Annotated in this window: 98 protein-coding genes, 2 tRNA genes, 3 rRNA genes and 1 pseudogene (2 of these 104 cut by a window edge); 48 read left to right on the top strand and 56 right to left on the bottom strand. The window is 48.9% G+C overall.

The genetic code is table 11. The annotated features are described in order from the left end of the window. Positions 1–543 carry the 3' portion of a putative bifunctional diguanylate cyclase/phosphodiesterase gene (locus CEW91_RS00780; protein WP_088767236.1) on the top strand. 1,527 nt of this gene lie to the left of the window's left edge, so the window shows 543 of its 2,070 coding nt (coding positions 1,528–2,070); its start codon lies off the left edge, out of view; its stop codon occupies positions 541–543. A gap of 15 nt (positions 544–558) precedes the next feature. Here CEW91_RS00780 and hslU read toward each other — a convergent pair whose 3' ends face one another. The 5 genes from hslU to priA form a co-directional block, all read right to left on the bottom strand. After that, a complete protein-coding gene (hslU, locus tag CEW91_RS00775; RefSeq protein WP_088767235.1) occupies positions 559–1,911 on the bottom strand; it encodes an ATP-dependent protease ATPase subunit HslU in 1,353 nt (450 codons plus the stop codon). 1 nt (position 1,912) lies between these two features. Then, positions 1,913–2,470 (bottom strand): ATP-dependent protease subunit HslV, encoded by a 558-nt coding sequence (gene hslV / locus CEW91_RS00770; RefSeq protein WP_088767234.1) that lies wholly within the window; start codon positions 2,468–2,470, stop codon positions 1,913–1,915. 91 nt (positions 2,471–2,561) lie between these two features. Next, complete coding sequence (locus tag CEW91_RS00765; RefSeq protein WP_088767233.1) at positions 2,562–3,131, bottom strand: SPOR domain-containing protein; 570 nt, start codon at positions 3,129–3,131, stop codon at positions 2,562–2,564. Positions 3,132–3,137: 6 nt separating this feature from the next. Then, a complete protein-coding gene (gene argS, locus CEW91_RS00760) occupies positions 3,138–4,880 on the bottom strand; it encodes an arginine--tRNA ligase (RefSeq protein ID WP_088767232.1) in 1,743 nt (580 codons plus the stop codon). 107 nt (positions 4,881–4,987) lie between these two features. Next, complete coding sequence (gene priA / locus CEW91_RS00755; protein ID WP_088767231.1) at positions 4,988–7,198, bottom strand: primosomal protein N'; 2,211 nt, start codon at positions 7,196–7,198, stop codon at positions 4,988–4,990. A 167-nt stretch (positions 7,199–7,365) separates the two neighbouring features. On the opposite strand from priA, the gene rpmE reads away from it, so the two are divergent. After that, entirely contained in the window at positions 7,366–7,578 is a 213-nt protein-coding gene (gene rpmE, locus CEW91_RS00750; protein ID WP_088767230.1) for a 50S ribosomal protein L31, read from the top strand. Positions 7,579–7,820: 242 nt separating this feature from the next. Beyond that, a complete protein-coding gene (locus tag CEW91_RS00745; RefSeq protein ID WP_088767229.1) occupies positions 7,821–9,065 on the top strand; it encodes a malic enzyme-like NAD(P)-binding protein in 1,245 nt (414 codons plus the stop codon). Here the strand turns inward: CEW91_RS00745 and metJ are convergent. Then, positions 9,062–9,385, bottom strand: coding sequence for a met regulon transcriptional regulator MetJ (gene metJ / locus CEW91_RS00740; RefSeq protein ID WP_088767228.1), 324 nt, complete (start codon positions 9,383–9,385; stop codon positions 9,062–9,064). The genes CEW91_RS00745 and metJ overlap by 4 nt on opposite strands. Positions 9,386–9,571: 186 nt before the next feature. Between metJ and CEW91_RS00735 the strand changes: the two genes are divergently transcribed. After that, the gene (locus tag CEW91_RS00735; protein WP_088767227.1) at positions 9,572–12,013 is read left to right on the top strand and encodes a bifunctional aspartate kinase/homoserine dehydrogenase II; all 2,442 of its coding nucleotides are present in this window, start codon (positions 9,572–9,574) and stop codon (positions 12,011–12,013) included. Between the two features lie 25 nt (positions 12,014–12,038). Here the strand turns inward: CEW91_RS00735 and CEW91_RS00730 are convergent, their stop codons facing one another. Further along, positions 12,039–14,489 carry a penicillin-binding protein 1A gene (locus tag CEW91_RS00730; protein ID WP_088767226.1) on the bottom strand — a complete coding sequence of 817 codons (2,451 nt, stop codon included), beginning with the start codon at positions 14,487–14,489 and terminating at the stop codon, positions 12,039–12,041. Between the two features lie 154 nt (positions 14,490–14,643). Here CEW91_RS00730 and CEW91_RS00725 point away from each other — a divergent pair, with 154 nt between their 5' ends. The 12 genes from CEW91_RS00725 to CEW91_RS00670 all read left to right on the top strand — a co-directional run bounded on the left by CEW91_RS00725 (position 14,644) and on the right by CEW91_RS00670 (position 25,313). Further along, complete coding sequence (locus tag CEW91_RS00725) at positions 14,644–15,456, top strand: hypothetical protein (protein WP_088767225.1); 813 nt, start codon at positions 14,644–14,646, stop codon at positions 15,454–15,456. Further along, complete coding sequence (locus CEW91_RS00720) at positions 15,444–15,962, top strand: hypothetical protein (RefSeq protein WP_088767224.1); 519 nt, start codon at positions 15,444–15,446, stop codon at positions 15,960–15,962. Before CEW91_RS00725 ends, CEW91_RS00720 begins: the two co-directional genes overlap by 13 nt. Beyond that, positions 15,959–16,813: a hypothetical protein gene (locus CEW91_RS00715; RefSeq protein WP_088767223.1), complete on the top strand. Its 855-nt coding sequence runs from the start codon at positions 15,959–15,961 to the stop codon at positions 16,811–16,813. Before CEW91_RS00720 ends, CEW91_RS00715 begins: the two co-directional genes overlap by 4 nt. Then, entirely contained in the window at positions 16,810–18,081 is a 1,272-nt protein-coding gene (locus CEW91_RS00710; RefSeq protein ID WP_088767222.1) for a type IV pilus secretin PilQ, read from the top strand. Before CEW91_RS00715 ends, CEW91_RS00710 begins: the two co-directional genes overlap by 4 nt. A gap of 136 nt (positions 18,082–18,217) precedes the next feature. Beyond that, positions 18,218–18,751: a shikimate kinase AroK gene (gene aroK, locus CEW91_RS00705; protein ID WP_088767221.1), complete on the top strand. Its 534-nt coding sequence runs from the start codon at positions 18,218–18,220 to the stop codon at positions 18,749–18,751. A gap of 18 nt (positions 18,752–18,769) precedes the next feature. After that, complete coding sequence (gene aroB, locus CEW91_RS00700) at positions 18,770–19,843, top strand: 3-dehydroquinate synthase (protein WP_088767220.1); 1,074 nt, start codon at positions 18,770–18,772, stop codon at positions 19,841–19,843. A 46-nt stretch (positions 19,844–19,889) separates the two neighbouring features. Beyond that, positions 19,890–21,479, top strand: coding sequence for an AAA family ATPase (locus CEW91_RS00695; protein ID WP_088767219.1), 1,590 nt, complete (start codon positions 19,890–19,892; stop codon positions 21,477–21,479). Between the two features lie 68 nt (positions 21,480–21,547). Beyond that, positions 21,548–22,420, top strand: a complete 873-nt coding sequence (locus CEW91_RS00690; protein WP_088767218.1) for a Dam family site-specific DNA-(adenine-N6)-methyltransferase — start codon at positions 21,548–21,550, stop codon at positions 22,418–22,420. Continuing rightward, on the top strand, positions 22,417–22,869 hold the full coding sequence (locus tag CEW91_RS00685; RefSeq protein ID WP_088767217.1) for a GNAT family N-acetyltransferase: 453 nt from the start codon (positions 22,417–22,419) through the stop codon (positions 22,867–22,869). Before CEW91_RS00690 ends, CEW91_RS00685 begins: the two co-directional genes overlap by 4 nt. Beyond that, positions 22,866–23,657, top strand: a complete 792-nt coding sequence (locus tag CEW91_RS00680) for a class I SAM-dependent methyltransferase (RefSeq protein ID WP_088767216.1) — start codon at positions 22,866–22,868, stop codon at positions 23,655–23,657. Before CEW91_RS00685 ends, CEW91_RS00680 begins: the two co-directional genes overlap by 4 nt. Then, on the top strand, positions 23,641–24,132 hold the full coding sequence (locus tag CEW91_RS00675; protein WP_088767215.1) for a peroxiredoxin: 492 nt from the start codon (positions 23,641–23,643) through the stop codon (positions 24,130–24,132). The genes CEW91_RS00680 and CEW91_RS00675 overlap by 17 nt, the downstream gene beginning before the upstream one ends. Continuing rightward, on the top strand, positions 24,132–25,313 hold the full coding sequence (locus CEW91_RS00670) for an NAD(P)/FAD-dependent oxidoreductase (protein WP_088767214.1): 1,182 nt from the start codon (positions 24,132–24,134) through the stop codon (positions 25,311–25,313). The genes CEW91_RS00675 and CEW91_RS00670 overlap by 1 nt, the downstream gene beginning before the upstream one ends. A 202-nt stretch (positions 25,314–25,515) precedes the next feature. On the opposite strand, the gene CEW91_RS00665 is transcribed toward CEW91_RS00670, so the two are convergent. From CEW91_RS00665 to CEW91_RS00655, 3 genes are read right to left on the bottom strand one after another with little or no spacing between them, the layout of a single operon-like run. Continuing rightward, positions 25,516–26,685, bottom strand: coding sequence for a sensor histidine kinase (locus tag CEW91_RS00665; protein ID WP_198400873.1), 1,170 nt, complete (start codon positions 26,683–26,685; stop codon positions 25,516–25,518). Position 26,686: 1 nt separating this feature from the next. Further along, entirely contained in the window at positions 26,687–27,373 is a 687-nt protein-coding gene (locus CEW91_RS00660; protein WP_088767212.1) for a response regulator transcription factor, read from the bottom strand. Between the two features lie 27 nt (positions 27,374–27,400). Beyond that, complete coding sequence (locus CEW91_RS00655; RefSeq protein ID WP_088767211.1) at positions 27,401–28,156, bottom strand: alpha/beta fold hydrolase; 756 nt, start codon at positions 28,154–28,156, stop codon at positions 27,401–27,403. A gap of 307 nt (positions 28,157–28,463) precedes the next feature. On the opposite strand from CEW91_RS00655, the gene CEW91_RS00650 reads away from it, so the two are divergent. The 5 genes from CEW91_RS00650 to CEW91_RS00630 all read left to right on the top strand — a co-directional run bounded on the left by CEW91_RS00650 (position 28,464) and on the right by CEW91_RS00630 (position 32,253). After that, positions 28,464–29,471 carry a sensor histidine kinase gene (locus CEW91_RS00650; protein ID WP_088767210.1) on the top strand — a complete coding sequence of 336 codons (1,008 nt, stop codon included), beginning with the start codon at positions 28,464–28,466 and terminating at the stop codon, positions 29,469–29,471. Further along, the gene (locus CEW91_RS00645; protein WP_198400872.1) at positions 29,464–30,177 is read left to right on the top strand and encodes a LytR/AlgR family response regulator transcription factor; all 714 of its coding nucleotides are present in this window, start codon (positions 29,464–29,466) and stop codon (positions 30,175–30,177) included. Before CEW91_RS00650 ends, CEW91_RS00645 begins: the two co-directional genes overlap by 8 nt. 29 nt (positions 30,178–30,206) lie before the next feature. Beyond that, on the top strand, positions 30,207–31,055 hold the full coding sequence (locus tag CEW91_RS00640) for an acyl-CoA thioester hydrolase/BAAT C-terminal domain-containing protein (RefSeq protein ID WP_088767208.1): 849 nt from the start codon (positions 30,207–30,209) through the stop codon (positions 31,053–31,055). Between the two features lie 305 nt (positions 31,056–31,360). After that, complete coding sequence (locus CEW91_RS00635; RefSeq protein ID WP_232506994.1) at positions 31,361–31,945, top strand: alpha/beta hydrolase; 585 nt, start codon at positions 31,361–31,363, stop codon at positions 31,943–31,945. Next, a complete protein-coding gene (locus CEW91_RS00630) occupies positions 31,942–32,253 on the top strand; it encodes a hypothetical protein (RefSeq protein WP_088767206.1) in 312 nt (103 codons plus the stop codon). The genes CEW91_RS00635 and CEW91_RS00630 overlap by 4 nt, the downstream gene beginning before the upstream one ends. A gap of 73 nt (positions 32,254–32,326) precedes the next feature. Here CEW91_RS00630 and CEW91_RS00625 read toward each other — a convergent pair whose 3' ends face one another. Further along, the gene (locus tag CEW91_RS00625; protein ID WP_157776061.1) at positions 32,327–34,945 is read right to left on the bottom strand and encodes an EAL domain-containing protein; all 2,619 of its coding nucleotides are present in this window, start codon (positions 34,943–34,945) and stop codon (positions 32,327–32,329) included. A gap of 234 nt (positions 34,946–35,179) precedes the next feature. Between CEW91_RS00625 and CEW91_RS00620 the strand changes: the two genes are divergently transcribed. Next, positions 35,180–36,211, top strand: a complete 1,032-nt coding sequence (locus tag CEW91_RS00620) for a phospholipase A (RefSeq protein WP_088767204.1) — start codon at positions 35,180–35,182, stop codon at positions 36,209–36,211. Between the two features lie 3 nt (positions 36,212–36,214). Here the strand turns inward: CEW91_RS00620 and CEW91_RS00615 are convergent, their stop codons facing one another. Continuing rightward, positions 36,215–38,188 (bottom strand): ligand-gated channel protein, encoded by a 1,974-nt coding sequence (locus CEW91_RS00615; RefSeq protein WP_198400891.1) that lies wholly within the window; start codon positions 38,186–38,188, stop codon positions 36,215–36,217. A 149-nt stretch (positions 38,189–38,337) separates the two neighbouring features. Here CEW91_RS00615 and CEW91_RS00610 point away from each other — a divergent pair, with 149 nt between their 5' ends. Further along, complete coding sequence (locus CEW91_RS00610) at positions 38,338–39,195, top strand: LysR family transcriptional regulator (protein WP_088767202.1); 858 nt, start codon at positions 38,338–38,340, stop codon at positions 39,193–39,195. On the opposite strand, the gene CEW91_RS00605 is transcribed toward CEW91_RS00610, so the two are convergent. Beyond that, the gene (locus CEW91_RS00605; RefSeq protein WP_088767201.1) at positions 39,169–39,825 is read right to left on the bottom strand and encodes an SDR family oxidoreductase; all 657 of its coding nucleotides are present in this window, start codon (positions 39,823–39,825) and stop codon (positions 39,169–39,171) included. The two genes, CEW91_RS00610 and CEW91_RS00605, sit on opposite strands and share 27 nt — an antisense overlap. Positions 39,826–40,045: 220 nt before the next feature. Here CEW91_RS00605 and CEW91_RS00600 point away from each other — a divergent pair, with 220 nt between their 5' ends. Together CEW91_RS00600 and CEW91_RS00595 are read left to right on the top strand one after the other, a co-directional pair. Continuing rightward, on the top strand, positions 40,046–40,441 hold the full coding sequence (locus tag CEW91_RS00600) for a hypothetical protein (RefSeq protein WP_088767200.1): 396 nt from the start codon (positions 40,046–40,048) through the stop codon (positions 40,439–40,441). A gap of 3 nt (positions 40,442–40,444) precedes the next feature. Then, the gene (locus CEW91_RS00595) at positions 40,445–40,777 is read left to right on the top strand and encodes a helix-turn-helix transcriptional regulator (RefSeq protein WP_088767199.1); all 333 of its coding nucleotides are present in this window, start codon (positions 40,445–40,447) and stop codon (positions 40,775–40,777) included. Positions 40,778–40,790: 13 nt separating this feature from the next. Here CEW91_RS00595 and CEW91_RS00590 read toward each other — a convergent pair whose 3' ends face one another. Both CEW91_RS00590 and CEW91_RS00585 read right to left on the bottom strand, forming a co-directional pair. Further along, positions 40,791–42,179, bottom strand: a complete 1,389-nt coding sequence (locus CEW91_RS00590; protein WP_088767198.1) for a sensor domain-containing diguanylate cyclase — start codon at positions 42,177–42,179, stop codon at positions 40,791–40,793. 60 nt (positions 42,180–42,239) lie between these two features. Next, on the bottom strand, positions 42,240–42,779 hold the full coding sequence (locus CEW91_RS00585; protein ID WP_088767197.1) for a DUF1415 domain-containing protein: 540 nt from the start codon (positions 42,777–42,779) through the stop codon (positions 42,240–42,242). 30 nt (positions 42,780–42,809) lie between these two features. Between CEW91_RS00585 and CEW91_RS00580 the strand changes: the two genes are divergently transcribed. Beyond that, positions 42,810–43,271, top strand: a complete 462-nt coding sequence (locus CEW91_RS00580; RefSeq protein ID WP_088767196.1) for a methyltransferase family protein — start codon at positions 42,810–42,812, stop codon at positions 43,269–43,271. Here CEW91_RS00580 and CEW91_RS00575 read toward each other — a convergent pair whose 3' ends face one another. Further along, positions 43,272–43,793 carry a uracil-DNA glycosylase family protein gene (locus tag CEW91_RS00575; protein ID WP_420038566.1) on the bottom strand — a complete coding sequence of 174 codons (522 nt, stop codon included), beginning with the start codon at positions 43,791–43,793 and terminating at the stop codon, positions 43,272–43,274. A 74-nt stretch (positions 43,794–43,867) separates the two neighbouring features. Continuing rightward, positions 43,868–44,650: a ferredoxin--NADP reductase gene (locus CEW91_RS00570; protein ID WP_088767194.1), complete on the bottom strand. Its 783-nt coding sequence runs from the start codon at positions 44,648–44,650 to the stop codon at positions 43,868–43,870. Between the two features lie 175 nt (positions 44,651–44,825). On the opposite strand from CEW91_RS00570, the gene CEW91_RS00565 reads away from it, so the two are divergent. Both CEW91_RS00565 and CEW91_RS00560 read left to right on the top strand, forming a co-directional pair. After that, complete coding sequence (locus CEW91_RS00565; RefSeq protein ID WP_088767193.1) at positions 44,826–45,896, top strand: PepSY-associated TM helix domain-containing protein; 1,071 nt, start codon at positions 44,826–44,828, stop codon at positions 45,894–45,896. 2 nt (positions 45,897–45,898) lie between these two features. Continuing rightward, a complete protein-coding gene (locus CEW91_RS00560) occupies positions 45,899–46,729 on the top strand; it encodes a DUF4198 domain-containing protein (RefSeq protein ID WP_088767192.1) in 831 nt (276 codons plus the stop codon). On the opposite strand, the gene CEW91_RS00555 is transcribed toward CEW91_RS00560, so the two are convergent. Beyond that, positions 46,730–47,755 (bottom strand): Vgb family protein, encoded by a 1,026-nt coding sequence (locus CEW91_RS00555; RefSeq protein WP_088767191.1) that lies wholly within the window; start codon positions 47,753–47,755, stop codon positions 46,730–46,732. Between the two features lie 94 nt (positions 47,756–47,849). Between CEW91_RS00555 and CEW91_RS00550 the strand changes: the two genes are divergently transcribed. Then, positions 47,850–49,625: an SLC13 family permease gene (locus tag CEW91_RS00550; protein ID WP_088767190.1), complete on the top strand. Its 1,776-nt coding sequence runs from the start codon at positions 47,850–47,852 to the stop codon at positions 49,623–49,625. Here the strand turns inward: CEW91_RS00550 and CEW91_RS00545 are convergent. The 5 genes from CEW91_RS00545 to CEW91_RS00525 form a co-directional block, all read right to left on the bottom strand. Next, positions 49,622–50,755: a GNAT family N-acetyltransferase gene (locus CEW91_RS00545; RefSeq protein WP_088767189.1), complete on the bottom strand. Its 1,134-nt coding sequence runs from the start codon at positions 50,753–50,755 to the stop codon at positions 49,622–49,624. The two genes, CEW91_RS00550 and CEW91_RS00545, sit on opposite strands and share 4 nt — an antisense overlap. Positions 50,756–50,758: 3 nt before the next feature. Then, positions 50,759–51,592, bottom strand: coding sequence for a putative RNA methyltransferase (locus CEW91_RS00540; protein WP_088767188.1), 834 nt, complete (start codon positions 51,590–51,592; stop codon positions 50,759–50,761). Between the two features lie 138 nt (positions 51,593–51,730). After that, a complete protein-coding gene (locus CEW91_RS00535; RefSeq protein WP_053953437.1) occupies positions 51,731–51,940 on the bottom strand; it encodes a cold-shock protein in 210 nt (69 codons plus the stop codon). 248 nt (positions 51,941–52,188) lie between these two features. Beyond that, the gene (gene ctlX / locus CEW91_RS00530) at positions 52,189–53,085 is read right to left on the bottom strand and encodes a citrulline utilization hydrolase CtlX (RefSeq protein ID WP_088767187.1); all 897 of its coding nucleotides are present in this window, start codon (positions 53,083–53,085) and stop codon (positions 52,189–52,191) included. A 118-nt stretch (positions 53,086–53,203) separates the two neighbouring features. Then, positions 53,204–55,345: a TonB-dependent siderophore receptor gene (locus CEW91_RS00525; protein WP_088767186.1), complete on the bottom strand. Its 2,142-nt coding sequence runs from the start codon at positions 55,343–55,345 to the stop codon at positions 53,204–53,206. Positions 55,346–55,458: 113 nt separating this feature from the next. On the opposite strand from CEW91_RS00525, the gene CEW91_RS00520 reads away from it, so the two are divergent. The 3 genes from CEW91_RS00520 (at position 55,459) to CEW91_RS00510 (ending at position 59,271) form a co-directional block, all read left to right on the top strand. After that, positions 55,459–56,604, top strand: a complete 1,146-nt coding sequence (locus tag CEW91_RS00520) for a PepSY-associated TM helix domain-containing protein (RefSeq protein ID WP_088767185.1) — start codon at positions 55,459–55,461, stop codon at positions 56,602–56,604. Beyond that, on the top strand, positions 56,604–57,074 hold the full coding sequence (locus tag CEW91_RS00515) for a hypothetical protein (protein ID WP_088767184.1): 471 nt from the start codon (positions 56,604–56,606) through the stop codon (positions 57,072–57,074). The genes CEW91_RS00520 and CEW91_RS00515 overlap by 1 nt, the downstream gene beginning before the upstream one ends. A 70-nt stretch (positions 57,075–57,144) precedes the next feature. Further along, complete coding sequence (locus CEW91_RS00510; RefSeq protein ID WP_088767183.1) at positions 57,145–59,271, top strand: TonB-dependent siderophore receptor; 2,127 nt, start codon at positions 57,145–57,147, stop codon at positions 59,269–59,271. Between the two features lie 64 nt (positions 59,272–59,335). On the opposite strand, the gene CEW91_RS00505 is transcribed toward CEW91_RS00510, so the two are convergent. Next, a complete protein-coding gene (locus CEW91_RS00505; protein ID WP_088767182.1) occupies positions 59,336–59,992 on the bottom strand; it encodes an epoxyqueuosine reductase QueH in 657 nt (218 codons plus the stop codon). Between the two features lie 73 nt (positions 59,993–60,065). Continuing rightward, positions 60,066–60,542 carry a nucleoside deaminase gene (locus CEW91_RS00500; protein WP_232506993.1) on the bottom strand — a complete coding sequence of 159 codons (477 nt, stop codon included), beginning with the start codon at positions 60,540–60,542 and terminating at the stop codon, positions 60,066–60,068. Positions 60,543–60,769: 227 nt separating this feature from the next. Here CEW91_RS00500 and CEW91_RS00495 point away from each other — a divergent pair, with 227 nt between their 5' ends. Further along, positions 60,770–62,722: a S8 family serine peptidase gene (locus CEW91_RS00495; RefSeq protein ID WP_088767180.1), complete on the top strand. Its 1,953-nt coding sequence runs from the start codon at positions 60,770–60,772 to the stop codon at positions 62,720–62,722. 81 nt (positions 62,723–62,803) lie between these two features. Here CEW91_RS00495 and CEW91_RS00490 read toward each other — a convergent pair whose 3' ends face one another. The 7 genes from CEW91_RS00490 to recC form a co-directional block, all read right to left on the bottom strand. Then, complete coding sequence (locus CEW91_RS00490) at positions 62,804–63,490, bottom strand: ZIP family metal transporter (protein WP_232506992.1); 687 nt, start codon at positions 63,488–63,490, stop codon at positions 62,804–62,806. Then, on the bottom strand, positions 63,487–64,767 hold the full coding sequence (locus CEW91_RS00485) for an anti-phage deoxyguanosine triphosphatase (RefSeq protein ID WP_232506991.1): 1,281 nt from the start codon (positions 64,765–64,767) through the stop codon (positions 63,487–63,489). Before CEW91_RS00485 ends, CEW91_RS00490 begins: the two co-directional genes overlap by 4 nt. A gap of 68 nt (positions 64,768–64,835) precedes the next feature. Beyond that, positions 64,836–65,981 carry an alpha/beta hydrolase gene (locus CEW91_RS00480; RefSeq protein WP_088767179.1) on the bottom strand — a complete coding sequence of 382 codons (1,146 nt, stop codon included), beginning with the start codon at positions 65,979–65,981 and terminating at the stop codon, positions 64,836–64,838. Between the two features lie 113 nt (positions 65,982–66,094). Further along, a complete protein-coding gene (locus tag CEW91_RS00475; protein ID WP_157776060.1) occupies positions 66,095–66,946 on the bottom strand; it encodes an HNH endonuclease in 852 nt (283 codons plus the stop codon). A gap of 54 nt (positions 66,947–67,000) precedes the next feature. Next, complete coding sequence (recD, locus tag CEW91_RS00470) at positions 67,001–68,905, bottom strand: exodeoxyribonuclease V subunit alpha (RefSeq protein WP_088767177.1); 1,905 nt, start codon at positions 68,903–68,905, stop codon at positions 67,001–67,003. Next, complete coding sequence (gene recB / locus CEW91_RS00465) at positions 68,902–72,591, bottom strand: exodeoxyribonuclease V subunit beta (RefSeq protein WP_088767176.1); 3,690 nt, start codon at positions 72,589–72,591, stop codon at positions 68,902–68,904. The genes recD and recB overlap by 4 nt, the downstream gene beginning before the upstream one ends. After that, the gene (recC, locus tag CEW91_RS00460; RefSeq protein ID WP_088767175.1) at positions 72,588–76,043 is read right to left on the bottom strand and encodes an exodeoxyribonuclease V subunit gamma; all 3,456 of its coding nucleotides are present in this window, start codon (positions 76,041–76,043) and stop codon (positions 72,588–72,590) included. Before recC ends, recB begins: the two co-directional genes overlap by 4 nt. A 108-nt stretch (positions 76,044–76,151) precedes the next feature. On the opposite strand from recC, the gene CEW91_RS00455 reads away from it, so the two are divergent. The 3 genes and pseudogenes from CEW91_RS00455 to CEW91_RS12480 form a co-directional block, all read left to right on the top strand. After that, complete coding sequence (locus CEW91_RS00455) at positions 76,152–76,766, top strand: LysE family translocator (RefSeq protein ID WP_088767174.1); 615 nt, start codon at positions 76,152–76,154, stop codon at positions 76,764–76,766. Positions 76,767–76,850: 84 nt separating this feature from the next. Continuing rightward, positions 76,851–77,960 (top strand): sensor domain-containing diguanylate cyclase, encoded by a 1,110-nt coding sequence (locus tag CEW91_RS00450; RefSeq protein WP_088767173.1) that lies wholly within the window; start codon positions 76,851–76,853, stop codon positions 77,958–77,960. Further along, positions 77,927–78,019: pseudogene (locus CEW91_RS12480) on the top strand (hypothetical protein); the annotation flags it as partial. The gene CEW91_RS00450 and the pseudogene CEW91_RS12480, both read left to right, overlap by 34 nt. Positions 78,020–78,819: 800 nt before the next feature. On the opposite strand, the gene CEW91_RS00440 reads toward CEW91_RS12480, so the two are convergent. Continuing rightward, positions 78,820–79,566 (bottom strand): hypothetical protein, encoded by a 747-nt coding sequence (locus CEW91_RS00440; RefSeq protein WP_088767171.1) that lies wholly within the window; start codon positions 79,564–79,566, stop codon positions 78,820–78,822. 125 nt (positions 79,567–79,691) lie between these two features. Here CEW91_RS00440 and CEW91_RS00435 point away from each other — a divergent pair, with 125 nt between their 5' ends. Next, on the top strand, positions 79,692–80,837 hold the full coding sequence (locus CEW91_RS00435) for a sensor histidine kinase (protein ID WP_157776059.1): 1,146 nt from the start codon (positions 79,692–79,694) through the stop codon (positions 80,835–80,837). Then, positions 80,834–81,484 (top strand): response regulator, encoded by a 651-nt coding sequence (locus tag CEW91_RS00430; protein WP_058578590.1) that lies wholly within the window; start codon positions 80,834–80,836, stop codon positions 81,482–81,484. Before CEW91_RS00435 ends, CEW91_RS00430 begins: the two co-directional genes overlap by 4 nt. 1 nt (position 81,485) lies before the next feature. Here CEW91_RS00430 and CEW91_RS00425 read toward each other — a convergent pair whose 3' ends face one another. Then, positions 81,486–83,357 carry a DUF885 domain-containing protein gene (locus tag CEW91_RS00425; RefSeq protein ID WP_088767169.1) on the bottom strand — a complete coding sequence of 624 codons (1,872 nt, stop codon included), beginning with the start codon at positions 83,355–83,357 and terminating at the stop codon, positions 81,486–81,488. A gap of 95 nt (positions 83,358–83,452) precedes the next feature. Between CEW91_RS00425 and CEW91_RS00420 the strand changes: the two genes are divergently transcribed. After that, a complete protein-coding gene (locus CEW91_RS00420; RefSeq protein ID WP_088767168.1) occupies positions 83,453–83,704 on the top strand; it encodes a hypothetical protein in 252 nt (83 codons plus the stop codon). Between the two features lie 6 nt (positions 83,705–83,710). Beyond that, positions 83,711–84,817 carry a threonine aldolase family protein gene (locus CEW91_RS00415; protein ID WP_088767167.1) on the top strand — a complete coding sequence of 369 codons (1,107 nt, stop codon included), beginning with the start codon at positions 83,711–83,713 and terminating at the stop codon, positions 84,815–84,817. Between the two features lie 3 nt (positions 84,818–84,820). Here the strand turns inward: CEW91_RS00415 and CEW91_RS00410 are convergent, their stop codons facing one another. Beyond that, positions 84,821–85,270, bottom strand: a complete 450-nt coding sequence (locus CEW91_RS00410; RefSeq protein WP_232506990.1) for a DUF6746 family protein — start codon at positions 85,268–85,270, stop codon at positions 84,821–84,823. Positions 85,271–85,389: 119 nt separating this feature from the next. Between CEW91_RS00410 and CEW91_RS00405 the strand changes: the two genes are divergently transcribed. Beyond that, on the top strand, positions 85,390–86,460 hold the full coding sequence (locus CEW91_RS00405; protein WP_088767166.1) for a transporter substrate-binding domain-containing protein: 1,071 nt from the start codon (positions 85,390–85,392) through the stop codon (positions 86,458–86,460). 11 nt (positions 86,461–86,471) lie between these two features. On the opposite strand, the gene CEW91_RS00400 is transcribed toward CEW91_RS00405, so the two are convergent. Both CEW91_RS00400 and CEW91_RS00395 read right to left on the bottom strand, forming a co-directional pair. Next, positions 86,472–87,296 (bottom strand): mechanosensitive ion channel family protein, encoded by an 825-nt coding sequence (locus tag CEW91_RS00400; RefSeq protein ID WP_088767165.1) that lies wholly within the window; start codon positions 87,294–87,296, stop codon positions 86,472–86,474. Positions 87,297–87,307: 11 nt separating this feature from the next. Next, entirely contained in the window at positions 87,308–88,318 is a 1,011-nt protein-coding gene (locus tag CEW91_RS00395; protein WP_232506989.1) for a hypothetical protein, read from the bottom strand. A gap of 225 nt (positions 88,319–88,543) precedes the next feature. Here CEW91_RS00395 and CEW91_RS00390 point away from each other — a divergent pair, with 225 nt between their 5' ends. Then, positions 88,544–89,017: an Hsp20 family protein gene (locus tag CEW91_RS00390; RefSeq protein WP_088767163.1), complete on the top strand. Its 474-nt coding sequence runs from the start codon at positions 88,544–88,546 to the stop codon at positions 89,015–89,017. Between the two features lie 41 nt (positions 89,018–89,058). Here the strand turns inward: CEW91_RS00390 and CEW91_RS00385 are convergent, their stop codons facing one another. The 3 genes from CEW91_RS00385 to recQ are packed head-to-tail and all read right to left on the bottom strand — an operon-like array spanning position 89,059 to position 93,941. Then, on the bottom strand, positions 89,059–91,839 hold the full coding sequence (locus CEW91_RS00385) for an EAL domain-containing protein (RefSeq protein ID WP_088767162.1): 2,781 nt from the start codon (positions 91,837–91,839) through the stop codon (positions 89,059–89,061). Beyond that, positions 91,823–92,095, bottom strand: coding sequence for a DUF3630 family protein (locus CEW91_RS00380; protein WP_088767161.1), 273 nt, complete (start codon positions 92,093–92,095; stop codon positions 91,823–91,825). The genes CEW91_RS00385 and CEW91_RS00380 overlap by 17 nt, the downstream gene beginning before the upstream one ends. Then, positions 92,088–93,941, bottom strand: a complete 1,854-nt coding sequence (recQ, locus tag CEW91_RS00375) for a DNA helicase RecQ (RefSeq protein WP_088769319.1) — start codon at positions 93,939–93,941, stop codon at positions 92,088–92,090. The genes CEW91_RS00380 and recQ overlap by 8 nt, the downstream gene beginning before the upstream one ends. 68 nt (positions 93,942–94,009) lie before the next feature. Between recQ and CEW91_RS00370 the strand changes: the two genes are divergently transcribed. Beyond that, positions 94,010–94,474 carry a thioesterase family protein gene (locus CEW91_RS00370; protein WP_053953465.1) on the top strand — a complete coding sequence of 155 codons (465 nt, stop codon included), beginning with the start codon at positions 94,010–94,012 and terminating at the stop codon, positions 94,472–94,474. Positions 94,475–94,496: 22 nt separating this feature from the next. Then, positions 94,497–95,429 (top strand): EamA family transporter RarD, encoded by a 933-nt coding sequence (gene rarD / locus CEW91_RS00365; RefSeq protein ID WP_088767160.1) that lies wholly within the window; start codon positions 94,497–94,499, stop codon positions 95,427–95,429. Here rarD and CEW91_RS00360 read toward each other — a convergent pair. The 8 genes from CEW91_RS00360 to lptM all read right to left on the bottom strand — a co-directional run bounded on the left by CEW91_RS00360 (position 95,406) and on the right by lptM (position 102,709). Beyond that, entirely contained in the window at positions 95,406–95,828 is a 423-nt protein-coding gene (locus CEW91_RS00360) for an OsmC family protein (RefSeq protein ID WP_088767159.1), read from the bottom strand. The two genes, rarD and CEW91_RS00360, sit on opposite strands and share 24 nt — an antisense overlap. Positions 95,829–95,901: 73 nt before the next feature. Continuing rightward, positions 95,902–98,073: a DNA helicase II gene (uvrD, locus tag CEW91_RS00355; RefSeq protein WP_088767158.1), complete on the bottom strand. Its 2,172-nt coding sequence runs from the start codon at positions 98,071–98,073 to the stop codon at positions 95,902–95,904. Positions 98,074–98,166: 93 nt separating this feature from the next. Next, complete coding sequence (locus CEW91_RS00350) at positions 98,167–98,877, bottom strand: HAD-IA family hydrolase (protein ID WP_088767157.1); 711 nt, start codon at positions 98,875–98,877, stop codon at positions 98,167–98,169. A gap of 21 nt (positions 98,878–98,898) precedes the next feature. After that, positions 98,899–99,795: a tyrosine recombinase XerC gene (locus tag CEW91_RS00345; RefSeq protein ID WP_088767156.1), complete on the bottom strand. Its 897-nt coding sequence runs from the start codon at positions 99,793–99,795 to the stop codon at positions 98,899–98,901. Then, positions 99,782–100,477 carry a DUF484 family protein gene (locus CEW91_RS00340; RefSeq protein ID WP_088767155.1) on the bottom strand — a complete coding sequence of 232 codons (696 nt, stop codon included), beginning with the start codon at positions 100,475–100,477 and terminating at the stop codon, positions 99,782–99,784. Before CEW91_RS00340 ends, CEW91_RS00345 begins: the two co-directional genes overlap by 14 nt. Then, positions 100,474–101,301, bottom strand: a complete 828-nt coding sequence (dapF, locus tag CEW91_RS00335) for a diaminopimelate epimerase (RefSeq protein ID WP_088767154.1) — start codon at positions 101,299–101,301, stop codon at positions 100,474–100,476. Before dapF ends, CEW91_RS00340 begins: the two co-directional genes overlap by 4 nt. 2 nt (positions 101,302–101,303) lie before the next feature. Beyond that, positions 101,304–102,566 (bottom strand): diaminopimelate decarboxylase, encoded by a 1,263-nt coding sequence (gene lysA, locus CEW91_RS00330; protein ID WP_088767153.1) that lies wholly within the window; start codon positions 102,564–102,566, stop codon positions 101,304–101,306. Then, positions 102,563–102,709 carry an LPS translocon maturation chaperone LptM gene (gene lptM, locus CEW91_RS12365; protein ID WP_420038565.1) on the bottom strand — a complete coding sequence of 49 codons (147 nt, stop codon included), beginning with the start codon at positions 102,707–102,709 and terminating at the stop codon, positions 102,563–102,565. The genes lysA and lptM overlap by 4 nt, the downstream gene beginning before the upstream one ends. Before the next feature lie 90 nt (positions 102,710–102,799). Here lptM and hemC point away from each other — a divergent pair, with 90 nt between their 5' ends. Genes hemC through CEW91_RS00315 form a run of 3 tightly spaced genes read left to right on the top strand, consistent with a single transcriptional unit; the run spans position 102,800 to position 106,774 of the window. After that, positions 102,800–103,738, top strand: coding sequence for a hydroxymethylbilane synthase (gene hemC, locus CEW91_RS00325; RefSeq protein ID WP_088767152.1), 939 nt, complete (start codon positions 102,800–102,802; stop codon positions 103,736–103,738). Further along, the gene (locus CEW91_RS00320) at positions 103,716–105,614 is read left to right on the top strand and encodes a uroporphyrinogen-III C-methyltransferase (RefSeq protein ID WP_088767151.1); all 1,899 of its coding nucleotides are present in this window, start codon (positions 103,716–103,718) and stop codon (positions 105,612–105,614) included. The genes hemC and CEW91_RS00320 overlap by 23 nt, the downstream gene beginning before the upstream one ends. Next, entirely contained in the window at positions 105,611–106,774 is a 1,164-nt protein-coding gene (locus tag CEW91_RS00315; protein ID WP_088767150.1) for a heme biosynthesis HemY N-terminal domain-containing protein, read from the top strand. The genes CEW91_RS00320 and CEW91_RS00315 overlap by 4 nt, the downstream gene beginning before the upstream one ends. A gap of 16 nt (positions 106,775–106,790) precedes the next feature. On the opposite strand, the gene CEW91_RS00310 is transcribed toward CEW91_RS00315, so the two are convergent. The 7 genes from CEW91_RS00310 to CEW91_RS00280 form a co-directional block, all read right to left on the bottom strand. After that, a complete protein-coding gene (locus CEW91_RS00310) occupies positions 106,791–107,372 on the bottom strand; it encodes a YceI family protein (RefSeq protein WP_088767149.1) in 582 nt (193 codons plus the stop codon). Positions 107,373–107,374: 2 nt separating this feature from the next. Beyond that, positions 107,375–107,923, bottom strand: a complete 549-nt coding sequence (locus CEW91_RS00305; protein WP_088767148.1) for a cytochrome b — start codon at positions 107,921–107,923, stop codon at positions 107,375–107,377. A 417-nt stretch (positions 107,924–108,340) separates the two neighbouring features. Beyond that, positions 108,341–108,456 (bottom strand): 5S ribosomal RNA (gene rrf / locus CEW91_RS00300). Positions 108,457–108,564: 108 nt separating this feature from the next. After that, positions 108,565–111,448: ribosomal RNA gene (locus CEW91_RS00295) — 23S ribosomal RNA — on the bottom strand. 218 nt (positions 111,449–111,666) lie between these two features. Further along, a tRNA-Ala gene (locus CEW91_RS00290) sits at positions 111,667–111,742 on the bottom strand. Between the two features lie 115 nt (positions 111,743–111,857). Beyond that, positions 111,858–111,934 (bottom strand) — tRNA-Ile (locus CEW91_RS00285). Positions 111,935–111,999: 65 nt separating this feature from the next. After that, positions 112,000–113,541 (bottom strand): 16S ribosomal RNA (locus CEW91_RS00280). Together the 16S, 23S and 5S rRNA genes with 2 tRNA genes alongside form the textbook arrangement of a ribosomal RNA operon. Positions 113,542–114,004: 463 nt before the next feature. On the opposite strand from CEW91_RS00280, the gene CEW91_RS00275 reads away from it, so the two are divergent. Continuing rightward, the gene (locus tag CEW91_RS00275) at positions 114,005–114,553 is read left to right on the top strand and encodes a gamma carbonic anhydrase family protein (protein WP_088769318.1); all 549 of its coding nucleotides are present in this window, start codon (positions 114,005–114,007) and stop codon (positions 114,551–114,553) included. Position 114,554: 1 nt separating this feature from the next. On the opposite strand, the gene CEW91_RS00270 is transcribed toward CEW91_RS00275, so the two are convergent. Beyond that, on the bottom strand, positions 114,555–115,343 hold the 3' portion of the coding sequence (locus CEW91_RS00270) for an error-prone DNA polymerase (RefSeq protein ID WP_088767147.1). The gene runs 2,292 nt beyond the window's last position; the window shows 789 of its 3,081 coding nt (coding positions 2,293–3,081); the start codon falls outside the window, past its right edge — the gene reads right to left on this strand; it ends in the stop codon at positions 114,555–114,557.

Here is a 115,343-nt window from a genome sequence, read left to right as displayed (position 1 = left end):
CCCATCGCCGTTAATTTATCAGCGCCGCAATTCCAGCACTTCCAGCTCATAGAGAAAATGGAGCGCCTGCAAAAAGAATACGGTATTGAACCCGAGTGGCTGGAACTCGAAATTACTGAAAATGTTGCTATGTCTGACTTACACAATGGTATGAGTGTGGTTCAGCGACTGCGTGAAATGGGCTACGGTATCGCCATTGATGACTTTGGGACAGGGCATTCTTCATTGGCCTACTTGCGCTCATTGCCTATCAATAAAATCAAAATTGACCGCAGTTTTGTCAGTGAACTTCAGCAAAGCAATAACGATGTAACCATCCTAAAAGCCATGATTCGTTTGGCTCACGGTTTGGGCAAGCGAGTCATTGCTGAAGGCATTGAGACCGAAGAGCAGCAGGATATTTTGCAAAAGCTTGGCTGTGACATGATGCAGGGCTACTTCTACTCGCCGCCGATGCGTCAACAATTTGCCGAGCAATTTATTGAACGCCAAATTCAAAGCAATAAAAAACCGCTACGACCCGAGGCAGTAGCGGCTTATTAACTCACTTAAATGGTGTTACAGGATGAAGCGACTCAAGTCTTCATCTTGTGACAGCTGCCCAACGTGTTCATCTACGTAGGCCGCATCGACCGTCAATTTCTCACCACTGTGGTCGGTTGCATTGAATGAAATTTCTTCCATTAAACGCTCCAGCACCGTGTGTAAACGACGTGCACCGATGTTTTCGGTCGTTTCGTTCACGTGGAAAGCCACTTCCGCAATGCGTTGAATACCGTCTTCGGTAAAGTTCACCTCAACACCCTCGGTGTTTAATAACGCATGATACTGCGTTGTTAGCGAGGCGCTTGGCTCAGTCAGAATGCGAACAAAGTCACCGCTGGTTAATGCTTCAAGCTCTACCCGAATAGGCAAGCGCCCCTGCAACTCAGGGATTAAATCCGACGGCTTGCTCATCTGGAAAGCACCAGAGGCAATAAACAGAATATGGTCGGTTTTAATCATGCCGTGCTTGGTGTTTACCGTCGTACCTTCAACCAACGGCAACAGGTCACGCTGCACGCCTTCCCGCGAAACATCCGGACCACTGGTGTCGCCACGCTTACAAATTTTGTCAATCTCGTCTAAAAAGACAATGCCGTTCTGCTCAACCGACTCAATAGCGGCTTCTTTCACGTCATCGGGGTTCAAAAGCTTGGCCGCTTCTTCTTCAACCAGCTGTTTGTAAGCGTCTTTTATGCGCATTTTGCGCGCTTTGGTCTTCTCGCTACCCATGTTCTGGAACATGTTTTGTAGCTGAGACGTCATTTCTTCCATACCCGGTGGCGCCATAATTTCAACACCCATTTGCGGCATGGCTAAATCAATTTCAATTTCTTTGTCGTCCAACTGGCCTTCGCGTAGCTTCTTGCGGAACACCTGGCGCGTACCGCGCTGCTCTTCACTTTCAGTCTTTTCTTCCTGCTGCGCCCAACCCGATTGATTCGCGGTTTTAGCCGGCGGCAACAGCACGTCCAGAATACGTTCTTCTGCCGCTTCTTCCGCACGGTAGCGCACACGCTGCATCATTTCTTCGCGCGTTTGCTTCACCGCTACATCAGTTAAGTCTTTAATAATGGACTCAATCTCTTTACCGACGTAACCCACTTCGGTGAATTTGGTCGCTTCCACTTTAATAAAAGGCGCCTTTGCCAACTTCGCTAAGCGGCGGGCAATTTCAGTTTTACCCACACCCGTTGGGCCAATCATCAAAATGTTTTTAGGCGTCACTTCCTGACGCAGGTCATCATCGAGCTGCATGCGGCGCCAGCGATTTCTTAACGCCACTGCCACCGCTTTTTTTGCATTGTCCTGACCAATAATATGGCGGTTCAATTCATCAACGATTTCTCTTGGGGTCATCTCAGACATCTTAACTTTTCCCCTTAGCTGTCTTGTCTTCGACAATCGACTCTTGCTCTTCAATGGTTTGATTGCCGTTGGTGTAAACGCATATATCACCCGCTATGGTCAGTGACTTCTCCACTATGTCGCGAGCGTTTAAGTCTGTATTTTCTAATAAAGCGCGGGCGGCAGACTGGGCAAACGGACCACCCGAGCCGATCGCAATAAGGTCATTTTCCGGTTGCACGACATCTCCGTTCCCGGTAATGATTAAGGAGGACTCTTTGTCCGCAACCGCCAGCAAGGCTTCCAGGCGTCTCAACGCTCTGTCGGTGCGCCAATCTTTTGCCAACTCGACAGCCGCACGCATCAGGTTGCCCTGGTGCTGTTCCAGCTTCGCTTCAAAACGTTCAAATAAGGTAAAAGCATCCGCCGTGCCGCCGGCAAAACCAGCCAAAACCTGGTCGTTGTAGAGACGACGAACTTTGCGTGCATTGCCTTTCATTACAGTGTTGCCAAGTGAAACCTGGCCATCACCACCAATGACAACTTTGTCACCGCGGCGTACCGATACGATAGTAGTCAAATCAGGACCCTCTTTTGTCTTTGCGTCAATTTATGACAACGATGACCAGTATCTGAGGGTCCTTTGAGGATTTTTCAATGGTGGGTGGGGACTAATCGATGTTCCAGTTCCATATGGCGCAGCCAAATACCTGATTACGCTGCAACTTATGGCGATCGCGTTCCGCATCACGTTTGGTTTCATAAGGACCCAGAATAACGCGATACCACAAGCCGTTATTGCCTTCGGTGGCGCGAACTTGTGACTCTAACCCCGCCATCGCAATTTGGGCACGCAAACGTTCAGCGTCTGACTGCTGACGGAATGAGCCACACTGCATAAGCTTAGGCGGTCCCACTTCGCGTTCAGGCACGTCCACTTCGACTTCTTTGCTTTCCAGCTCTTCAATATAGCGCCAGCGCTCAGCTGACTTCTCCGGAAGCAAGTCCGCCGGTGGTGCCTGTACTTCTGGCTGGTTGGTCTGCTCCTCAGACTTGCCGCTAATCGACACCAGAAAATAGACAAAGCCAGCAATGATAGCGATCGCGATAACCACGATAGCCCAGGGCACTGGCTGTCTGTCGTTAACCGGCTTGGCGCCACGTTGCGTTTTCTTACTACTGCCTTTTTTCTTCGACGGCTTGCGCTTATTTTGCTTCGGCTTACGATTCGCGTAGTCCATACTCAACTACATTTTCTCCAGCGTTGGAATACCCAGTAAATCTAAGCCCTGCTTCAGCACATTGGCCGTTAACCGTGCTAACTTCAAACGACTGTTACGAAGTGATTCATCTTCCTGATTCAAAATTGGACAAGCTTCGTAGAAACTTGAGAAACGACCGGCAAGATCAAACAGGTAACCGCATAAAAAGTGCGGCATGGCTTTGTTCTGAACCTGCACCAACACTTCGTTGAAACGCACCAGCTGATTCGCTAATGCCAGCTCTCGCTCGTCGTCTAAAATGAAGTCGGCACTTTCATCAAAACCGGTTTCACCCAGACGATAAAAAATGCTGTTGACGCGGGTAAAGGCATACAACAAATACGGAGCCGTATTTCCTTCGAAAGTCAGCATGTGATCCCAGTCGAAAATGTAATCGCTGGTACGGTTTTTCGATAAGTCAGCGTACTTCACTGAGCTAATACCGACCACTTCCGCAACGCGCTGTTGCTCTTCTTCCGTTAAATCCGTCGTCTTTTGCTGCAGTAATTCCAGCGCCCGGCGCTCGGCTTCGTCCAGCAAGTCGGCCAGCTTAGTCACACCGCCATCACGGCTTTTGTATGGCTTACCGTCTTTGCCCATAACGGTTCCGAAACCGTAATGGTCCAGTTTAATATCGCCTTCGACAAAACCGGCTTTGCGAGCCAGCGTAAAAATCTGGTCAAAGTGCAACGACTGACGCGCGTCGACAAAGTACATCAGGTGGTCGCCGCCTAATACTTTTTGGCGGTATTCAATAGCCGCTAAGTCCGTAGTGGCATACAAATAGCCACCGCCTTTTTTCTGCACGATAATCGGCAACGGCTCATCTTCTTTGCCTTTAAACTCGTCCAAGAACACACACTGTGCGCCCTGATCCTCGGTCAGCAGTCCTTTTTCTTTCAGGTGTTCAATTACACCCGGCAGCTTATCGTTGTAAGCACTTTCTGCCATGACATCGTCGCGCGTTAACTTAACGCCTAAACGGTCATAAACGTCCTGACAATGGCTGAGAGATACATCAATAAACTGGTTCCAAAGCTTCAGGCAATACTCGTCGCCAGACTGCAGCTTCACCACCAACTGGCGTGCGCGATCGGCAAATTCTTCACTTTCATCGAAACGTTGTTTCGCCGCTTTGTAGAAAGTTTCCAGGTTGCTCAGTTCGTACTCTGCTGACTGGTTGTCCAGCGCTTCCATGTACGCCAGCAACATACCAAACTGAGTACCCCAGTCGCCGACATGGTTTTGACGAATGACTTTATGCCCTAAAAACTCGCTGACCCGAGACACTGCGTCGCCGATAATGGCTGAACGTAAATGACCAACGTGCATCTCTTTCGCCAAATTCGGCGACGAATAATCAATAACAATGGTTTCGCTGTTATCTGCAACATCGACGTTCAGGCGGTCGCTACTGAACATCGCGCTCAGCTGATCTTTCAACTGGTCTTGTGAAATCGTGAAATTAATAAAACCCGGTCCGGCAATATCGGTTTTTGCCAGCAACGTATTTTCTGGAATCGCCTCAATAATGGCTTCGGCTAACTGACGCGGGTTCGACTTAGCAGGCTTCGCCAACATCAGTGCGAGGTTCGTCGCAAAATCACCGTGCGATTTGTCTCGTGGACGGTCCAACTTAATATTTACCGGGAGATCATCAGGCAAAGTGTCCTGTGCTTTAAGTTGACCAATCGCTTCGGCCAGTAACTGTTCCAGTTGTTCTTTCATTAATGCGACTACCTATATGAAAAATCGACGAGGGAATTCAAGACGCTCAAATTCAAAGCGTATAGTTTAATCGCTACGCCCGATAAAAAAAACCGCTTAAGTGTTAATCAGCTAAAGTCTTGTGGGTCAATATCCAGCGACCAGCGGACTTTTTTCAATAATGGCAACGCGTTAATTTGCGGCAGCAAGTGCTCAATAAGCTGAAAGCGTAGTTTTCGCGAAGAACAATGTAACAGCAATTGATACCGGTAACGACCAGCTTTACGTTCCATTAGTGCCGGCATTGGACCCAACAAGAAGGCCCCTTCAACGTCGGGCATTAACTGCTGAATTTGAGTCATTGCTTGTATCACCGCGTCGCGATCGGTCGCTTCCGCCCGAAATAATGCCAAATACGAAAAGGGCGGCAGCTCGCTTTGCTGGCGTTCCGCGAGGGCGGTTAACGCAAAGTGCGAATACCCGTTATTAAGCAAGTCCTGAATGAGCTCGTGCTCCGGATGGTGAGTCTGCAACACCACCTTGCCCGCTTTATGTTCTCGTCCGGCGCGTCCGGCGACTTGCGTATACAGTTGCCCCAGTCGCTCTGCGGCTCGAAAGTCGGCACTGTATAACGCGCCATCAACGTCCAGCAAAGCGACCAGGGTGACATTGGGAAAATGATGCCCTTTTGCCAGCATTTGCGTACCTACCAGCAGCGGGTATTCGTTATTGGTGGCTCTTTGCAGGTACTCGTCAAGCTGGCCTTTGCGACGTGTGGAGTCCCGGTCAATACGCAAGACTCCGCGCCCCGGGAACAAGTCTTTTAACGTATGTTCCAGTTGCTCGGTTCCAACACCGTGTGAGATAAGCTGCGGCGATCCACACGAACCGCATTGTCGTGGTATTCGCTGCTGGCTACCACAATGGTGACACTGCAACTGCTGGTGTGTCTTATGTACCGTATAATAAGCGTCACAACGATGACACTGCGCCAACCAACCGCATTCATGACACATCAGCGCCGGTGCAAAACCTCGGCGGTTTAAAAACAATAATACCTGGTTGCCACGCTCAATTTCGGTTTGAATTTGCTCCTGCAACGCTTTTGAAATACCGGCTTTTATTGATTGCTGCTTTAGGTCGATAAGCTCGTGCTTAACCATTTTCGCGCCGCCGGCCCGTTGCCCCAGCTTAAGCCAGTGGAAGCGCTTACTCACCGCATTATTCAGCGTTTCTAACGAAGCTGTCGCACTGCCCAATACCAGTGGTATGTCTAAAAGCGCCGCACGCTTTGTGGCTAAGTCCCGAGCGTGGTAACGGAAGCCGTCCTGCTGTTTGTAAGACAAGTCATGCTCTTCATCCACAACAATGAGACCCAGCTTCTGGCAGGGGGTAAACACCGCCGAACGGGTGCCAATAACAATAGCAGCATGACCGCGCTTTGCATCCAGCCAGGTATTCAAGCGCTCACGATCGCTCATAGCGGAATGCAGCATCACCACGGGCACATCGAAGCGCTCTTTAAAGCGTTGCAAAGTCTGCGGTGTCAGACCAATTTCCGGCACCAATACCAACACTTGTTCACCACGCTCCAGCACCGGCTGCATGGCCTGTAAATACACTTCTGTTTTACCGCTGCCTGTTACCCCCTCAAGCAACAGCGTACTGTGCTGACTCTGTTGGTTGATGGTTGAAACCGCTACCGCCTGCTCCGTATTTAACGCATGACCGTCTTCTCGCAATACCGTTTCTTGATTGCGCCAGTCTTTTGGTTTTTTAGGTGCTCGCTCCTGAACCGTTATCCAGCCTTTGTCCTGCAACGTTCTGAGCACCGCTGAGCTTACGCCAATATCGCTTAAGTCACTGCGTCTTAAAGGTTGATGTTTTAATGCTGCCAATACCTGTTGCTGACGTGTCGCGCCTTTTAATTCGTTAATGGACTGCGCCAACCCTAAGTCGGTCAGCGCATAGAAGGTTTCTGTCAGATATTCCGGCGCATCGCCTTTACGTAACAGCACCGGTAGGCTATTTGCCGCCGCATCACCGAGAGAATGATGATAGTAGTCTGCTGCCCAATTCACGAGCTGCCACACGTCATCGGGAAAAATACGCTGTTGATCAAGCACTGCTTTTACGTACTTCAGCTCAAACTTAGGCGCAGGGTCATTGGCTTCATTCACGACATAACCAACAAGTTGGCGTTGACCAAAGGGCACACGCACGCGCACGCCCTGCTGCAAAGGGTCGGGGCTTTTGCACAGATAATCGTACGTTTGTCGAAGAGGTAGCGGCAACGCGATTTTATAGCGCCGTTCACCGCTGGTACTGGCTTGCGTCATACGCCTATTTTGAAACGCCCGAACGGATAATACAAGGCAATAGATTGTGCTTGATCACAAGCCCCGGATCGCATAAAATGCGCGACTCTTAAATCATTGATGTTTTTTTGCGCATGGTGTTCGGCTTTGGATCGAATGGCGATGCGGCCCATAACTGAGGTAACCCCATGAAACAAGGTATTCATCCTAAGTACGAAGCAATTAACGTAACTTGCTCTTGCGGCAATAAATTTGAAACGCGTTCAACTCGCACTGAAGACTTGCTGGTTGACGTATGTTCAGAGTGCCACCCGTTCTACACTGGTAAGCAACGTGTAATGGACACTGGCGGTCGTGTTGACAAATTTAAGAAGCGTTTCGGTACTTTGGGCAAGAAATAAGCCTAAGAAAACCTGTAAAAAACGCTACTTTATAGTAGATTCATTAGAAAAGGCGCTAAACAGCGCCTTTTTTATTACCCGCTTCGCTGAACAGCCTATTGTTAAAGAAAAGTTAAGCGGTGTACTTTTAACCACCCGAAAAGTTTACTGTCCACTCACAAACGGGAGGTATGATTTGTTTCTTCACTGAGAAGCGATAGACTATCATTATTCTCAGCAAAGCAAATTGGGCAACGTACCTCATGACTGACTTTCGCCAACAGGCACTGGACTACCACGAATACCCAACCCCCGGAAAAATTTCCGTCGAACTAACAACCCCTGCTGAAACCAGCAAAGACTTAGCATTAGCCTATAGCCCTGGCGTCGCAGAGCCCGTTCGCGAGATAGCTCAAGACCCTGACAACGCCTATCGCTATACCGCAAAGGGCAATATAGTTGCGGTTATATCTAACGGCACCGCCATTCTTGGTTTAGGTAACTTAGGTCCGCTCGCCTCGAAGCCGGTTATGGAAGGGAAGGCACTGTTGTTCAAACGTTTTGCAGGTTTGGACTCCATTGATATCGAAGTTAGTCACCGCACCACACAGGACTTTATCAATACCGTGGCTAATATTGCCGATACCTTCGGTGGTATTAATTTAGAAGACATTAAAGCACCCGAGTGCTTTGAGATTGAACAGGCGCTGATTGAACGCTGCAACGTCCCGGTTTTTCATGACGACCAACACGGTACCGCTATTGTCACCGCTGCCGGTATGCTCAATGCACTGGAAATTCAGGGTAAAAAACTGGCTGACTCACTCATTGTTTGTTTAGGTGCCGGGGCTGCCGCTATCGCTTGTATGGAGTTGTTGATTAAATGCGGTGCGCAGCGCGAACACATTTATATGCTGGACTCAAAAGGCGTGATTCATACCCGCCGCGACGACTTAAACGAGTACAAGCAACTGTTTGCAAACAACACCGACAAGCGCACGTTAAAAGACGTTATTGACGGTGCCGATATTTTTGTTGGCGTGTCCGGCCCTGACTTGTTAAGCCCGGAAGAACTAAAGCTCATGGCGCCAAACCCGGTCATATTTGCCTGCTCTAACCCCGACCCTGAAATTAAACCTGAAGTGGCGAAAGAGGCGCGGGATGATCTCATCATGGGGACAGGTCGCTCGGACTATCCAAACCAGGTGAATAACGTGCTTTGCTTCCCGTTCATGTTCCGTGGCGCGCTGGATGTCCGCGCAACGGCAATTAATGACGAAATGAAAGTGGCGGCGGTAGAAGCCATTCGTCAATTGGCCAAAGAAGAAGTGCCAGAATCCGTGTTAAAAGGTGCGGGCGAAAAATCACTCAGCTTTGGCAGAGATTACATTATTCCTAAGCCTATTGATCCGCGCTTGTGCCAACGTGTTGCCCGCGCGGTGGCAGAGGCAGCAGTGAAGTCCGGCGTTGCCAAAATCGACATGCCGGAAAATTACATGATGGATTAATCGTCTAATTCGTCGTCGGTGGGGATGGGCAAACCACGTTTTTCCAGCTCATCTCGCACCGCTTTTGGTATTTTCTCCGAGTTTGTCTTTTTCAAGTCATCATCGGTGGGTAGCGGTTGCCCCGTAAAAGCGTGTAAAAATGCCTCACAGAGCAACTCACTGTTGGTAGCATGGCGCAAATTGTTGACCTGACGGCGAGTTCGCTCATCCGTAAGAACTTTCAGTACACGGGTCGGAATAGACACCGTCACTTTTTTTACCTGTTGGCTCTTAAGACCGTGCTCAGCGTATGGGTAGATGTATTCACCGTTCCACTTCATTATTTTTGCCCTGCGTTATAACAAAACCACATAAGTTATATTGAATTGTACCCAACTGAGCGGCCCCGTCAATTTTTATCCGTCTAGATGGCTAAAAATTGCTGACATTTGCCTCACAATATTTTAGCCTTAGGGAAACAGCGCTTTCGAAAGCCACAGTAGACGCAGAGTTATTAAGGAAAAAGGATGACAGACGTACCAATCACTGACGCAGAAAAACAAAACGTGGCTGACAGCGTGCAGGTGCATAAATTTGGCGGCAGTAGTTTAGCCGATGCATTCTGCTACCGTCGTGTTGCGCGTATTGTAACAGAATACGCCGGCGCCAGTGATCTCGTTGTTGTCTCTGCAGCAGGCGATACCACCAACCGCATACTCGCCATTATTAATGCGAAAGACACTCCGGGTGATACTGCCTCTATTTTACTCGACCAACTCGAACAGTTTCAGCAAGGGCTTATTAAAGAACTGTTAAGTGGCGACCTCGCAGAGCGGCTGATGAAACAGTCGCAAACCGACTTCAAACGCTGGCGTCAGTGGTTAGCTGGCGAAGAAACCATAACGCACAATGCAGAGCTTCTGTCATACGGTGAACTTTGGTCTGCTCGTTTATTAGCCGCTCTGCTTCAGAAGCAGGGAACGCGCGCCGACTACATTGATGCGCGCGACTTTTTACTGGCCGCCGACGCCCCAGAGCCAGTAATTCAAGTGAAAACATCGCGGGAAAACTTGCTCAAACGCGTTGCGCCGCATTCAGGCACCCGCTTTATTGTCACTGGCTTTATTGCACGCGGATTAAACGGCGAAAGCCTGACCTTGGGTCGTAACGGCAGTGACTACTCCGCTACCTTGGTCGGCAGTTTGCTCGACGTAAAGCAAGTCACGATTTGGAAAGACGTTGCCGGCGTTTACTCAGCCGATCCGCGCAAAGTCGAACGAGTTGTCAGTCTACCAACGCTCGACTGGACCGAAGCCGAAGAATTGGCTCGTCTGGGCAGCCCGGTTCTGCACCCTCGAACTTTTCAGCCAGTCGACCGTAACCGCATGGTTATTTCTGTTCGCTCCAGCTTAAAAGTAGAAAACCAAAAGACCCGTATTGGCCAATTTCACGATACCGAACCTCGCGGTAAAGTCTTTACCTCACTTTCTGAGGTGTTGCTGTTTAAAGTTCAACTGCAGGATAAAGCCCTGGTCAAGAAACTCGACCAGCTGGATTTAACGCCTTTGGTCAGCTGGGTCGAGCCGGAAAACCACACCCAGTATTTGGTCTTTCACCAAAACCATGCGGATTATCTGAGCGAATGGCTGGACGACGCTGATGCCAACGACGCTATTACACAAATTCGCGGCTATTCGATGCTGGCCATTGTGGGTAATCGCATTCAGGAAACCGATCAGTTCTCGACGTTTAAACTGCAATTATCGGAGCAGAAAGTACGTCGCTTTGTCTTAAGTGAAAAAGGCGATTCGGCGGTGGCTATTTTAGAACAGTCACTCGACAGCCGACTGCTTAACCGTCTGCACAGCCAGCTCTTTAACTATCGCCGTAGTTTAGGCGTTTTGGTCATTGGCCGCGGCAATATCGGCAGCGCCTGGCTGGAGCTTTTCAGACAACAACGCGACCGGATTAACCAAGTCATGGATGTGCGAGTCATTGGTATCGCCAACTCACGTCAGCTGTGGCTGGACTACAACGGCGTCGATTTGGGCGAGTGGGCGAGCGATTTTGATCGCCTCGCTCGTCCTTACGTCTTAACCGAGTTACTCCGGGAGTTACCCAATGCGCCGTATGACGAACTCGTCGTTATTGATTTGACCGACGCCAAACAGGTAGCACAACTCTACCCAAGCTTGTTTGCCAACGGCATGCACATCATTAGTGCGAATAAACGCGCCGGCTCTGCCGACGAGGCTCTGTACCGTGAAATACGCACCATTCAGCACGAATACAAACGCGAGTGGCTTTACAACACCACGGTTGGCGCGGGGCTGCCACTTAACTACGCCATTAATGATCTACGCAACTCAGGCGACGAAATTCGTAGTATTTCGGGCATATTCTCCGGCACCATGTCGTGGTTGTTTGAAAATTTCACCAAAGGCGTGAACTTCAGTGACTTAGTCAAAGAAGCGAAAACTCGTGGTTACACAGAGCCAGACCCGCGTGAAGATCTTTCCTGTCAGGATCTCGTGCGGAAGCTGCTGATTCTGGCGCGTGAAATTGGCTTAAAACTGGACTGGCAAGACATACAGGTTCAGTCACTTGTACCACAGCACTTGCGTGATATCTCAGCGGCTGACTTCATGAGCAACGTCACCGAAATGGATGAGCCAATGAATAAAATGCTGGAAGAAGCGGCAAAAGACGGCAAAGTGCCTCGCTTACTGGCCAGTTTTTCGGTCAGCCAGGACAATAAAGTCACGGCCAGCATCGGCATTGAGTACATTCCGGAAGGCGATATGCTCGCCAACCTCATTCCGGGCGAGAATATCTTCGTGATTTACACCGACTGGTATTCAGAAATGCCGCTAGTGATCAGCGGACCCGGAGCCGGTAAGCATGTTACCGCTGGCGGTGTGCAGTCCGACCTTAACCAGCTGCTTGGTAAATTGTCGGTCGGTCATTAACAGCTCAATTGACGGATGGCAGGCGCTAAAACAGCCCGCCGTCATCGTCAAAAATATTCTCGTTTTTGTCACTGCCCCGCACATACTCCGTCGGTTCCGTACCTTTAATAAAGTACTCGAACCGCGAGGTGTAGTCATTCTTACGTGACAGTTTGCCCGTTTCCAAATCGATACGAACATTCACCACCCCTGGTGGAATACTGAACTCTCTCGCAGGGTATTGAGGAATAGCCTTCTCCATAAAGAGTATCCAGCCCGGTAGCGCCGTTTTTGCACCCGCTTCACCACCGGTTATCGCTTGTTGGCTTGAGTCAACGTCAGGGTGTTTGCTGGTGCGACCCAGCTTTCTTGAAACGTCATCAAAACCAACCCAGGTAGTCGTCACCAAGCCCGAGGTAAAGCCCGAAAACCAGGTGTCCCGAACGTCGTTGGTAGTACCCGTTTTACCCGCAATATTGCGGCCCACTTCCTGAGTGATAGGCTTTGAGCGCTGAATGCGCCAGGACGTGCCGTTCCAGCCCGTGCCATTTGGCCAGCTACCACCACCCCAAACGGCAGAGTTCATTGCCTGCTCAACCAAGAAGGCATTTTGCTCACTGATAATTTGCGGTGCCGGGTTCTCACAGTCATAACACGCTCTTACTGGCTCCGCTTCATAAACAACGTCACCGCCTAAATTTTCAATTTTTGAAATGAAGTAAGGCTCGATCAAAAAGCCCCCGTTGGCGAACACCGCGTAAGCTCGCGCCACTTCCATTGGTGTCATTGACATCGAGCCCAGAGACAACGACTCGTTTTCAGGGATTGCGTCTCTGCTTAAACCAAACTTGGCAATATGGTCAGCCACCTGCTCAACGCCAACCTCGCGAATCAAGCGTACTGATACCACGTTTTTCGACTTCGCCAGGCCTTTTCGCAAACGGATAGGCCCCTCGTAAACTTCCGGAGAGTTTTTAGGGCGCCAGGCAATACCCGACCCCGGATTCCATTGGTTAATGGGGGCATCATTCACCAGCGTCGCTAACGTCAGGCCTTTATCAAAAGCGGCTGAATAAATCAGTGGTTTAATGTTCGAACCCACCTGACGCTCAGCCTGCAAGGCTCGGTTGTATTGACTCAGAGTAAAGCTGTAACCACCGACAACAGCGGCCACGGCACCGTCATCGGGCCTTAACGACGCAATGGCGGAACTCGGCTCGGGTATTTGCGCTAAGCGCCACTGCTCATTAACGGTACGCAGCCAAATAACGTGGCCCGGCTGCATAATGTCAGAGGCCTTTTCCGGCGGTTCGCCCTGACGCTCTTCATTCAAATATTCACGTGCCCAGTGCATCGACTCCCAGGGCAGGGTCACAACGCCCTTGTCTTTTACCATGACCGTTGCCGTCTTTTCTTCGACCCCAGTCACAACAGCAGGTGTGACATCGCCAATGCGCTTGAGTTGCTCTAAATACTGCTCAATTTCCTCAGCGGATAACGCACTACGCCCGTCTTCTTCAGACCACAGAATACTGATAGGCCCGCGATAACCATGACGCTCATCGTAGCTGTGCAGGTTATCCCACACCGCCTGCCGAGCCGCCAACTGAACATCACTTTTTACCGTTGTATAAACGTTGTACCCGCCAGTGTAGGCTTCCTCTTCGCCGTAGCGATCGACCATTTCCTGACGCACCATCTCAGCAAGATAAGGAGCACTGACGGTCACTTCCGCACCATGACGACGTGCCGTCACCGGCGCACTCGCGGCTTCCTCGAATTGTTGACGGGTAATTTTGTTTTCATCCAGCATGCGCAACAGCACGACTCTGCGACGCTCTTTTGACGCTTGCGGATTAGAGATTGGGTTTAAATTAGACGGTGCTTTTGGCAAGCCTGCTAAGGTCGCCATTTGTGCCAGCGTTAATTCATGCAGCTCTTTGCCGTAATACACTTGCGCCGCCGCGCCAATACCATGTGCCCGGTGACCAAAGGTGATTTTGTTTAAGTAAAGCTCCAGAATTTCGTCTTTACTCAGTTGCTGTTCGATGTGAACCGCAATAAAAGACTCTTTAATTTTACGCATGAGCGCACGCTCAAACGTCAAAAAGAAGTTCCGCGCCAGCTGCATGGTGATGGTACTGGCCCCTTGCTGCACTTCGCCGGTTGTTATGAGCACGCTAAACGCCCGCATCACGCCAATAGGGTCAACACCAAAATGCTGATAAAAGCGGCTGTCTTCGGTTGCCAGGAAGGCATCAATCAGTGGCTGTGGAACATCTTCGAGTTTAATAGGAATGCGGCGCTTCTCACCAAATTGTGAGATAAGCTGCCCGTCGGCGGTAAACACCTGCATTGGGGTCTGCCAACGAACATCACGCAGCGTTTCGACGCTGGGTAACTCCGGTTTGACGTATAAATAAAGCCCACCAACTGTTGCACCACCAAGAACCACACAAATTAGCATTGTGTAGAGTAGCCGTTTAAACCACTTCAATGACCTGCTCCATAACCACTTAAAATGTAACTATCGGCAAAATAAGCATTTTCCGACACTACGTACCGCTTAAATCCTACCCCCATATTATGGCGGATTTTTGTTCAGAACACTACGATTGCATCTGGCTTTTACACAATAAGGATATTGTTTCATGTCGTTGCTCGAGCAAACGCCCATTGCGGTCTGTATTCAACAGGAAAACTGCAAAGTTTTGCAGCTCATAAGAAGCCAGGGACGCTTTAAAGTTCAACATTTCGCACACGAATTAACGGCTCACATAAACAAACAGCGATTAAAACGCTTTGGCTTGATATCTGCCCTCGACTATCAGGCAGTGCATTACCAGCAATTACCCCGTCAGAGTTCGACTGCCAGTGTCGAAGAAAGTATTTTTCAGCAGCTTCCGTCATCACTGGATAACGAAAGCGGCTTTTCTTACGACTACATTCAACACAACAACGGCAATATAGAGGCAGCCGTCAGCTCAGAGCGAGCCCTGAATAACTTAATGTCAGAGCTGGAACCGATGAAGATTCCAGTGAAGGTTGTCGAGCCAATTTACTCCTCTATTATCCGCACCACCAATGCATTACTTCCATACTTATGGCCGAACGAAGCGCGTTTTACGTCACGCATGAAGTGGATCATTGCAGAATTGCGTCAAAAGGTATCCACGCTCATTTACTGTGAGCATGGCCGCTTTCAACGGTTTGAAAAGGTGGCCACCGCTGACTTACTTGCCCGTATCAGCGAAATGGACGAGTACTGGTTGTTCAGTTTTGGCGATAAAGTCGCTCAGTCGGCTCTGCAAACCACCTGCGAGTCCCACGCCTATACTCAGCACATTCGCTTATCGGCAGCCGTTCTTTTCGAGGACGAGCCGGCTCCGACGGCGGCTGCGTTAGACAACGAGATCGCCCTTGTCGGGCTGGCACTTCGGGGGTTTAGTCAGTGGCATCGTTAAACTTAGTGGCTAAAAGCAATCGCCCGTCTTTCCTTAAGCACCCTGTTATCAACCTGATTGGCTTGGTCGCCTGTATCTGTGTCACTGCGTTAACCTTGCAACTGGTTAGCGGGTATCAGCCCATGCTCGATAACAAACGCCGCATTGTTCAGCAGCAATTGCAGCAGCTTGCGTCACTTAAGTCGGCACAACAGGCTCACAGGCGTCACCAACAAGCGTTATCCCAACGCCGTGCGTTTATACAGCGGCAGCAACAAAACCGTGAAGCACTTAATGCGTTTGCGGCGCTGCTCACCCGGGTGCATCACCATTTTAATAACGCTGAGATAAAGCTGAGTAAAGACCAGCTGAATATTGCCGGGGGTTATCACCGTATTACGCAAACCGACTCACTGAAAAACTGGCTTCATTCTCATTGGGTGAACTCAGACATTAAGGCCTCAGTGCAAAAACAACTGCTACCAAAGCAACAAGTACAGCTGTCACTGCAAAGGTCGCCATTATGATAGCTTCCGTCACCAAAGCCCTGCGCTTCTGGGCGATACTCTTCCTTGTCGTTTGTGTGCTTTGCGCCACCGCAGCCTACTTTTTTACCAAACACCAGTCGCAAAAATTGCAGCGGATTTTGTCTGAAAATGCCCAGCAGTTAGCGGCGCCTGTGCCAACCGTTTCAGAGACGCTTAATCCATTGCTGCCGTCCTCCCCAGTCGACGAATTGTTGTCGACGGTTGCTCAGCGCTACCCCGTTAAACTTCATTATCAACACACCGCCCCGTCAAGCGCAGTTTGGCTCGTGACCGTTGAAGCAGAGCCCCAGCAGGCGATGCGTTTTGTCGCTGAGGTTATGGGCGCTCAATATAAGAAACAGTCGCATTTTCCTGAAACGGACAGCCTTTTCTGGGAGGCTATCGAAACAAAAAACGCAGATGCGTACGGTGTGCTCAAATGGCAGTTCCGCTGGCAGACAGAGGCAACCAATGAGCCTTTAAATAAGCCGATACACGCGAATCACTTCACGCCGGTTCATGTCCCCGCTTTGTCGTGCCATGAAAAACCCTTTCGGGGTGCCCGGCCCTCCCTTTCTTTTGGCCAGGAGACTATTGGCGAAGAGGTTACCAACGAACAGGGTAACGTAGTACTCACGGCCATACAGACCCACCCGACCCGCAAGGCCATTTTTAAAACTAAAAATAACCAGTGGATAACCACACGTGAAGGAGACTGGCTAGGGTCGCGGACTCAAATCGACATCATCAACACGGATAGCTTAAACCTGTCTCAGTGGAGACAGTCCGGCAACTGCTGGCAAAAGCATTCTCAACAACTGCGCATCAACAAGGAAAGTGACGCGACATGAAGCATTTTATGACTCTTGGTTTCTTTATAGTTTTATTCTGTTTGCAAAACGCTTCGGTGCACGCCCGCAGCATTGACTGGACGCTGTTGTTGTCGCCACAACAGTTGAACGAACCGGTCTCGCTTTCCACAGAAAGCCTGCCCCTTAGACAGCTACTGCAATTACTGGCCGACCAACATCAACTGAATGTGCTTATCGGTAACGATATAGGCGGCGAGTCGACGTTAAAATTTAACGAAGTCGCCTGGCAGGACGCCTTTGAAAGCGTGATCAATACACACGGCCTGCATTTAAAGCGACAGGGAGATTTGCTCTGGGTGACCAGAGAACGCCAAGAAGAAACCACCATTGATGAACGCACATCGACGTTATTGCGGATCAACTTTGCCAAAGCCGCTGACTTAGCGACACTACTGAAAAACGACCAGCAAAGCTTCCTGTCAGAAAACGGGGCGGTTAGTGTCGATGAACGCACCAACACCTTGATTATTCGCGACACGCCCGAGCAAGTTGAGTCGGTCCGTCGAGTGATTGAACAACTCGATATTCCCGTGCAGCAGGTATTAATAGAGGCTCGCATGGTGACGGTGAAAGCCAATGTGAGTAAAGCGCTTGGAGTTCGCTGGGGCGCATCCAACTATGGGTTGTCGGCACCAGAAGAAGGTGCCGGGTTTATTAAAGGCATGCACGTCGACTTACCTGTTACCAACCCGGCCGGCACTTTTTCCGCCAATTTGGCGCGGCTCAGCGACGACATTTTGCTCGACTTAGAGCTCACCGCTCTGGAGCAGGAAAATAAAGCGGAAATTATTACCAGCCCGAAAATATTCACCTCAAATCAGCAGCCTGCGTATATTGAGCAAGGCACCGAAATTCCTTATGTAGAAACCGCCGCGCATGGTGCCACCGCTGTGCAATTTAAAAAGGCGGTAATGGGCTTGAGCGTCACACCGCTTATTACACCCAATAATCACGTTTTAATGGATTTAACCATTACTCAAAACACCCGCGGCGATACGGTTGCCACGCCGACCGGCCCGGCCGTTGCTATCGACACCCAGGAAATGTCGACCCGAGTGCTCGCCCGAAATGGCGAGACGATTGTACTGGGCGGAATATTTCAGGAGCATAGGTTGAATGATGACAGTCGCGTCCCCATCTTAGGGTCTGTTCCAGTGTTAGGCAGTCTGTTCTCTCACGAGCAGCAGCGCAAAGAGAAACGTGAGTTGATGATATTCGTCACACCAACGATTCTGCAGCAAAACTAACACGGCTACCAATGGCTATTGCTAAAGTGACTCCGAGTTGAGATAATCCCGCTTCTTTTCGTTGGGTTGGGAGATTCTCCAGACACTCCGGATTCGTGAGTTACAGCTACTTTTAACCAATGATGTAAGCAGGAATATGGCTGAGAAACGTAATATTTTTCTTGTTGGGCCCATGGGGGCTGGCAAAAGTACGATTGGCCGTCAAATCGCCAGACAATTGCATTTAGACTTTTATGACTCTGACTCAGAGATAGAGCGCCGTACCGGTGCGGATATCAGCTGGGTGTTTGAGCTGGAAGGCGAAGAAGGCTTCCGCGCACGTGAAGAAAAAGTCATCGAAGAACTCACTGAGAAAATGGGCATAGTGCTTGCAACCGGTGGCGGCTCGGTAATGAGTAAAGAAAGCCGTAACCGCCTGTCTGCGCGGGGTATCGTGGTTTATCTGAAAACCCCTATCGAGAAGCAGTTAGCACGTACTCAGCGTGATAAACGTCGCCCTCTTATTGCAGAAGCCGATGACCCACGTCAGGTATTAGAAGAACTGTCCGAAGTGCGTTGCCCGCTTTACGAAGAAATTGCGGACATTACCGTACAAACTGACGACCAAAGCGCAAAGTTTGTCGTCAATGACATTATTGATCAGCTCGATACCATCAACGGGCTGGGATAAAACAAAGGAGCTGCGTTCATGGCCGAGGTTCAAGTCTCATTAGGCGAACGCAGCTACACTATCCATATTGGCAACGAACAACTTGCCAACTTCCGCACGAACAACGCCAATAGACTCAATAAGCAGCTGTTCATTATCACCAACCCAACGGTGAGCCAGTATTATCTGAAGCCATTACTGAGTGTGCTGACCGACCACCAGGTCGACTTTTTTGAAATGCGCGACGGCGAGCAGTTTAAGAACCTCGACAGTTACGCTGAAATAATGGACCGGTTAATCAGTAAAGGCTACAACCGCGATTGCGGGATTATTGCCTTAGGCGGCGGTGTGGTTGGTGACTTAGCAGGATTTGTCGCCGCAACGTTCCAACGCGGCGTCGACTTTTACCAAATACCGACAACACTGCTGTCACAAGTGGACTCATCAGTCGGTGGGAAAACCGCCGTCAACCATCCTCATGGTAAGAATCTTATTGGTGCGTTTTACCAACCTAAGTCGGTTGTCATCGACATAGACTGCCTGCAAACGCTAACCGAACGAGACTTTCGCAGTGGTCTGGCAGAAATTGTTAAGTACGGCATCATTTATGACACCGACTTTTTCCACTGGCTGGAGCACCACGCGGCGGAATTAAAACAACAAGATCCTGACGCCTTAACCTATGCCATAAAGCGCAGCTGCGAAATTAAAGCCGACGTCGTGGCTAAAGATGAACGCGAAAAAGGCTTACGGGCGCTGCTGAACCTCGGTCACACTTTTGGCCACGCTATTGAGGCCGCCACAACCTATGGCGAGTGGACGCATGGCGAAGCTGTTTCTGCTGGCATCATAATTGCATCGAAACTATCAGAAGTGACTCAGCGGCTATCGGCGTCAGATTTTCGACGAATTAAAGAGCTGCTGACAGCGTTTGAACTGCCAACTAAAGCGCCAGAGATGCCTTGGGAATCTTGGTTGGAGTACATGCAGCGAGACAAAAAGGTCAAAGACGGCCAACTGCATTTTGTATTGCCGACCGCCATTGGTCAGGCAGACGTTGTCAAAGATATAGAGCATACTACCGTTGCTGCTGTGATCACTGAATGTTGCTAACGCACCCGCGTTATCTCTATTCGGTTAAACAGACAGGAACGAAACGATGCAAGCACTTGCGACCACACAGCACATTGTTGCCGCGCCGGTAAAAAATAAGCCGAGCCAACAGCAGGCGATTGATCAACTTCATCAACAATGCCAGCAAAGTGTTTCTTTAATTATGCTGCACGGCGCCGAAGGAAGCGGTAAAACCACCGTTGCCGAGCTGTTTCTGGAACAAGCGTCCGACTACGCCGAAGTTGCTTTCATTTCAGCCAACGAGCGCTCCACCAACGACCGTCTGCGTGCACAAATCCTGAATCAGCTGTTTGGTACTATCAGCATTAGTGACGAGTCGCTCAGCCGCCAAATACAACGTCAGCGTCCGCTCAACCACGCGATTATTGTGATAGATAACGGCGAATACCTGTCTGAAAGTTTTCTCGCCGAATGTATATCCACCGTTTCACAACTCAGTGCCATTGGTCAACGCACCAGCATTATTGTGGTCGGCAGTTCGCGATGGGCACAGCAACAACGTCCAGCGCCGCATCTTCGTGTACAAGGCCCTGCATTGGTCGAAGTTCAGCCATTCAGCCACGAAGAACAAATTCGTTTCGTTCAGGCACTATTGCCTGAGAAACAACGCAGCTTCTGGAATTTAGAGCGCATTCAGCAGTTTTTGAACTCAATTAACGGCTACCCCGGCGAAATTCAGCAACGGTTACAGCTGGCGTTGGCGACTCAGGCGGCACGCTATCGCGACACCTCGCCCGCCGAGCAAGAGCAAAGCGCGCCAGCAAGTGTTGCCGAATCAAACACCCAGAAGACACAATCAAAGACGAAGCTTTGGCCTCTTATTTTAATTGCCGCACTTATCAGCACCGCGGTCGCCGGCTACCTGAACAAAGACCAGTTACTACCATTATGGGATCAGTTCAATAGTTCAGCCGCCAACACGACCCAAGAGGAAGCGTTGCCAGAGGCAACTGACGCAGCATCTGCACAAGTAAACGAAGGCGAAAGCCAAAGTGAACCTGCTCAGGTTCAGGCAGAAGAGCCACAAACAACCGAGTTACCCACCTTTGAGCCGATTAACGAACGTTCTTTAGAGCTTGTTCCTGAGGAGCTGGCATCGTCTTACCGCTCGTCGTTAGGTACACTAAACAACCGAGCCGCCGCTGAAGTCACAGAGGGTGATATCAGCGTTGGTTTCATTAAAGAGCAACAACCGAAAGAAGCAGATCCGGTAGGCACCGTAGTTGCTGAGTCCGGCAACACAAATGAGGCCGCAGCGGAAGCAGAAACCACTCAGCCTGAACAAGTCGAACCGGCGGCAACTCAAACGGCACCCGCTCAGGAATTACCTTTTAACACCGAATGGGCTCTGAGTCAGCCGGCCGACAGTTACACCTTGCAAATTAGTATTATCAGCGACACTCAGTTGCTGTCAGATTTTCGCCAGGACTACGGCCTGACTGACACTACCCAGGTATATCAGCGCGCCGATAACCGCTATGTCATTATTTTTGGCAGCCACAATAGTATTGAACAAGCCCGCAATGCCGCTAGTGAAATGCCTCAAGCTGTTCAGCAAATGGAGCCCTGGGCTAAGTCATTTGCCAGCGTTCATGCCGATATTCAGGGACGTTAATACTTACAGCAATTTTCATCCCCAGCCTTTGGGTTACAATCCGTTGAGGATCAACCAACGGCCGGCGCATGAAGAAGAATCGGGCATTTTTAAAATGGGCAGGCGGTAAGTACTCACTTATCGAGCCAATATCAGCACGCTTGCCGCAAGGTAAAAAGCTCATTGAGCCCTTTGTGGGTGCCGGCTCCGTGTTTCTGAACACAGACTATGACAGTTACCTGCTGAACGACATTAACCAGGACCTAATTACCCTGTATCAGTTCGTGAAGCGTCGCCCTAAAACCTTTATTCAGGACGCCCGCAAGCTTTTCGTTGACCGCAATAACCAGCCCGACGCTTACTACGCGCTGCGAGCCGCGTTTAATGCCAGCAGTGACCCGTATTATCGTTCTTTGCTGTTTTTGTATATGAACCGACATGGTTATAACGGTTTATGCCGCTACAACAGCAAAGGCATTTTCAACGTTCCTTTCGGTGATTATCGAAAACCGTACTTCCCGGAAAAGGAGCTCGAGCATTTTGCGGAAAAGGCCCGTAAAGCTAAGTTTATTTGCCGTCCGTTCGAGCAGGTTTTCCGTCGCGCACGTCAGGGCGACGTTATTTATTGCGACCCACCGTACGCGCCGTTAGTACAGGCCTCTAACTTCACCAGTTACGCGACCGGCGGCTTTGGGCTCACCGACCAACACGAGCTCGCGCGTCGTGCTGCGCAAGTGGCTAAAAAGCGTGATATCCCGGTACTCATTAGCAACCACGACACCGAACTAACGCGTGCGTTATACAAACAAGCAGATATCAGCAGTTTGTCGGTGTCGCGCAGTATTAGTCAAAAGGGTGACGGCCGAAAGCCCGTTACCGAGCTGCTGGCTCTTTATAATACCGAGCCGGCAACCAGCAACGTCGTTTCTCTTAATAAGACACTGAAGAAAGTAGGCACATGAACTGGCATTTAAAAGCATTTAACGACCTTTCACTGCACGATCTCTACGACTTACTGAAACTTAGACAAGAGGTTTTCGTCGTTGAGCAAACCTGTCCGTATCTGGACGCCGACGGTGCTGACGAACAAGCCTTACATTTATACGCTCGCAACAGCGCCGGAGAGATGGTCGCCTACGCTCGACTTTACCTAGCGACGACCGATACCGGTTACTCTCGTATTGGTCGTGTCATAACGCACGAGAAAGTGCGCCGCCAAAAGCTCGGCATTGAGCTGATGCAGCGCAGCATCGACTATCTTGAGAAATATGCGCCCCAAGCGCCCATTCAAGTGGGTGCGCAAGTGTATTTGCTAACGTTCTACAAAAGCTTCGGTTTTGAACCGATTAGCGAAGAGTATCTGGAAGACGACATTCCACACATTGATATGCAACGCAAGGCTGCTCAATGACCGTTACCACCCGGGTTCCCGTTCTTGCCAACAGCGACGCGGACATCGTCACTGCAAAGACGATTGCTGAGCGTTGGGGGCTGCCATCGGAGGCCAGAGACGACGACGCTTTTCAGCTGTGGTTGAATGACGGTGTGTTAGCCCTGCACTGGCTGCAAAGCCCACAAAAAATGTCACCGTTAGTGGTCGACTTTCATCAGGGAAAAGCGGCCTACCGTGCGCAGAACACGCAATTAAAAAACGAAGCCATTGCTAAGGCGGTGGGGGTCACCGGGCAATTTAAGCCGTCGGTGGTTGACGGCACTGCCGGCCTTGGCCGAGACGCCTTTGTACTGGCCGGTTTAGGCTGCAATGTGCAGCTTATAGAGCGCCATCCGGTGGTCGCTGCGCTGCTCGATAACGGCCTGCACAGAGCTCAGCTAGAAGCTGACGATATTGGCGAAGCCTGTCAGCGAATGCATTTAATAGGCACTGACAACTTATACACCGGCAAAGGCTTTACCCACGAGCCCGACGTGGTGTATTTAGACCCCATGTACCCCAAAACCGGCAAGCAGAAAGCCCAGGTGAAAAAAGACATGCAGATGTTTCAGCAGTTGGTCGGCAGTGACGACGACGCTGACGCGCTGCTAGAGCCTGCATTGGCTCATGCGAAGTTCCGGGTGGTGGTTAAGCGCCCAAACAGCGCGCCGTTTCTGGCAGAGCGTGAACCAAACAGCCAAATTAAGAGTAAAAAGCATCGCTTTGATGTTTATATAAAACGAGGTTTCAATGAGTCAGCAAATTAAAGAAGGCGATAAAATTCCATCCGGTTCACTGACCAGCAAAGGTGAGCTTGGCATTCAAAATTACGACCCGGCAGAGATATTTGCTAAAGGCACCCACATCTTGTTCTCCGTACCCGGCGCCTTTACTCCGACCTGTTCGGAGAAACACTTACCCGGCTATGTCGAACACGCGGAAGCACTTGAAGAAGCTGGTGTTTTGAGCATTAACTGCGTGGCTGTTAATGACGCGTTTGTCATGAAAGCCTGGGGCGAGTCGTTGGGGATCGGAGAAAACGTTCGGTTATTGTCCGACGGTAACGGCGCCTATAACCAAATGCTCGGCCTGGCAATGGACACTGGCAATTTTGGCGGCATTCGCTCAAAACGCTATGCCATGATCATTACCGACGGCACCGTAACAGGCTTATACGTTGAAGACGAAAAAGCCTTTGAAGTCAGCAAAGCGGAATACATTCTGGAGCAGTTGCAACAATAATGTCGAACTGGGATGTCATTGTTATCGGTGCCGGGGCGGCAGGGCTTCACTGCGCTGCCCATGCCGCTAAACGCGGTAAGTCGGTATTAGTACTTGATCACGCCAAGCAAGCGGGCAAGAAGATACTGATATCCGGCGGCGGCCGCTGTAATTTCACCAATATGTACGCCGGTCCCGATAACTTTTTGTCATCCAACCCGCACTTTTGTAAGTCTGCGCTTAGCCGCTACACCCAGTGGGACTTCATTGGGTTAGTGGCTGAATACGGCATTCCCTACCATGAGAAAACCTTAGGCCAGTTGTTTTGCGACGACTCCGCCAAAGACATAGTGCGTATGCTCATGAGCGAGTGCGACCGCTACGGCGCGCGGGTACAGTTACGTACTGACATTGTGTCGGTAGACTTTGACGACGAGTATTGCCTAGACACCAGCCGTGGTGAATACCGCAGCGATAAACTGGTGGTTGCCTGTGGCGGGCTTTCCATGCCGAAACTCGGCGCTACCCCCCTGGGTTATCAAATTGCCGAACAGTTTGGGCACTCCATTGTGCCCGTACGCGCGGGCCTAGTCCCGTTTACCTTGCAAGAAGAAGACAAAGAGCGCTTTGCAGAGCTTTCCGGCGTTGCGGTACCAGTGACCGCAGAGGCTAACGACGGCTATTTCCGTGAAGCCATGTTGTTTACGCACCGAGGCGTCAGCGGTCCCGCTATTCTACAGGTGTCGTCCTACTGGCAGCCCGGCGAAGCCGTGACCATTAACCTGCTGCCCGACTTAGACGCTTACGAATGGCTGAAAGACCAGCAGCGCCAGCAACCGAAAACCCAACTTAATACGATTCTGCAAGCGCAGTTCCCGAAACGCGTGGTGACCGCACTGGCCGAGCACCACCAATGGCCATTAAGCAATAAACTGGCTGATACCTCGAACGCACAGTTCCAGACCATAGCCGACAACCTGAACCGCTGGCAGCTCAAACCCAACGGCACCGAGGGGTATCGCACCGCCGAAGTCACCCTAGGCGGCGTGAACGTCGACGAAGTCAGCTCCAAAACCATGGAAAGCCAAAAGCAACCGGGTCTGTACTTCATTGGCGAAGTGCTGGACGTAACAGGCTGGCTAGGAGGCTTTAATTTTCAATGGGCCTGGAGTAGTGGTTTTGCTTGTGGGTCGGAGTTGTAAATGGGCACTGCGGATGGCTGTTAAGTGCCAAGAGCGGACCGTGGTATCACCTGACCTCGCTGCTTTTTTGAAACCAAACGGCTTTGTTTGATGCAATGACAGACGCTCTTTCAAGAAAAACATCCACAAGGACTGTGAAATTGGGCACCTTAGAGCATTATGTCAGGTAAAGCGCCAAACTACCTTCGGCGCTTCAATTAACTTACTCGAGTACCGTAGTGGGAGTTATTTTGACGCGATAAATATCGCTAGTTTGTTCGATACTCACGCTCCAGTTCATAACTTTAGCGATGCGTTTAACTAAATACTGACCGTGACCCAAGCCCTGATAGTAAGGACGCTCTGAGGACTCCCCCAAACTATTTTCAAAAACAATCGCCCCACCATCACTTTGATGAATCTTGAGACCGCTAGCATCGCCATGGTAAAAACCGTTACTTATCAGGTTCTGACACAACAAGCTGATTAAATGTTGATTACCGTATACTCTAAGTTGGGGTGGAAGATCGACATGACAGTCAAAAACAAGGTCCGGATGCACACGATGAACTCCTAAAATGGCCTCCTCAAGCAGCGGCACAAAAACCAATTCAGTAAAGTTGAGGTTTTCCTTGCGAGCCAGAGCAAGTAACACATTGATTGTTTGTTGGAGTTCACTCGTTGCCTGCTGCAAAAGCTTCATCGTGTCAGGTTGTAGGGCGTCATCACGAGTGAGTGTCAGAGTGTTTTTGATTAACGTAATCGGTGTACGCAATTCATGGCTAACGTCCCGCGTAAAGTCTTTTTCACGTTGCAAAGCGCTCTGCAATTCAGAGTAGGTGTGATAAAAAGCATCCGCTAATTGGCCAATTTCGTCCTCACGAGATAAACGTTTAATCGACGCGTCAGCATTGTCACGTTGCCGAAGAACCTGTTCCGTCAGGTTGCGAATGGGCTGAGCTATTCGGTTCGCGATAACCCAAGTAGCTAGCAAAGCCAATACGATAGCAACCAGCGCCAAACTCGTGTTAAATAAATTTAACACGTCATTAAACCTGGAAAAAGGTAAGGCCTCGGTTGCATCTAACAGTTTCCATACCGGGACACCTTGCGCGTCTTTGGTTGGGTAGCTATAAACCGTCTGCTCTGCGCATTCATAGACAGTTATCTTCGTATCATGGAGTAAAGACGTTGAATTGCACGCTGGCAAGTCTACTTCGGAATACACTGTCGTTGTCATTCCGGGTGGGTCAGTCTCTAACAAGACTGACGCTATAACGGCTTCAGATGTGGTGATCGCGAGATAGCTCAGACGCATGTAGACGAAGCTAATGATGACAACCAAAACGCCAAATGAGATGAATAACTTGGCTCTTATGCTATTAGCCCTCATCTTAATCCAGTCCTTTAAGTTGGTAGCCCACATTACTGATGGTAAACAGAAGCTGTCGCCCGCTCACATGCTCTAACACCTTACGCAAAGAATAGATATGGGACTTCAATGCATTACTTTCAGGTGGGTCTGCGCCCCAAATAGTACTTATCAGGTCGGAGCGACTCACTGGATAAGGATGGGCAACGAGCAACTCGCTCAAAAGCTTTAAGCCGATGCCCGTCAGTGGTATTAATGTCTGCTGCCAGTGTGCGGTCATCGCACGCATATCGACTCGCAACCCGCCTTCGATTAATAAGCTGTCCCGGTGGAGTTCGGGGCGTCGAGAGAGCGCCTCGCAGCGCAGTGCTAGTTCACGTAAATCATATGGTTTCGTCAGGTAATCATCGGCACCATGACCAAAGCCTTTGGCTTTATCTTCAAAGGCATCACGCGCAGTTACCATTAATATGGGCTGATTGCGTTGGGCTTGTTCTTTGATAGCCTGACAGACGGCTAGGCCATCTGTGTCAGGAAGATTCAAATCAAGTAAGATTACGTTAAATTGCGCGTTTAATGCTAGTTTTATTCCTAACTGTCCAGAGGAGGCAAAATCCACGTTCCAACCCAATCCTTCGAGAAAGTCGACGACCTGTCTGGCAATCGCTAAGTTATCCTCGATCAGTAAAATTGAACGCTCTTTGGGCATGGTGTGCTCCTCCTAAAGACTTTCTTATTATGGGCCTTCGGCGGCAAGATTCAAAATAGCATTCGCTATCTCTGCTGGATATTCAATATGAATCGAGTGACCCCATTTGTCGGAACGAATATGCTGGCCAGCCCGAATTAAACTAAATAGCTCGTTATGCATTTGCATCCATAATTCTTTGCCAGCTTTAGTCTCCTCGATAAACATTGGCTCAGGATGGAGCTGCGTCGAAGTATAAAGTGTCACACGCAGATCAGCAGGTAACGGTATCAAATTTTCATCAGTGCTATCGAGTTCTTGCATGAGCAACTTATAGTGCGACAATAGATGCGGTGGCATGTATTTTGCCATCACTTTGTCATCACGTGCGACGCGCTCAGAATCAAGTTTTCGATAACGCACGCGTTGAACCTTAACTGTTGGTTCAATAAGCACCACGCCAAGCACCTGCGAGCTTGCCTCGCGAATAGCTTCGGTCACAATTAAACCTCCGTAGGAGTGACCTACCACAATAACTTGACGCTGTTCACTCTCATGCTGAATCTTTTTTATTAATGAACTAACGTCTTGCTGAATAGTTGTCGGCTGAGTGTTTGCAGAGGCCAGGCTAAGGCGAGTTGGATTGATGACTTTGATATTGGCCGGTAGCTGTTCGATGACTGGGTTCCAAACTTCTCCGTCGATACCGAACCCAGATTCAAAAATAACAGTTACTTCTTCTGCCGCAAACGAGTAAGTCGGGATTAGTAAAAACAAACAATAAATAATTTTATGTAGACGCATGAATTGCTCCTTTATGTAATTTCAAATGAAATTATCAGAGCAAAGGTGAAATAGCGGTGAAAAAAGATCGCTACTATCTGGTAAAGCCGAATATTAGTAGTCGCATTTTCCTGCTGAAAACACAGAGGCTAGAGCTATTATTTAGTATGCGGCAGGTCAGAGCAAACCCAACGTCTGCTCATCGCTCAAAGCGGACGAACCCTAGCGACAGTTCAACCCTTTATTTTAACCATTCAGTCAGAAACACAGTGACACTCAGCTTCAGGGCTTTAATAATGTCTGCATAACCAAAGCAGCGGACACACCGATGCCAGAAATCACTAAAAAAGAACTGTTTATTGCATTACTCGGGTTAAGTTTTATCAGTGCCACGATTACCTTTCTCGACTGGTGGCAACGAGGGCAGGCAGGAACCAATGACGCTCTGTTAGCTGGGGCTGTTGCGATTGTCTTCCTATTTTGGGTACCTATTTCTTCGGCCATATTCGCTATCAAAAGGCTCGCCATCAACAATATTTTCTATGAGTTGCTTCTATGGTTTGGTTGCTTTTATATCGGCTATCGAATCTGGGGTTTTGCTCTAGCAGGCATTTACTCAGCTGTTAACTTTGGTTGGCTTGATGTCTTTTTCATGTCAATTCCCTGGGCTATTGGAACCTATATTCTTTATCGTGCCTATAGAGCCTACAAAGCATTACAAATCGAACGTTTGCTGCGCCAGCATGCTGAGTTGAATCAACTAAAGCATGCCTTGCATCCTCATTTCTTGTTTAACAGCCTTAATACGTTAACGGCTTTCATTACTTCGAATCCGAAAAAGGCAGAGCGGCTGACTCACGATTTAGCCTCCGTACTACGACATATCCTTGATACCAATAATGTCGATACCATAAGCCTCAAACATGAATTAATGATCCTACAAAAGTGGCTGAATATAGAGCGTGCTAGGCTCGGTGATGATTTGAAAATAGATATAGACATTGATGAAGCAACTCTAGACGTGAAAATTCCACCATTTTTGTTGCAACCAATACTGGAAAACTCAATTAAACATGCCACGCGGTTTCCAATTAAATTAACGTTAGTGTGTAAAACTCGTGGAAGTGCTCTACAGGTTACTATCCGCGACAATGGTCCCGGTTTTCCTGACACCGTGCTGGCTACTCAACCTGAAGATTTAAAACATTCGGGACTCGGTTTGAGCACGACAATCCAACGGATTGGGCTTATGCGCCATGCCAATATCCAGCTGTCGAATGTCCCAAAGTCTACGGGAGCAATCGTCAACATCAGCTTGGAGGCTAATCATGCTTAATACCCTTTTTATCGTTGACGATGAATACGCAAGCAGACTCAAGCTGAATCAACTTATTAGTACATTAGCCGGGTGGCGTATTGACGCCGAACTAAAATCGGGAAAGGAGCTTTTTCAGCGCCTTTCGGAGTCACAACCCGATGTCATTTTACTCGACATTAATATGCCAGGACTTGATGGAATCGATGTGCTGTCGCAATTAAACCAGCACCACTGCAATAGCGAAGTTATTTTCACAACGGCACATAGCCGCTATGCAGTTGAGGCCTTCAGCGGTGCAGCTGCTGATTATATTCTCAAGCCGATTAGCCTAGAGCGGCTGCAGCTGGCACTTGAACGAGTCGCTGAGCGGCTGCGACTTAAACGAACCCAGACACTGCCGCAAACATTGATTAGTCAGGTCGGGCACCGTATGAGAAACGTAAAGGTTGAGGATATTGATGCCATTATTATCGACAACGGGACGCAAGTGGCTCATAGCGGTTCACAGACTTACCCTCTAGACACAACCTTAACTGAATTGGAGCAACAACTGCCTCCTCACTTTCTCCGAGTCCATCGTGGCGCAATCATTAATCGGCTCCGATTGAGCGAAGCTGAGCGCTGGCTTAATGGGCGCTTGCTCTTACGATTTATTCACTCCGAGCTGGAAGTATTAACCAGCCGTAATGGCGCACGCCAACTAAAAAGGCACTTAAAGGTGTAGTGCTTAACCCTAAAAAATAAGGAACAACAATGAAAAAATTAATAACACCATTTTTACTGGTGGGGGCTCTTGCGTCCTGCGAAAACGCGACAGCACCTGATTTATACACCAACTACATTAACGATGGCGAAGCGCACCCGTTAGTCATTTTGGTAGGTGGAAGCGACGGTGGTAACTACTTTGCCAATCCAAATATGAAGCCGTTGATGGATAGATATCACGATTATGGATTCTCAGTTGCATCAATGGGTTACTTTGATACGTCGGGAACGCCCGATAGCCCTATTGAGCTGTCTTTAAACGAAATTGACGCGCGTATTAAGGCAATAACTGAAGACCCGAGCATTAAAGGTCGGTGTGTCGCACTTCTCGGTTTCTCTAAAGGTGCAGAATTATCTTTGTTGCTTGGCAGCCATTTTAATACGGTTAATCACATTGTTGCTGCATACCCGAGTCATGTTGTCTGGAATGCCGTGAAAACACCAATGAGCCATTCAAGCTGGAGCATCGACGGACAGCCACTACCTTACATTGAGGCCCCATTATTATCTTTTGATATGCTATCCGGCATTTTTACCGGCGAGTATCGAGCTGCCTTTACTGAGGCTTTATCTGAAGCTTCCTCAAAAGAGTTAAACGATGCTGCAATTCCTGTCGAGAAGATTAGCGGCTCGGTTACGCTGGTCTCAGCAAGGCAAGACCAAATTTGGCCTTCATTCGATATGGCTAATAAAGTTGAACAAAGATTGTCGGATAATAGCTATGAGCCCCCCGTTCTGCATGTCGCTTTGGATGGAGACCATTACAGTTATAACAAGGAAACAATGGATACTGTCTTGACTCACCTACAACGTGTCATGGGCCCTGAATGTAACTAGCTATAAAGCCAGCGTGTTTGCTGGCTTGCACTGGCTAAGAATAAATTGCCAGATAATATTGGTAGTGTCCGCTAAGAACGAGCAGCGGACATTTATTACAAACCGTAGTACAGTCACGAGTCGCCAAAAATCAAATCGTAAAGGACTATAATTTGAAACTCGTCACATTATTCGCAAGTTTACTTTTCAGCACTTTTAGCTTCGCAAGCGACGAGATTTACGATGAATCCAGGGACAGACATATTCCGATAGAAGTTTCGCATCCTATTGAAAAAGAACATTGCAACGAGACCCAGAAGTGCCCAGTGGCATTACTTAGCGCGGGTTACGGCGTATCACATACTAAATACACTTTTTTGTCCGAACAGCTAAGCCAACTTGGTTACATGGTTGTGGCTATTGGACATGAACTAGAGAACGATCCTCCGTTGTCGGTATCGGGTAATTTGTATGAAACTCGCAGTGAAAACTGGAAGAGAGGCGCCGAAACACTGGACTTTATAAAACTCAGACTGGCATCTACTTACCAAAACTATAACTTCAACGACTTGCTACTTATTGGTCATTCAAATGGTGGGGATATTTCCTCCTGGCTTGCGAATGCCGGCAAGGATTACATCGACATAGTGATTACACTTGACCATCGTCGCGTTCCGCTTCCCAAGAGAAGGGGGATTAACGTCCTCTCAATTCGAGGTAGTGATTACCCTGCTGACGAAGGCGTATTGCCTTCAAAGAAAGAGGCAAAAGAATACAGTATGTGCGTTACCGAAATACCAAAATCCCGTCACAACGACATGACTGATTACGGCCCCAAATGGCTTAAAGATGAAATTACTAACGTTATAGATAATTTTCTAAACGGCACGGGCTGTCGAGTTAATTCATGATAAATACTAAAACGATAACTATTGCCGTATACGCGGGTTTAATCTCTGTCGTTATTGGTGCAGCCGCATTTGCGTTGAGTTGGAATTTATACAACGTTCTTGGCGGTCCCGTGCCCGGCTCTAAGGTGCTACTGTTCCCGGGGAGTTTAACGTTGATATATGTTTGGCATCCACTCTTCACCGAAGAAATTAACTTTTGGCCTAAGTTTGCGCTCCAAATGTTCGGACAGTTTTTTGTTGTTACGACCATGACGATGCTGTGCATTGGTCTTGCTAAGAAACTATTTCGCATCACCCAGAAACAGTAAACACGAAGGGGCCCTCATATGCTAAAAATGTCCGCTCAGCACTAACCCGCCACAAACAAATCACACCCTCACCTCACAAACTCTCATACCCACCCCAACCTTCAGGGCATTTCCAGTTTTTAAGCCATGGCAGTACTTCGTTTGCCGGCATCGGTTTCGCAATGCCATACCCTTGACCCAGAACGCAACCTAGCTCAACCAGTGTTTTACCCTGTGGCTCGGTTTCTACACCTTCCGCAATAACTTCAAATCTAAAGGCCTTAGCCAAACCAATAATGCCTTTCACAATGGCCAAATCACCTTCGTCTGTCAGCATGTCACGGACAAAGCTTTGGTCTATTTTGAGCGTCTGCGCCGGTAAGCGCTTCAGGTAATCGAGTGCGGCATAGCCGGTGCCAAAGTCATCCAGAGACACAGGGATACCCATTTTTTTGCATTTCGCCAACACGTCAGCCGCCTTATGAATTTCACCAATGGCGGCGCTTTCTAGCACTTCTATCTCTAAATATTTCGGTGACACATTGGTGTAATGACTGAGGTGCGTACTGACCGAATCTAAGAACTGGTTGTCGAGCAACTGCAATGCATTGATATTCACACTAACGGGCAGCTCAACGCCTTGTGAACGCCATTCACTCACTTGCTTCAGTGCTTCATTGAGCACCCAGTTACCAATCGTAATAGAGAACGGATGTTCTTCTATAAATGGCAAAAAGTCACCCGGTGGTACCAACCCGCGCTCAGGGTCGCGCCAGCGCAGTAGCGCCTCAACGCCTATGACCTCACAGGTTTCCATATTCACTTTGGGTTGGTAAAAAAGCTCCAGCTCATCATGACTAACAGCCAGTTCCATACGCTTAATAAGCTCGGTCAACTTCGCCTGCTCTTGCTCGCGATGCGTATCAAACCACGTTATGCGGTCACGGCCGTTGCGCTTAGACTGATGCAGTGACTGGCTGGAGTGGCGAATGAGGGTATCGGCATCGTTGTTGTCCTGCGGATACGCAGTAACGCCCATACTGACGGTAATATCCATGGTGTAAGAACCAACGGTGATGGTTTCGGAGAGCTCGGACTTTATTCGCTCGAGAACCTCATTCACCTGCAGTTCACTCTCTCCACCTTCAATGACCAATAAAAATTCATCGCCGCTGAGCCTTCCGACCGTATCGCCGTCGCGTATGGTGGCGTTGAGCCGCCGGGCAAGCTGCTCTATGACTTTATCACCCACCGCATGGCCAAACTGAGCGTTGATATTTTTGAAATTATCGACGTCGATAGACGCGACCACGACCATGTCGCCTTTACGACCAGCAATGCTCAATGCGTGTTCCAGGCGGTCTCGTACAAGTAAGATATTAGGAAGCCCGGTCAGAGCGTCGTGGTAGGTTCTGAATTCTAATTCTTCCTTATGGGCAAACGCTCGTTCTGTTACGTCCGAACTAATGCCGACAAAGTTTTGTACTTCGCCGCGCTTATTCTTAATAGCGCTCATGGACGCCAGTTCCGCATAAAACTCGCCATTTTTACGGCGGTTCCACAACTCTCCCTGCCAGAAGCCGTCTTTTATCAGCTGCTGGAACATAGAGCGATAAAACGACTTGCCCTGACGCCCAGACTTCAGGAACCGGGGGTTTTTGCCCAGCACTTCACGTTTTTTATAGCCGGTAATGCGCGTAAAGGCCGGGTTAACATCCAGAATTCGGCCATCGGCATCCGTGATAGTAATGCGGTCTTGTGTGTATTGAAAAACGGAGTCTGCCAACATTATTTGGCGACGCACATAGCGCAGAATGAGCCAGCTTAAAAACAGCGCCGTCAGCAACACCAATGGTGAAATAATGACGTAACGCCAGAGCTCGTTGAGGGACGATTCATAAGAGCTCGTCGCCGTTTCTTTAATGCTCGTGATTAACCGTTGCTCAACGTCCTGAACGGTCGCAATAAGCTGTGTCTGCTGAGCTATCCACACGTCAGCGTCCATGCCCTGAAGTAACTCATTAGGCGTTCGTGTTGCGAGTAGCTTTTGCCGAAACTCCGTTGTTAACGCAGACAACTCACCACTAGGCTCCACCGTGGTTTGACTTTCAAAGCCAATCAGCAAGCTGCGCTGGCGGCCGGCGTTATAAGCCAACTGACGAATGTCTTCGTGGCTCATTTTGCCGTTTAATAGCCCTTTACCGACAATGACGCGTTCTTGTCCGAGTAATTCTCGCAGTCGGTTTAAAATAAAGTACGCATTCACTTCGCGCGAAAGGCTGACTATCGATAAATCACGTGCCAATTCATTCAACTGGCTATTGGTTTGCCGAATAATCGCCGTATAGAACTGAAGTATTTCATCAGGGGTCGCTTGTTCATTATCGACACGCTCACGCATAACCGGTAGCTGACCCAATGCGTCAGTCGCTAGTTTTAAGCCCTGGTGAAGCGCTTTGGTTTCCGACGTGATATCTACTGACCCCAACTTTTGCTTTAGGTTTATCAGCTGCTGGTTCGTTCTCTCACGGCTTTGCACTAACCGCGACCGTAAGCGCTCAGTGCCGGTGTCCGTAATGAGCACACTCAAGCCACGTTCACGTTGTAATGTGCCGACGAGCTGACCGGCCGCTGTGACCAGTGTGATATTATCATTCAGCGCATCCAGCCGGTTAGCCGACTGCCTCAGATCCAGAATATTAGAGCCTGACATCCAGATAACCGCGATAATCGGCAATAATAATGCCGCTGCAAAACGGTAAGAAAGTGGCAGTTTGTCGAATAATTCGAGCGCGCGGTATGAAATACTTGTTCTCCTTTGCTCATCTCGATAAGCGTTATACACCTACTTTTTGTAAGTGTATAACAAAATAAACCTGAATGAGTGATCTAAAATTGTTAATTCCACTATAGTACACAGAAGCTTACCGTTTGGAGTCGTACCTTTATGAAAACATGGATTCGTCTTAGTGCAACAGCCTCTTGTCTATTTCTTTTTACAGTGGCTCACGCACAGCAGCTGTCTGAAATGCAGCAATGTCTACTGGACAAAATGAATACGACCAAAGCGGAAAAAACCACTATTGCCGATATTCGTAGCCAGTGTGAACAACAGCTCCGCAGCGCTGAAGAAGAGGAAGTGGTTGAAGTCGATGCCGTACAAGAGCCGGGTGTGCTCACCAACCGGATGAAAAGTGAAAAGGTCACCCAATTTGACCCTTATGTGCTGACTCCACACCGCCGAAATTACATGCTGCCTGTGCTGACCACAAACAATATTAACCGTATACAGTACGCCGATATTGAAGGTTATGAAGAAAACTTAGAAGAGTACGAAGCCAAATTCCAGCTCAGCTTTAAAGTGCCGCTCAATAAAGAAAGCTTGCTGTTCGAAGACGACCAGTTTTTCTTCGGCTTTACAGTACAATCCTGGTGGCAAGTTTATTCAAATGATATTTCTAAGCCATTCCGCGAAACGAACTACATGCCCGAATTTTTCTACGGAACACCAACCGGCTGGCATCCATTTGGTACTAATACGGCCTTAGTATTTGGGGCAGAACACTTGTCGAATGGCCGCAGCCAACCACTGTCACGCAGTTGGAACCGCTTTTATGCTCAATTTGTCGTTGAAAAGGGGCGTTTCGTTTTCTCGTTCAAGCCATGGATTCGTTTACAAGAAGACGCAAAAACCGACCCGCTTCAGTCCAGTGGCGACGACAACCCCAACATTACCGATTATGTAGGTGACTACGAATTCACCACCGCCTACAGCGACGGTGATTTCGAATACATTTTAAGGCTTAAACACGCCATAGATACTGGTAGAGGCTCCGCCGAGCTTAACTGGACGTTTCCACTCGGCGGTAAGTTTATTGGTTATACGTCAATTTTCACCGGATACGGAGAGAGCCTGATTGACTACAACCACAAACAGACTCGCTTCGGTTTAGGTATTGCGTTAAATAACGTACTTTAACGGTTAAAAGTTGTAGGCGGCCGATAGCCAAAGACGTCGGCCGTCTTCAACATAGCCGTACTCTTCCACACCAATCTCTTTGTCCAATAGATTATAGATACCTGCCGCTAGCTTTAAGTCACGGGTGACATAATAATTCACACCGAAGTCTGCCAGTGTGTAGGACGGCGCAACCAATGCACTCTGTGATGGCCCTGTTGTTGGCTGGCTTTCTTTACCGCGATAATGCACACGTATCCAACTGTTCCAGCGCTTATTCGGTTTCCAGTTTAACGACGTTTGTATTAAGTGCTTAGGCAATTGGTTTAAAGGCTCGCCGGCATATTCACCCGATTTCTGTTCAGAGTCGGTGTACGTATAGTTCCCTTTAACTGACCAATGGCGGCTAAGGCGTGAATTGAATGTCAGCTCAACCCCGCGGGTCACCGCTTCATCAATATTCACACGAGTCGTTGGCATGGAGCCAAACTGATTCGGTCCGGCATCACACACCGTTGCCGGGCAGGCGACGCGAGTGATTTTATCGTCAAATTGGTTGTAAAAAACAGTAGCAGAGGTTGAGGTGTGCCGACTCCAGTCGGTATACAAACCCAACTCATAGTTTGTTGACGTTTCTGCTTCTAAATTTGGGTTGCCGTAAACATCGCCACCTCGGCTGACCTGACCCCAGTCAGGGGTGGTTTCACGCAGGCCTGGTGCTCGGAAGCCCGTTGAAACCCCACCTTTTATGGTTGTTGCCCGGCTTAAGGTATAAACACCATAGACACGGGGGCTCCAATGACCGCCGAAAATGTCATCGTCGTCATAACGAACGCCGGTGGTTAAGTCGAACCCTTTAAACAATGGCCAGGCCGTTTCTGCAAATACCGACCATTGCGAGCCTTCAACTCGCGTACGGTCACTGATTTGATTGCTGGTTAAGTCTTCCAGCTCTTCCTTAAAGTAGGAAACCCCGGTATTGACTGAATTGTCATCAAATAGCGGTAAATTCCAGTGACTTTGAAAGTCGGTATTGGTAATGGTCATTAAGCGCGCTTCGTTTTCATACTCGTCGCGTTTTAAGTAGCTGCGTGCACCCACTAAGCCCCATTGACCATTGTGGGCAATCGATACGGACTGACTATCGTACACAGTGCTTGAAGACTCAGGGCACCCGCGGCGACCGCATTCTTCACCTGGCGCCAGCGGTTCAATCGTCTTGCCTAAAGAAGCGTCTATCGTTTGTTTCGCCGTCCCAACTTCAAACAGAATCTCATGGTCGCGATTTGGCGTATAAGCCAGCTTCATATCGGCATCTTGCGCGGTTTTATCACGAAAGCCATCGACAATGTCATCTTCAAGGCGCCGTGTGTAGCCGGCCGACAACTGAAGCCCCAAAGTATCTTTAATGAGTGAACCTGCCGTATAAAAGTTCGTTTGATAGCTGTTACCGGACTCCGATCGTTCCTGCAATGTGCCGTCAACGCGAATTTCAGAGCGCCATTCGTCCGGTGTTTTTCGCGTAATGATGTTAATCACACCACCTATTGCGTCCGAGCCGTAAAGAGACGACATCGGTCCACGAATAATTTCAATGCGATCGATGGCAGCCAGTGGTGGCGTCCAGGCGCCTTCCACACCCGGACCGTCGCTATTTGGACGGGTTTCTCTGGAACTCTGACGCTGACCGTCCACCAAAATTAAGGTGTAGTCGGCTCCCATCCCCCGCAGACTGATATCCTGACGGTCACCACCGCCGGTGACTACAACCCCTGGCGCATCCGTCATGGCGTCGGTTAAGTCTTTGTAGAAGCGCTGTGACAACTCGTCTTTATCGATAACGGAAATAGAAGCCGGCGCCTTCTTGATATGCTGTGCGACACCAGAGGCCGTCACCACCATCACTTCCATGTCTTTGTGTTTATGACGTCGCTTTTCACGATCGTCGTTTGCACCATCCTGTGCATAAGCGGTACCCAAGGCAGAAAAAATAGCCATTGAAAGTACACCCAGTTTCAAGCCATTCTTAAAAACGTTCACAAATCGCCCCTCTATTAAATGAGAATAATTTTCATTGGCGATCATAAATGTTAAGATGAATTCATCAACGTCGAAATTCTGAAATAGGTTTTAAGCGGGACTAAAACATGAATCCAAAAATGATTCGGTCAATGAAGGCTTTTACCCGAACGGTTGAGCTGAACAGTATGAGTGGAGCAGCAAAGGAACTGCACATGACGGTGTCTGCGGTTAGCCAACAGTTACAGCGCCTGGAAAAAGACAACGGTATTGCGCTGTTTCACAGAAACACGCGGACGCTGACGTTGACCGAAGCCGGAAAAGTGTTTTACCAATCATGCTTAGACATGCTCAATATTGCTTCGCGTAACCAAGAGCAATGGGAAGCGCTGACCAAAACGCCGCAGGGGCAAATTAAAATGATAGCGCCAGTCGGTTTTGGTGGTGGCTTGCTCAGCGAGCCATTAAAAAAGCTGCAACAAGAGTTTAAAAATGTCCATTTTCAACTGCACATGACGGACGAGCCTATTGATTTAATTACCGCCGGCGCCGACTTGGCCATTCGGATTGGCCCTCTTGTCGACTCATCGCTTTATGCTAGGCACTTAGTAGATTGGAACATGATTCCTTGTATAGCTGCTTCGCACCCGGCTGCGCAGAAGCCTATCAGTCGTTTTAACGACCTTCCCGAAGACTGCTTTATTGGGCACATGTCGAACTCATCAGAGCTTGAATTCCCGCAACCGAAAATCATGCTCAACAACATGCAAACTGTGGTGCAACTGACACTAGATGGGGTGGGTTACGCATTACTGCCAGAGCCTGAAGTCAAGCACTACATTGAAAGCGGTCACTTACTTCGACTGCTACCGGAATGGACAGGCAGCCCGTACAGTGTTCACGCAGTATTGCCGGTTAAAGACAATATTCCCGCAAAAACTGAACGGACTGTTGAGGTACTAAGCGAGTTCTTTCATCGCTTGTAAGGACTGCTGAACGTCACTCTCGCCCGACATCAAATCAAACGCTTTGCGTTCCGTTCCTGATTCGTCGAGGCAGCGATGTAACACGTTCGCCACATCCTCGCGAGGCACTGAGCCCGGAGCCAATGATTCTCCAACAACCACCTTGCCGCTGGCAGGATCATCCGTTAATGCGCCGGGACGTACTATCGTCCAATTAAGGTTGCTGCGCATTAACTCTTTGTCAGCGTAATGCTTCGCCGCGTAGTAAGGCAGTAGCTGTTCCGCCCAATTCTCGCGGCTATTCGCTTGCCATGCGCTGACCATAATAAAACGTTTCGCGCCAATTTTTTCAGCCGCTTCAACAGTTTTCACGGCGCCATCTAAATCCACTAAAAGCGTTTTGTCATCACCCGTGTTAGCCCCGGACCCTGCTGTGAATACCACCGCATCTGAGCCGTTAAGAGCAGTCTGCAAGTCGTCAACGGAGCCTTCTAAGTCGGCTAACCTGGCTTCAACACCTTTCTCTTCCCACGATTGTTTTTGTTCCTGCTTCCGTACCACAGCAACAACCTTGTGTTTGTCGTCGTTTTGCAATTGTTCAACAAGATGTTGACCAATTTTTCCATTCGCACCAATAACGGCAACATTCATAATTCACCTCCATGCTTTTTATATCTGATCATACGCACTGAGGTGTCGGATTAGATCGCTACCCTACTGTAAACTCAAGAAAATTAAGAGCTGCAGCCGATATGACAGCAGTGTGTCATATGACAGACTCAAAACTGGCGTCACGATATTTTTCTGGTACTGATAGCTTTATTCATCGAAAGAACGCTGTACTCTTTACACTAAATAAAAGGACAAACTCATGAAACAATCTTTACTGGAAAAACTAAACCTCGCCTATCGTTTTAAGTTTAACGACAATGGACACACAATAACGGCAAATGCATCAAGTCTCACAGGCAAAGAGGAAGTACTTGTTGACGGAGCTTCAGTGTCAAAGAAGCGTAACCTTGGGTTATCAAGCTGCCATAAGTTTCACGTCGGCGGTACTGACTATGAACTTCACTTTAATGTAACAGGCTTTCTCTTTTGCCGCGTGGAATGTCGGCTGATAGTAAATGGTGAAACCGTCAGCACGGAAACGCGCTCTGCCTTCGATAACAAGAAAGCCTTTGTCAGGAACTTAGTTATTTTCTTCTTTATTGGGCTGATATTCGGCTACCTCGCTGCCACCGCCGCATTAACGTTTTTGGGGTAGGCTATGCGTATTGATGCGACTAAAATTGTAGAGCTTCGAAATGACAAAGGTTGGACTCAGCAGCACCTTGCCGATGCGTGCGCCGTGAGCCTTCGCACAATACAACGAGTTGAGAAAGAAGGTATGGCTTCATCAGAAACCGTACTGGCTTTATGCAGCGTTTTAGAGGTTGAGCGTAAGACGATTGAGTCAAGCTTTAGTGCCGAGCAAACACTACTGTCCCAAGACGCTCCCGAGCGGGCACCAAGCTGGATCGATGCATTGCCAATGCTGATTACATTATTACTTGGTATGGCTATCGGCATTGGATTAACGCTATGGCTAACCAACCGATAGAGAACCGTTTGGCTTAACTCACTGCATTGTCTGACCAAACAATGCAGTTTCTCCCCGCATGCTTGGCTTTATAGAGCGCTTGGTCGGCGCGGCGGTAAATACTCGACACGTCGTCATTCGTTTCACTGGCGGTAGCGCCAATGCTGACAGTGGGATTAATGACGTCGCCTGATTCCAGCGTGACAACCGTTGTCTCCACGGCTTCTCGTACGCGCTCAAGTACCGTTGAAGCATTTTCTTTATCGGTGTGAGGTAAAATAATCATAAACTCTTCACCGCCCACCCGAATCACCGTGTCGCTACCCCTTAAGCTGTCATTCATGGCGTTAGCGCCAGCAATGAGCACCCGGTCCCCAATGTCGTGGCCGTAGGTGTCATTAATTGACTTAAAGTGGTCAAAGTCGATAACTGCGACCACGCAACAACTGTCCTTGTAATGGGTTGCCAGCCCTTGCTCAAGCATTTGCATGCCTGCCGAGCGGTTTTTCAATCCAGTGAGCGAGTCCGTGTATGCGATGGCTGCCATATCGTCACGTTGTCGTATCAGATCATGCCGTACGGCCTGCTCCGCTATAACCGTCTCCACAGCGGTGCCCATCATACGCACCATTTCTATTTCCAGTTCGCTGAAAGCTTCCCGGCGAGCGGTTTTACGCGCAAACCCTAACACGCCCCAAACAACATCGTTAATAACCAGCGGCGTACCGATATAAGACTGAAGCCCGTACGTCAGGAAAGATTTATGATCTTTAAAGCGCGCATCTTTGCCGGCTTCATTAGTATGTACTAATTCATTTTCCTTTAGGACAACAGAGCAATAGGTCGTATCCAGAGGAAGTTGAGTACCCGCATCGAACTCTAACTTTGCCGTCTGTATCCACTCAATGGTGTATACGCCGTCAATGATTGAACTTGCGGTGCCAATATCAACGTCCAGATATTCCACACCAAACTTCAAAAGTTCATCAATAGAAGCGGGATCAATACGCCGACCTCGTTTGTGAATAATCTCGTGAATGGTGCGCATCAAATCAACTGACGCGTAGTATTCGGTCACGTCTTCAATAACCACATACAAGCCGATCGGCTTATTTTCGTCATTCAGTTCAGGTAGATACCGTACATCCAAAAAGCACTTGCGGCCGTCTCTGAACTTCACCGTTTCGGAAAACGAGTTAACCTTACCGGTTTTAAAGACTTTATCGTGTCGGGTTTTGACACGCGCGTAAGACTCATCGTCAAGAACGTCGGATACGAACCGACCCAGAATGTCGGCTTTTTTCAGGCTGAAGAACTGGCAATAAGCTTTATTGACGTAACGATAGCGCCGCTTTTCATCGATGAACGCGACCATCGTGGGTAACTTTTCCAGAATTTTATTCGACAGCTGACGCTCTGGCATGACAATCACCTTTGTTTATAACTAAAGCATAGCCTACGCCATTCAATTCGTCAGCCCAAGCTAACCGTTTAAAATCTTTACAAAAAACTCAGCACCCTTACGCCGGCAAAACTCAATATTACGCTCAGGTATCGACTCGGGGTCGTCATGCTGCTCAATCGCTTTCTCTAAGCTCGCTTCCCTTAATAAATGCAACGTCGGAAATGGAGAGCGGTTGGTATAGTTCGCCGGGTCGTCCTGGGGTTCCCCATCAAAACAGTAATCAGGGTGAAAATGCGCTAATTGATAAATACCTTCATAGCCTTCCTCTATAAGCAGCGAGTCAGCCATGTCGACCAACTCTAAAAAGCCATGGAAGCCTTCAAAGCCCTGAGGGATCATAAAAAGTGTGGTCTCAGTATCAGCGGTTTCGTCTAAGTGTTTCGCTTCAAACAGTAATTGCTGTAATACCGAAGCCATGTCCGGTTGTTCCGCAACAACGTAGCGAACACGTTTGCGCTCAACTTCGCGGCGGGCGAATGGACAAATATTGTATTTCACAATGAGCTGTTGCACCCAGCGCTCGGTTTGCTCAATAATTGTAGAAGTTTCAGTCGTCATTTTCGTATCACCAAAAGGACGCTTCTTTCTATGAAGTTTTTAGAACTCAAAGTTCCGCCCGTCATTGTTGTTGCCATTGTGGCAGGACTGATGTGGTTAACAGCGCATTATACCGCAGAGTTTAATGCTTTCTATGTTGGCCAGCGTGCTGCGGCAATTTTCTTATTAGTATTAGGTGTCTTACTGCCTTTACTAGGCGTTATGAGCTTTCGCCGGGCAAAAACCACGGTCGACCCGCGAGACCCGAACAAAAGTACCGAATTGGTCACAACGGGAATTTATCAGCGCACCCGAAACCCAATGTACCTTGGCTTTTTCTTTGTGCTTATGGCTTGGGGTGTATTTTTAGGCAGCGTGTTTTCGCTATGGGGCTTGGTGCTTTATGTTGCGTACATGAGTAAGTTCCAGATTCAGCCTGAAGAGCGCGCTCTTATCAATGCCTTTGGCGAAGCGTACAAAAGTTATTGCCGGGAGACCGGTCGCTGGTGGTAGTCAGGCGCTGAGCAATTCGGCAATGCGCTTCTGCAACGTCGGAATAATGGTGTCTTCAAACCAGAGGTTACGCTTCAACCACAAGTTATTACGTGGGCTGGGGTGCGGCAACGGCAAGACGTCAGGCCAATAATGCTCCCAGTTTTTTACTCGCTCAGTAAGCGTCTGTTTTGGTTCGTCAATATGCCAACTTTGGGCGTACTGCCCAACGGCTAACGTCAGTTCTAAATTCGGTAACTGCTCAAGGAGCTTGTGCCGCCACGCCGGAGCACATTCGGGGCGTGGCGGTAAGTCGCCGGACTTGCCGGTGCCCGGGTAACACAACCCCATAGGAATAATAGCCAGCTTTTCAGCGTCATAAAACGTCGATTTATCAACGCCCATCCACTGACGAAGACGGTCACCACTGGGGTCATCGAACGGTTTACCGGAGGCATGAACCCGTCGGCCAGGGGCCTGACCGGCGACTAAAATTTTGGCGTTGGGATGTAACTGAACAACCGGTCGAGCTCCCATTGGCAATTCCGGTTCGCATAGCGTGCATTGACGAACCTCGGTCAGCAAGTTTTGCCAGGAGCTCATGGTTACCTCATTGGTTATTTCTCAATAAATGCTTGCTCAATAACGTAATCGCCTTGCTTACGCGACGTTGCCTTTGTAAAGCCACGCTCGTTCAATATCGCCATTAAGTCCTGCAGCATAGCGTCATTACCGCACAGCATAAAACGGTCATGCGCCGGGTTCAAATCGGGCATGCCAATGGTGCGCGTCAAGGTGCCGGAGGTCAGCAAATCAGTAATGCGCTGCTGATGCGCTTCATCCCTAAATGGTTCACGCGTTACCGTTGGATAGTAAATCAGCTTTTCTTTTACCCAATCACCAAAAAACTCGTTATTGGGTAAGTCTTCACCGATTTCTTTTTGGTAGGCTAACTCAGAGACATAACGTACGCCGTGCACGAGAATCACCTTGTCGTATTGCTCGTAGATATCCGGATCTTTAATGACACTCATGAATGGCGCCAACCCGGTGCCTGTGCTCAGCAAGTACAGGTTCTTACCCGGTAACAAATGTCCCGGAACAAGGGTTCCGGTAGGGCGCGTCGACAACACCACTTCATCGCCCACCTGAATGTGCTGCAGCCGCGACGTTAGCGCGCCATCAGGTACTTTTATGCTGAAAAACTCCAATTCTTCTTCGTAGTTAGCACTGGCAATTGAGTAGGCTCTTAACAGCGGCTTGTCTTCCAATTGCAGACCCATCATCACAAACTGACCGTTTTCAAAGGTGAAACTGGGCTTACGGGTGGTTCTAAAACTGAATAAAGTGTCATTCCAGTGACGTACCTGAGTCACGGTCTCGGCAATAGTACTTCTCATGAAAACTCCTGCTCCTGCAGATTACGGCAAAAGTAACGCTATGCGCTTAAAAACTGAAAAATCAGTTCACTATTTCTAAATTGCGAATAAGAATGATTTTCATATAGACTAACGCCATATTCGTAAAACATCAATTAAAAACATTGGCCTCAGCCAATTTTAACAGCAGTAGATTATGGCGCGCAGAAACAGATCAAAAAAGCGAGGTTGGTCACTCAAAGACTGGCACTGGATAAGCTCAGCGGTTTGCCTTATTGGTATGCTGCTGTTCTCTGTCACAGGTATTACGTTGAATCATGCAGGGTGGATAGAGTCTGCACCGAGCATCGAACGTTACGAAGGGTCTCTCCCTCAAAAGGACTTGGAACGGTTAGTGAATGCGTCAGGGAATGACGTTCTGCCAACTTCCTTTCATCGCTGGTACGAAGCAAAGACACATAACAGCATCAGTTCAAATGCCCAAATAGAGTGGAGTGACTACGAAGTGTACGTCGCCATGCCCCGACCTGGCGGGGACAGCTGGTTCAGTGTCGATTTAGCCAGCGGTGCTTTTTATTCCGAAAGTACTGATCGCGGGTGGATTGCCTATTTTAATGATCTGCACAAGGCGCGGAATACCGGGTTCTTATGGAGTTTATTTATTGATGCTTTTGCTATCGCGAGCATTGTTTTCACTATTACGGGGTTATTGCTTTTGAAAAAATACAGTAAGGGCCGCAAATCAACCTGGCCACTGGTCCTGGCCGGATTCATCATTCCATTTTTCGCCGTTATTGGTTCGGCTCATGCCGCTGAAAATGAACTCACTGTGGAAATTCCACGTCTGTCTGTTGCCGAATATCACGTACCTTATGTTGCCGTTTGGCTAGCCAACGAGCGTCATCAGCGTGTTGTCGATATTGCCGTGTGGTATGACGTAAACCTTGAAAATAACGAAGGGGAAAAGTGGCTGAAAGACATGCGTCAATGGTGGCGCCGCAGTGGACGCATGACCGATATGCCTATAGACGGCGTGTCTGGTGCAACCCGCCGTCCCGGTGTTCAACGGGTCGACTTAACTCCCATGCTGAATCAATTACCCGAGCTAAATGAAGGTAAATACTACCTATACGTAGAAGCAGCTCGTGAGCTTGGCGGGCGTGAAATGCTGCGCCTGCCATTGTCTTTACCTCTTAACCACCCAATATCCATAACAGACAGCGGCGAGCACGAACTCGGCCGTGTGTCCCTAAAACTGGAGCCTTAAGCATGAAATTATCTTCTGTAATAACGACAAGTCTTGCCGTACTAACACTGTTCGCCAGCGCCAGCAGTGAAGCACACCGTGTATGGATTAAACCAAGTGCTACCGTTGTCTCCGGCGACTCTGAATGGGTCACCTTTGACGCAGCTATAGCGAATGGCATTTTTTACCCCGACCACTATCCATTGAGCTTAGACCGAGTGGAAGCGATGGCGCCGGATGGCTCTGCGGTAACATTAGAGAACGGGTACAAAGGCAAACTACGCTCAGTGTTTGATGTTGAGCTAGAAAAGGAAGGCACTTACACCGTGTACTCAGCGAGCTCAGGGTTATCTGCCCGCTGGGTAGACGACAATGGCGAACGCCAATACTGGCCGCCGCGTGGTTCACAGAAAACCAATGACGATTTTTATAAAGAAGTTCCGCAAGATGCCAAAGATTTAGAAGTCAGTGAACGCTCACATCGCGTTGAGACATTTGTGACATCAGGCGCTCCGACTTATGACACGTTAGGACCGACGGGCAACGGCTTAGAACTCGAACCAGTGACCCACCCTAATGACTTATACACCGGTGAAAATATTACCTTTAAATTCACTATGGACGGCAAAGCCGCTGCAGGTACTGAGCTGGTCTTGGTGAAGGGCGGTGAACGGTATCGTGATCGCTCTGAGCCAACCAAGCTTAAAACCAACGCAAAAGGCGAAGTAACGTTTTCTGTTGACGACGCCGGCATGTATTGGCTGGAAGCTGAATACTCAGACAATAACGGGAAAGCCCCAGCGACCAAACGCCAGGGCTCTTATGTCGCCGTTTTGGAAGTGTTGCCGATGTAATTAATCGGCGGTGACGACCGGTGGTTCGCTTAGGCGGACCACGCCCAGTGTATTGGCGTCGGTGCCGAACCAAATGGAGTCGGTGTTTTCGTCATAAAACATATGACGAACGGTACCGCCGCCACTCTCTAATTCAATAGGCTCAGAAAACTCGTGTGTTGCTGTGTCAAAGCCCACTAAACGATTCGGCTGCACACCGGTTTCCACAAACCAAACATCATTGCGCTTGTCGACTGCCATGCCATAAGGACGTGAATTCCCTGCCGCCGGTGCTCGCCAGTCTTTGTTGTCGCCCGTTACCGGGTCGTAGCTACCGACGTATCCCTGGTTATAATCGACATACCAAATCGTGCCGTCATCGGTCATACCCAAACGACGAGGACGCGATTTTTCCCGCTTCAGTTCAAACTCTTTTAAATTGCCATTTTCAATGGTGGCCAGCTTATTCGTCCCGAATAGCGTTGCCCAGGGTCGGTCATTTTCAACAATGAGGCCATAAGGCCTTGCAGAGTCTGTCGGTACCTCCCACAGCATCATTTCGCCGCCAGTCGTCTCTAAAAAGCCGATTTGATTACCGCCCTGAACGGTAAACCAAATATCACCCGCCGCAGTAAAGTCCATGGTGTGACTGTCTTTTGGCCCACTGCCGGGTAATTCAAATTGCTTAATATCACCGGTACCCGGGTCAATAAGGCCAATATGCTCTTTCAAGTTACCCGCATACCAGGCGCCCCTGTCGTCGACGATAACCGTGTGAGGTCCCGCGCCATCAGGCAAGTCGTAGCGTTTGAATTCTTCTGTTTCCGGATTAAAGGTTGCTGCGTAGTGGCTTCCCTGACCAACAAACCAGACAATACCGTCATGTACCCAAGGGTCACGCGGCCGGGAGTCCTCCCACGGCACCTGCCATTCCCGGATGTCAGCGTTTGCCAATCCAGTTTCTTTATGATCATCACTGTTTGCCGGCGCACTGCTTAATCCCGCCAGGCCAACGACTACTGCACTTGCTAAACTAAGGTACTTCATCGTTATGCCTCCTGATTAGGTCATCATCTAAATATTGCACCCGATCGTATCTTATGCAATGTTCACTGTATAAATAGTAAACGACGGGCTTTGTATGCTGGATCAATGGCTTATTGGTATTATCTTGCTGGCAATGCTGGCTTTATTTGTCATTGATAAATGGCGTTATGACCTCGTTGCCATGATGGCGCTTGTGTCGGCCGCCGTTCTGGGTCTAGTTCCGGCGGCTGAGGTTTTCAGCGGTTTCGGCAATGCTGCGGTTATTACCGTCGCCGCCGTTCTTATTATAAGTCATGCGCTATGGCGCTCCGGTGTTGTCGATGCTCTTGCGGCCGGCATGAAAAAAGTTGGCGACAAACGTTGGATTCAAATGATAGCGCTCACATCTGTCACGACCGTCTGTTCAGCGTTTATCAGTAATACCGGCACCATGGCCATAATGATTCCCGTCGCACTGCAACTGGCCCGTGCCAGCGGCAATAACCCTTCTAAACTGCTCATGCCAATGGCGTTTGGTTCGCTACTCGGTGGAACCATAACCATGGTCGGTACACCGCCCAATATTATTATTTCGGATATACGGCGCGAAGCCATGGGCGAGTCTTTTGGTATTTTCGAGTTTACCCCTGTGGGCTTAGGTATTGCCGTTGCCGGCCTATTGTTTATGTGGTTTCTAAGCCATTGGCTGGTTCCAGAGAAAAGCGGGAAATCCAAATCGGCATCGCTTTATGATGTCAGCAGTTACCTCACCGAATTGTATGTCCCAAAAGAGTCCGACTTTATCGGCGAAACACTCTACGAGTTGGAGAACCGCACCGAAGACGACTTTGTTATTGTGGCATTGCAGCGCGGTGAAAAGCGATGGTCGGCACCGGCTCGGTATTTAAGACTCAGAGCCGAAGACGTGTTAATTGTCGAAGCCAACGCTGAAACCATTCAACAGGTGATTGACGGAACCGGTTTAGAACTCAACGCCGAAGAAAAAATTGATGAACGCTTTTTGAAATCAGACGATATTACCGTTATTGAAGGTATCGTTGGTCACGACTCACGGCTTATTGGTCGCTCTGCGGCGGATATTAAACTGCGCAGCCGCTACGGTATCAATGTGCTTGGGGTCGCGCGGGAAGGCCAAAAACTCGGTACGGCTTTAGGTAATATTCGCTTCAAGCCAGGCGACGTTCTGTTATTGCAGGGCGATGCAGAGACACTGACCGATGTATTTCAGCGCTTTGGGTGTTTTCCGCTTGCGCAACGCAGCTTGCGTATCGGATCGTCCAAAAAGCTGGCGTTGCCACTGGGTATCTTTGCCGCAACGATTTTATCGGCGGCTCTGGGATTACTCTCTGTACCGGTTGCCTTCGCACTGGCAGCGGGGCTTATGGTGATTACCAATATTCTGCCCCTGCGCGAGCTATACGATGCTATCGACTGGCCTATTATTGTGCTGCTTGGCGCAACCATACCGCTGGGTTCAGCATTAGAGCGCAGCGGTGCCGCTGACACCATTGCCAACGGTGTGCTCTATATCAGCTCCGGTGCGCCAGAGTTTGTGGCCGTTGGTTTATTGCTGGTTGTTACCATGCTGCTGTCGAATATCGTTAATAACGCTGCTGCCGCGGTGCTTATGGCACCTATCGGTATCAGCATGGCCGGTAGTTTCGGTGCCAGTATGGATCCGTTTTTAATGGCGGTTGCCATTGGCGCTGCTGTGCCATTTTTAACACCCATTGGGCACCAGTCGAATATTCTGGTCATGGGGCCGGGCGGTTATAACTTCAGTGATTATTGGCGGTTAGGCTTGCCGCTATCGCTGGTTGTTACCGCGGTTGCTTTGGTCATGATTCTGCTGGTTTGGCCGTTGTATTAATCGCAATTTTTATAAGGCAGATAAGCTCGTAATGTTTTTATGTGTTCGTTTAGTGCAGCGCGCTCATCCTGACAGTACTGCTCAATGGCGTCGTTAAGAGGAGACGGCATAAACCGATAAAAACCTTCACGCAATACCGGTTCAAAGCCTCTATGCAGCTTATGTTCCCCCTGGGCTCCGGCGTCAAAGTAGTCAAGGTTATGGTTGATGCAGTATTCAATACCCTGATAATAACAGGCTTCAAAATGCAAAAACTCAAGCTCTTCCTGACAGCCCCAGTAGCGCCCGTAAAGCGTGTTGTCACTTTTAAAGCACAATGACGCCGCCAGCATTTCGTCGTTTCGGTAAGCTGCAAACACAACAATATATTCCGCCAATAACTCACCCCAGAGCTGAAATGTCGCTGGTGTTAAATAGCCGCCATGGCCCGAACGCTTTAAGTAAGTACGCTGATAAAACACAATGAACTGATGCCAGAAATCTGCGGTCAGCTCGTTGCCCGGCAAGGTTCGCATCTCGACCCTTTGCTCTGACACCTTTTGCCGCTCTTTGCGTATGGACTTACGCTTGCGTGACACCAAAGCCCCTAGAAAGTCGTCAAAGGAGTCATAACCTCGGTTTTGCCAGAGAAACTGAATATCAAAGCGCTGCCACCAACCCTCTTCTGCCAGTGCCTCGCTTACATTCGGTTCAATGTACAGACATTGTAAGTTGCTGACATCGTGCTCCTGCATCAGCGCAGATTCAATAACCGGCAGAACATCAGCGGCATTAACGCCCTTAGCGGTCGCCAGGCGAGGTCCCTGACACGGAGTAAAAGGTATGGCGTTAATCAGCTTGGGGTAGTACTGAAAACCGTAACGGTCAAAGGCCTCAGCGAACGCCCAGTCGAACAAATACTCACCATAGGAATGGGTCTTTTTAAACCACGGCATCATGGCAACCAGTGTGTCGCTATTATCATGTACCGCAACGTATTGAGGCAACCAGCCTCGCTGCAGCCCAAGACTACCGCCCTGCTCAAGCGCCAGCAGGAAATCATATTGCGCAAACGGATAGCCACTGCTGAACAACCGGTTCCAGTCCGCCTTAGGTATTGACGTTATTGTTGAGTGAACAACGGCGCGCATGAGCTATGTGCTTACTCTAAAAGTTCGTACCCAGGCGTCGACCGTTATGGTCAAGCTTTGTAAGCTTTCTGCTCGCTCCCTGCCTTCTTTACTAGCGCGGTAGAGGTGAGGCGTCATAGTCAGGAGGTTTTTAATGGAGTCGTTATTATCCAGTTCAACCTGAAAGTTAACACGTTGTTCTGAAGTCAGTTCATAATCTGGGTCGGTTATCGGCAACGTCTCACTTTTGTTCTTTAGCTCAGGGTAAATTATGGCTTTTAGCTCCGTTAGATGGTTCACCGCCGGATCAACCATAATCAATCGCCCACCCGGTTTTAAAACCCGCTTAAACTCAGCTTCTACCGGGAAACCAAATACGCACAAAATGGTATCGACACTATTGTCTGCCAGCGGAATCGCGTTATTCGATGCCACCATCCAGCTCAACCGCTTATCCTGCTTTGCTGCTGCCTGTACCGCCCATTTTGAAATATCCAGAGCGGCCACACTTAACTCTGTCTCTGTTTGCTCGGCCTGTTCAACAAGATAGCGCAAGTAATACCCTTCACCGCAACCCGCATCGAGTAAAGCCTGTGAGCCCATTGCTAACACTGTATCAGCTAATGCCTGCGCAAGCGGCTGGTAGCAACCTTTACTCAAGTATTCCCGCCTTGCCTGTACCATCGCTTTGCTGTCACCGGGGTCTTTCGAGCGTTTATTCTGGACCGGCAGCAAGTTCACGTAGCCCTGTTTTGCCACGTCATAGCTATGCCCGTTTTCACAGCACCAGGTGCGCTCGTTCAGTTGCAAAGGTTGCTTGTCCAGAGGGCAAATGAGTTGGTCAAACGGCTGTATCACGGCGGAAGCTCTTATCAATTTTAAAACTTAAGTTTACGGGGTTTCGTGACAAAATTCAGGCACAAAAAAAGCAGCCCGTAGGCTGCTTCTTAAATTTGGTTCGCTTAAAGCGACTTCAAGGGCTCTACTCGCAAGGAGTTATAGCGCTTGAATGTTCTCAGCTTGAGGGCCTTTCGGGCCTTGGGTCACTGAGAAAGAAACGCGTTGGCCTTCAGCTAAGGTTTTGAAACCGTCGCTTACAATCGCGCTAAAGTGAGCAAATACGTCTGCGCCACCTTGCTGCTCGATAAAACCAAAACCTTTTGCTTCGTTAAACCACTTAACAACACCGTTTACTGTATTAGACATAATAATATCCTGAAATTTTAAAAATATATAAGTACCGGACCGAGACAATCTCGACGCCGATGATCGTGCGGGGTAAAAAATGTGAAACTTAAAACTACAGGACGAGACGATTACTTCTAATAATGTTACGTAGAGGAGTGTTTAACTAACTGTTTCTTATCCAACGCCGTCCACTGTACGCTCATTTATTATAATGTCAAAGAATATTTTCAATTTATTTTATAAAGCTAACTTATAGTAAAATCGGCTTAGAAAACCTGCGCCAGCATACAACGAATTGAGCCGCCGCCTAGCTCAATGGTAGGCACGTTAATGGGCACTAATGTCACCCACTGTTCCAGTACTTGTACCTGATCAGTGCTTAAAGTGTTATAGGCTGTTGAGGAAATGGCTAATAAATTGCTGCCATTTACCGTTAACTCCAGAGTATTGCCGGCAAAGTGTTCAATTTGCTCTTCTGTCAGTTCGACCAGAGTTTTACGACTTCTCGCCACCGTATCCACAAACTGGCGCCGTTCCTTATCATCGCGAATCATATCAACAGACGCCATGACAAAGTCACTGCCAACGGCCATCAGCACATTGGTATGGTACACTGGCTTGCCACCTCGGCTGGTGGCGTCAAACGCCACAGGTTCGTAACCCAGTTTTTGGCAAAGCGCTTTCAATGCGCTTTCATGCATACGCTTAGAGCGGGCAGCGTAAGCAAGCTTATGTTCATGGTCGAACACAATTGAGCCTGTGCCTTCCAGAAAAACACCGTCATTTTCCTGCGCGCTACAATCAATAAGTTCGTGGTAACCATATTGACTGCAAAGAAACTCAATAATATCCGGGCGACGTTCTTTGCGACGGTTTTCACAATACATCGGGTATAAAATCAGTTCGCCAGAGGCATGGGTGCTGAACCAGTTATTGGGGAAAACCGAGTCGGGCGTTGCTGTGGTTTCATCTTCAAATAAGTGCACCTGAACGCCATGTTCACGCAGCTTACCGACCGCTTCAGTCACTTCGTTATAAGCCGCCTCAGCGATATCAACCCCGTCTTTCGCCAGCGACTGAAAGGCATTGTCACCCATGGTTTCCGGGTTCGACGCAAAGTGATACGGGCGCACCATAACAACGGTATCGGACGACTGGCTCATGAGATTTAAAGCGTTGCAGAATTTGCGCGCATTTATAGCAAGTTGCAGGGGGCTTAGCAACGGGCAAAAGAAAAGGGCAGTGTTGTTGCACTGCCCTTTCTGTAATTACCCAGTTAATTTACCAGGCGTATTTAAGGCTCAGCTCAACGTTGCGCTCTGCGCCGAAAAACCCTTGGTCGTAAAAGTCGATACTTGAATAATACTTCTCATCGAACAGGTTGTTGACGTTCAGGCTTAGCTCGAGGTTTTTACCTAAGTTGTAATTCGCCATGGCGTTTACCACTGTATAACTGTCCTGAGTAAAGGTTTCACCATTAGGACCAATACCCGGGTTAGATACCTCACTTTGCCAGTTCGCATTAACACCAAGCTTAAGCGCATTAGTAGCCGTGTAAAGCACACTGGCTTTCATCATATCTTCCGGCAGGTATGGCGCGTAATCTGAACCGTCGCGATCAGTCGATTCGTTATGCGTATAACTGAAGAAAATATTCACAGTATCCGTTGGCTTACCGTTAAGCTCTAGCTCATAACCTTCGCTTTCTGCCCCATCCACACCAATAGACGGAAAAACGGTCGTACCTGGCAGCGGGTCCGTGTTATCCGGATCATTGATGGCTAAGTTATCTTCTTTGACTTTATAAACAGCAAAGCTGGCAGAAAGCGCTTCATTAAAGAAGTCACCTTTAATACCAAGCTCTGAGTTAGACCCTTCAATTGGACCAATCAACTCTCCATCCGCATTAAATGCATTTTGGGGCTGGAAAATTTCGGTGTAGCTGGCGTACGTAGAGATAATGTCGGTAACATCGTAAACAAGGCCGAGATACGGCGTATTGACGCTTGAGTTCTCGTAGTCGCTGGTTGCCCAAGGTGACTCAGACAGCGAGTCGTAGTTGGTTAAGCGGTTACCAATAATTGCAGTAAATTCGTCCGTTAAACTCAACTGAGCCGCCGCGTAAATACCTTCCTGAGTATGAGACTCCAACGTACTGTACGAGGGTGTATCGCTAAAGTTTGGACGCGGAACACCATTCCCCCAGTCGAACAGGCTAGGAATAATAATGGTATCGGTAATACCGTAAGACGTGGCGTTAACATCCTGCTCAGCATAAAGAGCACCTGCCGTTAACTGGTGCTCGCGACCAAGTAGCTCAAACGGCCCCGAAGCTAACACACGAAATGAGGTTTGCTCTCTGTCTGAAACATAATGGTTTGGCGAGGCGCTTAAGCCTTCTCCAGTTTCTTTATTCGGAAACCCTGAGAAGTATAATAGATACCCATCCATCTCACCTTCACGGCGTTCAACATCCATTTGAATATCCCAGCCGTTATCGAAGGCGTGCTCAAGTTGCACAAAAGCATTCGTGCTTTCTCTGTCCCACTTATTCCATGGTGATGCGGTTGTCGTACTTACCGGCAAATCATCGGCTTGAGTACCGTCAGCATAAAACAGTGGCAATGCACCCCACATGCTGCCTTTCGGGTTACGTTCGCTGTAATCAGCACCTACCGTCAAACGAGTTTGGGTCGTTAAATCAGCGGTTACTACCGCGTAAATTTGCGCATTTTCTTTTTCCGACAGGTCGACGTAGCTTTCGCCTTCTTCATAGGCCATTGCCACTCGTGCTTTCACATTGCCGTCTTCCGTCAATGTTTGAGAATGGTCAGCCTCAAAGCGATAATTACTCCATGAACCGACACCCACACTCGCATAGCCGCCGTCTTCATATTTAGGACGCTTACGAATCAGGTTAATGGCTGCAGAAGGTTCACCCGCGCCGGTTAACAGACCGGTAGCACCACGCACAATTTCCACCCGCTCAAAAACGACTGAGTCCGCCAAGGCTTCACTAAAGAAACTATTGTACGCAATGGGTACGCCGTCGAACTGGAAGTTCGTCACGTCACGACCGCGTGAGCGGAAGAAGAAGCGATCCGTTTCAGCCTGTTGTGCCTGAATACCTGGTGCAAACTGCATAACATCGGCTACCGTGTCTAATGCGAAGCCATCAATGAATTCGCGATCAATCACCGAAATAGACTGAGGCGTCTGACGCAACGTGAGTGGCAACCCTGTGGCTGTTGTCGCACGATCCAGCGGACTGCCGGTTACCTTAATATGCTCAAAAATCTTTTCTTTCTGTTGGCCTTCTGATTTTTCCGACTCTGCACTGTCATTTTCCTGCGCAATAGCAGCCGATGAAAGCATGATTGACGCAATGGCTAACGCTAAAGAACTTTTTGAAAACTGATTCATTTGAAAATCCACCCCTAAACCACAAATGAGAACTATTACTTTTTGTAATTGTATTTGATAATCGTTCCTATTAGCAATATCATTTGCGGAAAGTTTTTTAGAGAGTAGAAAAAATGACGCAAAGGCAATGGTTCAAACTGCACGGATGGTGCTCGCTACCCATCTGGATACTGTTTTGTTTTATCTGTATTACGGGAACGATAGCAGTGTTCAGCCACGAGTTAACCTGGCTATTTAACGAAAATGCGCGCGCGGTTAACCCGAATAACCTAGCCGCCCAACCTATTTCTGAGTTAGTTGCGACGGTGCAAAACGCTTATCCGTCAGCCAACATTACAACGGTCATGACCTTTGAGCCTTACCTCATTAATGCCGTTATTTTCTCGACCGAGACCATTCCGTCGGGCATTGCTTACGTAAACCAATACACCGGCGAAATTCAGGAAGTCAACCAAGGCATTACCTTTATTAACTTCATGCGTTCATTGCACGGTTGGTTGTTATTCCCATGGCAAAGCAGCTACAGCGTGGGTTATTACCTGGTTTCCGCCATGTCATTTGTAATGATTGGCGCTTTGGTCACCGGTTTGGTTATTTATAAGCGCTTTTGGCGCGCTTATACACAACCGAAGATCCGCGCGAAACAAGGTAAAAAAACACTGCTAACCGACTTGCACAAACACGGCGGAGTTTGGTCAATTTGGTTCCTTATTGTCATGAGCCTGACCGGCCTCTGGTACTTTACTCAGCAGGTTATGTGGCACGCCGACATAGATATTGAAGCGCATCCGCCGTTAGTGGAAGCTTCTGACATACCACTTGGCGAGAAAGCTGACCCACCAGTGACCTTTGCTGACGCTATGAAAACAACGGAAGCACGCTTCCCTGAGTTCCGCCCAAGCTACATTATGATGCCGGAGCATAATCGCGACATGTTCAAAATTATGGGCGGTGGCGACACCGTGTTCTTCGATGACTACTCTTACCGCGTCAACATAAACCCATGGACCGGCGAGATAGCGAGCGAAACGACACCCGAGACCATGGGTGCATTACAGACCATTCAGCATATTGTTGACCCACTTCACTACGGGACTATTGGTGGTATTTGGACTAAAGCCATTTGGTTCATTTTCGGGCTGATACTGTCCGCCATGTCGATTACGGGTTTCTTAATTTGGGGATCTCGCACCGTTAAAGCCGCAAAAGAGAAAAAGACACCACTGCGAGAGTCTCTGCAAAGTGAGGGAGCAAATTAATGGCGCGCCGTAAGAATACATTTTGGAATCGTAATAAATTTAAGTTGAGTGGCTTAATTCTCATTCTGCCTTTTTACTTTTTGTACGAGCAACTCCAACCGCCGGAATTCCCGGACGTCTGGGAGGAAAAGTCGGTAGGGCCTTTTGAAGTTGCCATACAGCCGTTAAATAACGAGGCGCCGTACGCCCATCACGAAGACTGGGTGAAAGATTTTTCTGCGTATATCAATGAAGGTCAGGTTAGCGACATTCGTCAGGGGTATGTGAATATTGGTGAAGAGCCCGTCCCTTTAGACACACTTGAAAGTGACGACGTCGGCATTTTGCATGGCAGCGAATTACTGCAGCATGTGCACGCTATTGCACCACAAAAATATGAATCTGAACACCGCGTTTGGGTCACTTTGCAGACCTGGGACGGGAGTGTTCACAAGGCCTCGTGGGAACTTCCCGAGAATTGGTTAAAATAAAACTTTAAATACGAATTGTTTTCATTTAGGATCCACCTCGACATAAACGCTTGTGATTTTGAGGGGAATTATGAAAATCCAGAAGTCTCTATTAGCGGTCAGCGTTTTGACCGCTTTAACCACTACTCCAGCTTTTGCTGAAGAGCCACAACAGACGAAAAAAGAAAAAGAAGAAATGATGGAAACCATCGAGGTCAGCTCTCGAGGTTTGATTTCATACGTTAGTGCGACCGGTTCAAAGTCTGACACTCCCATCATTGAAACACCTCTATCCGTGTCTGTATTAACAGAAGCACGTATCGAAGATTTAGGAGCGGTAACGGTTCAAGATGCCATCGGGTATGTTGCCGGTCTATACAATGGTCCATACGGCGTCGATACTCGTGGCGATTGGGCTCAAGTCAGAGGTGTCGCTCCAGTCCAATACTTAGACGGCCTGAAGTCGCTGTTTGGTTACTACAATAACGTACGCGTGAATCCTTATTCACTTGGCCAAATTGAAATTCTTAAAGGGCCAAGTTCTGTCTTGTACGGTCAAGGCTCAACTGGCGGTATCATTAATTTAGTCAGCAAACGTCCTCAGGCCGAAACTCAGGGTGAGTTTTGGGCTCAGCTTGGTAATTATTCCCGCAAACAAGTCGCGGGCGACATAACCGGGGCTTTAAACCAAGACGCTTCCCTAACGGGGCGCTTTATCGGTTTATACAGGGACAGTGATACACAAACTGATTACGTCCCCGATAACAGCCTGGTTTTGAACCCATCTCTAAGCTGGCATGCGTCAGCAGATACGAAAATCACATTCATTGGAAATATCCAAAGAAATGAATCGGGCTCCAGCACCCAGTTTTTTCCATGGCAAGGCACCCTGTTCTCTAACGAGTTTGGTCAAATCGACAGCTCAACATTTGTGTCAGAACCAGGGTTCGATAAGTACGATACTGAGCAGGACGCGTTAACCGCTATTGTTGAACACGACATTAATCTGAATTGGCACCTTCGTTTTGCCAGCAGATACAGTGACAGTCACGCTGACTACAATACAATGTACGGTTGGCCGCCTGTTTTTGCCGAAGACAACCGCACCGTTAACCGTGTGTCTTACTTATCTCGAGCCGACGCAAACGCTTGGACAACGGACGTTCAGTTGCATGGCTCTCTGATCACAGGTGCAGTAGAGCATGACTTGGTCTTCGGTTTAGACTTCCAGGATGCTTACACCGATAACGACTATGCTTACGGTGCAATGAATCCCCTTGATTTGTACGCTCCAGAGTACGGTCAAGCCACTGGTCTGCCGACAGAAGCAGACGTTACAGACCTTCCTTCGACAACGACCTATCAACTTGGCTTTTATGCACAAGATAATATGCGTATCGCGGATAAGTGGTTAGTCTCCGCAGCGCTACGCAGGGATCGTGCTACAACGAACCCTGAAGGAGGATCGGCTACCGATCAATATGCGACGACCGGCCGCCTTGGCGCTATGTACTTAATGGACGGCGGAGTATCGCCATACTTGAGTTATAGTGAATCCTTCTCACCGCTCATCGGCCGTGATGCTTACGATAACGCTTATGTCCCGTTAGAGGGTAAACAATGGGAAGCGGGTGTAAAATACCAGCCTCAAGGAACCGAGCATTTAATTACCTTATCGGCTTACCAGATCACTGAGGAGAACCGCACGACACAAGTTAACGACCCCGACGCGCCGAACCCTAACGGCCAAGTCCAAGTTGGCGAAGTCGAAATTGAAGGGGTAGAACTTGAAGCTCAGTTAGCCTGGGACTCTATGGATGTATACGCAAGCTATGCCTACACGGATGCGGTAATTAGTAAGAGTAATAACCCGTCGGAAGTCGGTAAAGCATTGTCAGCAACTCCTGACCAACAAGCGTCAGTTTGGGCTACTTATCGCCCGGAAAGTTGGGGTGGTTTTAAAGTCGGTGCAGGTGTTCGTTACGTCGGCAATACGTCTGACGGCTACGTAAGTTATAACGGCGAGAACATCTTTTTAGAAACACCGAGCTATACCTTATTCGACGCCATGATTGGCTACGAGTGGGATAATTATAGTTTCAGTCTCGATGTTGATAACCTAACCGACAAAACGGTCTTAACGTCATGTCTCGCTCGCGGTGACTGCTTTTACGGTCAACAGCGCACAATTATGGCGAATTTCCGTTACAACTTCTAAAGCATAAATTAACGCTTTCACGTGTGGCCCCGGACGTCTCTCTTCCCAGCGTCTGGGGCTTTTTTTAATCGGCAGTATAATACTCCACACCAATTTTAATGCGATCGCGCCCGTTCTGCAGGCGCCAGCGGTTGGTATCGCGAAGCGAATAAACACAACCACAATACTCCTGCTGATAAAAACGTTCACGCTTGGCAATTTCCACCATACGGGCAGAGCCGCCTTTTTTACGCCAGTTAAACGTCCAGTAATGCAATCCGGGATAACGCGCAACCGCACGCTGACCACAGTCATTTATTTGCTGCATGTTTTTCCAGCGTGAAATGCCTAAACAGCTGGTAATGGTGTCAAAGCCGTTTTCATGTGCGTATAAGGCTGTGCGCTCAAAGCGCATATCAAAACAAACCGTGCAGCGCTCACCACGTTCGGGCTCCCACTCGAGACCTTTCACTCGCTCAAACCAGTTTTTGGTGTCGTAGTCACAATCGATAAAATCCACACCCAGTTTTTCGGCAAACCGAATGTTTTCTTCTTTACGCAGCAAATACTCTTTTTCCGGGTGAATATTCGGGTTATAGAAGAAAATCGTGAACTTGATGCCCGCCTCAGCCATACGCTCCATGACTTCACCCGAGCATGGCGCACAGCAGGAGTGGAGTAAAACGTGATCAGACCCTGTTGGGGTTTCTAGTACAATCGACTCTTGTTTTTTCTTGGACATAACTTGGCTGCGCTACTGAATTTAAGCAGAGTATAGCGGAAATGAATGAACGCAAAAACCAGGCTACCGTTAGTTAGGCACTCTTTTCTACATGTGCCTTATGTAGTTCGTACATAATAGGCACTAGGTTATCAACCGGCCCCTCAACCATAACCTCTGGCGCAACTTGCTGAATAGGCAGCTGACTGACACGAGAGCCATTAATACCAAACTCGTTATGCCATTTTGTCAGTTGTTCAGTGGAGTGGATGTAAACGACTTTCCCCAGCTCCGCCCAGCCATGTGCTGCAGAGCACATCGGGCAGTGCTCCCCTGATGTGTACATGGTTGTGTTCCGGCGCTGTTCCAAAGTGAGGTTTTTCGCCGCCCAACGCGCCAGCTCAATTTCAGGGTGGTAGGTTTTATCAACCGTATTCACTCTATTGCGGTCTTCTTTTAATATCGCTCCTTCAGAATCGACTAATACCGAACCAAAAGGGGCATCTCCCGCAGCCAAGGCCTCTTCTGCTAACTCAATGCAGCGCATTAAATATTGATTTATTTCAGCCAACGCTACCTCCTCCACACCCGGTTAAAAAACCGACTCATGTGTCATTTTTGTTAAAAATTTAAACAATCTTTACGTTCTAACCCTTTAAATTGTTCATTTTTTGTTATTAAATGTTGCAAATGATGTCAAATGACGTCATTTTCAGGCAGCCAAACGTCGTATCCCCTGCTGCTTTCATTCATGGCTTCTTACAGCCACAAATAAAAACAAAAAGAGACTAATCTGGTATGAGAAAAATCCAATATCTTACACTGACTGCCCTGGCAGTATCAGTTTCATCAGCTTTTGCTAAACCTCCTGACCATTCACAAGCGCAGCCGCTGGTAAAAGAGCAGGCTCAAATTCAAGCGCAAGTGGACAGCTCAGCACCTCAGCGTTACATCATTAAATTTAAAAATAATGGTAACGCGGTCAACAAAATGGGCAACAGAGGACGTTCTGAATTGGCCATTTCCCGAGCAAACAACGTGGTCAGAAAAGCTGGCGGTAAGGTAAAACTTAGCATGCGCCACAACTTGGCGGTTGCCGCCGAGCTGACTGAAAAGCAGAGAAAGCGTCTTGAGAAAAACCCAAACATTGAATACGTTGAAGTTGACCGTATCCGTCGTTTTATGGCGCAAGACGTGCCTTACGGCATTAGCCAGGTACAAGCTGATCAGGTCGATGACAGCGTTGCTTCTGCGGCCGCAGGTGGTAAAAAAGTCTGTGTTATCGATTCAGGCTTAGAGCTACCACACGAAGACATGGGTACTTTAGGCGGTACTATTAATGGCACGAATGATAGCGGCACCGGCAACTGGTACGACAATGGCGGCCCTCACGGTACGCACGTTGCCGGTACTATTGCTGCGCTAGATAACGGTTTTGGCGTTCGTGGCGTTATTGGTAGCGATCCTAACCTGCATATTGTCAAAGTATTCAATTCCAGTGGTTGGGGTTATTCGTCTTCATTGGTTTCTGCTATTGAAACTTGTGCCGACAATGGTGCTGACGTTGTTAACATGAGTCTTGGCGGTGGTGGCTCAAGCCAGACTGAAGCCAACGCGATGCAAAACCTGTATAACCAAGGCGTTTTATTGATTGCGGCAGCGGGTAACGACGGTTCTGCTTACAGCTCAACTGACCCAATGTCTTACCCTGCGTCTTACAACGCGGTTATGTCCGTTGCGGCGGTCGATAGCAGCAAAAACCTGGCGTCTTTCTCACAGAAGAACAGCCAAGTTGAAATTGCCGGCCCGGGTGTTGATGTTCTTTCAACCTATCCTGAAGGCACTGGTCAGCAAGGCAACTACGGCACCATGAGCGGTACCTCTATGGCATCACCTCACGTTGCGGGTGTTGCGGCGTTGGTTTGGTCACACCACCCAACCTGTAGCGCGCAGGAAATTCGTAGTGTGCTCAACAATACAGCACAAGACTTAGGTGCTGCCGGTCGTGACGTTAAATTTGGTTACGGCTTAGCGCAGTCTAAAGACGCTATTGATTACATTGACGCGAACGGCTGTGACGGCTCAGGCGGTGGCGGTGGAGATCCAGAGCCACCAACAGACAACGAACTGAGCAATGGTCAAACGGTCAGTAACTTGTCTGCAACTACCGGCGATTCTCTGTACTACACATTGAATGTTCCGGCAGGCGCGACAGACCTAAGCTTCAACATTAATGGTGGCTCAGGCGACGCTGATTTATACGTTCGTTTTGGCTCTCAGCCAACCCAGTCAAGCTATGACTGCCGTCCGTATCAAAGCGGTAACACTGAAACTTGTACTATTTCGAACGTACAAGCCGGTACTTACCACGTCATGCTGAACGCATACTCAAGCTTCTCTGGTGTTAACCTGACCGGTTCATTCACTGAACCAAGCACTGGTGGCGGTGATGGCGGTTCAGCTTCAGCAACTGACTTATCAGGTGCTAGCGGTGAATGGTCGCATTACTACGTTGACGTTCCAGCCGGCATGTCAGTTCTTAACGCGACTATGTCAGGTGGTACGGGCGACGCGGACCTATACGTTCGCCAAGGCTCTCAACCAACTGAATCAAACTACGAGTGCCGTCCGTACCGCTCAGGTAATGACGAGTCTTGTAGCATTGATAACCCAGCTGAAGACCGTTGGTACATCAGTATTCGAGGCTACAGCGCCTATTCTGGCGTCGACTTATTCGTAGAATGGGAATAAGTTTCTTCTCGATTTAAAGCAACTCCTTGAACGAAAAGGGCGCCGAATTGGCGCCCTTTTTTTATCCCAACAACTGTTTGCTTAGCATTCCAACAATAAATCCAAAGACAGCGCCAAGCGACGGTGTCCAATGTCTGCGCATACGCGCGTGGGGGCGATATCCTGAAACACCAAATAAAGAATGCCACCTGCCGCAAAGCTCATTATCATGGCCGTAATTTCCGGTGCATCGCGCAGCCACCAGTAGCCCATCAAAGCGGCAACCGGCCCAAATAACGATACCCCGAATAAGCCTGCCAAAGCGGTTTTGCTGCTTAACTGTGCGAACCGCAATTCGCGATACGCGTTAAAGCCTTCCGGTAAGTTTTGAGCCGCAATAAATACGGCGAGTAAAATAGCGGTGTTTGGGCTGACCGCAAAGAGTGCGCCCAAAGAGATAGCTTCTGGCAGAAAGTCGAGCAACATCGCCATAAACTGAGCGACATTGCCGCCATGTTTGGTTAGCCAGGCATCAACAATCGCAAAGCTCAGCCCACCGAGCGCAAATAAAAGCGCTAACTGCCACGCATTCAATTCTTTTATGCCTTCGGGAACCAGCGCGAAAGCAACGGCGGCCATCAGAATACCGCCACCAAAAGCTGTTATTCCATGTACAAATTCGCGTTTAGTAACGGTGTTTGCTGAGCCCTCAAGGTAAGCGATTGTCCCACCTAGGAAGGCCATCAAGCCCGCCCCCCAAGCGAGTAGTAGCATCCAATAGATTGTCATGCTTGCTCACTCCCGTTACTAAACAGTTGGCTGTATTGCTTACGAGCATAGTGGTCTGTCATTCCGGAAATGTAGTCACAGATGACACGTTTGGGGTTCGTCGCCTGCTGGTATTTTTTCAGTGTCGACGGCTGCAGGAGCTGCTCGGGCGCATCATTCAACGCTTCGAACAACGCCATAATGATGCGCTGACCTTTAAACTCCATGGCTTTTACCTCGGCGCTTCGAATAACGTGCTTGAAGACGAAACGCTTGAGTAACTCCAGCGTATGCTCCGCTTCTGCAGGTAGTGTCGCCTGTAAATCCAGTTGTGGGTGCTCGAATTGTTGCTGTCGTTCAACCGAAATTTGCGGTACTAAATAACCAATGAGCTTGCTAATGGCATGTTTACGATCACGGCTGTCCGGCGAGAAGAGTTTGTCGTTATAAAACGACGCTTCCTTTATGAAAGGACTGTCTTCCCGCGCCAGTTGCAATACATCTTCACGCCATTGCCTTTCTGTCACCAAGCCCAGCGCCAGCGCATCCTCTAAATCGTGCACGCCGTAAGAAATGTCGTCTGCCAACTCCATTATCGAGGTATCAAAGGCTTTGAATTGCGAGCGGCGCTTACCATCTTTTTCCATTTTTGTGCGGAACTTGTCGCGATCGTGCGGCGAAAATTCTTTTAAAATCCATTCCAGGACGTCTTTTTCATCGTCATGAATCGATTTAGGTGGCTTAAAGGCGTTTAGCGGAGAGTTTGAGGTTAAACCCGTCGGTTGTACCTCGCTGTGCAGCACCGGATACTTTAATACCCCCAGCAGAGTACGCCGCGTTAAATCCAGGCCGTGCTGTCCAGAATATTCGCCCAGCTTGCTTAAAATACGCAGCGTTTGCCCGTTTCCTTCAAAACCGCCGTGACCCAGCATGTGATAGTTAAGCGCAACCTCGCCACCATGACCGAACGGCGGGTGCCCTAAATCATGCGCCAGGCAGGTCGCCTCTATTTGGAAGAATGACGGGATTTGCTGCGAAATAGCTTCATTATCGGCGTAAGTTTGCTTTAAATGCTCACAAATACCTGAGCCAATCTGAGCAACCTCCATCGAATGGGTCAGCCGCGTACGATAAAAGTCATTGTCGCCCACACCCAACACTTGAGTTTTCGACTGCAACCTGCGGAACGCCGAGGCGTGGATGATTCGCGCACGATCGCGCTGTGCATCACTGTCCGGCGTTGCTGCATTAAATGGCGTCGTCTTTCCTGAGCGTCGTTGAAGCATGGCTTTGTTCATGTTGGCAGTCAGTTGCTAAAAACTACCCACAGCAAAACAAATTTTCAGCCGTTTGCCCAGTGAAACGTTTATTTAAGCTTTAACTCGATATTCTGCGCTTCAATTTCACTGAGGTATTTTGACTGATGCTGGCGAGCCAGTTTTAACGCCTTATTCGATGCCTGAAGAGCACTTTCTGTGTCATCATTCATTGAGTACACCGTAGCCAAGCTGTCCCACAGAATTTCGGACTGAACGAACACCTCAACGCCTTTCTCAAGAATCTCGACACCCCACTCCAACTCGCCTTCGTACGCCGCTTTCAAGCCATAAACATTGTACTGATGCACCGACATGGGAAAGTTGTAACCCATCGCCTTTGCATAATTGCCATAATAAGCCTGTAACTGCTCCAGTGACTTAATTTCGATATTCGGCACCGCGTTATAGCCCCGAAAAATTGACTTAAGCCCTTCGACGTTGCCAATTAAAGGCGCGCTGTCGTGGGTTTCCTTAGGAAACTCCCGGGACTCCCAATCAAAAACACGTTCGGACTTTACCCCTAGCACGTTCGTTAAACGATTATAGCCCTCAGCCATTTCATTAGGCTCATTCGCCATGCTGACAAACCAACGCACCGGCGGCTTTTCTAATTGTTGTTCTGCCGCCTTAATGTCGTTGATAAGCGCAAAACCATCCCACCATAAACTTGGGCTCACCGATATTGACGCATTGATAAAATCCGCATGGTGAGTTGCCAAGTAACTGGTATAAAGGCCCGACAGCGAGTGTCCGGTAACCAACGTATACGGCGAAATGCGGTACTGCTTTTTTAACTCAGGCAGCAGCTCGTCTTGCAAGAACCGAGTGTAATGCTGAGCACCACCCGAACGCCCCTCGTAACCCGCTAACTCGGTGTGAGTGAAGTGCTTTAGGCGACGTTTCGCACTCACTCCAACCACAATCATTTCCGGCACTATCGAAAACGTACTTAAAAAATTGACGTTACCCGCAATATGTTCAAACTGCGTCGAGCCATCCATAACCAGCATGACCGGATACTGAAAGCGGTCGGAGTGGTGATAGCTTTCCGGGAGTGCAACGCGGGCAGTAACGGTTTCGTTAATGTATTTGGAGTTTATCTGTGAGGTTTCAACGGCATACGCGCCGGCAGTGACAAAAAGGAATAATAGACAGACAAATGCTTGAGTTAATCTCTTATAAGAAAGGAACATGAGATCAGTCGGTTACTGGCTAGTGGGGATATGCTAGAGCTATTTTAGTTGGGTGGCAACTAAGGCTAAGCAGAATAGACACCTTACTGGAGTTTAACGAATCCCCTGTTACATCAAATATGCTTAAAAATAATATCTCGATGATACTCAAGATAATCACCGGTTCTTATTGGGAGCTCTCTTAATTTCATCGAGGCATCAATCCCCATTTTTTGATATTCCCAAGAAGCTAACTGATTAGAGAGGATTATTTCTCTATTTCGTTTAAACGTTACAAACCCCTTGTCAAAGAGTCGATCTAAAGCTGGTGTAAGGAGCAAGCCATTGTAAGCGTCAAGCTTTTCGCCATCCGAACTTAAAGACCATGGCTTAATGTGAGAGGCCAGTAATACATCCGCTTTCTCAACACCCGTCACTGAGCATGATTGCCACCTTCTAATCAATTGTCTCCTAAAATGGTCTTGGCCCAAACGAGCATTAACTATTACTTCCCGCTTAGTTTCTGAAATAGCTTGTTCGGAGCTAGTTAAGACTTCTCTTAATTCATCATCATAAGAATACGAAAATTGATTAATAAAAAACTGAAATTCACTCGGTTTATCTTCTTTTTCTTTAAATTCGATTAAAGTCAATAAACCCATGTAAGTGAATGCATCGCGGTGATGGACACGGTAAAACAAATGAACTTTATCTGAACTCGCGTGAGCGTTAGCTATTCTGTAATCATTTGCGTGGCCTTTTTCACCTTCCCAATACAGAACATCACCTAATATATGGTCATCATAAGGTGTCGAATCATCTCGTTTATCGTGGGTCACAAATAGAACAATTTTTTTATCTTTAGCTGGAGTAAAAACACCTCTAGCAATAGCCTGTTGACCACCCAACCCCCAAATGTCAGCTAATTGAGGTCTGGTGTAGGATCTATTAATAACAATATTACTGAAGGAAATAGGCAACGGCACTAACCTCAGAGTTTGTACGATATAGCTTACCTAGAAGTTAGCACGCTTTATTGCTTAGCTCCAAAGCAAGAAGTTGCTCCCCACCAAACTCAACCGCTCTTTAGCCCTCGTAATACCTGTGTACAGCAGCTCTTTGCTCATCACGGGGCTATCGTGATCGGGCAGTACCATGACGGTGTGTTTGAACTCCGAGCCCTGTGATTTGTGTACGGTCATGGCGTATACGGTTTCTATGTGGGCGAGGCGACTGGGCAGTATCCAGCGTACGCCGTGCTCTTGGTCCGGGAAGGCAACGCGCAGATGTCCATGCTCTGGGTCTGTTAGGGCAATGCCAATGTCGCCGTTGTTGAGCTTCAACCCGTAGTCGTTTTTGGTGACCATAACGGGTCGGCCTTCGTACCAGGTATTGGCGTTTACGCCGAGTATGTCACCGACTTTTTGGTTTACGGCTTTCATGCCCCAGGGGCCTTCGCGCAGGGCAGTGAGAATTTGGAAGTTGCTTAGGTTTTGCAGAGCTTCGTGGGCGATTTCGTTGATGTTGTTGGCATTGGTGGTGGTTTCGATATTGTTCCTGACGTGTAACGTCAGGCTACCCGGTGCTGTCAGGTTACGGCGAATCAAGGCTTCAAAGCTTGAATCGTCTAAGCTGTCGACTTCGTAAACACTGACCGGGTGCTCACCTTCGGCGGCTTTGGCTTTTTCAATTTCTTGTTGTGTGGCCACATCGTCCTGGCGGTTAATGGCGTTTGCCAAGTCGGCAATAGGGCCTTTAAAGCGGTAGCTTTTGCGAAACTTCACCACGTGTTGCAAGCGTTGCTCACCCTTGTCATCGATAAGCTCTGCCGGAAATGTTGGTGTGTCAGCAATGTCTTGCAGCCACTTAGCGGTGTCGCTGTGGTAATGCCCTTCATCGGCGCCTGCGCATAAGTTACCGAGCACGGCGCCAGCTTCTACCGATGCCAACTGGTCTTTGTCGCCAATGAGTACCAACCGGGCGAGCTTCGGCGCTGCTTTCAGCAATGCCGTCATCATTTCTATGTCGATCATTGAGGCTTCGTCGACAATAACCACATCCGTACGTAGCGGGTTTTCCGCATTGTGTTTAAAGGCGCGAGAATTAGGCTTCACACCGAGTAACCGATGCAGGGTTTTACCTTCCGGCTGAATCGAAAGTAATGCGTCTTTCAGGCTGGAGAGTTTGTCGTTCTTTACCAACTGCTCCAGCTCATTTTCAATAGACTCAGTCAAGCGAGCTGCCGCTTTACCGGTCGGTGCCGCCAGTGATACCCGCAACGGTGGCAAACCCAGCGTCAGCGCTTGATGCTGCAATGCGGTCAACAAGCGCACCACGGTATAGGTTTTGCCAGTGCCGGGCCCGCCAGTAATAACACTAAAACGGTTACGCACGGTATTAGCACAGGCCACTCGCTGCCAATTAATATCGCCGTTTTCGGTCGGCGTAAAAAGCTTAGCCAGCGTACTTTTTAGCAGTTCGTCGTTAATGACTGGCCGGTCCTGCATGCGCGCCTGAACGCTTTGCTCTATAAAGGTTTCGTACTGCCAATAGCGGCGCAGGTACAAGGTGTTTTCGTTGAGTACCAGAGGCTCAGTTCCGTGACCGTTCACGTCGACGCTTTGGCTGGTTGCCAGTGCGTCGGTCAGGTCTAATCCGTATAGCTTAAAAAGCTCACTCGGCAAGGCGCAGTCCGCGGCGTGTCGATTCTCTGGTGGCAGGTTCAGTAGGGTTTCCGGGGTATCCATCAACGCCGTTAAGTCGACTTGCGTGTGTCCGCGACCCGCTTGATGCGACACACAGCAGGCGGCGAGTAATACAGCGTCATTGCGCTCACCCGCTTGCTGCAAAAAGTCGACAAAGGCTAAATCAATAGAGCGTATCCAGCCGGCATCTCGCCACTGACTCAGGGCATCGAACACGCTTTGGGTAGTTAAGTTGCTCATACTGACTCCTTGTCTGTCGCGCTTTCTCCGGCAAATAACGCATCCAGCTGCTCTATCAATTCACGGGATGGCCTGTCACAAAAGGCGCCTGCGGTTTCGGCTCTGTGCCCCCGTAAAAAGAGATAAACCGCACCACCGATGTGGGTGTCGTAATCGTATTCATCGCCAAGCCGTGCTTTTAGCAAGCGGTGCAGTGCCAGCGTATAAATCACGTATTGAAGATCATAACGGCTGTGCAGTATTTTCTCGCGCATGGCCTCCTCGCTGTAGGCGTGGTCGTCTTCACCCAGCCAGTTCGACTTGTAGTCGGCCACATAATATTTACCGTTATGCTCAAAGACCAAGTCGATAAAACCTTTTAGCATGCCGTTCAGCAAGTTAGGCTCTAGCGAGGGGCGCCCGTAACCCGGTAATGTGTGTTGTTGCACTAGGTTATCGAGCGTTTGTGCGTTAACGACACTGGCACCAAACCAAAACTCGGGCTCCGCTTTGTATTGCTGCAACTGACCCAGACTGACAGTCTCGCCGTCCGCATTAAGCACAAACTCTGTCTGCAAGTAGGCATTTAACCAACGCTCAATACTCTGCTCATGCTCCTGCCAAAAAGGGCTGACACAAAAACGCTGTACCAGCTCAGTGCGCTCGGTGGCGTCGTGAGCGATTACTTCAAAGCCCTGATTCGCCGACTCTTCCAGTAAGTTATGCAAAAAGGTGCCCGGCCCGGCGCCTTTGGGTAAATGGTGAATGCTGTCCGCACTCGGCTCTGCGACACTGGCGACTTGCTCGTCCTCGTCTTCTCGCTCATCCAGCAGGTTCATTTCGTCGGGCGACTGCGGTGCCTGTGTGTTTTTCGTCACCGCGCCTTCATACTTCAGCGCGCTGTAGCTAGCCACCCACCAACGTTCGAGTTTTCGGCCTGCCGGCATCTTTTTAGGCGTCAATTTAGGCGTCTGCTGCTCCTGCTCTAGCGCACGGACCAGGGGCTCATCATCTTCCAGGCGTGTCACCTGCGTATGCGCGCTCTGCTGCCAGCGCTCATTTACAACATTGTAAAGCTCGTCAGACAAAGCTTCACCGCCGTTCAACAAGTAAAACAGCGGATTATTACGGTGCTCACTGGTGGCCTCTAGCGCAATGAAGGTGGCATACTGTGCACGAGTCACTGCGACGTACATTTTGCGTAAATCCTCTGCGAGAATTTCGTCGCTTAAACGCTGTTTATTGTCGTCGTCTTTAGACCAAAGCACTTGCAACTCACCGTTTTCATCGTGATATACCGCCGGCGGCTTTATGCGGTGAGTCTCTGCCTGGGTATAAGCCACAAAAGGCATAAATACCAGCGGATACTGCAACCCTTTGGACTTATGAATGGTGATAATTTTTATCAGTTCATCGTCACTTTCCAGGCGTAGCTGCTGCTCGTCACTTTGAGTGCGGCTGTTGCTACCAAAGCCGTGACGCTCATTCACCTGCTCCGCAAAATGATTCACCAACGCCGGAATACCATCTAAAACGAGGCTCTGCTGTTGCAGTAATTCAGCAATATGAAGCACGTCTGATAGCTGGCGTTCGCCATAAATACGGTCTTCCAACAAGGTCGCGGGTACCTGATGGTCGTGCAATACATTGTGCAACATCGCCAATACGCCCTGGCGCAACCACTGGTCGTGATAACTTAAAAACTGCTCGACACGTGCTTCCCACGCTTGTTCGTTACTGTGAATATGCTCTAATTCTGCAAACGGCAGCCCTAACAGCCGCGTTGCCAGGGCACTACGAATAAGTGAAGGATCACGCGGCTCCGCACAAGCGCTAACCAGTGCCAATAAGTCTTTAGCCACGCGCTGTGCAAATACCGACTCGCGATCCGATAAATAAACGCTTTTAAGGCCGCGGTCACTCAGTGCTTTTTTAATGGCATTCGCTTCGCTGAAGTTATTCACCAGTACCGCAATGTCGCTCGTTTTAACACGCTGCTCAAGCACATTGTCTGCGTTGTAATAACCGGCTTGCGGGTCATTCAGCAGCGACGCTATTAGGTTGGCATGATGGTTCGCCGCCGCTTTAAATAAGGTGGCTTTATTGCGTTTTTCTTCGTTTGATACCGACCAAAGTAACGCCGGCGCGGTTTTTAAATAGCTCGATAACAAGCAATGCTTGAACGTACGCTTCAGTCCGTTGGCAGCCACACGGTTAAAGGGCAGTTGGTTGTCGTCTTTGGATTTGAACAAAAAGGCGCCGTGCGGTAGCTCCTCTGCACGCTCAAATAGAGCATTAACACTGTCCACCATAGACTGCGACGAACGGAAGTTTTTCGCCAGGTTATAGTGACGACCTGCGGTGTCTCGCCGAGCTTTTAAGTAGGTATAGATGTCGGCATTTCGGAAGCTGTATATGGCCTGCTTTGGGTCACCAATCAGGAAAATTCCGGTGCCTGGATGCGGTTCTGCCAAATTGTAGATGCGGTTGAATATTTCATACTGAACGGGGTCAGTATCCTGAAACTCGTCTACCATGGCGATGGGGTACTGCTTACGAATAGCCGCCGCCAACGCTTCACCGCCAGGACCTTTTAACGCATCGCGCAAGCGCGTAAGCATGTCGTCATGCCCCATTTCGGCGCGCTGATTTTGCAATTCAGCAAAGCGTTTATTCACCCAAAATGCAGCGTGCTGTTTTACTTTAGCCAGTTCTTGCGTTTGTTGGACTTTGCTTTGCTTAATGCGTTCTTGCAGCTGCCCTAAGACGCTCCAACTGTCCGGCATACCGCCCAATTTGGCCTCAGCAAAGGTTTGTAACTCATCTGCGCTGATATTTTTCCAGTTTGCTGCTGTGACATCCGGCTCAACCAACTCTGCGACTGTGCACCAATTTGCAAATTTCTGAAATTGCTTAAGTTTGGTGGCAGTGCCTTTGGCTTGTGACGCCTTATCAATCAATTCATTGAAAATAGGCGCAACTTCTTGCTTTATCGCCGCAATTCGTTGCTTATGGCCACGCTCCGCCTCAATTAATAGCGTTTGCAAATCTCCCTCAACCGGTGCCTGCCCGCTTTTGCTTAAACTGTACGTCAAACCTAATAGGGCTTCAGGCGAGGTAAAGTCTTCCAGCAACTTTTCACTCAACTCGGCATCGGCCGGGTAGATAAAGCGACGAAAATAGTCCTCGGCTGCCTGCAAACGCAGCTCCTCATTATCGGTTTCGACGTCCTGACTAAACAAACTGCCGCTGGCAAAGGCATGTTCTTTCAACATGGACTGACACCAGCCGTGAATGGTTTTAACCGCGGCTTCGTCCATCGACTGCGACGCTAAATCCAGTAATCGCGCTAAGTGTTTTAAGTTCTGCTCTTTCGCTACGCAGTCTTCCCGCAAACTGGCTAAGAACGGGTCACTGTCGACCGAGTCCGGGTCACGAAAGTAGGCGGCCGCTTCGGCTAAGCGCGCACGAATGCGGTCACTCAACTCTTCTGTCGCCGCTTTAGTAAAGGTCATGACCAGAATATTTTTGGGCACAAGCTCTCGCTCAAAGGCTGTGTCCTGCGTGCCGTGACCTATCACTAACCGCACATAAAGCGCTGCAATGGTGTAGGTTTTACCGGTGCCGGCGCTCGCTTCAATCAGGCGACTGCTGTTCAGCGGAAAGTCGAGCGGATTCTCCAAAATATGCGTTGACGATTGGCTCATGACTTCTCCTCCGGCACCATGGTTAAACGCAGTGGGTCGTAGAGTTCATTTAAAAATCGGCGGAAATGCGGCGACGTCATAATCGTCTCGTAAGTATCTGCAACCCGGCCGCAGTAATCACTTTTTGTCACTGTGGCTGGCATATTAAAGCCGCCTTCTTCGTATTTCTGCCGAGCCGCTTCGTGCGCCAACGCTTCGTCGTTGTCTTTTTTATCTAAGGTGTTTAGCCAGGCTAAAGCAACTTCCAGGTGCATGGGTTGCGGGCGCTGCACCGACAACGTCACCAGCTCCAGCAGTTGCTCGAGCTGTTGCAGCGCCAGCTCTGCCGGTATCGCCGCGACCGGCAACTGGCAACCACCTTTGGAAACAATGAGTAAACGAGTGGGTTGCTGCAAATTCAGCAGCATCAAGCCGATGTAATACGCACTGATATGTTTCCAACCACCGTCTTCGACACCGCCTTTTTTCGTATTTTTTGCGATTTTACTCGCTGAGGTCATCACCCAAAGCCGCTCGCCCTGCTCATTGGTGTGCAAGCCGGTAATGGTGTCGTCGATAATCAGGCCGTTATGTTCGAAGCCGACTTCAATAGGGAACTCATTAAACTGACTGTAACCGGCAATACCCTGCTGATAAGAACCCAGTATTTTGTCGGCTTGATCAAGCAGCTCCAAGCCATTTTGCTCGGCAATAGCGCCTATACCCAACGCGCCTTCGCGATTGATTCGGTTCAGCTCCTTTAACAAGGCCGCTTCCGTGCCCCCACCTTGCAACAAGGCACGTTTACCGCATTCGACCATACGAGTAATAAGTGTCCAGCTTTGCAGGTTATCCATCACGAAGGCTTCACTGTCGTCCAGGTCTTCGCTTTCGCTACCAAAATAGGTATCAAGATGCCAGTTAAAGTAAAGTCGCGCAGGCTCTTCGATAAAACGTTTAATGTCGTTAATACTGAGGGTGCGTTCGACACTTTCCGGCTTACTCTGAGACGTTGTTGAGTGGGTGTTTTTAGAGCCATTATGCGCCAACGCCCACTCACTGGCGTAAGTGAAATACTCAGGCCGCTCCTGAATGAAGTATGACGAGTTAAAGGGTTGCAGCTTATGTTCCACGGTCAGGCTTTTAACGTCAATACCCCAGCCCTGCTCAAGATGGTCACGCAACTGCGCGACTAATACCGACGGTGTGCGCTCACTGTTATCTTTGGCGCTGTACCCCACCCAGCTGACGTAAAAACAGTTTCGCGCTGACAGCATCGCTTCCAAAAACAAATAGCGGTCATCGTCACGCCGGGAACGGTCCCCGGGGCGATAGCGATCCGTCATTAAATCAAAGTCCACCCGCGGCACCGAGCGCGGATAATCGCTTTCGTTCATTCCCAACACACAAACGTATTTAAAAGGAATGGCGCGCATGGGCATCAGCGTAGCAAAATTCACTGCACCGGCTAAAAACCGTTGGTTCAGGTTTTGCTGGTCAACACGCTCCAGCCAAGCGTCTTTGAATATCGGTAAGCGCAACAGCGAGTCATTGTCAGCTTCAACGCCAATATCCCGCAGCTGATACAACTCATCGCTAAGCTTGGCCAACAGTAAGCGGTCACTGTCGTCGTCGGTCTCAAAGAATTGCTGTAACAGCCACTCGCCATGCAACACCCAGTCCGTTAATGGCTGTGCAGATTGCGTGCGCCGCCACCATGACTCTATCGTGCGTACAACATCCGCCAGGCAACCAACGAGAGCAGCGCTCAGGCCCGATACTTCAGCATAAGGCTCAATGTCATGCCATGGTGAGGCGTCATTTGCCTCCAGCTCTCCAATAGCATAACCTGCAATCATTCGTTTAAGCGCAAACCACCAGCTATTCCTTTCCTCTGTCGGCGGCATATAAAACTGCTCACGCTGTTGGCTGTTCAAACCCCATCGCGCACCAGCTTCGCTCACCCAGCGCTTTAATTGCGGCAGGTCGTCATCATGAATATCAAAGCGCTGCTGCACTGCCGGCGCCGACAACAGGTTGAACAAATCGGTTTGGGTAAAACGCAGCTGGTCGGCCTGCAACAACAACTCCAGCGCTATCATTAACGGCCGCTGATGGCGCTCGCCCTGGTCGGCAATGGTATAAGGAATGGCGCGCGGGTCACGCTCGCCGGCGCGATGATGATAACGCCCAAATACCGCGTCAATGTAGGGCGCGTAGGTGTTCACATCGGGCAGCATGACCATCACATCGCGCGGTTTTAATTCCGGATCGCGAGCGAACGCGTCCAATAACTGATCATGCAGCACTTCCAGCTCGCGTTGCGGGCTATGGCAGACATGAAACTGCAACGACTTATCCGTTTCTGGCGGAGTTGGCCAACATTCACGCGTTTCCTGAACCGGACGCAGGTTTAAAATATCATCCTGTATCTGAGCCAGTAAGTGATCGGTGTCGTGAGGCTCAAACAGTTCTAGTTTTACGGTATTAAAGGCTTCCTGCTTGGCGAGCGTTTCATCGTATAAGTCGAGCAGACGAATATAATCACGACCTTGTTTACCCCAGGACGCCAGCAGCGGATGCGCCAGCTGATGCAGTTCGTCATCATCCGGTTCATCCGGCAGTTCCGGTTTGTGTTTTAAACGGGAAGCGGTTTTAACGGCCTCGCGCAGTGCTTCTTTACCGTCAACAATATCGGCCCAGTGAAACTGCGACGGGTTGTGCACGCACAGCAAAATCTGCGTATACCCTTTTATCGCATCCAGCACTTGCAGCATTTGTTGCGGCAGTGACGAGATACCAAAAACAACCACGCGAGGGGGCATACCGGAAGGACGTTGCGACAAACTTTTTGCCGTATCAATAAAACGCTGATGCAGCTCCGCCCGGTTATTCCAGTAATCATCAATGCCAATGTCATTACTTACCGCGCGCCACAATTCCGGCTGCCACAATTGTTCCGCTTCAAGCGGCTCATTGTTTTCCAAAACGTCATGGCCTTTAACCCAGTTATCGAGCCAGTCGGCGCGATACACCGCGTACTGGTCAAATAAATCGGCTAAGCGCCCACTGAGCTGATAAAGCTTACGCCCGTCGTTGTCGTCCGAAGTGTAGTGCTTCAGCGGCGCGAAGTGCTTGTTCTCGGCAATAAGGTCGGGTAATAAACGCATTAACCGCCAAGTCAGGCGGTCTTTATCAAACGGCGAGGTTTTGGGAATGTCGTCACCTAAAATGGCGCGATAAGCCTGCCACTGAAAGCGTGCGGGGAGCGTGACATCTACCATGGCAGCAATGCCACTGGCTTGCGCTAAGTTAATTTTCAGCCACTGTGCAATACCATTGCTTTGCACCAGCACGGTTTCCTGCTCCAGCGGCGCCAGCGGATAGTTCTGAGTGAATTTGACGGCCACATCCGTTAAGTCTTCCAAACGGTGTCCGTGCGCGACAATAAAGCCGGGGGTTAATTCACTCACTCGCTGCTCTCCTTAAAACCGGTTCCATGAAATGCCATGGTATCGTATATTTCTAAAGACACCAGTATAAGACTCGATGCGTCACTTTATGTCGTAATAAGGAAGGTTATGGAAATTTTTATCGCGGTATTTTTCTTTGCGTTTTCGACCACCATTACGCCGGGTCCCAACAATATAATGATCATGTCTTCTGGTGTGAACTACGGGGTAAAGTCCAGTTTGCCGCATTTCCTCGGTATCTGTTTGGGGTTTCCGGCGATGGTGTTGGTCGTCGGTATGGGCTTTGGCTCGGTGTTGGAACAATTCCCGTTGCTGCACCAAATGATAAAAATTGCCGGCACGCTCTATTTGCTTTGGCTCGCCTGGGTGATTGGTTCGCAAACACCCAAAGCAATAGAGAAGGGTGACCGTAAACCACTGACGTTTTGGCAGGCAGTTCTCTTTCAGTGGGTGAATGGTAAAGCCTGGGTCATGGCGACCGGCGCAGTCGCCGCATTCACCACCGTAGCGGGTACACTCTGGTCTGAAGTCATGGAAATAACCGCCGCGTTTTTGGCGGTGGCCTTTCCTTGTGTTGGTGTTTGGCTGGTTGCCGGTGCTGGCTTGCGTCAACTACTGACCAATCATACGGCGCAGCGCATTTTTAATGTTTCAATGGCTCTCCTGTTGGTCTTTTCCGTACTACCGGTCGTATACGATATTTGGACGTTTTACACAGACTGAATAACTCTTCAAATAACAGAAAAATAACATTTACCTTGTCCTGTGTCTGTGCTTAACTGACAGTGTAAACGGTCGGAAGGATTCATGGACGCCATAAATACTCAAGTTACTTTTAACCAATTAATATCTGAGCTTTCGTCTCGTTTGATTAATAGCGAGCCAGCAGAAACGTACGAATGCATTGAAGAAGTTATAGAGGCATTTGGCAGCTATGCCGGTGCTGATAGGTGTTATGTATTCGAGTTTGATGATGCCGTTGTCAATATGACCAACACGCACGAATGGGTGCGGGATGGGTTTGAAGCACATATAGACGACCTGCAGTCTGTCGGTATCGATGATCTTCCCTGGTTTTTCAATGAAATAAAGACGCACCAACTGTTCATTGTTAACGATGTCGAATTACTCCCTCCCGAAGCTGATGCCGAAAAGCAAGAATTCCGGCGCGAACACATTAAGTCCGTTATCTGTGTGGGCATCGTAGCGAAGCACCAATTACTGGGTTTTGTCGGCTGTGACAGGGTCCAGAAAAAGCATCGGTGGACACCAGAAGAAGTTCGCTGTTTAAAATTGGTTGCCAATATTATTGCCAATACGCTAGAGCGACAACGAACCTACGCAGAGCTTATTCATACTCAGCGTGAACTAGAAAAAGCCAACCGCCTTCTTCATGCCCAAGTCTCTCAGGACGGCTTAACCGGCATTGCCAACCGACGTGCTTTTGACGAGCGTATCCACAATGAAATTCAGCGCTCAATGCGAGAGCAGTCAGCACTGTCGCTACTGATTATAGATATTGACCATTTTAAACACTATAACGACCATTACGGACATTTACAGGGGGATCAGGCCCTTAAAGGCGTCGCCAATGCCCTCTTTGATTTATTTCAACGTAATACTGACTTTGTGGCGCGTTACGGTGGGGAAGAGTTTGTTGCTGTGATTTCAGCGACGGACAGAAAGAAGACCGAAGACAGCATTAACCATTTGCTTGAGTCCGTTAGAGCGTTACAAATACCTCACGAGACCTCAGGTATAGCCCCCTATTTGACCGTTAGCGTCGGAGGCTATATTCATAGCCCAGAAACTGATGAAGACATCGATGCGCTTGCCGAGAAAATGATAGCCAAAGCAGACTCGGCGCTGTATCGCGCCAAGTCGGATGGCCGAAATCGAGGGTGTTTAGATTACTAAGTTTATTGCGCCAACTGTTCTTGCAGTTCTTTATCGTCAACACCTTTAAGTTCTGCTAGCAGTTGCTCTGACGTTTCTGTATCACCTTTTAACGCCAGCAATTGCGCTTTTCTAAACTGTGCCCAGTGCGGCTCAGGTAGGTTCTCTAACGACGCTTTCTCCAAATAATTATTGAGCGCGGCAATGCCTGCATCAATATGACTCTCTGCTAAAACGGCGGTTTTTCCAATCTGATACAACGCCATACTGACTGCCGAACCGTCATCAGACACACCGGCTTTAGCTCTTTCAAACAACGTGAAAGCAGCGTCAAATTCCTCCGCGCGCTGTTTCTGTAGACCGGCATAAAGCAAAACATCGGCATTATCGGGGTGTGCTGCTATGGTTTCTTCCAGCAAAGACTCAGCTTCCGTCATTTTTTCATGCTTACGAAAATACCCAACTTTAGCGAGCGCCCCTTGTGCCGGGTCTAACGCCATCATTTTTTCAATTTGCGCCAGCGCTTTTTCATCATCACCGCCGGCAATAGAAGGCGCCATTAAATAAAACTGCATCAGGGCTCGACGGTATTTAATACTGTCAGGCGCCAGCTCAACGGCTTTCTCAAAGGAGTCCACTGACTTGCCGGCGTAGCTCATCGCACTGAAAAAGGCATTTTGTGCCTGTTGCGCCATCACCACCCCACGGGTATGCCAGGCTTCCGCGTTTTCCGGTTCTTTTTTCACCCATTCTTCAACGCTGTCTTCAGCGCTATCGAGTGAGCCATCAGCCAACTGCTGTTGAATAACCTGCTTCGTTTCCACCTCAGCATAAACACCGGGCGCAAAAACTAATGTTGTAAGTAAAAATAAAAGCCACCTCACGAGAGTTCTCCTTGTTCGTATTTTTGTGACCATAAAAATATAAGCACCGTACCTACAACACCCGGTACTACCCAGAATAACAATTGCCAATGCCCTAAATGAGCCAGCACATGCCGCGCGCCAAAGGCGAAAAACGCCGTATAAACGGCTATACCTGACCCACACATTGAACTTAAATGCTCTATCAACCAGGCATTCTTCTTAACTGAGGGCGAAAATGCAAAACGCAACATTTGATACACGTTGACTAACCCTAAAAGCCCAAAAATAATGTGTAGCCAAGGGCTGACAAACTGAATAGCAGGCGTATTCATACTCTGCCATAGCAGCACCAGAGACATCACCGCCAAACACCCAATCATCGATAAATAGCGGAATGTACGCAAATTATCGCGACTTCGTTTCGACCGCAAAACAACGGTTGCGTTCCGAACCGACGCAAAAGTAAACACGGAAAGGAACAACAGCAAGGTCCAGAAGAACCGAATCCCCTCGGTAACGGCCTCAGGTCTTTGGCTATTGGCAATGATATCCGCTTTAAAATAACCCGGCGCCACTAATACCATGACTGACATGACAATGGCTGAAATCGCTACCGTATTCATGGTCCAGACATACGCCTTACCAAACCGGCGATGATTCAGTGCACCTTTTTTGGTCATCACCGGTATCCAAAATAGCGCCATGGCGATGGCCCCAAAGACAATGTGCAAATAAAGTAAAACGCTGTGTAGTGTCAACATAATAACCCCTCCTGTTTTTATACAGGTTAGGGCTATTCCCGGGTGTCAGTGAGTGCAAGAAGTCACTTTCTCAAACGTGACTTTTGGCCTATTGCGAAATGCCGAGCTGCGGGCATACTGAACGCATGAATATAAAATCAGTTACATCCAAATACATCGATCAAGAGCAGTGGGTTGCGGTACTGTCCTGGGCGCTGCTGTCCTCGTTTTGTCTTTACTTACTGGGTCAAAGAGAGCAAACACCGTTTTTTAGCCCGCACTGGATCATTGCCGCCGTATTCTTTGTAGTTTTCATGGTTTGCTTCACAATTGCGACTCGAGAACAGCCCTACAAAAACGAGCCCTGGCTGCGTCTCAGCCTTGTCTTTGTCCAATTGGTGGCTATTTTCAGCTTGTATTACTTAATACCCTATAGTGTTGTCGCCATATTGATGACCATTTGCGTGGCGCAGCTGCCTTATTACACCAGTATTCGAAACTCTGTTCTTATCTCTATTCCGCTATCGGTGCCATTATGGTTGATTTACCAGTTTGGCTGGGGCGACAGTTATGCTTGGGTATCCGCCATTCTGTTCTGGGCATTTAATTTATTCGCCATAGTGACCATGGGCACCCGCCTGAGAGAGACAGAAGCATTAGAGCGCGAGCTGGCAATAAACCGGGAGCTTCGGGCAACACAAATGTTGTTGGAAGAAGCCAGTAAACAGAACGAACGGACAAGAATAGCTCGCAATATTCACGATTTAATAGGCCACCACTTAACGGCGTTGTCCATTAACTTACAGGTGGCTTCCCGAAAAGCCGGCGACGATCTAAAACCGACGTTAGAAAAGAGCCAGAGTATTACCAAGTTATTGCTTTCAGATGTTCGTGAAGCGGTTTCCGACTTACGCGACTCGGCCGTACTGGATATAGAAAAAGCATTGCAGTCGCTGGCTTATCGCTCAGCAGATAAACAAGTTGAGGTTAGGTGTCAGAAAAACCTCGGTATTCAAGCCATTGATATTGCCGAGGCAGTTTTGAGGATATCGCAAGAAGCCGTGACAAACTTCCTGAAACACTCCAATGGCAACCGACAAAGTATTTCGTTGTCTCGCCAAGGTAATACGCTTTGTCTTTTTATTGAAGATAACGGGTCTACTCAGCACTTTAAGGAAGGAAATGGACTGACGGGTATGCAAGAGCGTGCTAATGACCTTGGTGCAGAACTCATCGTAGAAGCAAAAAGCAAAGGCTTTAACCTTCAACTCACGCTTGAGGATAATGTATGAGCATTAATGTTCTGTTAGTTGACGACCAAACATTAGTTCGGGAGGGTCTTAGCTCACTCTTATCGCTATCGGACAATGTGACTGTTGTTGCGCAAGCGAGCTCGGGCAAGGAAGCTCTTGAGAAAAATGCCCAACACTCCATTGACGTTATTTTGATGGATATTCGCATGCCCGACATGGATGGTATAGAAGCGGTAGAAACATTAAGAAGTGGCGGTTGCCAGACTCCAGTGTTAATGCTCACGACGTTTGATGACCACGAGTCCATTATGAGAGCGATTCAAGCGGGTGCAGAAGGGTATCTGTTAAAAGATGTCTCTCTGGAGATGCTGGTTGACGCAATTGCCGCGCTGTCTCAGGGAAAAACATGGCTGCAACCGGCCATTACGGAGCGCATTCTAACCGGTTTAAAAAACAACAAGAGCACAGAGAGCACTGACGATAAAACGCTTGTGGAGCCCCTGACAGATAAAGAAATTGCCGTATTGAGACTGATTGCAGCGGGATTAAGTAATCACGAAATTGCAGAAAGCTTGTTTAAATCAACCGGGACGGTCAAGAATCAAGTCTCGTCGCTGATGGCAAAGCTTGGGGTGCGTGACCGCACCCGAGCTGTGCTTAAAGCGATTGATATAGGCCTACTGTAAACTAGGCTTGCTTCTGCTTCTCAACCCACTGGTCAACGCGACGCTCCAGAATGTGCAGTGGTAATGCGCCACCACCCAGAACGGTGTCGTGGAAACCACGAATATCGAACCTATCGCCTAATGCTTCTTTGGCTTCTTCACGCAGTTCCAGTATGCGGATCATGCCAATTTTGTAGGCGGTTGCCTGACCTGGCATCACCAGATAGCGACGGACTTCTGAGCGCACCGCTCCTTCTGCGATGGGGGTATGCTCCTGGAAGTACTTCACCGCTTCCTCTTCCGTCCAGCCTTTTGCGTGCATGCCGGTATCCACAACTAAACGCACCGCGCGCCAAATTTCCGTGGTTAAGCGACCAAAGTCTGAGTAAGGATTTTCATAAGCGCCCATCTCTTTCGCTAACTGCTCTGCGTACAAGCCCCAGCCCTCACTGTAGACCGTAAAGCCAGCCTGGGTACGGAACTCCGGTACGGATTCCAGCTCCTGCGCAATGGAGATTTGCATATGATGACCCGGATTACCTTCATGATACGCAATGGCTTCCATCTCATTTTTCGGCATCGAGCTCATGTCCGACAAATGCGCATAGTAAATGCCCGGACGCTCACCGTCAGGCGAACCAGGGTAGTAATGCTGGGCCGCACCGTCTTGCTCACGGAAAGGCTCAACGCGTTTCACGACCAAGTCTGCTTTTGGCAGAATTCCGAAATACTCTGGCAACTTTTCATTAATGTACGCCAGATATTCCCGAGAATCTTCCAGATACATCTCCGCGCCTTCGTCGTTATTCGGGTAGAAAAATTGCTCGTCAGTGCGAATAAAGGTGAAAAACGCCTGCAAATCACCTTCAAAGCCCACTTTATCTTTAATCGCTATCATTTCCTGAGTCAGTCGTTCCACTTCATCTAAACCAATTTGGTGAATCTCGTCTGCGGTCAGGTCGGTCGTCGTATAATTTTTCAGTAAGGCGTTGTAGTAGGCTTTACCGTTTTCCAGGCGATGCACGCCGGTGGCAACTTCGTCGGTATTTTCAATGTCGCTTTCAAGAAAGTTAATGAGCGCTTCATAACTTGGGCGAAAGCGTTCTAATAGCGCTTTGCGTACTTCTTTCTCGTATTTATCGGCTTGTTCGGCGGAGATCTTGTCATTTTCCTGAAGAGCGCTCAGTTTATTCTTAGCATCATTCAGTAAACTCGAGTCACCTTCTTCATCGAATGGCGCGCCTGAAATAAGCCCCTTCGCTTCTTTAATCACTTGCTCATAGGCAAAGCGCGGGGCACGAACGCCGTTTTCAACCTGCTGCTTCGCGCGCTGCAATAACTGTTCGATGGCTGTTGCACCACCGTTAATGCGTGAAATATAAGCTTCCATATCTTCCGCATCATCAACCCGGTGGAAATTAATCAAAAACTGAGGAAGGAAAGTATGGGCACCACGCATTTGATCGAACACATAACCCATGCCACGGAATTCCGCATTGCGCTTTGCTTGCTCGTATTGATAAACCCAAACATCGTACGACGTTTGCGCTTCCTGTCCCAGCTTATCGTAGTCGAAATTCGCTTTTAACTCTTCAACGCTATTCTCAAGCCACTGCAGCTGCTTCTTCTCGGCAGCCACGGTCATGTCATCTATGTCCCCGTAGCGGTCTTTACGACCCAGGAAGGTCATTTGAATGGGGCTTTGCTGAAGCTCCTCTTCGTATTTTTCTTCAAACCACTGATTCAGGCGTTCAGTTTCAGACTGCGATCTTTGCTCAGTCTGTTTAGGTTGCTCAGCAGTCGTTTGAGAATTTTGGCCAGAGTTGTTCTCTTGCGGTTGTCCGCAAGCAGTTAATAAGCCCAAAACAGCCAGGGCAACGATGGAATAACGCATAGGGGTGTCCTTTAATTCTTCTTTTTGATTAGGAAGAAAAACTATAGCGCGCTTGTTACACTAAAGGAAATGCTTAAATTGTAACCGACTGTTTTATGGCGAAACCGAACAAGAAGGGGCCGGTTCGCACCGTGCAGATTTCTTGTCTGCAGTGCAAAACGCCCATTTTTAAATACAGAAAGGGTGGTAAGGGTGCGTTGGTAAAGTGCTTTATTGAACGCATTGTTGAAGACCACACCACCCAACCGTGCCATTGCCCCGGTTGTGGGCAGGAATTTGCGCGCGAGACAATGATTCGTGGCACGCCGGCTTATAAAATCATTGGCGGCAAGGTGCACTCAAAGTAGGTAACTATGACACTCTCTATTCCGGAAAAAACCAAACAGGCGTATTCTCGAGCAGCCGATCAGGCAAGCTCTTCTCTGCTGCGTCAACCACAGCGGAGTATGGCAGATGAACTGCACTTATTAGCCGATGAGATCGTGCAAAACGAAAAACGCGATGTTTACGGCAGTGGCGCGCTTATTAATGATTTTGAAGATGAGCTGGCTAAGCTGCTCGGCAAACCTGCGGCGTTATTTTTGCCAACAGGCACTCTGGCGCAGCCAATGGCATTGCGTATTCATGCGGATCAGCGCCAGCGCAATGGCGTTGCCTTGCACCCAACGTCGCACTTAATGCTGCACGAACAAATGGGGTTTGAAGCATTATGGCGACTGAATGGTACCACCACAGGAAAGCCGAACCAGCCAATAACTCTCGGTGATTTGCAAGCGGTTCAAACCAATGACCTTGGTAGCGTCCTTATTGAGCTTCCTATGCGCGAAATTGGCGGTCAACTGCCAGAATGGGACGACCTGGTTGAGCAATCACAATGGGCTCGTGCAAATAATATCGCCATGCACTTGGACGGAGCCCGATTATGGCAGGTGCCGAAAGCTTACAAGTGTTCTCTGGCGGAGGTTTGTGAGCTTTTCGACTCAGTGTATGTCAGTTTTTACAAAGACTTAGGCGCTATTTCCGGGGCTATCCTGGCGGGCTCAGAGGCATTTATTGAGCAAGCCAAAGTCTGGACTCGTCGAGCCGGTGGTAATGTCATTACCCAATACCCACAAGTGATTTCAGCTCGCCGGAGTTTGCGTGAGAACCTGCCACTTATGGAAGACGCTGTGAATTATTCCAAAGCGTTAGGCGATGCGCTGAATGAGCTGGATGGCGTTCGGGTCAACCCTCAAAAACCACAAACAGCCATGTTTCACCTGCACTTCGCGATGAACGCGGAAACGTTGAGTGAAAAAATCGCTGCGTACGTCAGCAATACGGGTGTGACGGTTCTGCCTCTGCCCAGAGCGGAGATAAATGGCGAATCGATTTGCGAGATCCCCATTGGAAGGAATGCAATGTCGCAGCCACAAAGCTTCTGGCTACGACACTTTAAAGCATTTTTAGAGACACTGTGATGCTTAGTGGTCGCTATGGCCACTGTGCTCATTGTGCTTCATATGCTCTTTATGGTTTCCATTGTGGTGTTGATTATGCTTCCCTAGCACGTGATTCAACGTTTCAAGATAGCTTTTACCGAAGCCTTCAACACGTTGTTTATTCATAGCCTCCGAGCCCAGGTGTACCTCTTCCAGCGAGTTAGCAGCAACATCCAATTCCTTGCTCAAACGAGCAAGTGCCACCTCGAGTGTATAGGTCAGCTCATGCACTTTTGCCATGTCTTTTGGTGGCATATCGCCTTCGATGATTTTCTGCAATTCCGCATTGTATTTGTTCAGGTTCATAATCGCCTGATGCAAATTGTCAGATGGCTCTGGCTTAAAATGCTGGTACTGCTGTTCTTCCTGGGCAAAACTTGGCATTGACGTGGCGAAAACGAAAGCCGCTACGATGGTGTAAAATAGCTTCATAAAACCTCCTAAAATAACAATAATTCTCATTCTCTTGCATACGCAAAGGTGAGTCAACAATTCGTTCATTACCTGATAGTATTCCTTTGATACTCATCAATCCACAATAGGTATACGCAATGTCGCTCCGTTTTGGCTTAGCTCTTCTAATAATGGCGTTATCGTCAACTTTTACGCTTAATGCACATGCGCAACCTGAAGAGCCGTTAAAGGTGGCGGTCAGGGTTAATGCGCCATTTGTTATTGAAAAAAATGGCGACTACCAAGGACTCGCCGTAACGTTATGGAAAGACGTAGCCACTCAGCTCGAGCGGCCATACGAATTACACCCCGTTTCTTTAAATAATCTACTGACGGGAGTTGAAGCCGGGAAATACGATATTGGTATTGGCGCTTTGACCATTACGTCACAACGAGAGTCCGTCATCGATTTTAGCCAGCCCTTCCACAATGCTGGCCTCGCCGTTGCCGTGCCGAGCAATAACACATCAACCTGGTGGGCGGTCACTAAGCGTTTCGTATCCTTCGAGTTTTTAAAAGTCATCTTGGTGCTAAGTGGCGTCCTTTTTGTGGCAGGTGCTTTAGTCTGGTTCTTTGAGCGCAAAGAAAACCCTGAAGAATTTTCCGAGCAGCCGATAAATGGCTTAGGCTCCGGCTTTTGGTGGGCGGCGGTGACCATGACCACCGTTGGTTATGGCGATAAATCGCCACGTAGTCTTGGCGGGCGAGCGGTCAGTCTTATTTGGATGTTTACCTGTGTCATCATCATTTCAAGCTTTACCGCATCGATTGCTTCATCGCTCACCGTGTCGCAGTTTCAATCGAAAGTTAGCAGCGCAAGCGATCTCCCCAATGCTCGTGTGGCGACATTAGGTAATTCAGCAACGGCAGCGTGGTTAGAGCAACAGAATATAGGCTATGAAAGCTTTACCGATTTAAATGCGGCGCTTAAAAAGCTCAATGCTGGGCAGCTTGACGCGGTTGTCTATGACGAGCCCATTTTACGTTACTCAATGCGCACGAATGCGCTTAACAATATCAGACTATTGCCTGAACGAGTTCTACCCCAGGATTATGGTTTCGTTTTACCGCAAGGGAGCGAACTATGGGAGCCGTTAAATAGGGCACTATTAGACACTGTACAGTCAGCGCAATGGCGAAGTGAGTTACAGCGCTACCTGGGTCAGTAGCGCTGCTCTTACTAAGAGGAAAGTTCTAACGCTTCATCGGACTCCACTTTGGCAAACTGAATGCCAAGCTCGAGTAAACGGCGCTTTCCTCTTGCGGTCATGTCGGTAATGAACTGGAACTGCTGCCGTGGGTCAATTGGATAGGCTTTTAAGCGATATTTAGTGCCCCACGGTTGCTCAGCTGCGGTTACAGCTATGGGCTTACCAAGTTGCAGGTATGGGCTGGTCAAAGCAACTTCTTCCAGCGCATCGCGAATTTGAAAAGCATCCGCTTCCGGCTGAGTATAAAATTCGGCAATACACATTAAGCTGGGACCACCATTATTCGCATTGTGTATTAGGTTATCCCACAGCTTGAGGTGTGGTACCCAGATAACCGTGTCGTCATTGGTCACCAGTTCGACCGTACGCATGCCGATATGAGTCACTTCGCCGTAAGTCCCGTCAACCTCTATCCAGTCGCCCGGTCGATAGGGCATTTCATGAATGGCCACAACGCCTGCGATTAAACTACTCACATAATCTTTCAACGCAAAGCCTATGGCTAAACCAGCCGCGCCCAGCGTTGCAACCATGTTCTGCAGTGTGGGCTCTATAATTCTCGGCACTATCATCACCAGCGCCAGCACTAAAATGACAATGCGTAGCATGGGTACCAGCGCCAGCGTATACAGTCGGCGTTTGCCGTGCAATTGTGAGGCTACCCATGGCAGTACTTTTTGTGTAAGCCAGACGAAAGCAACCGCAAACGCAATAATGACGGCGATTTCAAAGATGGCAAACGCATCGAGTGACTTAAATATACCGGCAACGTTTTTCAGAGATTCCGTTTCCATTACTGAGCCCCTTAAAATTTATCGAGCCAAAAGCCGCGAGACGCTAAAAAATCACGGACAACCGGATAGCCTCTGGCGGTGACATACCAGCTCTGGCTAAGCGCTTTATCGTCATGCTTCGTTATAAGCGACTGCTGCTGCAAAAGTTGCAGCTGAACCTGTAGCTGGCTCCCGGAAACAATCGGCAAAGTCTGCGCGAGCTGCTCCGTGGTAAGCCCCTTATGAACTAACAGGGCATAACAGACAAAGGCCGTTGCGTCACTCGCTTCATGAGGGAGCTGCGGGGTTTCAAAGGCTTTATCGCTGTTTCGGTGGTAACGATCGGAGTAAGCCGCAGCGATGCCCGGGTTGCCCCGACTAAGCGCAGCTAATGCCCTTAGCCGACCTTCACCACGCGCCAAGCCAATCTGCTCAAGCGCCTGGTCGTCAAGCCCTTGCAGAGTCCATAAGTCAGAGACCGGAACTGGCCAAACTTTTTCTAAGAACGCCCATGCCCAGCTGTCACAAACGATGAGTCCTTTGCCCGCATCTCCGGCCAAAGCTTTTGTAAAAAACTCCCGAGTCCAGCGCAGACCGTTCGTCTGCCTTAAAAAGGTATGAGCCAATTGTGGCATGAGCCACACTTTGGTTTTGGTGAATTTCGGGGAAGGGAGGTCATTCGACTGGCAGAGGGTGTCTCGATCCGGCAGCTTCATTGTCGACATACCGTTTTGCTTCGCCCACTGTTGCGCGGCTTCAGCAACGCCCGAATGAGGCGGCGCAATAACCCAGCGCAAACTGTTGTCATCTTTGTCCTTCAGCCAGCTTGAAAAAGCGCTATCCAGCTCTTTTATCGCCGTATCCAGGTTTAATTCATACGCATTTTCATGCTCGTTTTGCTCGTCACTTTCATGTTCTGAGGACAACCAGTGGGTAAAGTGTTGCCACCACTTTTTAACGGTAATAACCGTTGGCACCGCAGGCCGTTCAAACTCATTAACCGTTACCCACTGCCAGGCTTTTTTAGGCGCTTCTGCCATCATTTTTTCCCTGTTCTGTTCGCCAGCAAAATAACTTCCTATCCGTCGATAATAGAGCGCCTTTTAAGTGAGTCCAACGAAAAAATATTAAAAAGACCTCTTGAAAGCTATTTGGGCAGTACACATATAGGAGTTAAGGTCGGTGTCTCAAAGAGAGCCGCCTTAAACGACACACGCTGTGTCACTTTATTAACCATTTAACAGTTATTGCTTCTAAGGAGAATGACTATGGCAACTATCGACTTAAGCCCTCTATATCGTAGCAGTGTAGGTTTTGACCGTATGGCATCCTTGCTGGACTCGGCACTACGCTCAGATACTGGTGCAACTGGGTATCCTCCCTACAACATTGAATTGGTGGCCGAAAACCAATACGCCATTACGCTGGCGGTTGCAGGTTTCGAGGATAATGACTTAGAAATTGAAGTAGAAAATGGCGTTCTTCGTGTAACCGGTAAAAAAGCCGAAGAAAACGAAAAACGTGAATTTCTGCATCGCGGCATTGCCAACCGTGCCTTCGAACGTAAGTTCAGCTTAGCTGAACACATTGAAGTCACCGGCGCGGCGTTGAAAAACGGTCTGCTGACTATTGGCTTAGTGAAGAACATTCCTGAAGCCATGAAGCCAAAACGTATTAGCATTGGTAGCTCAACAAAAGAGCTGCTTGAGAACCGTTCTAAAAGCCAAGAAGGTGCTGCGTAAATTCATGCACTGGATGAGGGGCGGTGAATAACCGCCTCTTTTTAACGTTGCCACTCGACTGGGTGCCCACAGACAAAGCCCTGGATATAGTCTACGCCCAGCTGAGTGAGTTTAATGCGAATCTCGTCACTTTCTACGCCAACCGCACAAACCTCCACGTTCGCCGCTTTGGCTAAACGAACACAGCTGGCGACAAGCTCGGCGTCAACAGGGTCAATAAGCATATTCTGAACCCAGAAACGATTCACCTTTATTTGCGTCAGCGGCAGCTGTCGTAATAACTGAAATGAATTATAGCTGCTGCCAAACTGATCCACCGCCGTTCCAATACCCAACTCTGTTAAATTTTTAAACAGCTGGTACGTTTGGTCGAAGTGCTTAAAAGCATCGGGTTCAGACACTTCAAATACCAATTGATTAGGCTGAATAACCGAGTTTTTCAAAGCCGCTTCAATGAATTGAATAAAGCCGTCATCTTCAAGACTCTGAGTCGACAAATTAATATGGCAACGCCAGGTTCGGGTCGCTTCAAATGGATTCTCATTGAAGTGCTCAACGGCCTCTCGCACTAACCAGCGGTCAGCTTTGCCCATAACACCGGCCCTCAGAGCTGCTCGCAAAAACTGTTGGGGCGCAACAGGCTCATCTGTCGTTGAGTCGGGTAAGCGCAGCAGAAGTTCAATACAATGTTTGTCGGCATTACGGGCAGCGCTTATGATTGGCTGCGCAAACAATGCCCAGTTTTCTTCCCGCAACGCCTTTTTGAGTTTTTGCTCCCACTCCAATTCGGCCTCGCCTAATAGGCGCCTTTGATCGGCCTCACTGTATGAGTGCACTCGATAGTCACCTTGCTGCATGGCGAGTTTTAAAGCCTCACGACCTTGTCTTAGTAAGGTACTGGCAGACACTTCCGATGAGTCCGAATAAGCAATACCAGCATGGGCAGTGAGCTGATAAATACGTTTGTCACTGTTGAACCGGAACTCTTTACAATATTGCACTAAGCGATGCGCCTGAGCGAAAACGGACTGTTCGTCTTCGGTATTCAACAGTGCAATTTCATGCTCACTGATTCTTGCGATACGCGAATACTTCGGGGCCTTTCGCTTCAGATTGATTGCCAACTGCAGAATTGCCTGGTCTCGGGCATCGGTGCCCGCTTGATCCGCAATAATATCCAAGCCCGATAGTTTTATAATTGTTATGCAAACGGCTTTATTGGCGTCAAGCCGGGACTGTAGCAAGCGCCTGAATTCACGCACATTTAACAGGCCTGTGACAGCGTCATGATGCGCTAAAAAGTCCAGGTGAATTTCGGCTTCCATACGTTTAGTAACGTCGGTAATACGGCCTGTCTTGTCACCGAAATACTCAACATCTAACCAGATATTGCGGCCATCGATCCGATCCACAGAAGTTAGCTGCCGTTTTCCTTCAATAACAAACCCCTTGGGCCAATGCGCTTTGATTTGGTCAAGCGAGTGAGCGGCGAGAATATTTAGCATTTGCTGGTTAACCTGTTTAAACGAGCCGTCATCGTTCAGACGGAACCAACCCTCCCCGGTACGCTGTAACAACTGCCACAGTCGCCGCCTTAAGGTTTTTCTGTTCTTTTTGAGCCCGGCAATACGGCGCATCAACCGGTTAAGGCGATGCCTTTCCAGCGCCAACAAGAACATCATGACGGTTACTGTCATTGCGCTGTAAAGTAACAGGCCAGATATCCCTTCCCAGATAGGGTTATACCGAGGAGATATCAGTAGCCAGGCGACAATAACGGTTATTGCCAGTAAAAACGTTTGCCAGCGAAAGCCAGAAATCGGCTGCTTCTGGACACTTCTCAATACGACCACGGTAGTCCATATCAGTAACCCGTTAACCTGAGCGATAACCAGCGCACTCTGCCAACGGTCATCCAGCCACGGCAAGCCAATGGTAAAACCTAACACGGCTGCCAAAACCACATACCCAATTCGATTGAATCGGGACAGCCGGAAGCGAAAGCGCCCCCATTCCCAGATGAACCAGGCCATGGTTAATATAAGCAGCTGACTCACATAAGTTTTTAATGATGCTGCGATATCAGGTGAATAAGGTGAGAAATAAGTAATCCAGACCCCACTGTGCAGTAGCAGAGACAAGGTAAATGCAGCACTCACACAACCAAACGTCAACAATAACCGACTTTTGAAAAGCTGCGCCGAGACAAAAGCAGCCAGCGCCAACAAAATGAGAATACCGGCGTTTACACCCAATGCGGTTTGTTGTTGCTGTTGGCGAAGCTCTAGTTCGGTCGATTGCCACAAACTGATGGTCGGCATTTGCTCCGGCCACTGCTGAACCGCGGTCACTAACCAAACGGTCTTGTTCGCCGGTAAAGTCACCGGCAGCACCTGCTCATGAGATAAATGAGGGCGCTGCATGAGAGGGGTTGAAAAGCTATTGGAAAGCTGACTCAGCACTTTACCGCTGGTATCGAGCACGAAAACACTGACCGACTGTAAAAACGGGTCGCTGAATTTCACATAGAAAGTTTGTGAGCGGTTACTTCGGTTGTAAAGCGGTACACTACTCCAAATGTTCGGTTTTGTACCGGCGTAATTATGCTGGCTGAGCTCTTCTGAGCTTAACCAGCGCGACGGTTCATTAACAGCAAGCCTGTCAACCGGAACTGACGCATCGACGACGCGGTATTTAAAGTGCTGATTCAGAGTGACTTTCGAGGTTTGCGCAGACACGGAAACGGGCGTGCGAACTTCTGCACCCGCCAGCAGCGGAAGCAACAGTAACAACCATAGTGCGTGTTTAAAGATAGTCTGCATGTCGTAAGTTCTTTATAACCTCGTCACTCATACCTTCTAGTGCCTGTAACCAGACTGCGTCACAGATTTCTGAATAGAATAATAGCCAATGCTGGTTATTAATAGTCAGGCGCCAGCAAAACTGATCAGCCGCCACCTCTTTTTCCCGAATGTCAGCGTTAATCACATCGCATAAGGTCGCCACCCAGCTGTCAAGCTCGTGCTCGGCCGGTGTGTTTTTCACGGTGACGACTGAGTTCTCTTGAGATTCAACCATTAAATAACTGCCGCTCACTTGCTCCGGCTAAAAACGCTTCAATAGCGCTCATAAATTCCTGACCATAACGAGCCAGTTTCACTTCACCAACACCATTGATATCCAACATGTCGGCGGCGGTTGTCGGATAATGAACACACATTTCCACCAATGCTGCGTCACTGAACACCACAAAAGGTGCCACTTGTTCTTTGTCCGCAATGTCTTTACGAAGTTTCCGCAAACGCCGGAAGAGTATTTTATTATAGTCCCCACGGTCGGTAATTCGGGTTTTAGTTGCAGTAAGCTCGAGCCTTGGTTTGGCTAACTCTAACGGCACTTCACCTTTTAACACCGGGCGCGCCGCCTCGGTCAGCTGTAAGGCCGCAAACCGACGAATATCCTGAATAATCAGCCCCCGGTGAATCAGTTGGCGCAATACCGAAAACCAATGCTCCTGTGGTTTTGCCTTACCGAGCCCGTAGGTGGTCAATGTGTCATGACCAAGCTCAAGGACTCGCTGAGCTTTGGAGCCTCGCAATACTTCAACCACATGGTTAATACCAAACTGTTGCCCCACACGGTAAACACAACTAAGCGCTTTTTGGGCGTCTTCCAGAGCGTCGTACCGGGTTGGTGGATCCAAACACAAATCACAGTTTCCGCACTCTTTATCGGAGTACTCATTAAAGTAGTTCAATACGACTAGGCGGCGACAGGTTTGCGCTTCCGCCATGGCCTGCATGGCTGAGAACTTCTGCGCTTCCACGGCCCGACGCTGCTCATTATCTTGCTCGTCTATCATCCGGCGTATCCACTGTGCGTCTCGCGGATCGTAAAGCATCATCGCTTCCGCTGGCAGACCGTCCCGTCCGGCTCGCCCGGTTTCCTGATAGTACGACTCGACGCTACGCGGAATATCAAAATGCACGACAAAACGGATGTTCGGCTTATTGATACCCATACCAAACGCCACCGTGGCCACCACAACATCAATATCGTCACGCAGAAACTGCCGCAGAGTCGTTTCCTTGAGCGTATGCTCCAGTCCCGCATGATAAGGCGCCGCCCGAACGCCGGACTGCTGCAAGCTTTCCGCCAGTTCTTCGGTTTTCTTGCGGCTACCACAATAAATGATACCGGCCACGCCTTTTTGTTTTTTGACGTAGTCTTTAACCTGTTTTAGCGGTTTATACTTTTCCTGAACCACATAACGAATATTGGGGCGGTCAAATGAGCTGCGGTGCACTAATGGCGCATTCAAATGCAGCCGTTCAATAATGTCATGCTGGGTGGCTGAGTCCGCGGTGGCCGTTAAGGCCATAAAAGGTGTGTTCGGCAAATAGCTGCGCAACACACCCAGCTGCCCATACTCAGGTCTGAAGTCATGCCCCCACTGGCTAATACAATGCGCTTCATCAACAGCGATAAACGACAGATTCAGCGTTTGTAAGCGTTCAATAAAACTCGGCTGCAAAATACGCTCAGGGCTAACGTACAGCAGTTTAATGTCGCCGCGCTGTAATGCCTGCAACGTGTTCATTGACTGTTCAGCTGATACACCTGAGTGCAAGGTGGCGGCGTTTATATCAAGCGCATTCAGTGCTTCCACTTGATCTTGCATGAGCGACAACAGCGGCGAAATAACCACAGCCACACCTTCGCTGCATATTGCCGGCAGCTGGTAACATAATGACTTACCACCGCCTGTCGGCATGAGCACCAGTGAGTCACGTCCGTCCAGAGCCGCGTCCATAATGCCCCTTTGGCCCTCACGAAACTCATGGTAACCAAAGACTGATTCAAGCTTCGACTGAAGCGGATCGTGCGCCAGTTGTTCGGCAGTGCTGACTGCGGTACTACTCATGGTCGGCATCGTTTATTGACTTATGAAGTAACATCCTCTTATTGTAAGCGTCCTGTTCATTAATAACCATGCCCAAAATGGATACACAAACAATACTGACAAAAGTTTCCGACTTTATGAACACGCGGGTGCCGTTTCAACAGTTACTTGGCTTTGAAATTACGGAGTTTAACCCGGCACGTGGCGAGCTAAAGTTCCAATGGAAAGACGAGTTATTAGGCAATGTCCCACAACGCATTTTGCACGGTGGTGTCACCGCAACCGCGTTAGATACGGCGGGTGGTTTGGTGGCCATAGCGGGTATGGTTGACCGTTTAGAAGACCCCAGTGAAAGCTACCTGATGGAGCGCCTGAGTCGTTGTGGTACAATTGACCTTCGTGTTGATTTTCTTCGCCCAGGCCGGGGTAAAACCTTTATCGCCAGCGCCACGATTATTCGCTCGGGCAATAAAGTGGCGGTTGCCCGAATGGAACTGCATAACGAAGAAGGCACACACATCGCTTTTGGAACCGGTACCTACCTGGTCGGTTAAGCTCTGATTAAGGAAAGCCAGTATGTCCGATGACGCTGTTCGGGCCCGGCAAGGCGTTTTCTTCGCACTTGCCGCCTACACATTCTGGGGCGTTGCGCCTGTTTACTTCAAACTCGTAAAGCAAGTTCCGGCTTTTGAAATACTCGCTCATCGTATTATTTGGGCGTTTTTAATGGTCTTCGTGTTAATTGTTGCTATGAAGCGACTGGATCGAATTCGCCCCATTCTAAAAAGCCGTAAGCTCGTCATTCGACTCACACTGGCCACTTGTCTGCTTGGTGGCAACTGGTTTTTGTTCATCTGGGCAGTTAACAGCAACCACATGCTGGATGCCAGCCTTGGTTATTACATTAACCCCTTACTGAATGTCGCCATTGGTATGATCTTTTTCTCTGAACGTATGCGCCGCCTGCAACTGGTCGCTATCGGTTTAGCCGTGGTTGGCGTGGCTATTCAGGTCATTACCTTTGGTTCAGTACCGTGGGTGGCTTTGGCACTGGCCTCCAGCTTCGCTACCTACGGAGCGATTCGTAAACGTTTGCCTGTCGATTCTATTAGTGGGTTGTGGCTGGAAACCGCGATACTACTGCCCGTTATGCTGATTTATTTGTTCGGGTTTGCCAGCTCAGCATCGAGCGACTTAACGACCAACCCATGGACACTGAATTTATTGCTGGTAGCAGCCGGACTTGTCACGACCATTCCGCTGCTGTGCTTTACCGCTGCCGCACAACGACTGCGCTATGCAACCTTAGGCTTCTTCCAGTATATCGCCCCGACGCTGATGTTCGCATTAGCAGTCGCTATTTATGGCGAGCCTCTTGAGGAAAGTAAGCTAGTGACTTTCGTTATTATCTGGAGTGCGCTGGCACTGTACAGTTTCGACTCAATTATACAGCGCCAGCGAGATAGAAAAGCGAAGAAGTTAGCTTCAGCTGAGGCTGGCATCCATTGAGATGTCAGCGTTTAGTACCTTGCTGACCGGACAACCTTCTTTGGCGTTGTTTGCCAACTCCTGAAACTTGTCGTCACTAATATCGGGGATACTGGCTTTTACGGTCAGATGAATTTTATCGATTGCAAAGCCATCATCTTGCTCGACCAGAGAGACCTCTGCTTTTGCATCGATATTGTCAGGCTCATAACCCGCTTCTCCTAACATTAAGGAAAACGCCATGGCGTAGCAGCCAGCGTGAGCGGCACCAATGAGCTCTTCAGGGTTGGTGCCTTTGCCTTCTTCAAAGCGGCTTTTAAATGAATACTGAGTTTTATCCAAAATACCACTTTGCGTCGAAACAACACCTGAGCCTTCTTTAATACTGCCTTTCCAATGTGCATTTGCTGTGCGTTTCATAAAGCACCTCCAACTTTTATGTGTGTACTATAAACATAGTTGAAAAATGTACTTTTTGATCACGACTTTACACTTAGAAAACCGGATCCAGTCGAGCGTAAGCAACCACCAGCCATTTGCTCCCCACGTTATCGAAGTTAATTTGAACACGAGACTGCGGGCCAGTACCTTCATAATTTAGCACGGTGCCTTCCCCAAACTTCGGGTGGCGAACCCGCTGGCCCAGCGTGTAACCGGTCTGATCAAAAGCTTCATGGCTGGCGGCGTTATTAAAACGGCTGTAACTCGACGGCTTTTCTACGCTGGTTTGCGCACGGACTTCGTGCAGCGTATCGGGTGGAATTTCCGCAATAAAACGACTGATTCTGTGAAATAGCTCCTGACCATAAATACGGCGCTGCTCCGCATAAGTAAGCACCAACTTCTCCATTGCCCGAGTCATACCCACGTAACAAAGACGGCGCTCTTCTTCGAGTCTGCCGGGTTCATCCATCGACTGCTGCGACGGAAACATACCTTCTTCCACGCCCGTCATGAATACCAAAGGAAATTCCAGACCTTTTGCACTGTGTAAGGTCATTAGCTGGACAGCATCCTGATATTCGTCCGCTTGTTCTTCACCCGCTTCTAAGGCTGCATGCGCCAGAAATGCGTTAAGCGGCGTCATGTCCTCTTCGGCGTCATCCAGTACAAAGTTCTCACAGGCGGTGACCAGCTCCTTTAAGTTTTCGACCCGGGTCTCCGCTTTTTCGCCTTTTTCTGCCTCGTACATGGCCATTAAGCCGCTTTTCTTTATAACTTCGTCACTTAAGCGGCCTAAGCTAAATTCTTCGGTTTCATCATCCAGCGCTTCAATAAAGTCGAGGAAGCTGCCTACCGCGTTTCGCGCACGCCCGGCTAACTGCTTTTCGTTCACCATGTATTTAGCCGCATTCCATAATGACTCAGCGCGCTCCCGTGACGCCTGCCGAATAATATCCATGGTGCGCCCGCCAATGCCTCGGGCAGGGGTATTAATAACACGCTCAAGTGCAGCGTCATCGTCCCGATTGCCTAAAATTCTCAAGTAGGCCAATGCGTCCTTAATTTCCTGACGCTCGAAGAAGCGTAAGCCACCGTAAATGCGATACGGCAGTCTTGCATGCAGTAAAGCCTCCTCTAAAATACGCGATTGCGCATTACTTCGGTACAAAATAGCGACATCTTGCAGTGAATTACCTTTATCTCGCCAGCCTTCAATTTGCGAAACGATGTAACGCGCCTCATCCATTTCATTAAAGCCCGCATACAGGCTAATAGGCTCGCCTTCATTTCCCTCCGTCCATAAGTCTTTACCCAAACGGCCGGAGTTATTCGAAATAACTGAGTTTGCTGCTTTCAAAATAGTACTGGTTGAACGGTAGTTCTGCTCCAGGCGAATGGTTTGTGCGCCAGCAAAGTCCTCTAAGAACTGATGAATATTCTCAACTTTGGCGCCACGCCAGCCATAAATAGACTGGTCATCATCACCGACAATGGTCACGCTGTTCTGCGCCCCGGCTAACAACCTCACCCAGGCATACTGAATGGAGTTAGTATCCTGAAACTCGTCCACCAAAATATGACGAAAGCGGTTTTGATAATGCTCTCGCACAATGCGGTTATTTCTTAGCAGCTCATGCGCCCTTAACAACAGTTCGGCAAAGTCGACCAAACCAGCGCGGTCACAGCTTTCCTGGTACAGCTGATAAATTTCTTTCAGTGTCTGCTCGGTTGGGTCGTAAGTTTCTATGTGCTCGGCACGCAGACCCTCGTCTTTTTTGCCGTTGATGTACCACTGAGCTTGTTTTGCCGGCCAGCGCTTGTCGTCTAAGTTGAGGCTTTTTATCAGGCGTTTAATCAGTCGCTGCTGGTCATCACTGTCGAGTATTTGAAAGTTCTGTGGCAGCCCGACATCCATATAATGCGCTCGTAACAACCTATGCGCTAAACCATGGAAGGTGCCAATCCACATGCCTCGCACGGAGCTGCCCACCAGCTGCTCAACCCGGCCACGCATTTCCGCCGCCGCTTTGTTGGTAAAAGTAACCGCTAAGATACTGAACGGAGAATAGTTTTGTTGTTGAATGAGCCAGGCAATACGGTGTACCAGCACCCGAGTTTTACCACTTCCGGCGCCAGCCAGCACCAGCATATGCCCGTCGGGTGCCGATACAGCTTGCTGCTGCCTTTCATTCAGTTCTGCCAGAAGAGGGTGTGTACTCATTAACGTTCACCTGATGTATTCAATTCAAAGATCTGCCGCCAGTGTAATAACGAATCACTGTATAAGCAACCAGTAGTGTCGTGTCAGGACCTTTTACGAAAGCAGCAACGACGTAAGCTGGGCTAAGTGGTCAATTTTGACGGTCGGTAATATCGACAGATGTTGTGGTCGTCCCAAACCAGAGGTCAGCCATACTGACTGCCAGCCATGCCGCTGCGCACCAAGCACATCGGAATAGGGGTGGTCACCCACATGGAGAAACTCCTCTGGCTTAATCGCCGGGAAGTGTTGCTGTGCCTTTAAAAACATGTCTGGCAATGGCTTACCTCGAACGCCATTTCCCGGCTGCACGATTAAACTGAAATAGTCGGACAAGCCTATTTTTCGCGTATCCACATTGCCATTACTCAACGCAATAAGCTCATATCGCTCGGCTAATTGTTGCAATAGCTCAATACTTTCCTGCGGTGGCTCAAAATTACTTCGATGCAGCAAAAACTGGTTCATAATATCGTGCGCATGCGCCATTGCATTCGCAACACCGAACTGCTCTAACCCCTGCTGTAATGTCCGAATACGCAATTGTGTCATGTCACTGGCAAGCGCCGGATCACTCTGACTGACTTTGTCTCTTAATTGCCGCCAGTGACTCACGTCCCATTGCGAGGTTTCAGGAAATTTGTCAACAATGTACTGCTGAACAGAACGCTCAGCGGTCTGCATCACCGGCACATTGTCGTAAAGCGTGTCATCAAGGTCGAAACTAATGACTTTAGGCGGTTGCCAACGACGAAAAAACTGCATAAAAGAAAACTCCCGATGCCTTTATTTTTTGCGAGCTCTGGGGTGAGCATTGTCGTATACGCTAGCCAGTCGCTGAAAGTCTAAGTGCGTATAAACCTGCGTTGTGGATAAATTGGCGTGCCCCAGCATTTCCTGCACAGCGCGTAAATCACCGCTTGCTTCCAGCATATGCGATGCAAACGAATGTCTTAATTTGTGCGGGTGTAAGTCACCGACGATACCTTGCTGTTGTCCCCAGTGATTCAACCGCTGCTGAACCGTTCTTGGGCTAATGCGTTGTAACCGCTTACTAATAAATAACGCTAACTCGGGCTTATCCACAAGCCATGCCTGTCTTACTTTCAACCACTGCTTTAACGCTTTTTCAGCACACCGGCCAAATGGTACTATGCGTGTTTTACTGCCTTTACCAGTCACTCTTAACTGCATCATACGATGGTCGATATCATCCCGGTTCAAACTGACCAACTCAGCCAACCGAATGCCGCTGGCGTATAGCAACTCCATCATAGCCGCATCGCGAATCGCGATTTCGTCGTCATGGGGCAAGTCTAGTAAATGGGAGATGCTATCGACATCAAGGTTTTTCGGTAGCCTTTTAGGAATTTTAGGCGCAGAAATTGACGCTGCAGGGTTATCATCTAACGCATCCGACTCAACTAAAAACTGGCAGAAAGTCCGCCACGCAGACAGCTTTAACGCGATACTGCGCTCACCAAGTCCCGAGCGTCTCCAGCCAACCAGTAAGCGCTCAATGACGGGCACCCTCAACTGCTTCGGATCCGTAATTGTCTGCTGCTCAAGCTCGCTAAGATCGGCGGTTATGAGCCTGTCGTAATTTTTAAGCGTTAATTCGGCGAGGCCACGCTCGCCGCGTAACTGTTGTAACCATTTTTGTTGCCACTCAAGCAGCGTCATGACGTTTAATAAGCTCCGGCAAAACAGCGCCCAACAATGCCTGCAGCTGCTTAATCAGCAGTTTGTCCATTGCTGGCTCAAAGTGTCCTGCGCTGCTACTGCCTACCGCTAACATACCGAGCTCACCGTCTTCACCAAGCAACAACAAAGCCACAGACTGAATACTCTCATCGTTAAACAAAAGCTTATGCTCTTGCTCGGTTAGCCGTCCTAAGTAGATGGACTCGTCACTAAAGCGCTTACTCAGTAGTTGCTTATGAGTATCAGACGCAAAAGTGTATTGTTCATCGAGCTCTACCGGGCTTTCAAAGAACTTGAGCGTCAACACCGGCATATCGAGTTCATTTTCAAACGTGTTTTTCAATTGCGAGAGCACGTCGCTCAAGCTGTTACAGCGCAGAAGCTGAACATAAAGGTTACTGTAGGCGTTAAAAATGGCTTCGTTACGACGAGCGTTAATCATCAACTCGGTAATTTCTTCTTCCAGCTGCTGAACTCGTTGTCTGAGTTTTTGTTGCTGTCTTTCAATTAACGACACCGCGCCTTTTTCACTGTGGCGGAATTGCAGTTGCGCCAACAGGTCTTCATTGCGGGTGAAAAAATCAGGGTTTTCCTGCAAATACTCGCGTATCAGGCTGTCGTCAATTTTCTCGTTTAACATTGAGTTTAATTCGTTACTCATAACACCATCTGTCCATCGTAAATCAGCTCTGCCGGACCCGTCATTTTAACAGGCTGCCCTTGTTGCCAGCGAATCAGTAAGTCACCGCCTGGTAACGACACTTTTACCCGTTCGTTTAATAAGCCTTGCTGTATGCCTGCAACGGCTGCGGCACAAGCACCACTACCACAAGCCTGGGTTTCGCCAACGCCACGTTCAAAAACACGCAGTTTTATTTCATCGGCGGAAAGCTGCTGCATAAAACCAACGTTCACGCTTTCAGGAAAGCGCTCATGCGCAGCAACCGCGGCGCCCAAAGTATCCACCGGGGCTGTATCAACACTATCAACGGCGATAACACAGTGTGGATTACCCAAGCCAACAACACCACACATCACCGTTTCATCATTCACGCGCAGAACGTAAGTTTGCTCCGCTTTTTGCGCTTTGAAGGGCACTTGGGCGGGTTCAAATAAGGGCTCTCCCATATCAACAGTGACCTGGCCATCTTTTTCCAAGTGCAGAACCACTTTGCCCGCTTTAGTGCTGACTTTCAGATGATTTTTATTGCTCAGACCTTTGGCTTTAACAAACTTTGCGAAACAGCGGGCGCCGTTACCACACTGGGAAACCTCGCTACCGTCGGCATTAAATATGCGGTAATGAAAGTCTAAGTCGGGATCATAAGGGGGCTCGACTAACAGCAGTTGATCGAAACCAACACCGGTATGCCGATTGGCCCACTGACGGATTTGATCAGGGTTCACATACAAGTTCTGTGTGACATTATCGACGACCATAAAGTCATTGCCGAGTCCGTGCATTTTAGAAAAGTGCAATAACATAATTAGATGTAATCCTTATCTAGCAAATGCTCGCCACGAATAAGATCGTCAAAGTTTTCACGTTCTCTGACCAAACGTGCATCATTTCCGGACACCATGACTTCTGCCGGTCGCCCGCGCGAATTATAGTTTGACGCCATCGTGAAACCATAAGCGCCGGCATGTTTTACCGCAAGAATATCATCCTGAACGACATTCAAATGCCGCGCATGCCCGAGAAAGTCACCGGTTTCGCAAACAGGCCCGACAATATCGCTAATTTGCGGTGCTTCATCATTTTTCTCTTTAACGGGAACGATGTCATGCCAGGCTTGGTACAACGAGGGTCTCAACATATCGTTCATGCCCGCATCGACTAACACAAACCGCTTTTCCTCTGATGCTTTAATGTATTCCACCGACGTCAGCAGTACACCAGCGTTTGCGGCTATCGCCCGGCCAGGCTCAAGCATCATCGTCACATCCGGAAAGTCCTTTGCCATCTCAACCAGCTGGGTCAGGTAATGCGATTTATCCAAAGGTGCTTCGTTTTGATACGACACACCAAAACCACCGCCTAAATCAAGGTGCGTTAGCTCAATACCCTCTTTTTTCAGATCCAACACTAACTCAAACATTAGCCTGGCGGCATCTAAAAACGGCTCTGGCGTCATAATTTGTGAGCCAATATGACAGTCCGCTCCAATCAACCGAATATTAGGTAACTCCGCAGCCCTCTTAAATACGGCTCGGGACTGCTTCATCCCGATACCGAATTTATTGGCTTTCATTCCAGTTGAAATGTACGGATGTGTTTTTGCATCAACATCCGGGTTCACTCTGAGCGACACCGGCGCCTGCTTATTCATGGCGGCGGCAATATCCTGAATGCGCTCCAGCTCAGCTTCAGACTCGACGTTAAAGCAACCAATACCGGTTTCCAGCGCTAAAATAATTTCATCTTTTGACTTGGCAACGCCGGAGAACACAATGCTTTCTGGCTTACCGCCGGCCGCAAGCACACGCTGTAACTCACCGCCAGAAACGATGTCAAAACCAGCGCCTTGATGAGCCAGCACCTGCAAAACCGCCAGATTACTATTGGCTTTAACCGCGTAACACAGTTTATGAGGACTCGGCCAGTGCTGCTGAAACTGTTGCCAGTTATTCACCAGCTGAGATTTCGAATACACATACAAGGGTGAACCGAAACGCTCTACCAAGCTTTGGCAGCCGATATCTTCAACATGAAGCTGATTATTTTTGTAAGAAATAGACTCACTCATTCGTCTTTATCCGTTGGCACCGTTTCCACGTCATTTTTCTCAGGCATTGGCACAGGTTCAAGCGGCCCTTTTTGACCACACCCGACCACAATCATAAAAACCGTGGTTAATACCAGCGTCTTGATTACAATTCGACTAAACATCGCTAAACTATGACTATTCTCTTAAGGGTTCTATAGTGTCTATCATCGCACCCGAGCCCGAAAAAGTCATTAAGCGTTGTAAGGAAAACCATGACTCAAACTGTAAGAATCGCAACACGTAAAAGTAAGCTGGCGTTATGGCAGGCAGAGCACATTCAGCAACGGCTGGAAGAGCTACACCCGGACCTCACTGTAGAGCTCGTGCCTATGTCCACAAAAGGGGACGTTATTCTCGATACACCGCTGGCTAAAATTGGTGGTAAGGGCTTATTTGTCAAAGAGCTGGAAGTTGCGATGCTTGAAGGTCGGGCAGACATTGCTGTGCACAGTATGAAAGACTTGCCTGTTGAGTTTCCTGACGGCTTAGAGCTGCACACCATTTGCGAACGCGAAGACCCTCGCGATGCCTTTGTTTCAGGTAAGTACAACAACTTAGATGAAATGCCGGAGGGGACGGTTGTCGGTACTTGCAGTTTGCGCCGCCGTTGTCAGGTTATGGAGCAGTTTCCACATCTGGTTATTAAGGACTTACGCGGTAACGTACAAACACGGTTACGCAAACTCGACGACGGTGAGTTTGATGCCATTATTTTAGCTGCATCTGGACTTATTCGTCTGGAGCTCGGTGACCGCATTACATCGTTCATTCCCGTAGAGCAATCACTGCCAGCAAATGGGCAGGGCGCACTCGGTATTGAATGTCGTAGCGACGATGACGCCATGAAACAACTGCTTCAACCTCTGCAGTGTCAGGAAACGCGTATACGCGTATTGGCAGAGCGAGCCATGAACCGTCGCTTAGAAGGCGGCTGCCAGGTGCCTATTGGTGCTTATGCGGAACTTAAAGGTGACAGTGTTTATCTGCGTGGCTTGGTTGGAGACCCTGACGGAAAGCAAGTACTGCGTGATGAAATAGAAGGTCCTGCGAGTGAGGCTGAGGCTCTTGGTACAGAGTTAGCTGAGCGTTTGCTGGCGAAAGGCGCGGGAGATATTTTGTCGGCGATATATGACAGCGATGCGGAAAAATAATAAGACCGTTTTATTATTACGTCCCGAAGACCGTGCGCAGCACATATCTGAGGGGCTAACAAAAGCGGGTATAGCTCACTTTATTCACAGCTTTGTTCGGGTTACACCCAAGCAAGTGGATAAAAGTGAGGTGCAGCGCGTTAATGAAACCGCCTGGGACGGTATTATTTTAGTCAGCAAAACGGCCGTTGATTATGCGTTGGCAAGTGGTTTTAACGCGAGACAAAGCCAGTACTTTGCGGTGGGATCAAGCACCGCAAGATACGCAGCAGACAAGCTTAATGTACCCGTCACGAGCCCGGCCTTTGCGCATCGATCAGAGGGGTTACTGGCACTACCTGAACTCAACAATGTTAATGGTCAAAAGTGGTTAATTATAAGAGGCATTGGCGGGCGAGAGGTGCTTTCAGAACACCTGAAAATGCACGGCGGTGATGTCAGTTACTGGGAAGTTTATGAGCGACAACCCGTTCCGCTATCAGATGCTTCAGTTGTGGATAAATGGGTATCGTCGGTCGACACCATTGTGGTCACGAGCGCCGAGCAACTGGACTATTTTTTGTCAGAGTTACCGGAATCGGCAAGCCTATGGCTGGAAAGCTGCCATTGGGTAGTCCCCAGTGAGCGCCTGAAAAGTTTGATTCCCGTTAAACAATCAGCCAGTATCGAAGTCACAGAAAGTGCATCAGATGCTATTATTTTAGATGCGCTTGTAGCAAACGGAAACGCACACATGAACAGCGAAGACACGACAAACGAAGAACACGTAGAGTCATCAGTAGAGACAGAGAAAGACGAAACCGTGACGGCGAAGAAAAGCAGCCGGCGTTTTTTTAAGCGGTTGCTATGGCTTATTATTTTGATTGCGATAGTCGCTGCCGCCTATTATGGGTATACGCGTTTCCCGAGTCTATTCTCGGCGGACGATAGCAATCAAGTTGCCTCATCAGAGCAGAAGTCGGCTCAGCAAACCCCTGAAAAAATTGACCCACTGGAGAATCGCCTTCAACAGTTGGAGCAATCTCTTGCTAACTTTGAACGTCAGTTGCAGGAAACGCCTAACTCTCAAGATCTGAATAAGCTCTCTAACTCGGCACAGCAATTGCGCGAGGACTACTTAGCGCTTCGCTCTGGTTTAGAAAGTCTGCGTGATGAAGTGCGTCAGAGCCCGGCCGACCGTGCAGCTCATTGGCGTTTACTTGAAATAAAACAAATGCTCGCAACGGCGGCTCGTCTACTGTGGGTACGGGAAGATTATGAGTTGGCTGGTAAGCTGCTTCGCTTAGCTGACAACCAACTGTCAGGCATGGACAGCCGCGAAGCACTTCGCACTCGTGAGTTGCTGGCCAAGGACATCGAAAAAGTGACTGCGCTGTCTTCAACCAATAACACCGATTTGGTCATGACCTTAATCGGCTTGCAAGATCGCGTCGACAGTTTGCCTGACACGATTAACAACGAATACCGTATTGAAGCGGATAATAATGAAAACACCGCTACTGGCAACAGTTGGCAAGCCAATTTAGAGTCGAACTGGAACGACTTTCTGGATAACTTTATCCGTATTCAGCCTGTCGAATCCGACCCGGAGCCGCTGTTAAACAAAGCACACAGAGCCGCAATTAATGCTCGTATTTCGCTGACGTTCACACTGGCACAAGACGCTGCTCTTAAGGGTAATGATGAACTCTTTAAGCGATATATCAGCCAATTGCCAACACTCATTAGTCAGGTAAAAGGCGACAGTGCGGCAAGCCGTGATGTGCTCACTCGACTTGAAAGCCTTGAGAAGGCGCCGAAGACACGGTCTACCGTCGAGAGTTTGGAGTCGTTGGACTTTATCAGCCGGGCAATTGAACAAGGGGATGCGCTATGAAGTGGTTAATTGCGCTCGTTGTTTTATTGATTATTGGGGCGGTATTAGGCCCTGCTGCGTCTGGAAACGCGGGTTATGTCCTGATTCAGTTTGCTGGTTGGTCTATTGAAGCAACCGTTGTCGGGCTTATTGTTGTCGTTGTTGCAGCAGCTTTGATAGCAGCCGTTGCCATATCCATTTTGCGTCGACTGCTCAGTAAAACTCAAAGGGGCGCCGCATGGTTTTCGAATCGCTCTGACAGAAAGGCCAAGCAGCTTTATGAAGAAGGTATTCGGTTATTGCTAGATGATTCTGCAGAAGCAGCCTCATTGCGCTTTGCATCGTCCTATAAAAAGCGACCGATACAAGAAACAGCGGCAATGGCAGCCTTGGCATCCTGTTTAGCGAACGACACTGGAAAGGCGCAGTACTGGCATGAGGAGGCAGGGGACTTTGCCAAAGGCTCGGACACGTTACTGAGCATTTTAAAAGTCTCTCAACAAGTCAATAACGATCCCCACAGTGCCGATACAGCAGTTCAAGAGCTACTGGATAAACACCCGAACTCTGCGCATGTCGCCTTCCTGGCTAAGACTGCCTATAAAGCATCGGGTAATTATAAAGCCCTTAAAGATCTGCTTCCTAAACTAAAACAGCACGCCGAATTGAGCCCTGCCGAGTTTGAGCGACTGGAGTATGACGTCTATTTAGATTACTTCGTATCGATCGGCCGTAATGGCAACGACGCACTAAAAGACGCTTGGCAAAGCCTTTCTAGCAAACAACGTGGAGACGCAACGACGCGCCTGGCTTATGCTGCTGCGTTAAAGCATTTAGGTGAGCAAGAGCTCTCTGCAAAAGTGATATTGAAAGGTCTTAAGAGAGAAGACATCCACCCGTCAGGTGTCAATGCGCTGAAGTTATTTAACGGCAAGTATGCAAAACTGGTTGAGTTCGTTCAAGAAAAGCTGAAGCAGAACCCGGATGATAAAGATTATTTGTATGCGTTTGCTTTAATCGCAATGGATAATCAAGATTATTCATTAGCCCAACGGGCTCTTAAAAAGCTGGTAGATGTAGAGCCAAATGCTAAGACTTATCGCTTACTCGGCGATGCGTACTATGCACTAGGGGATAGCCAATTAGCCGCTAACGCTTATAAACAAGCGTTAGCAGACTAAATTTTACAGGCGTGCTTTATTGACGAATGCCTTCAATTGAAAGCTCCAGCTCAACTTCTTTAGCAGCTGGGCCAAGGTTGTAGTCGATATTGTAGTCAGCCAAAGTTAAGTCAACTTCGCCGTGGAAACCGCGGCGAAAGCCGCCCCAAGGGTCTTCGCCGGCCCCAACGTGCTCAACTTCAATAGCAATTTCTTTGGTAACGCCATTTAAAGTAAAGTCACCATAAAGTGTACCTTCGCCTTTATCATCTTCATCAGGCACGTACTTGGTGCTCTTGAATGTTGCCTGAGGGAATTCAGACACGTTTAAGAAATCCTCTCCTCGTAAATGTTTATCGCGCTCAGCGTGGTTGGTGTCTACGCTGGCAGTATCTATAGTAACGTTGACCGAAGCATTTTCAGGGGCGTTTTCATCGTAGCTAAAGCTACCCTCAAAGTCGTTGAAACGGCCATATAACCAGCTATAGCCAAGGTGACTAATCTTAAACTCGATAAACGCATGCTGACCTTCAATATCGATTTTATAGTCTTCAGCTAATGTGGATGTACTGAACATTGCGGTGCTTACGATAGCCGCTGCTAATAATGTCTTTTTCATAACTATTTCCTCTTTGATTTTCCAAACATACGAATCAGAGTCGTATCTCGATTTATAAAATGGTGCTTTAAGGCCGCCAAAGCGTGACCGCCCGCTAGAATCACCAATGCTAATGCCGAATACCAATGCACTTCGCCTGCAATGTCTTCTTGACCAGGTATGTCACTTAACGTTGCCGGGACTGAAAACAGATCAAAAACCGATATCGAACTACCATCAGCCGTTGAGATCAAATAGCCACTTATCATCACGCTGAACAACAATAGATACAGCAGTCCGTGTCCAATTTTTGCACCGACGACTTCAAGCTTTGTTCCTTGTAGTGCAGGCTTTGTACTAGTTATTACCCATAACACTCGGAGAATGGTAATAATCAGTAAACAAATACCAAATGATTTATGCCACCAGGGACCTAATCGATACCATTGATCGTAATAGGTTAACGTGAGCATCCACCAACCCAGGGCAAATAAACAAAACACTATGACAGCGGATAGCCAGTGTATAATGATGCTTACTAATCCATATCGTTGTTGCGAGTTTTGAAGCATTAAAACCTTCCTTATTGATATGCATACAGTCTAGTTCAATATTTCACTTTAGAAATTAATTATAAATAGGATGGGATCTTCTATTTCATAGAATATAGTGGCGTTATGCCATTACATTAATTGAGTTGGTTAAGATTTTTAGCATGAGCAAGCCATTGGGCTGGCTTAACATTGCGGGTGACGTAGTGTCGCCTCAGGCTACCGAGAGGCAGAGGAGCAGGCATAAAAAAAGCCCCCGGCGTCAGCTGAGGGCTTCTTCGATTTGAAGTCTGGACAAGGTTTCGCAGAGCTCAACCTGTTCAGCGGGGTAAAGCCAAATTGTTGGCTTTACCGGGGACCCGCTTCACCCTACTCTCAGTAGGCCACCACCAGAAATAAAAAACCCCGATGCATCTGCACCGGGGTTATTTATTTGAAGTCTGGCGGTGACCTACTCTCACATGGGGAGACCCCACACTACCATCGGCGCTGGTGTGTTTCACTTCTGAGTTCGGGATGGATTCAGGTGGTGCCACACCGCTATGGCCGCCAGACATAAACTGTCACAACATAAAAAACTGATTCTAACTAATTTGCCACTCTCTTGCCGCTTAGCAGAGTCGCTCGCTTGTGCGTAACGTCTCAAACAACTTCGGTGTTGTATGGTTAAGTCTCACGGGCAATTAGTACGGGTTAGCTCAACGCATTACTACGCTTCCACACCCCGCCTATCAACGTCGTAGTCTTCAACGACCCTTCAGAGCACTCTAAGTGCTAGTGAGAGCTTATCTCGAGGCTCGCTTCCCGCTTAGATGCTTTCAGCGGTTATCGATTCCGAACATAGCTACCGGGCAGTGCCACTGGCGTGACAACCCGAACACCAGAGGTTCGTCCACTCCGGTCCTCTCGTACTAGGAGCAGCTCCTCTCAACTCTCAAACGCCCACGGCAGATAGGGACCGAACTGTCTCACGACGTTCTAAACCCAGCTCGCGTACCACTTTAAATGGCGAACAGCCATACCCTTGGGACCGACTTCAGCCCCAGGATGTGATGAGCCGACATCGAGGTGCCAAACACCGCCGTCGATATGAACTCTTGGGCGGTATCAGCCTGTTATCCCCGGAGTACCTTTTATCCGTTGAGCGATGGCCCTTCCATTCAGAACCACCGGATCACTATGACCTACTTTCGTATCTGCTCGACGTGTCTGTCTCGCAGTTAAGCTGGCTTCTGCCATTGCACTAACCGTACGATGTCCGACCGTACTTAGCCAACCTTCGTGCTCCTCCGTTACTCTTTGGGAGGAGACCGCCCCAGTCAAACTACCCACCAGGCACTGTCCACAACCCCGATAAGGGGCCTATGTTAGAACATCAAACATACAAGGGTGGTATTTCAAGGATGGCTCCACACCAACTAGCGCCAGTGCTTCTAAGCCTCCCACCTATCCTACACATGTAGGTTCAATGTTCAGTGCCAAGCTGTAGTAAAGGTTCACGGGGTCTTTCCGTCTAGCCGCGGGTACACAGCATCTTCACTGCGATTTCAATTTCACTGAGTCTCGGGTGGAGACAGCGTGGCCATGGTTACACCATTCGTGCAGGTCGGAACTTACCCGACAAGGAATTTCGCTACCTTAGGACCGTTATAGTTACGGCCGCCGTTTACCGGGGCTTCGATCAAGAGCTTCGCCTAAGCTAACCCCATCAATTAACCTTCCGGCACCGGGCAGGTGTCACACCCTATACGTCCTCTTTCGAGTTAGCAGAGTGCTGTGTTTTTAATAAACAGTCCCAGCCACCTGGTCACTGCGACCGCCAGCAGCTTATGACGCGAAGTCAATCACCACCAGCGGCGTACCTTCTCCCGAAGTTACGGTACTATTTTGCCTAGTTCCTTCACCCGAGTTCTCTCAAGCGCCTTAGTATTCTCTACCTGACCACCTGTGTCGGTTTCGGGTACGGTCGATGTTCATCTGAAGCTTAGAGGCTTTTCCCGGAAGCAGGGCACCAGCAACTTCACACCCGTAGGTGCTCGTCTCGTGTCTCAGCCTTAGCGACCCGGATTTGCCTAAGTCACCAGCCTACGCACTTTCACGCGGACAACCAACGCCGCGCTTGCCTAGCCTTCTCCGTCCCCCCATCGCAATGAACATCGGTACAGGAATATTAACCTGTTTCCCATCGACTACGCGTTTCCGCCTCGCCTTAGGGGCCGACTTACCCTACCCTGATTAGCATGGGATAGGAAACCTTGGTCTTCCGGCGTGCGGGTTTTTCACCCGCATTATCGTTACTCATGTCAGCATTCGCACTTCTGATACGTCCAGCAAACCTCTCGATTCACCTTCATCCGCTTACAGAACGCTCCCCTACCCAGTAGTAAACTACTGCCGCAGCTTCGGTGTATGGCTTAGCCCCGTTACATCTTCCGCGCAGGCCGACTCGACTAGTGAGCTATTACGCTTTCTTTAAAGGGTGGCTGCTTCTAAGCCAACCTCCTAGCTGTCTGTGCCTTCCCACATCGTTTCCCACTGAGCCATAACTTTGGGACCTTAGCTGGCGGTCTGGGTTGTTTCCCTCTCCACGACGGACGTTAGCACCCGCCGTGTGTCTCCCGGATAGTACTCATTGGTATTCGGAGTTTGCATGGGGTTGGTAAGTCGGGATGACCCCCTAGCCCAAACAGTGCTCTACCCCCAATGGTATTCGTCCGAGGCTCTACCTAAATAGATTTCGGGGAGAACCAGCTATCTCCGGGCTTGATTAGCCTTTCACTCCTAGCCACAAGTCATCCCCTAATTTTTCAACATTAGTGGGTTCGGTCCTCCAATTGATGTTACTCAATCTTCAACCTGCTCATGGTTAGATCGCCCGGTTTCGGGTCTATACCCTGCAACTCAACGCCCAGTTAAGACTCGGTTTCCCTACGGCTACCCTATACGGTTAACCTTGCTACAAAATATAAGTCGCTGACCCATTATACAAAAGGTACGCAGTCACGGAACAAGTCCGCTCCTACTGCTTGTACGTACACGGTTTCAGGTTCTGTTTCACTCCCCTCGCCGGGGTTCTTTTCGCCTTTCCCTCACGGTACTGGTTCACTATCGGTCAGTTGGGAGTATTTAGCCTTGGAGGATGGTCCCCCCATATTCAGTCAAGATAACACGTGTCCCGACCTACTCGTTTTCACTTTTCATGCACCTTCACATACCGGGCTATCACCGTCTATGGCTCTGCTTCCCAACAGATTCTGTTAGCACATGTAAAGCTTAAGGGCTGCTTCCCGTTCGCTCGCCGCTACTAGGGAAATCTCGGTTGATTTCTTTTCCTCCGGGTACTTAGATGTTTCAGTTCTCCGGGTTCGCCTCCTGGCACCTATTTTATTCAGTGCCGGATACTGAGCAAGCTCAGTGGGTTGCCCCATTCGGAAATCCATGACTCAAGTGGCTCTTACTGCCTCGTCATGGCTTATCGCAAGTTAGTACGTCCTTCATCGCCTCCAACTGCCTAGGCATCCACCGTGTACGCTTAGTCACTTAACCATACAACCCGAAGGTGTCTGGAATACATGACCAAGATTGTTTGTTCTCGCTGTACACAAGTTCGATACGCCTCTACCTTACGGTTTGTTCAAGTAGAGTGGCATTTCTTACTTTATTTACAATCAGCTTTCCATGTTGTTAAAGAGCGTGTAACACAAAGTTACCGGTAAACATTCTTAACCAAGAACACTTAACGCTAACGGTTACAAGAGAAGAAGTGGTGGAGCCAAGCGGGATCGAACCGCTGACCTCCTGCGTGCAAGGCAGGCGCTCTCCCAGCTGAGCTATGGCCCCGTTGTGGGCTTTCGACCACCCCCGACAAGGGGTTTTGAGTGACTGGCAAGACGGGAAGGCACGACGCATAGCCTGCTATGCAAGTGGCTTTCCAACGCAGCCCAGACGCTCAAAATGGTGGGTCTGGGCAGACTTGAACTGCCGACCTCACCCTTATCAGGGGTGCGCTCTAACCAGCTGAGCTACAGACCCAGTTTCTTCTCTTTTAATATCAAGCCTGCAAACTGTGTGAGCACTCACGTCCGTTCGCAATAATGTAAGGAGGTGATCCAGCCGCAGGTTCCCCTACGGCTACCTTGTTACGACTTCACCCCAGTCATGAACCACACCGTGGTGATCGTTCTCCCGAAGGTTAAACTAACCACTTCTGGTGCAGCCCACTCCCATGGTGTGACGGGCGGTGTGTACAAGGCCCGGGAACGTATTCACCGTGGCATTCTGATCCACGATTACTAGCGATTCCGACTTCATGGAGTCGAGTTGCAGACTCCAATCCGGACTACGACGCGCTTTATGAGATTCGCTTACCCTCGCAGGTTCGCTGCCCTTTGTACGCGCCATTGTAGCACGTGTGTAGCCCATCCCGTAAGGGCCATGATGACTTGACGTCGTCCCCACCTTCCTCCGGTTTATCACCGGCAGTCTCCCCAGAGTTCCCGGCCGAACCGCTGGCAACTAAGGATAAGGGTTGCGCTCGTTGCGGGACTTAACCCAACATCTCACAACACGAGCTGACGACAGCCATGCAGCACCTGTCTCAGTGTTCCCGAAGGCACTAATCCATCTCTGGAAAATTCACTGGATGTCAAGGGATGGTAAGGTTCTTCGCGTTGCATCGAATTAAACCACATGCTCCACCGCTTGTGCGGGCCCCCGTCAATTCATTTGAGTTTTAACCTTGCGGCCGTACTCCCCAGGCGGTCAACTTAGTGCGTTAGCTGCGTTACTCACGTCTTAATGACACGAACAACTAGTTGACATCGTTTACGGCGTGGACTACCAGGGTATCTAATCCTGTTTGCTCCCCACGCTTTCGTACCTCAGCGTCAGTCTCTGACCAGGTGGCCGCCTTCGCCACCGGTATTCCTTCCAATATCTACGCATTTCACCGCTACACTGGAAATTCTACCACCCTCTTCAGGACTCTAGCGTGCCAGTTCTAAATGCAATTCCCAGGTTGAGCCCGGGGCTTTCACATCTAGCTTAACACACCGCCTACGTACGCTTTACGCCCAGTAATTCCGATTAACGCTTGCACCCTCCGTATTACCGCGGCTGCTGGCACGGAGTTAGCCGGTGCTTCTTCTGTGGCTAACGTCAACTGTGATAGCTATTAACTATCACCCTTTCCTCACCACTGAAAGTGCTTTACAACCCGAAGGCCTTCTTCACACACGCGGCATGGCTGCATCAGGCTTGCGCCCATTGTGCAATATTCCCCACTGCTGCCTCCCGTAGGAGTCTGGGCCGTGTCTCAGTCCCAGTGTGGCTGATCATCCTCTCAGAACAGCTAGGGATCGTCGCCTTGGTGAGCCTTTACCTCACCAACTAGCTAATCCCGCTTGGGCTCATCTTTAGGTGTGAGGCCCGAAGGTCCCCCACTTTGGTCCGTAGACATTATGCGGTATTAGCCACCGTTTCCAGTGGTTGTCCCCCGCCTAAAGGCAAATTCCCAAGTATTACTCACCCGTCCGCCGCTCGTCAGCAGAGAAGCAAGCTTCTCTCTGTTACCGCTCGACTTGCATGTGTTAGGCCTGCCGCCAGCGTTCAATCTGAGCCATGATCAAACTCTTCAATTAAAAGCAGTTCAATCAACTCAATGAATTACGCGTTTTGCTACTTAATGTAGCTGAACACTCATTCAAAAGTTGCAATACATATTTCTGTTTTGCGTAACTTCTGCAAGTGCCCACACAGTTTGCTTGGCTTGATATAATTGTTAAAGAGCGTTTCTCAGCAGCCTTGGCTGCGAGAGGTGCGTATTCTACACACCGTGTGTTTTCCGTCAATACTTTTTTGAAAAAAGATTTTTTAGAAAACTTAGGTTTTCGGCGGCTTCGTTGCCTGCCTCGAACGTGGAGCGCATTTTAGAGGTTTAACTCTCACCGTCAAGCGCTTTTTATGCCTTTTTAACTGTTTTTTTGCTGACTGCGTAAAGTTTCAGCAACACGCTGTTTTTATGTGCAGAATAAGGCGATGCATGATCTTACTCGCATCATCTGCTATAAAATGAGTAACGCTTTATTAACGTTGGAGCCCAATATGGCAGACTTACGCAGTTATCAGGAGCATGAGCCTATAATTGGCGAACGCGTCTATTTAGATCCAAGTGCGGTTATCGTAGGCAATGTAACGCTGGGGGACGACAGCAGTGTCTGGCCCATGGTTGCTGCCCGGGGTGATGTGAACTCAATAAGCATTGGCAAAAGAACCAATATTCAGGACGGAACCGTATTACACGTGACCCGTAAGTCACCATCAAATCCAGATGGCCACCCTCTAATTATTGGTGATGAAGTTACCGTAGGGCATCATTGTATGCTTCACGGCTGCCAACTCGGTAACCGTATACTCGTAGGTATGTCTGCAGTTATTATGGACGATGTTATTGTCGAGGATGATGTGATTATTGGTGCCGGGAGTCTTGTACCGCCGGGCAAGCGTCTTGAAAGTGGGTACTTATATGTCGGAAGCCCGGTCGAAAAGAAACGCAAACTCAATAAAGGCGAGGCTGCGTTTCTCAGTCAGTCCGCGCAAAACTACGTCGACTTAAAAGATGACTACTTACTGCAAGTAAGTCCTGTTTCCTAATTCAGTGAAACCGTCGGTTATCAATGCGTTCTATGTTGAGTAGGGAGGTTAAGTCTTTTAACCTCCCCGCTATAACATGAACGACGCCCGATTTAATTTCGACAACACCTTTTACCCATAACAGCTTGCTGGTTAAATAGGCTTGCCTAAACTGCCTAGCTGTATGCGCCCACACCACGACATTGATGTTCCCCGTTTCATCTTCTAAGGTAAAAAAGGTGACGCCACTACTTGTACCCGGTCGCTGCCGACAAGTCACTAAACCCGCTACGGATAATACCTGACCAGAGCGACAGCCAGCTAACTCTTCAGCAACAACGCATCGACTTAATTCTTTTGAGTGCGCCCTTAATAAGGTAATGGGGTGTCGTCTTAAGCTGAGCCCCTGTGTTTCATAGTCGGCCTTTATGTCTTCGACTTCTTGTGGTGCTTGTACCTCACGGCTAGAGACCTCTTGTACGTGAGCAAATAACGGCATTTGATCGTCCCTTTCGCTGAGACTTTCCCAGTGAGCCTGATACCGATGACCTAAAACACTTCGTAACGCGTCTGCTTTAGCCAGAGCCTGAATATCGAACTTATTCAATCCAGCATCTTCTAAGCTTTTGAGTCCTTTAAAGCCTGATTCGGGCCGGCTTTTTAACGCCTCTTTCAGGCGAGACTCCGACAGGCTCTTTATTTGCCGCAGTCCAATTCTGACAACATTAGGGTTATCGCTAAGCCACTCGTAGTCCCACTGGCTATGATTTATATCAGCCGGTAAAAATGTCACGCGGTGTCGCTGCCCGTC

The organism is Idiomarina piscisalsi (assembly GCF_002211765.1).
In the GTDB taxonomy this organism is placed as follows: domain Bacteria; phylum Pseudomonadota; class Gammaproteobacteria; order Enterobacterales; family Alteromonadaceae; genus Idiomarina; species Idiomarina piscisalsi_A.
Note: the sequence above shows the minus strand (reverse complement) of the source record. Positions and strands in the feature narration are given on the sequence as shown.

Bases quoted from the DNA above. Each gene is read 5' to 3' on its own strand.
- hslU (WP_088767235.1), bottom strand. From the start codon at position 1,911: ATGTCTGAGATGACCCCAAGAGAAATCGTTGATGAATTGAACCGCCAT.
- CEW91_RS00765 (WP_088767233.1), bottom strand. From the start codon at position 3,131: ATGGACTACGCGAATCGTAAGCCGAAGCAAAATAAGCGCAAGCCGTCG.
- argS (WP_088767232.1), bottom strand. From the start codon at position 4,880: ATGAAAGAACAACTGGAACAGTTACTGGCCGAAGCGATTGGTCAACTT.
- priA (WP_088767231.1), bottom strand. From the start codon at position 7,198: ATGACGCAAGCCAGTACCAGCGGTGAACGGCGCTATAAAATCGCGTTG.
- rpmE (WP_088767230.1), top strand. From the start codon at position 7,366: ATGAAACAAGGTATTCATCCTAAGTACGAAGCAATTAACGTAACTTGC.
- CEW91_RS00745 (WP_088767229.1), top strand. From the start codon at position 7,821: ATGACTGACTTTCGCCAACAGGCACTGGACTACCACGAATACCCAACC.
- metJ (WP_088767228.1), bottom strand. From the start codon at position 9,385: ATGAAGTGGAACGGTGAATACATCTACCCATACGCTGAGCACGGTCTT.
- CEW91_RS00735 (WP_088767227.1), top strand. From the start codon at position 9,572: ATGACAGACGTACCAATCACTGACGCAGAAAAACAAAACGTGGCTGAC.
- CEW91_RS00725 (WP_088767225.1), top strand. From the start codon at position 14,644: ATGTCGTTGCTCGAGCAAACGCCCATTGCGGTCTGTATTCAACAGGAA.
- CEW91_RS00715 (WP_088767223.1), top strand. From the start codon at position 15,959: ATGATAGCTTCCGTCACCAAAGCCCTGCGCTTCTGGGCGATACTCTTC.
- CEW91_RS00710 (WP_088767222.1), top strand. From the start codon at position 16,810: ATGAAGCATTTTATGACTCTTGGTTTCTTTATAGTTTTATTCTGTTTG.
- aroK (WP_088767221.1), top strand. From the start codon at position 18,218: ATGGCTGAGAAACGTAATATTTTTCTTGTTGGGCCCATGGGGGCTGGC.
- aroB (WP_088767220.1), top strand. From the start codon at position 18,770: ATGGCCGAGGTTCAAGTCTCATTAGGCGAACGCAGCTACACTATCCAT.
- CEW91_RS00695 (WP_088767219.1), top strand. From the start codon at position 19,890: ATGCAAGCACTTGCGACCACACAGCACATTGTTGCCGCGCCGGTAAAA.
- CEW91_RS00690 (WP_088767218.1), top strand. From the start codon at position 21,548: ATGAAGAAGAATCGGGCATTTTTAAAATGGGCAGGCGGTAAGTACTCA.
- CEW91_RS00685 (WP_088767217.1), top strand. From the start codon at position 22,417: ATGAACTGGCATTTAAAAGCATTTAACGACCTTTCACTGCACGATCTC.
- CEW91_RS00680 (WP_088767216.1), top strand. From the start codon at position 22,866: ATGACCGTTACCACCCGGGTTCCCGTTCTTGCCAACAGCGACGCGGAC.
- CEW91_RS00675 (WP_088767215.1), top strand. From the start codon at position 23,641: ATGAGTCAGCAAATTAAAGAAGGCGATAAAATTCCATCCGGTTCACTG.
- CEW91_RS00670 (WP_088767214.1), top strand. From the start codon at position 24,132: ATGTCGAACTGGGATGTCATTGTTATCGGTGCCGGGGCGGCAGGGCTT.
- CEW91_RS00665 (WP_198400873.1), bottom strand. From the start codon at position 26,685: ATGAGGGCTAATAGCATAAGAGCCAAGTTATTCATCTCATTTGGCGTT.
- CEW91_RS00660 (WP_088767212.1), bottom strand. From the start codon at position 27,373: ATGCCCAAAGAGCGTTCAATTTTACTGATCGAGGATAACTTAGCGATT.
- CEW91_RS00655 (WP_088767211.1), bottom strand. From the start codon at position 28,156: ATGCGTCTACATAAAATTATTTATTGTTTGTTTTTACTAATCCCGACT.
- CEW91_RS00650 (WP_088767210.1), top strand. From the start codon at position 28,464: ATGCCAGAAATCACTAAAAAAGAACTGTTTATTGCATTACTCGGGTTA.
- CEW91_RS00645 (WP_198400872.1), top strand. From the start codon at position 29,464: ATGCTTAATACCCTTTTTATCGTTGACGATGAATACGCAAGCAGACTC.
- CEW91_RS00640 (WP_088767208.1), top strand. From the start codon at position 30,207: ATGAAAAAATTAATAACACCATTTTTACTGGTGGGGGCTCTTGCGTCC.
- CEW91_RS00630 (WP_088767206.1), top strand. From the start codon at position 31,942: ATGATAAATACTAAAACGATAACTATTGCCGTATACGCGGGTTTAATC.
- CEW91_RS00625 (WP_157776061.1), bottom strand. From the start codon at position 34,945: ATGTCAGGCTCTAATATTCTGGATCTGAGGCAGTCGGCTAACCGGCTG.
- CEW91_RS00620 (WP_088767204.1), top strand. From the start codon at position 35,180: ATGAAAACATGGATTCGTCTTAGTGCAACAGCCTCTTGTCTATTTCTT.
- CEW91_RS00615 (WP_198400891.1), bottom strand. From the start codon at position 38,188: ATGGCTATTTTTTCTGCCTTGGGTACCGCTTATGCACAGGATGGTGCA.
- CEW91_RS00610 (WP_088767202.1), top strand. From the start codon at position 38,338: ATGAATCCAAAAATGATTCGGTCAATGAAGGCTTTTACCCGAACGGTT.
- CEW91_RS00605 (WP_088767201.1), bottom strand. From the start codon at position 39,825: ATGAATGTTGCCGTTATTGGTGCGAATGGAAAAATTGGTCAACATCTT.
- CEW91_RS00600 (WP_088767200.1), top strand. From the start codon at position 40,046: ATGAAACAATCTTTACTGGAAAAACTAAACCTCGCCTATCGTTTTAAG.
- CEW91_RS00595 (WP_088767199.1), top strand. From the start codon at position 40,445: ATGCGTATTGATGCGACTAAAATTGTAGAGCTTCGAAATGACAAAGGT.
- CEW91_RS00590 (WP_088767198.1), bottom strand. From the start codon at position 42,179: ATGCCAGAGCGTCAGCTGTCGAATAAAATTCTGGAAAAGTTACCCACG.
- CEW91_RS00585 (WP_088767197.1), bottom strand. From the start codon at position 42,779: ATGACGACTGAAACTTCTACAATTATTGAGCAAACCGAGCGCTGGGTG.
- CEW91_RS00580 (WP_088767196.1), top strand. From the start codon at position 42,810: ATGAAGTTTTTAGAACTCAAAGTTCCGCCCGTCATTGTTGTTGCCATT.
- CEW91_RS00570 (WP_088767194.1), bottom strand. From the start codon at position 44,650: ATGAGAAGTACTATTGCCGAGACCGTGACTCAGGTACGTCACTGGAAT.
- CEW91_RS00565 (WP_088767193.1), top strand. From the start codon at position 44,826: ATGGCGCGCAGAAACAGATCAAAAAAGCGAGGTTGGTCACTCAAAGAC.
- CEW91_RS00560 (WP_088767192.1), top strand. From the start codon at position 45,899: ATGAAATTATCTTCTGTAATAACGACAAGTCTTGCCGTACTAACACTG.
- CEW91_RS00555 (WP_088767191.1), bottom strand. From the start codon at position 47,755: ATGAAGTACCTTAGTTTAGCAAGTGCAGTAGTCGTTGGCCTGGCGGGA.
- CEW91_RS00550 (WP_088767190.1), top strand. From the start codon at position 47,850: ATGCTGGATCAATGGCTTATTGGTATTATCTTGCTGGCAATGCTGGCT.
- CEW91_RS00545 (WP_088767189.1), bottom strand. From the start codon at position 50,755: ATGCGCGCCGTTGTTCACTCAACAATAACGTCAATACCTAAGGCGGAC.
- CEW91_RS00535 (WP_053953437.1), bottom strand. From the start codon at position 51,940: ATGTCTAATACAGTAAACGGTGTTGTTAAGTGGTTTAACGAAGCAAAA.
- ctlX (WP_088767187.1), bottom strand. From the start codon at position 53,085: ATGAGCCAGTCGTCCGATACCGTTGTTATGGTGCGCCCGTATCACTTT.
- CEW91_RS00525 (WP_088767186.1), bottom strand. From the start codon at position 55,345: ATGAATCAGTTTTCAAAAAGTTCTTTAGCGTTAGCCATTGCGTCAATC.
- CEW91_RS00520 (WP_088767185.1), top strand. From the start codon at position 55,459: ATGACGCAAAGGCAATGGTTCAAACTGCACGGATGGTGCTCGCTACCC.
- CEW91_RS00515 (WP_088767184.1), top strand. From the start codon at position 56,604: ATGGCGCGCCGTAAGAATACATTTTGGAATCGTAATAAATTTAAGTTG.
- CEW91_RS00510 (WP_088767183.1), top strand. From the start codon at position 57,145: ATGAAAATCCAGAAGTCTCTATTAGCGGTCAGCGTTTTGACCGCTTTA.
- CEW91_RS00505 (WP_088767182.1), bottom strand. From the start codon at position 59,992: ATGTCCAAGAAAAAACAAGAGTCGATTGTACTAGAAACCCCAACAGGG.
- CEW91_RS00495 (WP_088767180.1), top strand. From the start codon at position 60,770: ATGAGAAAAATCCAATATCTTACACTGACTGCCCTGGCAGTATCAGTT.
- CEW91_RS00490 (WP_232506992.1), bottom strand. From the start codon at position 63,490: ATGACAATCTATTGGATGCTACTACTCGCTTGGGGGGCGGGCTTGATG.
- CEW91_RS00485 (WP_232506991.1), bottom strand. From the start codon at position 64,767: ATGAACAAAGCCATGCTTCAACGACGCTCAGGAAAGACGACGCCATTT.
- CEW91_RS00480 (WP_088767179.1), bottom strand. From the start codon at position 65,981: ATGTTCCTTTCTTATAAGAGATTAACTCAAGCATTTGTCTGTCTATTA.
- recD (WP_088767177.1), bottom strand. From the start codon at position 68,905: ATGAGCAACTTAACTACCCAAAGCGTGTTCGATGCCCTGAGTCAGTGG.
- recB (WP_088767176.1), bottom strand. From the start codon at position 72,591: ATGAGCCAATCGTCAACGCATATTTTGGAGAATCCGCTCGACTTTCCG.
- CEW91_RS00455 (WP_088767174.1), top strand. From the start codon at position 76,152: ATGGAAATTTTTATCGCGGTATTTTTCTTTGCGTTTTCGACCACCATT.
- CEW91_RS00450 (WP_088767173.1), top strand. From the start codon at position 76,851: ATGGACGCCATAAATACTCAAGTTACTTTTAACCAATTAATATCTGAG.
- CEW91_RS00440 (WP_088767171.1), bottom strand. From the start codon at position 79,566: ATGTTGACACTACACAGCGTTTTACTTTATTTGCACATTGTCTTTGGG.
- CEW91_RS00435 (WP_157776059.1), top strand. From the start codon at position 79,692: ATGAATATAAAATCAGTTACATCCAAATACATCGATCAAGAGCAGTGG.
- CEW91_RS00430 (WP_058578590.1), top strand. From the start codon at position 80,834: ATGAGCATTAATGTTCTGTTAGTTGACGACCAAACATTAGTTCGGGAG.
- CEW91_RS00425 (WP_088767169.1), bottom strand. From the start codon at position 83,357: ATGCGTTATTCCATCGTTGCCCTGGCTGTTTTGGGCTTATTAACTGCT.
- CEW91_RS00420 (WP_088767168.1), top strand. From the start codon at position 83,453: ATGGCGAAACCGAACAAGAAGGGGCCGGTTCGCACCGTGCAGATTTCT.
- CEW91_RS00415 (WP_088767167.1), top strand. From the start codon at position 83,711: ATGACACTCTCTATTCCGGAAAAAACCAAACAGGCGTATTCTCGAGCA.
- CEW91_RS00410 (WP_232506990.1), bottom strand. From the start codon at position 85,270: ATGAAGCTATTTTACACCATCGTAGCGGCTTTCGTTTTCGCCACGTCA.
- CEW91_RS00405 (WP_088767166.1), top strand. From the start codon at position 85,390: ATGTCGCTCCGTTTTGGCTTAGCTCTTCTAATAATGGCGTTATCGTCA.
- CEW91_RS00400 (WP_088767165.1), bottom strand. From the start codon at position 87,296: ATGGAAACGGAATCTCTGAAAAACGTTGCCGGTATATTTAAGTCACTC.
- CEW91_RS00395 (WP_232506989.1), bottom strand. From the start codon at position 88,318: ATGATGGCAGAAGCGCCTAAAAAAGCCTGGCAGTGGGTAACGGTTAAT.
- CEW91_RS00390 (WP_088767163.1), top strand. From the start codon at position 88,544: ATGGCAACTATCGACTTAAGCCCTCTATATCGTAGCAGTGTAGGTTTT.
- CEW91_RS00385 (WP_088767162.1), bottom strand. From the start codon at position 91,839: ATGCAGACTATCTTTAAACACGCACTATGGTTGTTACTGTTGCTTCCG.
- CEW91_RS00380 (WP_088767161.1), bottom strand. From the start codon at position 92,095: ATGGTTGAATCTCAAGAGAACTCAGTCGTCACCGTGAAAAACACACCG.
- recQ (WP_088769319.1), bottom strand. From the start codon at position 93,941: ATGAGTAGTACCGCAGTCAGCACTGCCGAACAACTGGCGCACGATCCG.
- CEW91_RS00370 (WP_053953465.1), top strand. From the start codon at position 94,010: ATGCCCAAAATGGATACACAAACAATACTGACAAAAGTTTCCGACTTT.
- rarD (WP_088767160.1), top strand. From the start codon at position 94,497: ATGTCCGATGACGCTGTTCGGGCCCGGCAAGGCGTTTTCTTCGCACTT.
- CEW91_RS00360 (WP_088767159.1), bottom strand. From the start codon at position 95,828: ATGAAACGCACAGCAAATGCACATTGGAAAGGCAGTATTAAAGAAGGC.
- uvrD (WP_088767158.1), bottom strand. From the start codon at position 98,073: ATGAGTACACACCCTCTTCTGGCAGAACTGAATGAAAGGCAGCAGCAA.
- CEW91_RS00350 (WP_088767157.1), bottom strand. From the start codon at position 98,877: ATGCAGTTTTTTCGTCGTTGGCAACCGCCTAAAGTCATTAGTTTCGAC.
- CEW91_RS00345 (WP_088767156.1), bottom strand. From the start codon at position 99,795: ATGACGCTGCTTGAGTGGCAACAAAAATGGTTACAACAGTTACGCGGC.
- CEW91_RS00340 (WP_088767155.1), bottom strand. From the start codon at position 100,477: ATGAGTAACGAATTAAACTCAATGTTAAACGAGAAAATTGACGACAGC.
- dapF (WP_088767154.1), bottom strand. From the start codon at position 101,301: ATGTTATTGCACTTTTCTAAAATGCACGGACTCGGCAATGACTTTATG.
- lysA (WP_088767153.1), bottom strand. From the start codon at position 102,566: ATGAGTGAGTCTATTTCTTACAAAAATAATCAGCTTCATGTTGAAGAT.
- lptM (WP_420038565.1), bottom strand. From the start codon at position 102,709: ATGTTTAGTCGAATTGTAATCAAGACGCTGGTATTAACCACGGTTTTT.
- hemC (WP_088767152.1), top strand. From the start codon at position 102,800: ATGACTCAAACTGTAAGAATCGCAACACGTAAAAGTAAGCTGGCGTTA.
- CEW91_RS00320 (WP_088767151.1), top strand. From the start codon at position 103,716: ATGACAGCGATGCGGAAAAATAATAAGACCGTTTTATTATTACGTCCC.
- CEW91_RS00315 (WP_088767150.1), top strand. From the start codon at position 105,611: ATGAAGTGGTTAATTGCGCTCGTTGTTTTATTGATTATTGGGGCGGTA.
- CEW91_RS00310 (WP_088767149.1), bottom strand. From the start codon at position 107,372: ATGAAAAAGACATTATTAGCAGCGGCTATCGTAAGCACCGCAATGTTC.
- CEW91_RS00305 (WP_088767148.1), bottom strand. From the start codon at position 107,923: ATGCTTCAAAACTCGCAACAACGATATGGATTAGTAAGCATCATTATA.
- CEW91_RS00275 (WP_088769318.1), top strand. From the start codon at position 114,005: ATGGCAGACTTACGCAGTTATCAGGAGCATGAGCCTATAATTGGCGAA.